The organism is Flavobacterium fontis, from assembly GCF_900129405.1.
Lineage (GTDB): Bacteria > Bacteroidota > Bacteroidia > Flavobacteriales > Flavobacteriaceae > Flavobacterium > Flavobacterium fontis.
Window position 1 is genome coordinate 288,358 of record NZ_FQVQ01000001.1, and the last position, 115,343, is coordinate 403,700.

Annotated in this window: 96 protein-coding genes and 2 tRNA genes (2 of these 98 only partly in view); 39 read left to right on the forward strand and 59 right to left on the reverse strand. The window is 41.7% G+C overall.

What is annotated here, in order from left to right; genetic code table 11:
* On the reverse strand, positions 1-843 hold the 5' portion of the coding sequence (gene panC, locus BUC17_RS01325; RefSeq protein WP_073360688.1) for a pantoate--beta-alanine ligase. 6 nt of this gene lie to the left of the window's left edge; the window shows 843 of its 849 coding nt (coding positions 1-843); it begins with the start codon at positions 841-843; the stop codon falls past the left edge of the window.
* Between the two features lie 120 nt (positions 844-963).
* Here panC and BUC17_RS01330 point away from each other — a divergent pair, with 120 nt between their 5' ends.
* From BUC17_RS01330 to BUC17_RS01385, 12 genes are all read left to right on the forward strand, one after another.
* Positions 964-1,767 (forward strand): glycogen/starch synthase, encoded by an 804-nt coding sequence (locus tag BUC17_RS01330; RefSeq protein ID WP_073360689.1) that lies wholly within the window; start codon positions 964-966, stop codon positions 1,765-1,767.
* 8 nt (positions 1,768-1,775) lie between these two features.
* A complete protein-coding gene (locus BUC17_RS01335; protein WP_073360690.1) occupies positions 1,776-3,473 on the forward strand; it encodes a BamH family beta-barrel-assembly machinery protein in 1,698 nt (565 codons plus the stop codon).
* A 12-nt stretch (positions 3,474-3,485) separates the two neighbouring features.
* The gene (gene glmS, locus BUC17_RS01340) at positions 3,486-5,333 is read left to right on the forward strand and encodes a glutamine--fructose-6-phosphate transaminase (isomerizing) (protein WP_073360691.1); all 1,848 of its coding nucleotides are present in this window, start codon (positions 3,486-3,488) and stop codon (positions 5,331-5,333) included.
* A gap of 256 nt (positions 5,334-5,589) precedes the next feature.
* Complete coding sequence (locus tag BUC17_RS01345; RefSeq protein ID WP_073360693.1) at positions 5,590-8,442, forward strand: TonB-dependent receptor; 2,853 nt, start codon at positions 5,590-5,592, stop codon at positions 8,440-8,442.
* Between the two features lie 23 nt (positions 8,443-8,465).
* Entirely contained in the window at positions 8,466-10,019 is a 1,554-nt protein-coding gene (locus tag BUC17_RS01350) for an SGNH/GDSL hydrolase family protein (protein ID WP_073360695.1), read from the forward strand.
* 220 nt (positions 10,020-10,239) lie between these two features.
* On the forward strand, positions 10,240-11,751 hold the full coding sequence (atpD, locus tag BUC17_RS01355; RefSeq protein ID WP_073360699.1) for a F0F1 ATP synthase subunit beta: 1,512 nt from the start codon (positions 10,240-10,242) through the stop codon (positions 11,749-11,751).
* Positions 11,752-11,826: 75 nt separating this feature from the next.
* Entirely contained in the window at positions 11,827-12,108 is a 282-nt protein-coding gene (locus tag BUC17_RS01360; protein ID WP_073360701.1) for a F0F1 ATP synthase subunit delta/epsilon, read from the forward strand.
* A gap of 169 nt (positions 12,109-12,277) precedes the next feature.
* A complete protein-coding gene (locus BUC17_RS01365) occupies positions 12,278-12,820 on the forward strand; it encodes a hypothetical protein (protein ID WP_073360704.1) in 543 nt (180 codons plus the stop codon).
* Complete coding sequence (locus BUC17_RS01370) at positions 12,792-13,952, forward strand: aminotransferase class I/II-fold pyridoxal phosphate-dependent enzyme (RefSeq protein WP_073360706.1); 1,161 nt, start codon at positions 12,792-12,794, stop codon at positions 13,950-13,952. The genes BUC17_RS01365 and BUC17_RS01370 overlap by 29 nt, the downstream gene beginning before the upstream one ends.
* Before the next feature lie 167 nt (positions 13,953-14,119).
* Positions 14,120-14,740: a dethiobiotin synthase gene (bioD, locus tag BUC17_RS01375; protein WP_073360707.1), complete on the forward strand. Its 621-nt coding sequence runs from the start codon at positions 14,120-14,122 to the stop codon at positions 14,738-14,740.
* A 62-nt stretch (positions 14,741-14,802) separates the two neighbouring features.
* Positions 14,803-16,074, forward strand: coding sequence for an adenosylmethionine--8-amino-7-oxononanoate transaminase (bioA, locus tag BUC17_RS01380; protein WP_073360708.1), 1,272 nt, complete (start codon positions 14,803-14,805; stop codon positions 16,072-16,074).
* A gap of 23 nt (positions 16,075-16,097) precedes the next feature.
* Positions 16,098-17,249: a beta-ketoacyl synthase N-terminal-like domain-containing protein gene (locus BUC17_RS01385; protein WP_073360709.1), complete on the forward strand. Its 1,152-nt coding sequence runs from the start codon at positions 16,098-16,100 to the stop codon at positions 17,247-17,249.
* A 57-nt stretch (positions 17,250-17,306) separates the two neighbouring features.
* On the opposite strand, the gene BUC17_RS01390 is transcribed toward BUC17_RS01385, so the two are convergent.
* Both BUC17_RS01390 and BUC17_RS01395 read right to left on the reverse strand, forming a co-directional pair.
* A complete protein-coding gene (locus tag BUC17_RS01390) occupies positions 17,307-21,311 on the reverse strand; it encodes an Ig-like domain-containing protein (protein WP_159433920.1) in 4,005 nt (1,334 codons plus the stop codon).
* A 234-nt stretch (positions 21,312-21,545) separates the two neighbouring features.
* A complete protein-coding gene (locus BUC17_RS01395) occupies positions 21,546-22,019 on the reverse strand; it encodes a regulatory protein RecX (protein WP_073360714.1) in 474 nt (157 codons plus the stop codon).
* Positions 22,020-22,122: 103 nt separating this feature from the next.
* On the opposite strand from BUC17_RS01395, the gene BUC17_RS01400 reads away from it, so the two are divergent.
* Positions 22,123-27,312, forward strand: a complete 5,190-nt coding sequence (locus tag BUC17_RS01400; protein ID WP_073360715.1) for a hypothetical protein — start codon at positions 22,123-22,125, stop codon at positions 27,310-27,312.
* Positions 27,313-27,362: 50 nt separating this feature from the next.
* On the opposite strand, the gene bioB is transcribed toward BUC17_RS01400, so the two are convergent.
* Entirely contained in the window at positions 27,363-28,448 is a 1,086-nt protein-coding gene (gene bioB / locus BUC17_RS01405; protein ID WP_073360716.1) for a biotin synthase BioB, read from the reverse strand.
* A gap of 53 nt (positions 28,449-28,501) precedes the next feature.
* A complete protein-coding gene (locus BUC17_RS01410; RefSeq protein ID WP_317044495.1) occupies positions 28,502-29,455 on the reverse strand; it encodes a bifunctional riboflavin kinase/FAD synthetase in 954 nt (317 codons plus the stop codon).
* Positions 29,456-29,569: 114 nt separating this feature from the next.
* Here BUC17_RS01410 and BUC17_RS01415 point away from each other — a divergent pair, with 114 nt between their 5' ends.
* Entirely contained in the window at positions 29,570-32,347 is a 2,778-nt protein-coding gene (locus tag BUC17_RS01415; RefSeq protein ID WP_073360718.1) for a reprolysin-like metallopeptidase, read from the forward strand.
* Positions 32,348-32,397: 50 nt separating this feature from the next.
* Here BUC17_RS01415 and pth read toward each other — a convergent pair whose 3' ends face one another.
* The 3 genes from pth to BUC17_RS01430 all read right to left on the reverse strand — a co-directional run bounded on the left by pth (position 32,398) and on the right by BUC17_RS01430 (position 34,679).
* Positions 32,398-32,964: an aminoacyl-tRNA hydrolase gene (pth, locus tag BUC17_RS01420; protein WP_394334040.1), complete on the reverse strand. Its 567-nt coding sequence runs from the start codon at positions 32,962-32,964 to the stop codon at positions 32,398-32,400.
* Positions 32,965-33,108: 144 nt separating this feature from the next.
* Entirely contained in the window at positions 33,109-33,717 is a 609-nt protein-coding gene (locus BUC17_RS01425; RefSeq protein ID WP_073360720.1) for a 50S ribosomal protein L25/general stress protein Ctc, read from the reverse strand.
* Positions 33,718-33,737: 20 nt separating this feature from the next.
* Positions 33,738-34,679 (reverse strand): ribose-phosphate pyrophosphokinase, encoded by a 942-nt coding sequence (locus tag BUC17_RS01430; RefSeq protein ID WP_073360721.1) that lies wholly within the window; start codon positions 34,677-34,679, stop codon positions 33,738-33,740.
* A gap of 159 nt (positions 34,680-34,838) precedes the next feature.
* On the opposite strand from BUC17_RS01430, the gene BUC17_RS01435 reads away from it, so the two are divergent.
* A tRNA-Leu gene (locus tag BUC17_RS01435) sits at positions 34,839-34,918 on the forward strand.
* 204 nt (positions 34,919-35,122) lie between these two features.
* Here the strand turns inward: BUC17_RS01435 and BUC17_RS01440 are convergent.
* The 19 genes from BUC17_RS01440 to aspS all read right to left on the reverse strand — a co-directional run bounded on the left by BUC17_RS01440 (position 35,123) and on the right by aspS (position 53,001).
* Positions 35,123-35,878 (reverse strand): endonuclease/exonuclease/phosphatase family protein, encoded by a 756-nt coding sequence (locus BUC17_RS01440; protein ID WP_159433921.1) that lies wholly within the window; start codon positions 35,876-35,878, stop codon positions 35,123-35,125.
* Positions 35,879-35,975: 97 nt separating this feature from the next.
* Complete coding sequence (locus BUC17_RS01445) at positions 35,976-36,413, reverse strand: LexA family protein (RefSeq protein ID WP_073360723.1); 438 nt, start codon at positions 36,411-36,413, stop codon at positions 35,976-35,978.
* Complete coding sequence (locus BUC17_RS01450; RefSeq protein WP_317044496.1) at positions 36,404-37,753, reverse strand: Y-family DNA polymerase; 1,350 nt, start codon at positions 37,751-37,753, stop codon at positions 36,404-36,406. The genes BUC17_RS01445 and BUC17_RS01450 overlap by 10 nt, the downstream gene beginning before the upstream one ends.
* Before the next feature lie 37 nt (positions 37,754-37,790).
* Positions 37,791-39,161: an NADH-quinone oxidoreductase subunit N gene (locus tag BUC17_RS01455; RefSeq protein WP_073360725.1), complete on the reverse strand. Its 1,371-nt coding sequence runs from the start codon at positions 39,159-39,161 to the stop codon at positions 37,791-37,793.
* Between the two features lie 13 nt (positions 39,162-39,174).
* Positions 39,175-40,614, reverse strand: coding sequence for a complex I subunit 4 family protein (locus BUC17_RS01460; RefSeq protein WP_073360727.1), 1,440 nt, complete (start codon positions 40,612-40,614; stop codon positions 39,175-39,177).
* 12 nt (positions 40,615-40,626) lie between these two features.
* Positions 40,627-42,504, reverse strand: coding sequence for an NADH-quinone oxidoreductase subunit L (gene nuoL / locus BUC17_RS01465; RefSeq protein ID WP_073360729.1), 1,878 nt, complete (start codon positions 42,502-42,504; stop codon positions 40,627-40,629).
* Between the two features lie 6 nt (positions 42,505-42,510).
* The gene (gene nuoK / locus BUC17_RS01470; RefSeq protein ID WP_073360731.1) at positions 42,511-42,831 is read right to left on the reverse strand and encodes an NADH-quinone oxidoreductase subunit NuoK; all 321 of its coding nucleotides are present in this window, start codon (positions 42,829-42,831) and stop codon (positions 42,511-42,513) included.
* 3 nt (positions 42,832-42,834) lie between these two features.
* A complete protein-coding gene (locus BUC17_RS01475) occupies positions 42,835-43,347 on the reverse strand; it encodes an NADH-quinone oxidoreductase subunit J family protein (RefSeq protein ID WP_073360733.1) in 513 nt (170 codons plus the stop codon).
* A 2-nt stretch (positions 43,348-43,349) separates the two neighbouring features.
* A complete protein-coding gene (locus BUC17_RS01480) occupies positions 43,350-43,895 on the reverse strand; it encodes a NuoI/complex I 23 kDa subunit family protein (protein ID WP_073360736.1) in 546 nt (181 codons plus the stop codon).
* Between the two features lie 11 nt (positions 43,896-43,906).
* A complete protein-coding gene (gene nuoH, locus BUC17_RS01485; protein WP_073360739.1) occupies positions 43,907-44,938 on the reverse strand; it encodes an NADH-quinone oxidoreductase subunit NuoH in 1,032 nt (343 codons plus the stop codon).
* A 1-nt stretch (position 44,939) separates the two neighbouring features.
* Positions 44,940-45,983 carry an NADH-quinone oxidoreductase subunit G gene (locus BUC17_RS01490; RefSeq protein WP_073360742.1) on the reverse strand — a complete coding sequence of 348 codons (1,044 nt, stop codon included), beginning with the start codon at positions 45,981-45,983 and terminating at the stop codon, positions 44,940-44,942.
* Positions 45,984-46,035: 52 nt separating this feature from the next.
* Positions 46,036-47,400, reverse strand: coding sequence for an NADH-quinone oxidoreductase subunit NuoF (nuoF, locus tag BUC17_RS01495; protein WP_073360745.1), 1,365 nt, complete (start codon positions 47,398-47,400; stop codon positions 46,036-46,038).
* A gap of 4 nt (positions 47,401-47,404) precedes the next feature.
* Positions 47,405-47,935, reverse strand: coding sequence for a complex I 24 kDa subunit family protein (locus BUC17_RS01500; protein WP_073360747.1), 531 nt, complete (start codon positions 47,933-47,935; stop codon positions 47,405-47,407).
* A gap of 4 nt (positions 47,936-47,939) precedes the next feature.
* Complete coding sequence (locus tag BUC17_RS01505) at positions 47,940-49,175, reverse strand: NADH-quinone oxidoreductase subunit D (RefSeq protein ID WP_073360749.1); 1,236 nt, start codon at positions 49,173-49,175, stop codon at positions 47,940-47,942.
* An 18-nt stretch (positions 49,176-49,193) separates the two neighbouring features.
* Positions 49,194-49,712 carry an NADH-quinone oxidoreductase subunit C gene (locus BUC17_RS01510; RefSeq protein WP_073360752.1) on the reverse strand — a complete coding sequence of 173 codons (519 nt, stop codon included), beginning with the start codon at positions 49,710-49,712 and terminating at the stop codon, positions 49,194-49,196.
* 2 nt (positions 49,713-49,714) lie between these two features.
* On the reverse strand, positions 49,715-50,260 hold the full coding sequence (locus BUC17_RS01515) for an NADH-quinone oxidoreductase subunit B (protein WP_073360754.1): 546 nt from the start codon (positions 50,258-50,260) through the stop codon (positions 49,715-49,717).
* Positions 50,261-50,272: 12 nt separating this feature from the next.
* The gene (locus tag BUC17_RS01520) at positions 50,273-50,638 is read right to left on the reverse strand and encodes an NADH-quinone oxidoreductase subunit A (protein WP_073360757.1); all 366 of its coding nucleotides are present in this window, start codon (positions 50,636-50,638) and stop codon (positions 50,273-50,275) included.
* A 199-nt stretch (positions 50,639-50,837) separates the two neighbouring features.
* The gene (locus BUC17_RS01525) at positions 50,838-51,038 is read right to left on the reverse strand and encodes a cold-shock protein (protein ID WP_073361190.1); all 201 of its coding nucleotides are present in this window, start codon (positions 51,036-51,038) and stop codon (positions 50,838-50,840) included.
* A 217-nt stretch (positions 51,039-51,255) separates the two neighbouring features.
* Complete coding sequence (gene aspS, locus BUC17_RS01530; RefSeq protein WP_073361192.1) at positions 51,256-53,001, reverse strand: aspartate--tRNA ligase; 1,746 nt, start codon at positions 52,999-53,001, stop codon at positions 51,256-51,258.
* Between the two features lie 199 nt (positions 53,002-53,200).
* Here aspS and BUC17_RS01535 point away from each other — a divergent pair, with 199 nt between their 5' ends.
* Positions 53,201-54,193, forward strand: coding sequence for a TlpA family protein disulfide reductase (locus BUC17_RS01535; protein WP_073360760.1), 993 nt, complete (start codon positions 53,201-53,203; stop codon positions 54,191-54,193).
* Positions 54,194-54,369: 176 nt separating this feature from the next.
* On the forward strand, positions 54,370-54,717 hold the full coding sequence (locus tag BUC17_RS01540; RefSeq protein WP_073360763.1) for a toxin-antitoxin system YwqK family antitoxin: 348 nt from the start codon (positions 54,370-54,372) through the stop codon (positions 54,715-54,717).
* A 52-nt stretch (positions 54,718-54,769) separates the two neighbouring features.
* Here the strand turns inward: BUC17_RS01540 and BUC17_RS01545 are convergent, their stop codons facing one another.
* The 6 genes from BUC17_RS01545 to BUC17_RS01570 all read right to left on the reverse strand — a co-directional run bounded on the left by BUC17_RS01545 (position 54,770) and on the right by BUC17_RS01570 (position 63,252).
* On the reverse strand, positions 54,770-58,237 hold the full coding sequence (locus BUC17_RS01545; RefSeq protein ID WP_073360766.1) for an efflux RND transporter permease subunit: 3,468 nt from the start codon (positions 58,235-58,237) through the stop codon (positions 54,770-54,772).
* Positions 58,238-58,267: 30 nt separating this feature from the next.
* Entirely contained in the window at positions 58,268-59,413 is a 1,146-nt protein-coding gene (locus BUC17_RS01550; protein ID WP_073360768.1) for an efflux RND transporter periplasmic adaptor subunit, read from the reverse strand.
* A 15-nt stretch (positions 59,414-59,428) separates the two neighbouring features.
* The gene (locus BUC17_RS01555) at positions 59,429-60,769 is read right to left on the reverse strand and encodes a TolC family protein (RefSeq protein ID WP_073360771.1); all 1,341 of its coding nucleotides are present in this window, start codon (positions 60,767-60,769) and stop codon (positions 59,429-59,431) included.
* An 11-nt stretch (positions 60,770-60,780) separates the two neighbouring features.
* Positions 60,781-61,374: a TetR/AcrR family transcriptional regulator gene (locus BUC17_RS01560; protein ID WP_073360774.1), complete on the reverse strand. Its 594-nt coding sequence runs from the start codon at positions 61,372-61,374 to the stop codon at positions 60,781-60,783.
* 9 nt (positions 61,375-61,383) lie between these two features.
* Complete coding sequence (locus BUC17_RS01565; protein WP_073360777.1) at positions 61,384-61,890, reverse strand: YceI family protein; 507 nt, start codon at positions 61,888-61,890, stop codon at positions 61,384-61,386.
* 87 nt (positions 61,891-61,977) lie between these two features.
* Complete coding sequence (locus BUC17_RS01570) at positions 61,978-63,252, reverse strand: NAD(P)/FAD-dependent oxidoreductase (protein WP_073360780.1); 1,275 nt, start codon at positions 63,250-63,252, stop codon at positions 61,978-61,980.
* A gap of 160 nt (positions 63,253-63,412) precedes the next feature.
* Here BUC17_RS01570 and BUC17_RS01575 point away from each other — a divergent pair, with 160 nt between their 5' ends.
* Positions 63,413-64,387, forward strand: coding sequence for a polyprenyl synthetase family protein (locus BUC17_RS01575; protein ID WP_073360783.1), 975 nt, complete (start codon positions 63,413-63,415; stop codon positions 64,385-64,387).
* A gap of 3 nt (positions 64,388-64,390) precedes the next feature.
* Complete coding sequence (locus BUC17_RS01580; RefSeq protein ID WP_073360785.1) at positions 64,391-64,744, forward strand: hypothetical protein; 354 nt, start codon at positions 64,391-64,393, stop codon at positions 64,742-64,744.
* On the opposite strand, the gene BUC17_RS01585 is transcribed toward BUC17_RS01580, so the two are convergent.
* Entirely contained in the window at positions 64,741-65,268 is a 528-nt protein-coding gene (locus BUC17_RS01585) for a hypothetical protein (protein WP_073360788.1), read from the reverse strand. The genes BUC17_RS01580 and BUC17_RS01585 overlap by 4 nt on opposite strands.
* 117 nt (positions 65,269-65,385) lie before the next feature.
* Between BUC17_RS01585 and BUC17_RS01590 the strand changes: the two genes are divergently transcribed.
* The 3 genes from BUC17_RS01590 (at position 65,386) to BUC17_RS01600 (ending at position 71,040) form a co-directional block, all read left to right on the forward strand.
* Positions 65,386-68,163 (forward strand): 2-oxoglutarate dehydrogenase E1 component, encoded by a 2,778-nt coding sequence (locus BUC17_RS01590; RefSeq protein ID WP_073360791.1) that lies wholly within the window; start codon positions 65,386-65,388, stop codon positions 68,161-68,163.
* A gap of 154 nt (positions 68,164-68,317) precedes the next feature.
* On the forward strand, positions 68,318-69,550 hold the full coding sequence (gene odhB, locus BUC17_RS01595; protein ID WP_073360794.1) for a 2-oxoglutarate dehydrogenase complex dihydrolipoyllysine-residue succinyltransferase: 1,233 nt from the start codon (positions 68,318-68,320) through the stop codon (positions 69,548-69,550).
* A 230-nt stretch (positions 69,551-69,780) separates the two neighbouring features.
* Positions 69,781-71,040 carry a TCR/Tet family MFS transporter gene (locus BUC17_RS01600; RefSeq protein WP_073360797.1) on the forward strand — a complete coding sequence of 420 codons (1,260 nt, stop codon included), beginning with the start codon at positions 69,781-69,783 and terminating at the stop codon, positions 71,038-71,040.
* Here BUC17_RS01600 and BUC17_RS01605 read toward each other — a convergent pair.
* The gene (locus BUC17_RS01605) at positions 71,037-71,474 is read right to left on the reverse strand and encodes a retropepsin-like aspartic protease (RefSeq protein ID WP_073360799.1); all 438 of its coding nucleotides are present in this window, start codon (positions 71,472-71,474) and stop codon (positions 71,037-71,039) included. The two genes, BUC17_RS01600 and BUC17_RS01605, sit on opposite strands and share 4 nt — an antisense overlap.
* A gap of 77 nt (positions 71,475-71,551) precedes the next feature.
* Between BUC17_RS01605 and BUC17_RS01610 the strand changes: the two genes are divergently transcribed.
* The 4 genes from BUC17_RS01610 to BUC17_RS01625 all read left to right on the forward strand — a co-directional run bounded on the left by BUC17_RS01610 (position 71,552) and on the right by BUC17_RS01625 (position 74,675).
* Positions 71,552-72,322 (forward strand): TatD family hydrolase, encoded by a 771-nt coding sequence (locus BUC17_RS01610; RefSeq protein WP_073360801.1) that lies wholly within the window; start codon positions 71,552-71,554, stop codon positions 72,320-72,322.
* Between the two features lie 64 nt (positions 72,323-72,386).
* On the forward strand, positions 72,387-73,529 hold the full coding sequence (locus tag BUC17_RS01615) for a 1-acyl-sn-glycerol-3-phosphate acyltransferase (RefSeq protein WP_073360804.1): 1,143 nt from the start codon (positions 72,387-72,389) through the stop codon (positions 73,527-73,529).
* Positions 73,513-74,541 carry an asparaginase gene (locus BUC17_RS01620; protein WP_073360807.1) on the forward strand — a complete coding sequence of 343 codons (1,029 nt, stop codon included), beginning with the start codon at positions 73,513-73,515 and terminating at the stop codon, positions 74,539-74,541. The genes BUC17_RS01615 and BUC17_RS01620 overlap by 17 nt, the downstream gene beginning before the upstream one ends.
* A gap of 47 nt (positions 74,542-74,588) precedes the next feature.
* Positions 74,589-74,675, forward strand: a tRNA-Ser gene (locus tag BUC17_RS01625).
* 580 nt (positions 74,676-75,255) lie between these two features.
* On the opposite strand, the gene BUC17_RS01635 is transcribed toward BUC17_RS01625, so the two are convergent.
* Complete coding sequence (locus BUC17_RS01635; protein WP_073360813.1) at positions 75,256-75,591, reverse strand: HepT-like ribonuclease domain-containing protein; 336 nt, start codon at positions 75,589-75,591, stop codon at positions 75,256-75,258.
* Complete coding sequence (locus BUC17_RS01640; protein WP_073360816.1) at positions 75,584-75,883, reverse strand: nucleotidyltransferase family protein; 300 nt, start codon at positions 75,881-75,883, stop codon at positions 75,584-75,586. Before BUC17_RS01640 ends, BUC17_RS01635 begins: the two co-directional genes overlap by 8 nt.
* Before the next feature lie 108 nt (positions 75,884-75,991).
* Between BUC17_RS01640 and BUC17_RS01645 the strand changes: the two genes are divergently transcribed.
* On the forward strand, positions 75,992-76,714 hold the full coding sequence (locus BUC17_RS01645) for a porin family protein (protein ID WP_073360819.1): 723 nt from the start codon (positions 75,992-75,994) through the stop codon (positions 76,712-76,714).
* Here BUC17_RS01645 and BUC17_RS01650 read toward each other — a convergent pair.
* Genes BUC17_RS01650 through BUC17_RS01665 form a run of 4 tightly spaced genes read right to left on the reverse strand, consistent with a single transcriptional unit; the run spans position 76,709 to position 82,751 of the window.
* A complete protein-coding gene (locus BUC17_RS01650) occupies positions 76,709-77,314 on the reverse strand; it encodes a threonine/serine exporter family protein (protein ID WP_073360822.1) in 606 nt (201 codons plus the stop codon). The genes BUC17_RS01645 and BUC17_RS01650 overlap by 6 nt on opposite strands.
* Before the next feature lie 26 nt (positions 77,315-77,340).
* Positions 77,341-78,807 (reverse strand): RNA polymerase factor sigma-54, encoded by a 1,467-nt coding sequence (rpoN, locus tag BUC17_RS01655; RefSeq protein ID WP_073360824.1) that lies wholly within the window; start codon positions 78,805-78,807, stop codon positions 77,341-77,343.
* A gap of 53 nt (positions 78,808-78,860) precedes the next feature.
* Positions 78,861-80,294 (reverse strand): asparagine--tRNA ligase, encoded by a 1,434-nt coding sequence (asnS, locus tag BUC17_RS01660; RefSeq protein ID WP_073360827.1) that lies wholly within the window; start codon positions 80,292-80,294, stop codon positions 78,861-78,863.
* Between the two features lie 36 nt (positions 80,295-80,330).
* Positions 80,331-82,751, reverse strand: coding sequence for an efflux RND transporter permease subunit (locus BUC17_RS01665; RefSeq protein WP_073360830.1), 2,421 nt, complete (start codon positions 82,749-82,751; stop codon positions 80,331-80,333).
* A 187-nt stretch (positions 82,752-82,938) separates the two neighbouring features.
* Here BUC17_RS01665 and BUC17_RS01670 point away from each other — a divergent pair, with 187 nt between their 5' ends.
* Complete coding sequence (locus BUC17_RS01670) at positions 82,939-85,212, forward strand: cation:proton antiporter domain-containing protein (protein WP_073360832.1); 2,274 nt, start codon at positions 82,939-82,941, stop codon at positions 85,210-85,212.
* On the opposite strand, the gene BUC17_RS01675 is transcribed toward BUC17_RS01670, so the two are convergent.
* From BUC17_RS01675 to BUC17_RS01690, 4 genes are all read right to left on the reverse strand, one after another.
* Positions 85,201-87,681 (reverse strand): DUF5686 family protein, encoded by a 2,481-nt coding sequence (locus BUC17_RS01675; protein ID WP_073360834.1) that lies wholly within the window; start codon positions 87,679-87,681, stop codon positions 85,201-85,203. The genes BUC17_RS01670 and BUC17_RS01675 overlap by 12 nt on opposite strands.
* 95 nt (positions 87,682-87,776) lie before the next feature.
* Complete coding sequence (frr, locus tag BUC17_RS01680; RefSeq protein ID WP_073360837.1) at positions 87,777-88,340, reverse strand: ribosome recycling factor; 564 nt, start codon at positions 88,338-88,340, stop codon at positions 87,777-87,779.
* 15 nt (positions 88,341-88,355) lie between these two features.
* Complete coding sequence (gene pyrH / locus BUC17_RS01685) at positions 88,356-89,063, reverse strand: UMP kinase (protein WP_073360840.1); 708 nt, start codon at positions 89,061-89,063, stop codon at positions 88,356-88,358.
* Between the two features lie 77 nt (positions 89,064-89,140).
* Positions 89,141-89,923 carry a patatin-like phospholipase family protein gene (locus BUC17_RS01690; RefSeq protein WP_073361194.1) on the reverse strand — a complete coding sequence of 261 codons (783 nt, stop codon included), beginning with the start codon at positions 89,921-89,923 and terminating at the stop codon, positions 89,141-89,143.
* Positions 89,924-89,994: 71 nt separating this feature from the next.
* Here BUC17_RS01690 and BUC17_RS01695 point away from each other — a divergent pair, with 71 nt between their 5' ends.
* Positions 89,995-90,597, forward strand: a complete 603-nt coding sequence (locus tag BUC17_RS01695; protein ID WP_073360843.1) for a thioredoxin family protein — start codon at positions 89,995-89,997, stop codon at positions 90,595-90,597.
* Between the two features lie 11 nt (positions 90,598-90,608).
* On the opposite strand, the gene truB is transcribed toward BUC17_RS01695, so the two are convergent.
* From truB to BUC17_RS01715, 4 genes are read right to left on the reverse strand one after another with little or no spacing between them, the layout of a single operon-like run.
* Positions 90,609-91,319, reverse strand: a complete 711-nt coding sequence (gene truB / locus BUC17_RS01700; protein WP_073360845.1) for a tRNA pseudouridine(55) synthase TruB — start codon at positions 91,317-91,319, stop codon at positions 90,609-90,611.
* The gene (locus BUC17_RS01705) at positions 91,316-92,128 is read right to left on the reverse strand and encodes an undecaprenyl-diphosphate phosphatase (protein WP_073360848.1); all 813 of its coding nucleotides are present in this window, start codon (positions 92,126-92,128) and stop codon (positions 91,316-91,318) included. The genes truB and BUC17_RS01705 overlap by 4 nt, the downstream gene beginning before the upstream one ends.
* A gap of 29 nt (positions 92,129-92,157) precedes the next feature.
* The gene (locus BUC17_RS01710) at positions 92,158-92,400 is read right to left on the reverse strand and encodes a DUF3098 domain-containing protein (protein ID WP_073360850.1); all 243 of its coding nucleotides are present in this window, start codon (positions 92,398-92,400) and stop codon (positions 92,158-92,160) included.
* A 14-nt stretch (positions 92,401-92,414) separates the two neighbouring features.
* Positions 92,415-93,290, reverse strand: a complete 876-nt coding sequence (locus BUC17_RS01715; RefSeq protein ID WP_073360853.1) for a cell division protein FtsX — start codon at positions 93,288-93,290, stop codon at positions 92,415-92,417.
* 171 nt (positions 93,291-93,461) lie between these two features.
* Between BUC17_RS01715 and BUC17_RS01720 the strand changes: the two genes are divergently transcribed.
* The 3 genes from BUC17_RS01720 (at position 93,462) to BUC17_RS01730 (ending at position 98,050) form a co-directional block, all read left to right on the forward strand.
* Positions 93,462-96,446: a leucine--tRNA ligase gene (locus BUC17_RS01720; protein WP_073360855.1), complete on the forward strand. Its 2,985-nt coding sequence runs from the start codon at positions 93,462-93,464 to the stop codon at positions 96,444-96,446.
* A gap of 175 nt (positions 96,447-96,621) precedes the next feature.
* On the forward strand, positions 96,622-97,293 hold the full coding sequence (locus tag BUC17_RS01725; RefSeq protein WP_073360857.1) for a hypothetical protein: 672 nt from the start codon (positions 96,622-96,624) through the stop codon (positions 97,291-97,293).
* A gap of 67 nt (positions 97,294-97,360) precedes the next feature.
* Positions 97,361-98,050: a zinc metallopeptidase gene (locus BUC17_RS01730; protein ID WP_073360859.1), complete on the forward strand. Its 690-nt coding sequence runs from the start codon at positions 97,361-97,363 to the stop codon at positions 98,048-98,050.
* A 191-nt stretch (positions 98,051-98,241) separates the two neighbouring features.
* Here the strand turns inward: BUC17_RS01730 and BUC17_RS01735 are convergent, their stop codons facing one another.
* From BUC17_RS01735 to BUC17_RS01755, 5 genes are all read right to left on the reverse strand, one after another.
* Positions 98,242-98,526 carry a hypothetical protein gene (locus BUC17_RS01735; protein ID WP_073360861.1) on the reverse strand — a complete coding sequence of 95 codons (285 nt, stop codon included), beginning with the start codon at positions 98,524-98,526 and terminating at the stop codon, positions 98,242-98,244.
* On the reverse strand, positions 98,526-98,996 hold the full coding sequence (locus BUC17_RS01740) for an Lrp/AsnC family transcriptional regulator (RefSeq protein WP_073360864.1): 471 nt from the start codon (positions 98,994-98,996) through the stop codon (positions 98,526-98,528). Before BUC17_RS01740 ends, BUC17_RS01735 begins: the two co-directional genes overlap by 1 nt.
* Before the next feature lie 83 nt (positions 98,997-99,079).
* Positions 99,080-100,456, reverse strand: coding sequence for a saccharopine dehydrogenase family protein (locus BUC17_RS01745; protein WP_073360866.1), 1,377 nt, complete (start codon positions 100,454-100,456; stop codon positions 99,080-99,082).
* 79 nt (positions 100,457-100,535) lie between these two features.
* The gene (locus BUC17_RS01750) at positions 100,536-100,862 is read right to left on the reverse strand and encodes a hypothetical protein (RefSeq protein WP_073360869.1); all 327 of its coding nucleotides are present in this window, start codon (positions 100,860-100,862) and stop codon (positions 100,536-100,538) included.
* Position 100,863: 1 nt separating this feature from the next.
* Positions 100,864-101,625: a DUF3108 domain-containing protein gene (locus BUC17_RS01755; RefSeq protein WP_073360872.1), complete on the reverse strand. Its 762-nt coding sequence runs from the start codon at positions 101,623-101,625 to the stop codon at positions 100,864-100,866.
* 117 nt (positions 101,626-101,742) lie between these two features.
* Between BUC17_RS01755 and BUC17_RS01760 the strand changes: the two genes are divergently transcribed.
* Positions 101,743-102,129, forward strand: coding sequence for a DUF423 domain-containing protein (locus BUC17_RS01760; RefSeq protein ID WP_073360875.1), 387 nt, complete (start codon positions 101,743-101,745; stop codon positions 102,127-102,129).
* An 81-nt stretch (positions 102,130-102,210) separates the two neighbouring features.
* Positions 102,211-103,836 carry a phosphoenolpyruvate carboxykinase (ATP) gene (gene pckA / locus BUC17_RS01765; RefSeq protein WP_073360878.1) on the forward strand — a complete coding sequence of 542 codons (1,626 nt, stop codon included), beginning with the start codon at positions 102,211-102,213 and terminating at the stop codon, positions 103,834-103,836.
* Between the two features lie 126 nt (positions 103,837-103,962).
* Here the strand turns inward: pckA and BUC17_RS01770 are convergent, their stop codons facing one another.
* The gene (locus BUC17_RS01770) at positions 103,963-104,721 is read right to left on the reverse strand and encodes a uroporphyrinogen-III synthase (RefSeq protein ID WP_073360880.1); all 759 of its coding nucleotides are present in this window, start codon (positions 104,719-104,721) and stop codon (positions 103,963-103,965) included.
* An 8-nt stretch (positions 104,722-104,729) separates the two neighbouring features.
* Positions 104,730-105,395 (reverse strand): DUF4271 domain-containing protein, encoded by a 666-nt coding sequence (locus tag BUC17_RS01775; protein ID WP_073360883.1) that lies wholly within the window; start codon positions 105,393-105,395, stop codon positions 104,730-104,732.
* Between the two features lie 96 nt (positions 105,396-105,491).
* Here BUC17_RS01775 and BUC17_RS01780 point away from each other — a divergent pair, with 96 nt between their 5' ends.
* The 3 genes from BUC17_RS01780 to BUC17_RS01790 are packed head-to-tail and all read left to right on the forward strand — an operon-like array spanning position 105,492 to position 107,944.
* Positions 105,492-106,217 (forward strand): polyprenol monophosphomannose synthase, encoded by a 726-nt coding sequence (locus tag BUC17_RS01780; protein WP_073360887.1) that lies wholly within the window; start codon positions 105,492-105,494, stop codon positions 106,215-106,217.
* A 2-nt stretch (positions 106,218-106,219) separates the two neighbouring features.
* Positions 106,220-107,554: a dihydroorotase gene (locus BUC17_RS01785; protein ID WP_073360890.1), complete on the forward strand. Its 1,335-nt coding sequence runs from the start codon at positions 106,220-106,222 to the stop codon at positions 107,552-107,554.
* Positions 107,555-107,566: 12 nt separating this feature from the next.
* A complete protein-coding gene (locus tag BUC17_RS01790) occupies positions 107,567-107,944 on the forward strand; it encodes a DUF4296 domain-containing protein (RefSeq protein ID WP_073360893.1) in 378 nt (125 codons plus the stop codon).
* On the opposite strand, the gene BUC17_RS01795 is transcribed toward BUC17_RS01790, so the two are convergent.
* Positions 107,945-108,955, reverse strand: coding sequence for an NAD-dependent epimerase/dehydratase family protein (locus tag BUC17_RS01795; protein ID WP_073360896.1), 1,011 nt, complete (start codon positions 108,953-108,955; stop codon positions 107,945-107,947). It abuts the gene before it with no gap.
* Positions 108,956-109,269: 314 nt separating this feature from the next.
* On the opposite strand from BUC17_RS01795, the gene tyrS reads away from it, so the two are divergent.
* A complete protein-coding gene (gene tyrS, locus BUC17_RS01800; RefSeq protein ID WP_073360900.1) occupies positions 109,270-110,568 on the forward strand; it encodes a tyrosine--tRNA ligase in 1,299 nt (432 codons plus the stop codon).
* A 121-nt stretch (positions 110,569-110,689) separates the two neighbouring features.
* Here tyrS and BUC17_RS01805 read toward each other — a convergent pair whose 3' ends face one another.
* Together BUC17_RS01805 and BUC17_RS01810 are read right to left on the reverse strand one after the other, a co-directional pair.
* The gene (locus tag BUC17_RS01805; RefSeq protein ID WP_073360903.1) at positions 110,690-111,964 is read right to left on the reverse strand and encodes a nucleotide sugar dehydrogenase; all 1,275 of its coding nucleotides are present in this window, start codon (positions 111,962-111,964) and stop codon (positions 110,690-110,692) included.
* A gap of 38 nt (positions 111,965-112,002) precedes the next feature.
* Positions 112,003-113,361: an OmpA family protein gene (locus BUC17_RS01810; RefSeq protein ID WP_073360906.1), complete on the reverse strand. Its 1,359-nt coding sequence runs from the start codon at positions 113,359-113,361 to the stop codon at positions 112,003-112,005.
* 252 nt (positions 113,362-113,613) lie between these two features.
* On the opposite strand from BUC17_RS01810, the gene BUC17_RS01815 reads away from it, so the two are divergent.
* Positions 113,614-115,343, forward strand: the 5' portion of a protein-coding gene (locus BUC17_RS01815; RefSeq protein WP_073360909.1) for a TonB-dependent receptor. The gene runs 1,171 nt beyond the window's last position; 1,730 of the gene's 2,901 nt are visible here — the first part of the coding sequence; it begins with the start codon at positions 113,614-113,616; the stop codon falls past the right edge of the window.

Here is a 115,343-nt window from a genome sequence, read left to right on the forward strand (position 1 = left end):
TAATGAAATGGTATCAATGAGTCGCACATTGTTTGCAAAAACCGCAATAAAGGCGCGATATTTTCTGTTTTTTTGTTTTTTCACAGCAGGTTTTAAGGTATTCTCTTCGGCAATTTCAAAGTATTCCAATTGAAAAAGCGGGTGGTTGGCAAAGGTTTCAGCCACCATTTGTCGTGTTTTTGCAATGGATTGTTGGGCAAATTGATTCGCCGTTTTTTGTAAGGTGGCATAAATTAGCGCGGCTTCTTGACGCTCTTGTGGACTCAAACGTTCATTGCGCGAACTCATGGCGAGCCCATTGGCCTCTCGGTATACAGGGCAACCCACAATAATTACGGGAAGTTGCTCCTTGGCAACTAGTTTTTTGACGATTTGGAGTTGTTGAAAATCTTTTTCTCCAAAATAAGCTCTCGTTGGGTTTACAATTTCAAAAAGTTTTTTCACCACAGTGCCTACTCCATCAAAATGGCCGGGTCTAAATTTTCCCTCCATTTGGTGTTCTAAGCCTTCAAACGAGTAGGACTTTGATTCGGTTTTTCCTTCATAAATATCCGCAACGGAAGGGGCATAAATTAGAATTTTCTCAGAAATAGTCCTTACTTTTTGTATGTCGCTTTCCAAAGTGCGCGGGTATTTTTCTAGATCTTCCGGATTATTAAATTGCGTCGGATTGACAAAAATACTAATCACCGTGATGTCGTTTTCAACCACCGATTGTGCCAATAACGAAAGATGGCCTTGGTGTAACGCGCCCATCGTTGGCACAAAACCCACCGAGGTTTTCGGTTGCCTAAGGGATTCTAAATGATGCGAAAGCGCGTCTTTTTTGTCAAAAACCAACATGAATTTGTTTTCAAATTTGCGGTACAAACTTAGTAGGTTTCGTGTAAAACACCATATTTTTTTGTAATTTTGCCTGTTTTTTAAACAACAGTAAAACCAAAACCAATCAAGAATCAACCTATGGAAGACAAGAGGATATTATATGTGTCGTCTGAAGTGGTGCCTTATTTAGCTGAAAATGAGGTTTCGTTAATGTCGTATGACGTACCCAAAATGATTAACGATCAAGGCGGACAAATACGAATATTTATGCCTCGATACGGGAATATCAATGAACGAAGACATCAGTTGCATGAAGTGATTCGTCTTTCGGGGATGAATTTAGTGGTGAATGATGTAGATATGCCTTTGATTATAAAGGTAGCTTCGATTCCCAAAGAGCGTATTCAGGTTTATTTTATTGATAATGATGAATATTTTAAACGGAAATCAACGTTTACGGATGAAGAGGGTGTTTTGTATCCTGATAACGATGAGCGGGCTATATTTTTTGCCAAAGGGGTTGTAGAAACCGTCAAAAAACTGAATTGGGTCCCCGATATTATTCATGTTCACGGTTGGTTGGCTTCGATGTTACCAGTGTATATGAAGCATTTTTACAAGCATGAGGCTTTGTTTTCAGATACCAAAATTGTTACCTCAGTCTACAATTCAGGTTTCGAAGGCTTATTGGATAAAGAAGCGATAGAGAAAATTAAGTTTGATGGCGTACCTGCAGCATCGTTGGCGCCGCTTGCAGAACCCAATTATCAGAATTGGATGGAGGTAGCCATTGCGCATTCGGATGCCGTTATTGTGGGCTCGGAAGATTTGGATGGAGGTTTAACAAAAATTATAGCATCATCCGGAAAACCTTTTTTACCTTTCACCCCAAAAGAAGCGTTTGCTGAAGCCTATACTTCTTTTTACAAGCAAATGTTATAATAAAGTATATGAATTTTTCAAGATTTTTACGATTCTTAGGTGTAGTATCTTTAGTGACTTTGGTTTCTTGTGATAAAGATTTTACCAATGTAGGAATTGATTTAGTAGGAGAAGATCATTATGGATTGGATCAAACCTATTTTGATGTGATGGCCTACAACCAAAACACAGGAGCCGTGCAGGCTAATGATATGGCTATAAATTCCTTAGGGTATTACAATAATCCTGTTTTTGGAAAAACCAAAGCGAGTATTGTGACTCAGTTGGAATTAGCAGCGAATAACCCCATTTTTTATGCCAATGACATTACGATTGACTCCGTCTACATGCATGTGCCTTACTTTGCAACCTTGACGGATGTTGATGAAACTTCAGGCGACCCAATTTATCGATTGGATTCCATTTTACCGGCTCATCAAGTAGGAACAGCCTTGCCAAAGATCAAGCTGAGTGTTTACGAATCGGGTTATGCTATCCAAGATTTTGATCCGTCTTCAGGGTTGCAACAACCGCAATATTATTATTCCGATCAGTTGGCAGAGTTTGAAGGGAATTTGGCCAATGGAGGTCAGCGAATCAATACCGATAACACCAATATTGACACCCCAGCAACCACTGATTTTAGTCAAAACGACCAATTTGTTTTCCGGGATGATGAGGTCAAAATTTTACGTCCAAGTGGTACGGTCAAAGAACGATTGGCGCCTGGAATGTATTTAAATTTGAACAAAACTTTTTTTGAGAATAAAATTATCAATGCCCCCTCAGGAGTTCTTTTGAATAACAACACCTTCCGAAATTACTTCAGAGGGTTATTGTTTAAAGCCGAGGCTGCCGCTGGTTTTGAAAATCAAGGGGCCATGGCACGTTTGAATTTTTCGAGAGGAACAATTACGATTTTATACAAAGATTTTTCCTCCAGTACGGGTACTGAAAAAGTTCGTAAAAAGATGGTGCTCAATTTTGGCCCACGTACCATCAACTTTTTTGAAACCGATTATGTCAACCCTATTTCAACACCCGATGTGGTTAATGGGGATCAACGCCTCTATTTGAAAGGCGGACAAGGATCGATGGCGGTACTTAATTTATTCAATCCTACCGACAATATTGGTTTTGATGCAAACGGCAATCAAGTAAATACACCTAATGGAATTTCCGATGAGCTTGATCGATTGCGCAATCCTGCCGATGGTAAAAAATGGTTGGTCAATGAAGCAAATCTTGTCTTTCACATCGATAAAGATCAAATGCAACTCCCCTCGGATATCAATGGAAAAAAAGCCCCCGAGCCCAACCGCATATTGTTGTATGATTTAAACAACAACCGTCCTTTGGTTGATTATTCTGCCGATTTATCCACGAGTAGTTCCGTCAAAAACAACAAGTTTATTCATGGTGGGATTATTTCCAAAGACAGTGATGGGCGCGGTGAATTTTACAAGATTCGTCTGACCCGTCATATTCAAAATCTTATTTACAACGATTCGACCAACGTGCGGCTTGGATTGGTAGTAACCGAGAACATTAATAATGTAAATCGGGCTTTTTTACGCACCCCATTTTCTTTTGCCAATCGCATTAATAAATACATCCCGGCCATGGCTGTGGTCAATCCATTAGGAACTATACTGTATGGAGGTCACCCCAATGTGCCCGAAAATAAAAGAATTCGTTTACAAGTATATTATACCAAACCCGATTAAACAAACAAAGTTATGTGTGGAATTGTAGGCTACATTGGACATCGCGAAGCGTATCCTATTGTAATAAAAGGCTTAAAGCGTCTAGAATACAGAGGGTACGATAGTGCCGGTGTGATGCTGTATGATGGTACGGATTTAAAAATTAGTAAGACCAAAGGAAAAGTTTCCGACTTGGAAGCGCGTTCCCAACAGGAAATTACGACCAACGGAACCATTGGAATGGGCCATACCCGTTGGGCAACCCATGGAGTGCCTAATGACGTCAACTCACACCCCCATTTGTCCAACTCGGGCAATTTGGCTATTATCCACAATGGAATTATCGAAAACTATGAGCCTTTAAAAAAAGAGCTTATCAAACGAGGCTACACTTTTACCTCGGATACAGATACTGAAGTTTTGGTCAATTTGATTGAAGATGTTCAGAAAAAAGATGGACTAAAATTAGGGAAAGCTGTGCAAGTCGCCTTAAACCAAGTGGTTGGAGCCTATGCCATTTGCGTTTTTGATAAAAATAAACCCGACGAAATTGTGGTTGCCCGTTTGGGAAGTCCATTGGCTATTGGAGTGGGTGAAAGCGAGTATTTTATCGCGTCTGATGCTTCGCCATTTATCGAATATACGTCCAATGCCATCTATCTTGAGGATGAAGAAATGGCGATTGTACGTTTACATAAGCCGTTGAAAATTCGCAAAATTAAAGATGATTCGTTGGTAGACCCTTATGTTCAAGAGTTGCAAATGAATTTGGAGCAAATTGAAAAAGGAGGTTACGATCACTTTATGCTAAAAGAAATTTACGAGCAGCCCAATGTGATTAAAGATACCTACCGTGGACGTCTTCACGCTTCAACCGGTTTGATTCAAATGGCTGGGGTGGAAGATAATTTAGAGAAATTTTTGAATGCCGATCGCATTTTGATTATTGCCTGTGGAACTTCTTGGCATGCGGGATTGGTTGCAGAATATATTATCGAAGAATTTGCGCGAATTCCTGTGGAAGTCGAATATGCATCCGAATTCCGCTATCGCAATCCAATCATTACACCCAAAGATGTCGTAATTGCTATTTCACAATCAGGAGAAACGGCTGACACCTTGGCCGCCATTAAATTGGCTAAAGAAAAAGGAGCATTTGTGTTTGGGGTTTGTAATGTTGTTGGTTCCTCTATTTCTCGTGAGACAAATGGCGGTGCTTATACGCATGCGGGACCTGAAATCGGGGTGGCTTCCACGAAAGCTTTTACCACACAAATCACTGTACTTACCATGATTGCGTTGCGTTTGGCGAAAGCAAAAGGAACACTTTCTAATTCCGATTACTTCCGTTATTTGCAAGAGTTGGAGTTGATTCCCGAAAAAGTAGCCGAAGCGTTACATTCGAATACGATTTCAAAAGAGATCGCTGAAATCTATAAAGATGCTTCTAACTGTTTGTATTTAGGTCGTGGGTATAATTTCCCAGTAGCTTTGGAAGGGGCACTCAAGTTAAAAGAGATTTCATACATCCATGCCGAAGGGTATCCTGCCGCCGAAATGAAGCACGGCCCCATCGCTTTGATTGATGAAAAAATGCCTGTGGTGGTTATTGCACCAAAGCAAGGGCATTATGACAAAATTGTAAGTAACATTCAAGAAATTAAATCCCGAAGCGGTAAAATTATTGCTATTGTAACTAAAGGGGATGTTCAGGTAAAAGAATTGGCCGATCACGTGATTGAAATTCCAGAAACATCAGATGCTTTATCACCCTTAATTACGACCATTCCTTTGCAGTTATTATCCTATCATATCGCTGTTTTACGCGGTTGCAATGTCGATCAACCTCGTAATTTGGCGAAATCGGTGACTGTGGAGTAATTAATTTGCTACAAAACAATACTTTTTATAAAAGCAGGATTTAGGTCCTGCTTTTTTTGTATTCATGATAAATCAAAGAAAACGTTGTAGATTCTTCATACATTGCTCGTTTAAGGCTGGTAAAAATTAAAATTGTTTAACGACTTTGTGTTAAAATATCCCAATAAATTGAAGTTAATGAAAAATTATGCGCGCATAATTTATAATATCAAAATTATTCGTATTTTGGCTACTTAAACCAACAAAATATAATCAAATGAGGATTTATCATCTTTTTGTAACGCTGTTGTTCTGTGCGGTGACTTTTGCACAAACAACCATTACAGGTTCGGTAAAAGACAGTAAAAACGAACCCATACCTGGGGCAAATGTTAAAGTAGCGGGAGAGTCTGCCGCGGCTGTAACAGATGCTGACGGTAAGTTTACCTTGAAAACGTCCAAAAAACCTCCTTTTACCCTTGAAATCTCTAGCATTGGTTTTGCCACGCAAAAGGTTCAAGTAACGTCTGCTTCCCAAAAAGTGGATGCTGTGTTGCAAAATGAGGATACACGATTGGATGAAATTGTAATTTCAGCGTCTAGAACACCTGAGCGCATTCGGGAATCTCCTGTAACAATCGAGCGTATGACGGTGAAAGACATCAAGCGTTCGGCGTCACCTACTTTTTATGATGGTTTAGAAAACCTTAAAGAGGTGCACATGAATACGAGTAGTATGTCGTTTAAGTCAATAAACACCCGTGGATTTGCTACGGTGGCCAATACACGTTTCATGCAGTTGGTCGATGGAATGGACAACTCTTCTCCGTTGTTGAACTTCGTATTGGGGAACTTAATTGGTATATCTGAAATTGATGTGCAAAGCGTGGAATTACTACCTGGGGCTTCTTCTGCATTGTATGGAGCTAACGCGTTCAACGGTATTTTATTCATGACTAGTAAGAGTCCTTTTACAAGTCAAGGGGTTTCCGCGTATGTGAAGTATGGTCAAACCAGTCAGCGTGCTGCAGGAACTAATGAATATGCCGACTATGGTGTGCGTGTGGCGCATGCGTTCAACAAGAATTTTGCAGCGAAAGCCAACTTTTCATTTATGACAGGAACCGATTGGTTTGCCACAGATTACCGCGACATAGATTTAGTTAACAATGTAGGTTTAGATCGTTCTTTCCACAACTACAACGGGATCAATGTTTATGGTGATGAGGCTTCAACTAATTTACGTGGTGTGGCTACAGGACTTTTGAATGCAGGCGCAATTACACCCGCGCAGTTTTCGGTTTTCCAACAAATCTTACCGAATTATAATGTAAGCCGTACAGGATACAACGAAGTTGATTTGACCGATAACAAAGTCAAAAATGCTAAAGTTGACTTCTCGTTACATTTCAAACCTTGGGGTGATGATAATGAAATCATTTGGCAAAGTAAATTTGGCTTTGGAAATACGGTATACCAAGGAGCGAACCGTTATTATTTGAACGGTTTCTTCATGCAACAACACAAATTAGAATTTAAAGGGAAAAACTATTTCGTTCGTGGATATTTCACTACTGAAGACGGTGGAAACTCTTACGACATGTTGTTTACGGGATTAAACGTAAACCGCCAGTGGAAATCCGATGCACAGTGGTTTGGTCAATACGCTGGAGCGTACGTTCAGTCTACATTGGCGGGAGCGACACCTGCACAAGCACATGCTGCGGCTCGCGGGGTAGCGGATACAGGGCGTTTGATTCCAGGCACACCTGAATTCCAAGCTGCATTCAACCGCGTTATTGCAGATCCAAATGTACTTACAGGATCACGATTGGTAGATGACTCTAAATTGTATCACTCCGATGCGAATTACAACTTCAAAGACCTGGTTAAGTTTGCAGAAATTCAAGTCGGGGGATCTTTCCGTATGTATGAGTTGAACTCTTTGGGTCGTATTTACACCGATAAAGGTACAGATATCTTATACCGTGAATACGGAATTTATACGCAAATCCAAAAGAAATTCATGGATGATCGTTTGAAGTTTACCGGGTCTATTCGTTATGATAAGTCACAAAATTTTGATGGAGATTATTCACCACGTTTATCGTTGGTATACTCGGCAGGTGAGCAACGTAACCACAATTTCCGTGCTTCATTCCAAACCGGTTTCCGTAACCCAACCACGCAAGACCAATATATCGGGTTTAACGTAGGAAGTGCGGTGTTATTAGGTTCTGCTCCCGATAACTTAGACCGTTATACTGAAACCTTACCGATTACTTCTGCTTCAGGGCAAGCCATCGTGGGTGGTACTTCTACAACCATTAACGGTAACAATGCTTATTTCAATTCGTACACTGCTGCATCAGCGGCGCAATTTGCAGCTTTAGCGGGAACCGATCCTGTGGCAGCTTCTGCTTTGTTGCGTAGAGCGAATGTAAGTTTGGTACAACCAGAAACAGTGAAAGCTTTTGAATTAGGATACCGTGGTCAAATTAAAAATTTATCGTATGACATTACGGGATACTATAATATCTACAACGACTTTATTGGAAACGTAAACGTAGTAACTCCACTATACGGGGTGGCTCAAGATGCTCCCAACCCATTAGCGGGTCCTACCGATACAGGAGCTCAGTCAATTGATGCTTTGGCAACAGGAAATACACGTGTTTTCCAATTGTATACAAATACAGGTGTTGAAGTTCGTTCACTTGGTTTTGGGGCTGGATTCAACTATCGTTTGCCTAAAAACTTCGAGTTTAGTGCCAACTACAACTTTGCGGAATTTGATTATGATCAAGATCAAGACCCTGGATTTGAAGCAGGTTTTAACACCCCTAAACACCGTGTTAAAGCGAGCATCAGCAATGATAATTTGTTTAAAAACTTTGGATTCAGCATCAGCGGCCGTTGGAATACCGGGTACCGTTGGGAATCAACTTTCGTAGACGGGTGGATTGATGAAGCAACTGTATTTGATGCGCAAATCAACTACAACATACCAAAGTTGAAATCGGTTCTAAAAATCGGAGCTACTAATATCTTAGGTAACGAATACCAACAAGTATTAGGAGCCGGATTTATCGGAAGTCAATATTTTGCTTCTTTAACCATCAATCCTTAATTTAAATTAAAACATTCGATCTCATGATAAAGAATTATAAATGGTTGTTTTTGGTAGCACTTACCTTTACAGCATGTAGTAGCGACGATGATCCAGTAGCCGATGCCAATTCATCTGATGGACTTCCATTAACAGCGGGAACGGCTAATTTTTCAAAGTTTGTCGCTTTAGGAAACTCACTTACAGCAGGATTTTCTGATAATGCCTTGTTTATTGAAGGACAAAAAGGTTCTTACCCCAACTTGATGGCGCAAAAATTTGCTTTAGTTGGTGGAGGAGAATTTAAGGTGCCTTATATGAATGATAATGTGGGGGGACTTTTATTAGGTGGAACCCCAATTCAAGGAACACGTTTGTTCTTCAACGGAACAGCTCCAGTAAATGTGTCAGGAGTACCTTCTACGGAGGTGACCAATGTGTTAACAGGTCCTTTCAATAATATGGGGATTCCCGGAGCCAAAAGTTTCCACCTGTTAGCCAACGGGTATGGGAATGCAGCAGGCGTACTTACGGGTCAAGCCAATCCGTATTATGTGCGGTTTGCAAGTAGTCCAACCTCCAATGTTTTGGCAGATGCCGTGGCGCAAAGTCCCACATTTTTCTCACTTTGGATAGGAAACAATGATGTGCTTGCCTACGCCACTTCAGGAGGTTCGGGAGTGAATCAAGCTGGAAATACAAACCCAGCTACGTATGGAAGCAACGATATTACCGACCCTAATGTATTTGCTAGTGTCTATACCACCTTAGTAGATGGTCTTACAACCAACGGGGCGAAAGGCGTAGTGGCTAACATTCCAGATGTTACCGCAGTTCCTTTTTTCACTACGGTTCCCACTAATCCAATACCAGGATTGCCAGCGGCTAATGCTGGTCAATTGAATTTATTGTTTGGAGCAGTGAACCAAATTACTACCGCTATCGGTCAACCTAACCGTTTTCAAACGTTAGTGGCTGATGATGGAAATGCAGCTACCGTAGAAAACAATCCGTTGTTAATTCAAGATGAAACTCTCGTCGATTTGTCAGCAGCAATTACCAATGCACTGACTCCAGTTCTTGGGCCAACTACAGCAACTTTTGTAGGAGGATTATATGGAAGAGCGCGTCATGCTCGAAATACAGCGGGTTCTCGTGATTATATTTTGTTATCGGCACGTGGGGTAATTGGTACAACTACCACTAGTGCTCCAGCGCCGTTCAACACGGTTGGGGTTTCTTTCCCAATGCAAGATAATACTACGTTGACAGCGGCTGAAGCGGCTGAAGTAAAAACGGCTACAACAGCCTTCAACAATTCTATTGCAGCTATTGCTTCTTCCAAAGGGTTAGCCTTTGTAGATGCCAATACACTTCTGAACCAAGTAGCAACAACAGGAATTTCTCGTGACGGCTTTACAGTTCGTTCAACGTATGTGACAGGAGGAGGATTCTCGTTAGATGGAGTACATCCAAGCCCAAGAGGATACGGTTTAATTGCCAACGAATTTTTAAAAGCAATTAACACGACGTACGGCTCTAATTTCAAAGGGTATAACCTCGGTGATTTCCGCATTTTGTTCCCAGCGAGTTTATAGTCGCAACACCCTAATACATCAAAACCATCGGTATTCCCGGTGGTTTTTTGTTTTCTATAGAATTCATGATGGTTGGGGCAATGCACTTCGAAAAAATCAAAAAAGGGTTAAAAAAATCGGTTTTTTGTATTGATTTTCTATTTGTAAAACCTATCTTTGCACTCGAAAAAAAACCGACGTTTTTTCAAATCTAATTCGCTATTAAATAAATACATAAGCAATGTCAAACGCAATAGGAAAAGTTTCACAGATCATCGGTCCGGTTGTTGACGTGGTGTTCAACACAAAAGAACATGAGTTACCTAAAATTTATGATTCTTTAGAAATTGTAAAACAAGACGGCTCCAAGTTAATCCTTGAGGTTCAGTCACATATCGGAGAAGATTCCGTACGTACCATCTCTATGGATTCTACAGATGGATTGAGCCGTGGAACTACAGTTCAAGCTACGGGAGCACCGATTCAAATGCCTATTGGTTCTGATATTTATGGTCGTTTGTTTAATGTAGTTGGCGATGCCATCGATGGTTTGGGAGATTTACCCAAAGAAGGTGCAAATGGGATGCCTATTCACAAAGCAGCGCCAAAATTTGACGAACTTTCTACGTCAACTGAAGTGTTGTTCACTGGAATTAAAGTTATCGACTTGATTGAGCCTTATGCAAAAGGAGGGAAAATCGGTTTGTTCGGTGGTGCCGGTGTAGGTAAAACGGTATTGATCCAAGAATTAATCAACAACATCGCTAAAGGTCACGGTGGTCTTTCTGTATTCGCTGGGGTAGGAGAACGTACCCGTGAAGGAAACGACTTGTTACGTGAGATGTTGGAGTCAGGAATTATAAAATATGGTGACGATTTCATGCACTCTATGGAAAATGGAGGATGGGATTTGTCTAAAGTAGATAAAGCAGGAATGCGCGAATCCAAAGCGACATTCGTTTTCGGTCAGATGAACGAACCTCCAGGAGCACGTGCTCGTGTAGCATTGTCCGGTCTTTCTATCGCTGAGTATTTCCGTGATGGTGCCGGTTCTGATCAAGGGAAAGACGTATTGTTCTTCGTCGATAACATCTTCCGTTTTACACAAGCGGGTTCTGAGGTATCTGCGTTATTAGGACGTATGCCTTCTGCAGTAGGTTACCAACCTACCTTAGCCACAGAGATGGGGGCTATGCAAGAGCGTATTACTTCTACCAAAAAAGGTTCGATTACTTCAGTTCAAGCGGTTTATGTACCTGCGGATGACTTAACGGATCCAGCGCCAGCAACAACGTTTGCCCACTTGGATGCAACTACGGTATTGTCTCGTAAAATTGCCGAGTTAGGTATCTATCCTGCGGTAGACCCTCTAGATTCTACTTCACGTATCTTAACACCTCTTATTTTAGGAGATGAGCACTACAACTGTGCACAACGCGTGAAAGAAATTCTTCAGAAATACAAACAATTACAAGACATCATCGCCATCTTAGGTATGGAAGAGTTGTCTGAAGAAGATAAATTAGCCGTATCTCGTGCTCGTCGTGTACAACGTTTCTTGTCTCAACCCTTCCACGTGGCGGAACAATTTACAGGTATCCCAGGCGTATTGGTAGATATTAAAGATACCATAAAAGGATTCAACATGATTATTGACGGTGAATTAGACCACTTACCTGAAGCAGCTTTCAACTTGAAAGGAACGATTGAGGATGTGATCGAAGCGGGTCAAAAAATGTTAGCAGAAGCATAATTGAGTAGCCAGTGTACAGTCGCAGTTAACAGTACTGCACTAATCACTAATTACTAATCACTAATCACTCAAGTTATGATTTTAGAAATAGTATCACCCGAAGCTACGTTGTTCAAAGGAGAAGTTACCTCAGTAACGCTTCCTGGAGTAGATGGATCGTTCCAACTCTTAAACAACCACGCTCCCATCGTTTCGATTTTGAAAGATGGTGCTGTGAAAATTACAGCAACTTCGTTCAACTTTGAGGAAACTGTAAAAGGTCGTTTTACCAAAATTAACGACCAAAACTACAGCTTGTCCATCAACTCAGGAACCATCGAAATGAAAGACAATAAAGTTATTGTATTGGCCGACTAATAGCGACCCTTACAAATCCTCTAAACCCGATGCAGCTTTGTGTCGGGTTTTTTTATGAGGAGTTCTTCCTTGGCAGGTATATATTTCAGGCTCTCTGCTGCGACCTGACTGCCGAAATAAGGCAGTTCCGGGCTAAATCACGTATATTTGAGGTAACAATTTTCTAAAAATGAAATCCCAAACAGATCCCATTGTAAAAATCAACTCGGGTAATCGTAAGTTCTACGAACAATTTCTTGCCGCTGTTTTTTTTACAATAACTGCTTTTACTTTATTTCGGTTGCTTTATGCTTTATGGATTAAAGATTCAAAAGCCATTGGGGATTCACTTGTTGAATGTGTCAAGTTTGGTTCAATTGGGATTTCTGGCGGAATATTTTTTTTAAAAACTAAAGATGTTTTACTAAATACGGATACTCACGAGATTGTATATCAATACTCGGTTGGTCCATTTTCTAAAATTGTAAAAGTCAAATCGACGCCCTTTGAATATATAGCTGTTTTTAAAAATGAGGGTTATCTTTTTGAAACGAATCTATGGTGTGAAGGGAATAAGCATTTTCAAATGTTTATTTTTGAAAACTCCAAAGAAGCATTCAATTTTGGGAAAATTGTGGCCGAAAAGTTAAATATAGATTTGTTGGATGCAACAGAATATGGGAATAACCAATGGGTAGAACGCGATGAAATTACCGGCGAATTTAAAATCTAAACTCCACCACCGCCAAGCGGCAAATGCCTTGCGCCAATTACCCGTTTATGGGAATCGGTTGGACTTTGCTTCCAATGATTATTTGGGATTTGCACAAAATGCCGCCTTGTTTGATGCCGTACATGATTTTCTGATCTCCCGAAATAGCAAAACCAATGGCGCTACCGGCTCGCGTTTAATTTCGGGAAACCATTCGTTATATTCAGAAACAGAAGCAGCCATTGCTCAATTTCATCAAGCGGAATCGGCTCTGATTTTCAATTCGGGTTATGATGCCAATGTGGGCTTTTTTAGTGCCGTGCCCCAACGCGGTGATGTTATTTTGTATGACGAACTCTGCCATGCCTCCATTCGGGATGGTTTGCAAATGAGCAAAGCCAAATCCTATAAGTTCACTCACAACGATCCCGAAGAGCTGCAACAATCTCTTGAAAAATGGAATTCCAAACGCACGGCTGAAAATCACTTCGAAATCTATGTTGCACTCGAAACGGTCTATTCCATGGATGGTGATACGCCGCCGCTGGAAGAAATTGTCCTACTTTGCGAACAGTACAATGCCTATCTTGTAGTTGACGAAGCCCATGCTTTGGGAGTTATGGGGGAACACGGTGAAGGTGTCGTGCAGTATCTCAACCTACAATCTCGTATTTTTGCCCGTATCGTTACGTTTGGCAAAGGCTTGGGCTGCCACGGCGCTGCGGTATTGGGTTCTCAAGAATTGCAGTCGTATTTGGTCAATTTTGCCCGAAGTTTTATTTATACTACCGGTTTGTCTCCGCATGCCGTAGCGACCATTCACGTGGCTTATCAGTTTTTGCAACGCGAACAAGCCACCGTGCAAGCGCTACAAACCCGCATTGTGCACATGAATCAAGAAATTAAGCGCCTCGGACTCCAACCGCTATTCGTGTATTCCAAGTCGGCGATCCATTGTGCAATTATTCCGGGTAATGATAAAGTTCGCGCAATCGCTCAATCGTTACAAGAGGCCGGATTTGAGGTCAAACCCATACTTTCCCCAACCGTTCCCGAGGGACAAGAGCGCCTTCGATTTTGTTTGCATGCGTTCACGCCGTTGGAATCGATTTCTGCAGTTCTCGAACGGCTAGCCAACACTATATTTCAATAGGAGCAGGAATCCGCGGTAGGGATAGAAGCAAAGTGCCCTGCCTGACGCTAGGAAGGCCGGCACTGCGGATAGCCCGGGCCGGAGGCACCGCCCAAATTAATAAGCTTTCGTTAAAAATTGATGGTATTTTCCAATCACTTCCCGAACTTTGCCAAAAAATTGAAGGCATGAAATTATTTATCACAGGGATTGGAACCGATGTGGGGAAAACTGTAGTCGCAGCGATCGTTACAGAAGCGTTGGAAGCCGATTATTGGAAACCCGTTCAGGCGGGAGATTTGGAAGATAGCGATACGCATAAAGTTCGTCGTCGCGTTTCCAATACCAAAACGCAATTTCACCCCAATGCCTATGCGTTACATACGCCGGCGAGTCCGCACCTAGCCGCAGCAATCGATGAGATTTCTATAGATATCACCCAAATTCAAGAGCCCACAACCGAAAATCATTTGGTGATTGAAGGGGCAGGCGGTGTATTTGTGCCGTTAAATGCAACGGATTGTGTCATCGATTTGATTCGCCCCGACTATAAAGTGATTGTAGTCTCGCGGCATTATTTGGGCAGTATCAATCATACTTTGTTGACGATTGAAGCTTTGCAAACGCGAAAAATAAACATTGCAGGGATTATTTTTTCGGGGGACGAACATGAACCGACCGAATCGATTATTTTACAAAAAACAGGCGTTCCTTTTTTAGGTCGCATCAATAACGAGCCTTATTTTGACGAAAATGTAGTGCGCGATTATGCCGAGCAATTGCGTGAAACCTTGTTGAAATTGGGGTAAGAAGAAACAAGAAGAAAGAAGCAAGAAAAAAGAGTTGTCTTGTTTTCTTTACATTAAAAAATATGAATTTATCTGAAAAAGACCAGCTGTACAACTGGCATCCGTATACGCAACACCAAACGGTTGGTTTGTTGCCCGCGATTGTCAAAGGGCAAGGCGCGGTGTTGTGGGATGAAAATGGCAACGAATATTTGGATGCAATTGCATCGTGGTGGGTGAATCCCTATGGGCATTCCAATCCTGTGATGGCGGAAGCGATTTACAAGCAATTGACCACGCTCGAACATGTATTGTTTGGGGGTTTTACGAATAAACCTGCGGTGGAATTGGCCGAAAAATTACTTTCATTGTTGCCTTCCAACCAAAAGAAATTATTCTTTTCCGACAACGGTTCGACCGCGGTTGAAGTCGCCCTCAAAGCGGCTATGCAGTTTTTTTACAATAAAAAGGAAGTTAGACGCCGCATTCTTGCCTTTGACGATGCTTTTCACGGCGATACTTTTGGAGCGATGGCTTCGAGCGGCATTACCTTTTTTACGGAAGCGTTTCAGGGTTCGTTGGTCGATGTGTACCGCATTCCGGTGCCTGTACAAGGACAAGAAGCGCATGCGTTGCAGGTGTTGGAAGAGCAATTACAAACGGGCGAATTTGCCGCTTTCATCTTCGAACCCTTATGCCAAGGCGCTGCGGGAATGGTGATGTATAGTGCTGAAGTTTTGGATAAAATGATACTGTTATGTCGCAAATACGGCGTGTTTACCATTGCCGATGAAGTGATGACGGGTTTTGGAAAAACGGGAAAGAACTTTGCTTGCGACTATTTAACGGAACAACCCGATATGTTGTGCTTATCCAAAGCGTTGACGGGCGGCACGATTCCGATGGCGATTACGTCGTTTACGCAAGAAATCTTTGACGGATTTTTGGACACGGATGTCAATAAAGCCTTATTTCACGGACATACGTTTACGGCGAATCCGACGGGTTGTGCAGCGGCGTTGGCCAGTATTGCATTGTTGGAATCAGAGGAAATGCAAGCGAATATTCAACGGATTCACAAGCATCATTTGGCTTTCGCCGAAAAAATGAACGCGCATCCTCGGGTAAAAACGACGCGGGTTTTGGGGGTCATTTTTGCGTTGGAGATTGCGCGTGAAGGGGTAGAAAGTTATTATGGAAACTTCCGAAATCGCTTGTATCAATTTTTTATTCAAAACGGAGTAATTTTACGGCCGGTAGGGAATATCGTCTATATTTTGCCGCCGTATATCATGACCGATGCACAATTGGAAAAAGTGTATGAAGTAGTGGAAGCGGCTGTAGAAATCGACTAACTTTACAGCCTTAAATTTTTCCTTTGAAACATCGTATTTCCATTACTGCTTTAGCAACCGTTTCGCCTTTGGGTTCGGACACCCATTCTATTCGTGAGGCCTATACTTCTAAAGCCACCGCGATTCAAAAAAAGCGTTTTGGAGCGCATGAGTATTGGGTGGCTCCTTTAATGGAAACCGACCAAGCACGTTTAGCGGCCATACGACTTTCGGAGGTGAAGTACAAAAATTTGGATCCTTCCGTAATTATGGCATTGGACGTGAGTCGACGTGCTGTAGCACAAGCCGGTTGGCAAGCGGGCGATGCCATTGGTATCAATATCGGTTCGTCGCGCGGGGCTACGCAGTTGTTCGAACAGTTTCATTACGAGTTTATAACGACAGGCAAAACGGCAACTTTAAGTTCGCCCACCACCACTTTGGGCAATTTGTCGAGTTGGGTCGCTCACGATTTAAAGTCGGCCGGACCCGAAATATCCCATTCTATCACGTGTTCGACTGCCTTGCATGCCATTTTAAATGCCGTGGCTTGGTTGGAAGCGGGAATGGCCGATCGATTTATTGCGGGTGGGAGTGAAGCACCATTAACGGCTTTTACTTTGGCTCAAATGCAAGCCTTAAAAATTTATTCGCGAGAAACCGAAGGCTATCCGTGCAAGGCCATGGATTTGGATAAACTACGCAATACGATGGTGTTGGGGGAGGGGGCAGGTGTAGTGGCTTTGGAGCGCAATGCCGAAAATGCGTTGGCCTATATCACAGGTTTGGGTTGGGCTACGGATGAATTGGAGCATAACATTTCTATCTCGGATGAGGCAGTTTGTTTTCAAAAATCGATGACAATGGCAATGGGGGATTTGCCTCTCTCTGAAATCGATGCCATTGTAATGCATGCACCAGGAACCATAAAAGGGGATTTATCGGAATACAAAGCGATTCAAAAAGTATTTGGGGATAATTTGCCGTTACTGACTACCAACAAATGGAAAATGGGGCATACTTTCGGTGCTTCGGGTATTTTCAGTTTGGAATTGGCGCTGTTGATGCTTCAAGAGCAAACATTTTTGGGCACCCCTTTTGATAGCCATTTTACTCTTAACAAACCTATGCGTCATGTTTTAATCAATGCCGTAGGATTTGGCGGGAATGCCGTGACGATTCGTATTTCAAAATAAAAAAAACCGCCTAACGAGAGACGGTTCTTTTTTGTTAACAAAAAGCCCAATTTTTAATTAACGTATTATTTTTTCTGTGACAACACTTTCGTCTGATAATGTGATGCGAACAATGTAAATCTGATTCGATAAGGGAAGAAATTCCGACTGGAATGTAGTACTGTTACTTCCTTTTTGGCTGAACACTTTTTTTCCTAACAAATCAAACATTTCCACGTTTGCGATGGATTCTCGTGTACTTGAAATATGTAACTTCCCTTCTTTTATGAAGGCTATGACCGTATTGTCTGGAGAGAATGTACCCGTTTGTAATGCATTTCCATTGGTAAAGCGCAATTCAAAGCGGTTGTTTGTGGTTCCCGCTTGGGCGATGGTAAAAGTAAAGGCGCCCGCTTTTAGATCATGATAGGTTTGAGTGGTTGTGTCGTACAAGTATACATTTTGATTTTGAAACAAACCATCGAAATTGCTCAAACGAATTTGAAATGTTCCTGTGAGGGTCGATTGGAATCCAAGGGGTACGCGATCATTTTCTTGAAAAGGGAGTGCTCGTCCTTGTATAGCCAACTCTGTAGCATTCAACAAGGAGTAAAATGATACTACATTCCCTGCAGGAAGCGTTCTTCCATCATATTTGGAGTCCATACCTTGGGTTGCTCCCGTGATGTACCCAACCAATAGCTCGCTGTAAGCTCCTTGCGCATTGCTTAAGGTTAACCATACGCGGTGTTTATCCAAAACGGTACTTTGGGTCGTTACTCCTGAGGTTCTAAAAAACTGATTGTTTTCACCTACAATACGCATGCTGTTGTTAAAGCGCGCAGTATAGGTTCCCGCTGTTAGGGCATCGTTAGCTTCGATAAAAAATCCTTGTCCAGAAGCAATTCTACCATTGGGAGTTGTGCCGCCCGTAATTGCTGGATCGGCTGTTTGAACACCGCCAGTTAAGTTGTATTTGGCATAGTCATCACTGGTATACACATAAATATTTGTGCCACTCACATTGGCAATTGCGGTGTTGTGTGTCCAGAGGTATATTGTTCCATTTACAATCGGATCGTTGGCAGGATCCATCAAAAAGGCATCAATGTCTATTGCCGAGGGGTATGGATTTCCAATTAAATTAAACGTTGTACCTGCTCCTTTTACGATGGTCGTGGGTACAATTCCATTGGTTGGTGTTCCGTTGAGGGATACCCCAAAAATTTGAGGCGTATTGAAATTGAGCGTATTGGGTGCTCGGAAAATATACCCTCTTCCCGCCGTCATGACCGTATTTACGTTTTCAAAATTCCAATTATTAATGTTTGGATTAAAGGAATAAAACATGGATTGGGGTGCCAATTGACCTAAAGTTTGGTTTTGAATTGGACTCGAAAAGTAGGTGTAATCAAATTGTTTTAGCGGCGTGGTGTTTCGTTTGAAGGTAATCGAGCCTGAATTGATAGCGGCATCGTTAACTTGTACCAAGCTACCATTGTTTTCTACGATAAGTCCCCCCGAGGCACTAACTTCAATCTCTTGTTGTGTTCGAAGAGTTCGTCCTGCGGGAATGGTCAATGTGGCATTGGCGGCTATTTGACAGGAACAAGCTTCCAAATCGGAAGTCAACGTATAGTTTGAGGCAATGAGTACCGGTGTTTTATCCGTTGGGGTTCCACTCCATGTGCCATTGTAGACAACAGTATCGGGAACAATTATGACAAGTGGAGCGGTATTCACAACCAAGCAATTTCCGTTTTGAACCACAGCACGGAAGTATCGTGTGGTGGCGAAGGTGCCAATTTGAGCTGTCGATAAACTTGTATTTGTAACCGCAATATCGGTAACGCCCGAGGTAAAGGCAGCATCGGCGGCATATTGCCATTTGACTACCGAACCTGTATTTCCGGTTAATGTAATTTCTGAAACAGCAGCGTTTTTACAAATCGTTGTTGTGGGAGACGAAAGATTTCCCGCTACCGTAGTGGCGTTGACCGTAACGGTAGTTGTAACCGCTGCAGTCGTTACCCAACAAATGCTGTCGACTCTTCGTACCCAATAGGTGGTAGTGGTTGTTGGGGTTACCGTAAGCGAGGCGGTTGTTGCACCCGCGATGATATTTGCACCTACGGTAGATCCTGTTCCCCATTGAAATGATCCCGTAGTTCCCATCGTTCCCCCAGAGGCGGTAAGCGTAGTGGACGTTCCCTCACAAAGAACAGTAGTTCCTGTGATGGCTGTTGGAGCTGTTGATTGAATATTTGTATTGGTAAAAGATACGCTGATGTTGGAAAGCCCCCCGTTTTCGCGGTTACGAATCTCAACGGAGGAACTTGAGTCTAAGTAGAACGTACCAACGACCACATTGAAGTTTCCATTACCGCTCCAAGAATTGGCCGACCAAACCAGTATGTTGTTGATGTATAATTGTGCAACATCATCCCAGTTTTGCATGGCCACCGTATAGTTGCCACAAGGGAAACCACGACGTTTTGCTACATAGGTGTGGTTGTCAGCAGGAACAGGACAGCCGTTCCAGCCCGCGGCGTTTGAGGGTGAGGTGTTGTTTGCCCAGCTGTTGGTACCGGTTTGGGTGTCAAAATTTAAAGTATTGGTCGTGTAAAAGCCGAGGTAGGTGGTAGACCCTAAAGTAACATCGGCTCCGGAGTATCCATATACATTCCACGTATTTGATCCAAAAAGAGCTGGATTTCCGGGGGCTACTGCAGTAGGCAGTGTGAATGTAATTCCGGGGGTAAAGGCATTACACGAAGGATCAAAGCGACGAACCCAATAAGTTGTTGTAGTGTTGGGACTCACCGTTATACTCGCACCTGTTTGACCACTAATCACATTCGACCCGATGGTTGTCCCCGTTCCCCACTGAAACGTTGACCCCGAAAGGGCTGTACCTCCCGATGCGGTTAAGGTTACACTATTCCCGGGACAAATAGCAGTTGCCGATGGGGTAATGGTTGTTGGGGCTGTCGAACTTGGATTGACATTTACGGTTGTTGTGATATGGCCCGAGTTGTTTGCTGGACAAGGTGCTGGATCAACACGACGAACCCAATAGCCCGTTTGTGAAGTTGGACTAACGGTAATTGAGCTTCCTGTGGCGCCTGCAATAATATTAACCCCCGCGTTGTATCCTGTTCCCCATTCATATACTGCTCCTGTTCCATGCGTACCTCCAGAGACTGTAAGCGTAGTGCTTTGTCCCGCACAAATGGTGGTCGTGCCACTGATAGTAGTGGGTATGGTTGAAGGAGTGTTTACGGTAATAGTGGTACTCACGCCAGAGGTGACAACTGCGCAAGGCGCTGGATCGATGCGACGAACCCAATAGGTAGTAGTCGCTGTTGGATTTACATAAAGTGAATTTCCAGTAGTGGTAGTAATGATGTTAGTTCCTACAGCGCCAGTTCCCCATTGAAAAACGGCTCCAGTGCCATGCGTTCCGCCTTGAGCAACCAAAGTTGTTCCGCCTGCATTTTGACAAAGAGCCGTGGGAGCGTTAATAGCCGTGGGCGATGTTGAGCTTGCACAGGCATTAAACGAATAACTTACTCGTGATAGTCCAAATTTTTCATAATATTCTAAGACTACATTGACGGGGCCATCCAAATAAACAACGGCACTTGTAGTTGTTCCATACGAGCGGTCACTCCAGTTATTGATAATAAATGTTGCGCCCCCATCCAAACTCAAACGATATCCATCGTCGCCTCCAACGGTGAAGGTGTAGTTGCCCGGAGCAAAAGTCCGTCGCATGCGCATGCGAATGGCAAAGGTATCGCTGTAAGTTCCGCAAATATTGGGTCCAGCAATTGAACCGCCAGCCAAATCGTTATTGAACGTCTCGGGTAAGGTAAAAAAACCACGATACGTAGCAAACGGGTTTGCCGGAGGATTTCCCGTATCTGTATACGAGTACACATAGGCTCTCCACGTACCAGAACCATAGATGGCAGGATTTCCGGGAGGCGTTGGACATTGTGCAATAAGCGTTAGGTTAAAAAAAAGAGTGAGCAATAGCGACCAAAGCGGTAAGTCTACAGATGATCTTTTTGTTTTCATGGGTAATTGAGGCATTTTTTTGATTTTGACGTACTTTTTTAAAAGTCGACCAAAACTAGCTAAAATATCGATGAAATGCATAAAAAAATCGACGAAATGCACAATTGCTCCAAAATAACGAAAACGTTTTCGCTTTCCTTAAACGAAATTAAATAATTGAAAATAAATGTTTTGAAGAGAAATCGTTAAGGCGTAGAAGTCAAGTAAATACTTACAAGTTAAGTTGTAAGAAAATTAAACATTCTGCTCGTTAAGCCAATCAAGAATGCGGGAATGTTCCCATCCTTTCCGCAGTAAGTGATCGCAAAATTTTTTCTTTTTTTTCAGAAGGTTGGGTTCATGAATTTGTTCCCATTGTTGCGTAGCCAATTGTTCGAAAGTGGTTTCGTAGGCTTCGGTAGTAATTGTTTTAAGGGCTTTTTGTATGAGTATTTCGCCGATTTGTCTTCCTTTTAATTCGTTTTTGAGACGCACTTTCCCCCATTTTTTTTGGTGAAATTTACTTTGTGCAAAAACCAAAGCAAAACGTTCTTCATTGAGAAAGTTTTTTTGAATGAGCGCAACGATAATCTCGTCCTTTTCCTGTGATGAAAGGCTAAATTCTTGCAGTTTTTGCCACACTTCTAGATGGCACCGTTCTTGGTAGGCGCAGTAATATTCAAGTTTAGCCAATACTTCTTGAGCGGAAAGTCCTGATTTTGAGTGCAAAACTACGTAAAATTACAATGGATTTGTTAATAATTTAGTAATACAAAGCTATTGAAATCCTGTGAATTAGCTGTAATTTTGTACGCTGGAAAAAGATGAAAAAATGATTTGTCAAAAAGTGACTTTAAAGAGCTTTAAAATTTTAGTGATTCTGTTGTTTTTAAGTATAAATGCTTGGGGGCAATCTATATTTACTAATCCAATTACAGGTACTAATCCAAATACTACCAATCCCTACACCATCGGGCAAGTTATAGATCCAAATATAACCGTTAGCGGAATTGGAAGAGGAACGGGTATAGCTGGAGCAAACGCGAACAATCGATATAATGCGAATGGATGGAGTACCGGAGCAATTGATTTAAATGACTATTTTGAATTTACACTAACTCCTGCTCCTGGTTACAAAATTGATTTTGTGAGTTTTGTGTATACCGCTCAATTATCCTCTGGTGTAGCATCACATTCTTTTAGATCAAGTTTGGATGGGTTTACTACAGATATTGGTACACCTACTACAACGGGAACAACCATTTCATTGTCTTCATTACCTTTTCAAGGTATAACTAGTTCAATTACTTTCCGATTCTACTCCTATGGGTTAGGTGCTGCAACAACCACATTCAGTATTAATGATTTTACATTCAACGGTACGGTGTCTTTAAATTGCACGCCCCCTGCCAATCCAACGGGGACAATTACGGGAACAACCCCGGCCTGTACTTCAACAACGCTAACCTTTACCGGTACCGCTACGGCGCCAGTAGTCAATTATTGGCAAACAACACCAACAGGCACTTCCACAGCAAATAATGCGGCTACGCCTTTAAATGTAACCACGAGCGGTACTTATTATGTGCGTGCTTTTAATTCGGCGACCTCTTGTTGGTCCACAGGGAACGTGGCTTCCTCAGCCATTACAATAGTTCCTGCCGTAAATATTACTACACAGCCTGCGAGTCAAACCGTTCAATCGTTAACCAATACGGTGTTTACGGTTGCGGCCTCTAATGCCGTTTCCTACCAATGGCAAGTCTCAACCGACGGCGGTACCACTTGGACAAACTTAACCAATGTAGCCCCTTACAACAATGTGACCAATCCAACGCTAAATATCAACGCAACCCCATCAGGATTAAATGGGTATCGCTATCGTTGTGTTGTAACGGGAACGACACCATGTGCAGTTGTTAATTCTAATGTAGCCATACTCACAGTTGCAACCCCAATCGTTGCCTTAGCCAATACGGGCGCACAAGTTCCAGCAGCTTTTGTTTCACAAGGTACAGTGGATCACGTTTTACATCGTTTTCAACTTACCGTGTCCAGTTCCAATGCGACCCTCAACGGACTTCAAGCGATTCCCATTACAGGGACATACGCAGCTACCGATATTGTGAATCTTAAAGTTCGCTACTCCTTAGATAACGTTTTGGATCCAGGTGATGCAACCTTGTGTACCCTAACGGCTCCTGGGGTGGCGGGAAATAAGAACTTTACACCCTTTACGTCAACCGTAATCAACGCAGGAACGGTAGGGTATTTATTTATTACTGCTGACTTTTCTGCAACGGCCACGCTTGGCAATACGATTGGTGTGAATGGTTTTAGCAATGTAGGTGCTAACCTCATTTTCTTCGGAGGTGTTGCGCGAAGTGGAAATACAACCAATAGCGGTTTGCAAACCATTGCCCCTTCTGCACCCAATCTTCCTGCTACCTTTACCCGCGGTTGCTCTAGCAATACGACTCAAGTATTGAATTGGTCGGCGCCATTAACCGGTCCTTTCGATGGGTATATAATTGTTGCACGTCAAGGAGGATTAAATCCCCATGCCGTGACGAGTTTAGTAGCTTCAACACAACCCTTCAACACCGATTTTTCGTTGGCTCCCACCTATGGTAGCACAGCACCTCTTTCGCGTGTCGTTTATATAGGCACTGGAACTACAGCCACGATTACAGGGTTAACAGCGGGAGCAACCTATGTTTATGAAATTTATACGTACCGCAACAACGGTCCAACCAATACCGTTTTTTCAACAACACCGCGTTCCCTGACTCAAGTCGCCGCTTTGAGTAATGTCACTAACGCTATCGCAACACCTGGAAATACTACAGGATTAATCGGTTGGGCCAATCCCAATGCGCTTTGTTTTGATCAAGTTTTGGTCGTGGTGACTGCGGCTCCCGGAATAACATTTGCTCCTACCGGCGATGGAAGTGCTTATACAGCCAATCCCGCTTTTGCAGCGTTCAATCAAGTCGTGTATGCCTCCAGCGGAAACAACGTAAACATTACAGGATTAACCAATGGAGTTACTTATTACATCGAAATATTTGTACGTAGTGGGACCGATTGGAGTTCGGGAGTCGAGGTGGCTTTAACGCCCTTGAACATTGTTCCAACGGTATTGAAAACGGGAGATTTGTTGCTTATCGCTTATGATAATACGACAACAGGGGCCGATGATGCCATCCGACTTTTATCTTTAGTTGAGATTAATCCCGGAACGAGTTTTATTTGGGCTAATACAACCTATGAAACAGGAGGGATGCCCGCCGCCAATGTGCGCACCGATAAATGGTACAGTTGTACTGCTGCCCCCGATGGAAATTTACCCTTTTTAGAGTTCACCTATACTGGAACGACCCCAATTCCGGCGGCTTCTGTGTTTTGTATTAATACTGTTAGTGCAGGAACAGGTTCAACGATTTCTGTTGTGGATGCTGCAGGAACAACTTACAATTCGTTTACAATTTCGGGACGAAATGCAGATGGTACGACCTTAACCAGCCACGGAAGTGTCAATGTTTCGAGCTCGGCACCCGATTCAATGTTTTTATTACAAGGATTTTTCACCTACGACATAACGGGTTCTACCTTTACTGGAACGGTATTGTCTGGGGTACAAGATGGTGGGGTATGGTATGAATTGACCGATAACTTAACCGCCATTAGCGGCAATAATTTCCGACGATCACGAAAGCATCCGCAGTTGATTTGTGCTTCTCTGCAAGCCAATACGACTACTGGTGCTTATGAAGTGAGTTACAACACTTCTTCAACAACCTTTACCACGGGAAGCCGACCCTATTTGATTGGTTCTATCTTAAATTATACCACCAATTGGACGACTTTATTAGGGACATGTCCAACGAATTCCCCTTTTATCATTACTGTTGCTGATCCCTTCAATAAGTGGACAGGGGCATTGAATACCAATTGGTTTGATTGTAACAATTGGGCGCTATTGACCGTTCCCGATGAGTTAACCGATGTAGTCATTGATGCTACTGCTGGAAATGATGCTGTGATTGATTATACGGCAGCTAATTCAGATACCTTTTCGGATGTAGCCAAGTGTAAAGATTTGACCATTTCAGGGCGAAGTGTCCAACTGCAAGGAAATGCTTTAAATCGATTAGAAGTCTATGGAAATCTTAGCCTTTCGGGTGCGGGGATTTTGGATATGGATGATAGCAATTCGACTACTGCAGATGGGAATTTAATTCTATATGGCAACTGGACCAATGCGGCTTCAGCGGCACAATTCCAAGAAGGAAACGGTACAGTTCATTTTGTGGGAAGTGCTCCGCAAATTATCAACGGGAATGTGCATACCAATGTAGAACAGTTTTATAATGTGGTATTGGATAATGATTTTAACACAAATGTTTCCAATAATTTATTCGCCCAGGGAAATCTTGAAGTGAAGTTGAATAAAATCTTAACCATTGGTGCTGATGATTATGTTTTTGCCTTCAATACGTTAACGTTAGACGGAATTTTAAACATCAACAACACGGGTCAATTGATTCAAATCAATGAGACAGATACCAACAATGGTGATTATTCAGGAACAAAATTCCGTATGGATCGTACCACTTTAGCCCGCAATTTTGATTATGTGTACTGGAGTGCTCCCACAGAAAATGTGGCGGTCAATTCGTTACCCAATGCCTTGCGTTACGAATGGAATCCAATCTTCGCAAATTCCAATGGAACCTTCGGAAATTGGGCGATAGCTTCAGGAACAATGGTGCGTGGAAAAGGTTACATTGCTCGAGCTTCCAACGGATCAGCAACGGCAGTTCCTTTGACCGCCACTTTTACGGGGAAACCCCATAACGGTCAGTTTACAACACCTATTTCCCGAGGGAATTATGACGGGCCTGATTTTGATGCCGATCTAACGAATCCCGATAATTTTGATACGACACGTTTTGATGACAATTGGAATTTAGTTGGAAATCCATACCCTTCAGCGATTGATGCAGAAGAGTTTTTGGTATTGAACCAAACGAAAATTGAAGGCTCTATTTGGGTTTGGAAACACGGTTTGGCACCCACCTCGACAACAAGTCCGTTTTACAACAATTTCCAATACAATTATTGGACTTCAGATTATATTAAGTATAACGGTTTGGGTTCGACCGAGCCCGATTCTTTTGCTGGAAAAATTGGAGCTGGACAAGGTTTTATGGTCAACATGTTGCATTCAGCTACCACGCCAAATACGCTTGCTTTCGAGAATAGCCTTCGCGCAGATGCCTTGTTAATGCCTCACGATAATACCGATTTTTATCGAAATGCGCAATGGTTTTCCCAGCAGAAACACCGCATTTGGTTGGATATCGTTAATACAACCAATGGAAATTCAGAACGAACCTTGGTCGGGTATGCAAGTCAAGCCACCAATGGTCGGGACCATTTGTATGATTGTATTCACAAAATAACTGGCGAATTAAGTATCTACTCTTTATTGCAAGATGAACCCTATTCTATTCAAGGAAAAGGGCTGCCTTTTACAGCAAATGACCGTATTCCTCTTGGAGTTTACGTGAACACACCTGGAACCTATGCGATTGCGTTGTATAAAACGGATGGATTGTTTGCAGGGCAGCAACCTATTTATTTGGAAGATAAGGTTGCCGGGGTATTTCATAATTTGAAAAATAGCCCCTACACGGTAACATTACCCAAAGGTGAATTGAATTCACGCTTTGTATTGCGTTATTCGATTCCTGGAAATCCCATTCTAAACCTTGATTCTGTAGCGTATGAAGCGACAATAAAGGTTGTAGCGCAGCAAAGAGTTATTTCCGTGCAAGCCGAAGAGCCTATTCAAGAGGTTATGGTTTATGATTTGCAAGGACGATTACTTACGCATTTGACAGCAGTTCATGATCTAAAAGCGCAAACAAGTCCAATTGAGGGAGAACAACAAACCTTGATTGTGAAAATTATTTTGGAAACGGGCGCTGTAATGACGCAAAAAGTAGTGCTATAAAATTAAAAATATAGAAACGAAAAAGTCCCGAGATTATCGGGACTTTTTTATTATTTACCTTTGATAGAAGCTTTAACGTTGCGTTCTATACTATGTCCTGGACGTGACCATTTTGGTTTTTCACCCAGCGGTTGAAACTGTGAATCTTCTGCTTCCACGGTCTGTGGTTGCATAAGTTTGATAAACGGTTTTTGAGGTTGTAAACCTAAGGTTTCAAACATTTTCATGTCCTCATTTACATCAGGATTGGGCGTAGTCAATAATTTATCGCCAGCAAAAATTGAGTTAGCTCCCGCAAAGAAACACATCGCCTGACCTTCTCGTGACATTTCAGTTCGTCCGGCCGATAAGCGTACTTGCGTTTCAGGCATGACGATACGCGTAGTGGCTACCATTCGAATCATTTCCCAAATCGCTACGGGTTTTTGATCTTCCAAAGGCGTTCCTTCTACAGCAACTAGCGCATTGATAGGCACAGATTCTGGCTGCGGATTCAATCGTGCAAGCGCGACCAACATACCCGCGCGGTCTTCAACACTTTCGCCCATTCCAATAATACCGCCACTGCAAACCGTTACGTTGGTTTTTCGCACGTTTTCAATTGTTTTCAAACGGTCTTCAAAGCCGCGTGTGGAAATGACTTCTTTGTAATATTCTTCAGAGGTGTCTAAATTATGGTTGTAGGCATAGAGTCCGGCTTCGGCCAAACGCAAGGCTTGATTTTCCGTAAGCATTCCCAACGTACAACACACTTCCATGTCCAATTTATTGATGGTGCGCACCATTTCTAATACTTGGTCAAATTCTGGACCGTCTTTTACGTTACGCCAAGCAGCACCCATACAAACACGGGATGAACCTGCGGCTTTTGCACGAAGGGCCTGTGCTTTTACTTGAGTTACACTCATCAAATCATTTCCTTCAATATCGGTATGATACCGCGCAGCTTGGGGGCAATAGCCACAATCTTCGGGGCAACCTCCTGTTTTTATGGACAATAAGGTTGAAACTTGAACCACATTGGGATCATGATGTTTGCGATGCACGGTGGCCGCCTCATACATCAAATCCATGAAAGGTTTATGGTAAATGGCCAAAATTTCTTCTTTGGTCCAATTGTGTCTTATTTCACTCATAGCGTGACGAATTTAGAATTCAAAAGTAACGATTTCCCTTCATTGGGCAATAGTTATTTCGGAAGGTTTTGGAAGTATGCCATGGCTTGCTCTTTATCCTTGATAATCTGATTTTTAAGAGCGTCAAGGGAGTCAAATCGTTGCTCCTCACGAAGGAATGTTAGGAATTCCAACGAAAGTTTGGCATTGTATATTTCTTGGGAAAAATCAAAAAGATGTACTTCTATGGTTCGAGAAGTGCCCGAAACGGTTGGACGATTTCCAATATTTAATACGCCCGAATAGCTTTGGTTGTTCCAGGTAACGCGAACTACATAAACCCCATTTTTTGGAATAAGTTTTTCTTCACAACAGGGTTGTAAATTGGCCGTAGGAAATCCTAAAGTGCGGCCCAACTGTTGTCCTTTAACAACGGTGCCCGAAAGCGTGTACGGATGTCCTAAATAGTCTTGGGCAACACCACAATCGCCAGCTTCCAATGCTTTGCGAATCTTTGTGGAGCTAATCGTAATTGCATTAACTTCTTCTGCGGTAATTTGAACAACGTCAAAACCAAATTCCAATCCGAAACGAGTTAAATCTTCAATATTTGCCGTGCGATTTTTTCCAAAACGGTGGTCGTAACCGATGATAATTTTTTTGATATTAAATTTTTTTACCAAAATATCAGTTACAAAAGCCTCGGCGGTTAATTGTGAGAACGCTTTGTCAAACGGATGTATTACCAGATGATCGATTCCTGATTTTTGAATCAAGTGTGATTTTTCTTCGATGCAACTGAGTAAGTACATGGGTGTGTCTGTTTGTAACACCGATCGGGGATGTGGGTGAAAAGTAAGAACTACACTTTCCAACCCCATAATTTTAGCAGCTTCTGTTATTTTATTCAGAATCTTCGTATGGCCCAAATGAACTCCGTCAAAAGTACCCAGTGTGAGCACTGTGCCTTTTGTTTGGGGAAAATCAGCGATGTTGGAATAGGTTTTCAAGTGCAATAAAATCGGCACAAAGGTAGTTGATTTTTACGTTTAATAACTATACCCCGTTGAATTCACATTTAGAATGTCAAATTCGTAAAAATTCGTTTATATTTGTTAGCTATTATAACCAATCTAATTAAAATGAAAAAAATTTTATTACTTTCTATTTTTTTCCTTGGCTTGGCGGGTATGAATGCGCAGACTGGTCGTTATTGGTCAGCCGCGCAACCCGGTAAAGACATAGAACGAGCTAAAGGAACATTCAGAAGTACATTTCCTACGCAGTATGATTTGTATACGCTGAATTTCGATCAATTAAAAAACAGATTGATGACAATTGTCGATCAGCCTGGTACTACTTGTGTAATCACACTTCCGAATACACAAGGAAAATTAGAGGATTTTGTGGTCAATGAAGCGTCTAATTTTGAGGCTGATTTACAAGCACAATTCCCTGATATTCGCGCTTTTTCAGGGAAGAGTACACTAGACCCAACAGCTTACATGAAGTTGAGTATCAGTCCAAGAGGGATAAAGACAGTTGTATTTAGAGCAGGAACTTCGAGTGAATTTATGGAACCTTTTTCTGCCGACGGAACAATTTATGTGGTTTACAATAAAGCCAATAACGGTCCAAAACCCGCATGGAAATGTGACGTATTGGATGATGAATTTGGTGGATTAGCGAATCCTTCCAATAGAAATTCTGGTGGAAATGTAGTATTGGCCAATAACGGCGTTCTAAAAACGATGCGTTTGGCACAATCGTGTACAGCGGAATATTCTAATTATTTTGGAGCGACAAGTGCGGCTCAAGTTAACTTGGTACTAGCTGCGTTTAATGAAACGATGACGCGTGCTAATGGATGTTATGAAAAAGATTTGGGCGTTCACCTTAACATTGTTGCTGAATCTACAAATGTAATTTTCTATAACGCGGCCACGGATCCGTACTCTGCTGCGGCCACGGGTTCTGCAGGGGCTTGGAATACTGAACTTCAAAATACCTTAAGTACCCGATTGACAGGTACAGGGACAACGCTTGCAGCTAACAATGCGGCGTATGATATCGGACATTTATTCGGAGCCTCTGGTGGAGGAGGAAATGCAGGTTGTATTGGGTGTGTTTGTACCGATGATACCGCAAGCACCACCGACCGTAATAAAGGAAGTGGATATACCTCTCCAAGTGATGGAATTCCAGAAGGAGATACGTTTGATATCGATTATGTAGTACACGAAGTAGGGCACCAATTAGGGGCTAATCACACGTTTACTCATGCTAATGAAGGGTCAGGATATAATGTTGAAGTAGGTTCTGGTATTACCATTATGGGTTATGCTGGGATTACAGCCTATAATGCCGCAAACAATTCAATTGATGTGTATCATGTGCTTTCGATTTCTCAAATTCAAAATAATTTGAATACTAAAACTTGTCCCGTTTCAACCCAATTGGCGGGTGTTAATGCTACTCCTACAGCGAATGCAGGTGGAAACTTTACGATTCCAAGAAGCACACCTTTTATGTTGATTGGTTCTGGTAATGATAACGATGGAGATCCTTTAACATATAGCTGGGAACAAGTTAATGTGGATACAGCAGGTTCCTTTACAGGAGCGAATAGTGTAGCAGCTGTTGGTAAAACAGGGGGTCCAAACTGGATTTCATATCCTCCTTCTACTTCTCCTATTCGTTACTGTCCGGTTTTGCCAACGGTTTTTGCCGGAGGACAAACTACGCAAGGAAGTGCAGGTATTGCGGTTGAAGCGTTAAGTTCGGTAGGAAGAAACCTTAATTTCCGTTTAACAGTTCGTGATAATGCACCGTATGTTCCGAATTCTGAAGTTGGACAAACAGGAACAGCCAATGCAACAATTACGGTTGATGCAACAAAAGGACCTCTAACCGTTACCTCGCAAAATACGGCTGATATTTCGTATACGTTAGGTTCGACACAATCAGTAACTTGGGCTGTAAACAACACCAATACCATTACAGGAGGTGCCAATGTTGATATTTTAATTACTACTGATAATGGAGCAACTTGGACAACTTTATTGGCTGGAACACCTAATGACGGTGCTGCTGATGTGGTTATGCCAACGACACCCGCGGTTAGTTGCCGTTTAATGGTTAAAGCTAGCAACAACATTTTCTTTAATGTAAACAGTAATAATTTCTCAGTAGGATTTAGTGTTACTACAACTTGTAATACGTATACCGGAAGTTCGTTGCCTATTGTAACAGCAGCAGGTTTCCCTGCAAATCAAATAGGTACTGTTAATGTACCGATTACAGGTTCTATTAGCAGTGTGAATGTATTTAACAACATTACCCACACTTATTTGTCGGATGTTATTACAGATATCAGTAGTCCAACCAACCCAACCACTTTTGTGAAAATGTTTAACAGAAGTTGTGGAAATACAAATGGTTCGTTGAATTTAAAATTCACTAATGGAGGTGCTGCTATAAACTGTACCGCTGGAGGAACTACCCTTCAAAATGTAGCGCCAGGAGAAAGTTTAACGGCATTTAACGGTCAAAATCCGCAAGGAACATGGACACTTCGTGTATATGATACATTTGCGGGAGATGATGGAACTTTGAATTCTTGGTCTATCGAAATTTGTACCCAACAAGTTACTTTACTTACGGATAGTTTTGGATTGGATTCATTTAATTTAGCACCAAATCCAAACAATGGAGTTTTCAATGTAAACTTCAATCCTACGGTTAGTGATGTAGAAATTAGCGTTTACGATATGCAAGGAAGATCTGTTTTCCAACGTCAATATACAGCTAATGGCGCATTTAACGAAACTGTTGATTTAGGCACTGTTCAAACTGGAGTATATTTAGTTACTGTGATGAATGGATCTAATAAAGAAGTACGTAAAATCGTAATTCGATAAGCTATCTTACTAAATTATAGAAAGCTCCTTCGGGAGCTTTTTTTATGGATTTATTTTCCGTTAAAAGTATTCATCGTGGTGGACAAACCGGCGAGTACAAAGGAGGTTATTGCTTCTCGGCAAAGTGCCAATCGTTCAGGGAGTGCCCCTTTTTCAGTTTCATCCCATTCGCCCAAAACATAATTCACTTGTTGTCCTTTTTTAAATTGATCGCTGATGCCAAATCGAAACCGAGGGTATTCGGTGGTGGCAAGAACAGCTTGGATATTTTTTAAACCATTATGGCCCCCATCACTTCCTTTGGCTTTGATTCGAACGGTGCCAAAAGGTAAATTCAAATCATCAGTAATAACCAGTACATTTTCAATAGGGATGTTTTCTTTATCCATCCAATATTTTACGGCTTTACCGCTCAAATTCATGTATGTATTAGGCTTCAACAAAAAAACCGTTTTCCCTTTAATTTTACACTCGGCCAGCTCTCCTAGTTTTGCGGTTTGAAAAGACTCGTTTTCTTGTTTTGCAAAAAAATCGACAACTTTAAATCCAATATTGTGTCGGGTATTCACGTATTCAGCGCCAATATTGCCTAGGCCTACTATAAGATATTTCTTCATAGGTGATGTGTTTTCAGAATTTGGTGTTTTACGAAAAATAGAAAGCAACCGAATCATGAGTGCAAAAGTACTTCAAATGCCGTGGGTCTTCAAAAAAAAAGCACCGGAAATCTCCGATGCTTTTTAGAATCCTTATGGAAAAGATTATTTTTTCTTTCCTTTGGCTGCTGCTTTTTCGGCTTTGGCTGCTTCTTGAGCTGCTTTCATCGCCGCACGTGAAATCTTCACTTGACATACAACCGTGTTGTCTGGGTGCATCAATTTGTAATTGTCGCTTCCTAATTTGGTTACATACAATTTGTTCCCCATTTGTAATTCAGAAATATCTGCATATACATAATCAGGAAGGTTTTTAGGTAACGCTTTTACTTTTAAACGACGTAAGTTTAAGTTCAAAACACCCCCTAATAACACCCCAGGCGATGTACCTGTGATTTTTACAGGAACCTCCATGATGATTTCTTTATCCTCCTTTAATTGATAAAAATCAATGTGTAAGATAGCATCAGAAACAGGGTGAAATTGAATATCCTGTAGGATTGCGTTAAACACTTTTCCTCCTAAATCAATCGCAACAGTATGCGCATCTGGAGTGTAAACTAAACTTTTGAAAGCTTTGCTTTCTGCTTGAAAGTGTACTGGTTGTTCTCCTCCGTAGATTACGCAAGGAACCATTCCAGCATCACGTACGGCCTTCGTTGCCTTTTTGCCTACGCTTTCTCTTTCAGATCCTTTGATTGAAATTGACTTCATTATTTAGATATATTAATTATTTACATTAAAAATTTTCCGCTAATGGAGTTGTTGTGTTGTACCATCTGCATTACTTCGGCAAACAGTGGCGCACAACTTACCACTTTGATTTTTGGCGATTCCTTTTTCAGCGGAATGGAATCGGTAACGATAAGCTCGCTAAGCTGTGATTTTTCTATTTTTTCATAGGCCTCACCCGACAAAATCGCGTGCGTACAAATGGCTCGAACACTCAATGCACCCCGCTCAATCATCAAGTCGGCTGCTTTCGCTAAAGTGCCTCCAGTGTCAATCATGTCGTCCACAAGAATCACATTGCGCCCTTTTACTTCACCTATCAATTCCATCGTTTCAATGACATTGGCCGCTTTACGTTGTTTGTAACAAACTACAACGTCTGAGGTTAAGAATTTGGAATACGCATAGGCTCGTTTTGAACCTCCCATATCAGGCGATGCGATAGTGAGATTTTCTAGATTCAAACTTTTTACGTAGGGCAAGAAAATCGTAGAGGCAAACAAGTGATCTACTGGTTTTTCAAAAAATCCTTGAATTTGATCGGCATGCAAGTCCATCGTCATTATTCGCGTTGCCCCAGCCGTTTCCAACAATTTGGCAATCAATTTGGCTCCGATGGGAACGCGAGGTTTGTCTTTACGATCTTGGCGAGCATACCCAAAATAAGGGATTACAGGCGTAATGTGTCTGGCTGAAGCGCGCTTGGCCGCATCAATCATCAACAGCAATTCCATTAAATTGTCGGCCGACGGAAATGTCGAACAGACTATGAAAACCCGCAATCCACGAATGGATTCTTCAAAGGACGGTTGAAATTCACCATCACTAAATTTTGAGAACGTAACTTTACCCAGCGGCACCCCATAATGTTTGGCGATTTGCTCGGCAAGGTGGACACTTTGGGAACACGCAAATATCTTTGCTTCCGGTTCTTGATGTGACATTTTAATCGGTTGTTTAGTAGTGAGTTAGTGTGTGTTGTGTTTATTGAGGTGCAAATTTAGAAATAAAATCTGACTGAAGGCCTATATTTTTCAGTATTTTTTTCTTGTTTATTTCAATTTTTGTGTACATTTGCACCCACAAAAAACACTAAAATCCATGCCCGGATGGCGGAATTGGTAGACGCGCACGACTCAAACTCGTGTTCTTAGGAGTGTGGGTTCGATTCCCACTCCGGGTACAAGACCTCTCACTACGAGAGGTTTTTTATTTTATATGCCATGAAATATTACGTTTATGTTTTGCAATCTACTGTTCGGCAGTAGCTTCATAGGGGATTAACCTTCAATTCAAATCTGCGTTTTGCGATGGAGCCTTTGGCCTTTGGTTTTTAGGTTTAAGCAAAAAAATAAGGAGTGTAATTATGGTGTCAAGATAAAGGCGACTACGGTTTTATTTCTACAACACTAAGTACGGGATAATGGTCAGATAGCCATTGATGATTCGGTTTTTCAGTACGAATTTCGCTGGAATGAATTATAAAGTCTTGATGGCTAATCCAAATGTAATCAATATAATTGTTGGGAGTGTCGGTGCGAAAGCCGTTGAACGTACCTAAAGTGCTTCCGGGATTTAAAGCGGCAAAGGTATTGACCCAATCGTTTTCTAGCAGTTTCAAACGGGGATGTTCGGGGGTGGTGTTAAAATCGCCCATAAGGATTACGGGTTCATTTGTGGGATTTCGAACGGCAATTTGTGTTAAAATAAGTGCTAAGCTTTCGGTTCGTGCCTGTTCACCAACATGATCCCAATGGGTGTTAAATACCCAGCATTGTTTACCATTTCGCCGATCCTCAAGACGTACAAAGCTACAAACGCGATTGCAAGCGGCATCCCAACCGCGTGAAATTTTTTCAGGAGTACGCGACAACCAAAATGTGCCACTGTCTTTAATGATAAATCGACTGGTTTTTATAAAGAGGCCACTGGCTTCTCCAGTATAATTTTCCTCCCGACCCACACCTACCTTTTGATAACCGGGCATGCCTTTGTGTAATTCAGTCATTTGATGGGGAAGCGCTTCTTGTACGCCCAATACATCGGGATGGATGGTGTTGATTTGATGCAAAAGTGGGGTTTTACGATTGTCCCATCGGTTGACACCATCGGAGGCGATATCGAGTCGGATGTTGTAGGTCATTACCGAAAACCTTTCCGATTGGGCCCAACCCTTTGCAAGCATGAAAATCCCAAGAATACCTATAAAGAAGTTACGCTTTTTCCACATCTTACTCTTTTTACACACTTTTTATGACATAGGTTACGATACCCCAAATAATCAATTCATTTTCTTCTGTGATTAAAATGGGAGGATAGCTGGGATTTTCGGGCATTAAATACACGGCATTTTTTTCTTTTCGAATGCGCTTCACCGTAAATTCTCCATCAATACAGCACACCGCAATTTTATTATGAACGGGTTCCAAACTACGGTCGATGACCATGATATCCCCATCGTCTATTCCGGCGCCAATCATTGAATTTCCCGAAGCTTTTGCGTAGAAAGTTGCTTCGCGGTTGCGGACCAATACGTGATCCAAACTTATTTTTGCTTCATCAAAATCGGCCGCTGGTGAAGGAAATCCCGCTTTGATGCCGCCTGAGAAATAGGGGAGTCCTTCCTTCGGACTTAAATCGGGGATAAAAAAAGTGAGTTTAGCGTTGTTTAGCGACATTGTACGGTAATGATATCGTTAATATTGGTGGTGAATTTGGGAGACAAATGGTTTTGCTTCATCTTCCACGTTCGATTCAAATCGTGCATTCCTAGGCGAATCTTCCGCTCTCCTGTTTTTTTGAAATAGGCATCCATCACTTTCATTAGCGCTTCGTGTTTTGGATTTTCATCCTGAAACAAATTGAACTGCTTTTGGTTTTGTGGGGTAATTGATGAGACAATCACGCCTGTTTTTTTGTATTCTTCTCCTTCGCGAAACAGTTGCGCAATCATGCGAGTAGCGGTTTGACTCAGCGTGATGCTTGAATGGGTAGGAAACGGTAAGGTTTCTTGGGCATAAAAGTTATACCGTCCGTTATCGGGATTATGAAATTTATCTTTGCGCAAATACACGGTAATAACCTGACAGTCTGATTGCTGTTTTCGTAATTTTTCACCACAAATCGATGCAAAAGTTGACACCCGCTCTTTCAATTCGTCGAGGTTGTTGATACGCCCTTCAAAACTTCGGGTGACGGCGATGTGTTTTTTATCTTTAGGTTCTTCGAGTTCTAGCACCGACTGACCCAACAATTCCAATCGCAAACGGTTCCCAACCACGCCCATTTCTTTTTGAATATACGATTCATGTTGTGGTAGTGTAAAATCGTAAGCTGTATGAATCTGGCGTGCTTTCATTTTTTTTGTCAACCGAAAGCCGATACCCCAAACGTCCTCTATCGCTGTCCATTTTAACGCTTTGATTCGTTTTTCTTCGCTGTCAATGACATAGGAGCCTTGGGTGCGTTCGGGAAATTTTTTGGCAATTTTATTAGCAATTTTAGCCAATGCTTTGGAGGGAGCAAAGCCAACAGAGATTGGAATACTCAACCATTTCAGGACGCGCTTTCGCATTTGAATTCCATAATCCTGCCATTCGATTGCGTGCATGCCGTCAAAATTCAGGAAGGCTTCGTCGATGCTGTAGACTTCAACATGGGGTGTAAAACCTTCCAGGATTTTCATAACGCGACTACTCATGTCCCCATACAGCGCATAGTTGGATGAAAATACATGGATCCCGTGTTTTTTAATCAGTGGACGGCATTCAAATTCGGGCGCACCCATGGGAATTCCCAAGTCTTTTGCTTCGTAACTCCGCGCAATGACGCAACCATCATTATTCGACAGCACCACGATAGGTTTCCCCACCAATTGCGGTTGGAACACCCGTTCGCAGGAGGCATAAAAATTATTGCAATCGACTAATGCATACATGGTATAAAAGTAGCGAATCGGATGAAAATGAAGGGAAAGAACAAGCGTTAAAATTCGCCATTGTTCATAAAAAAAGGCCATCCGTTGGGACAGCCTTTGTGGGGTTAAAATCGTCTGATTATTTCAATAAATCCATCATGCAACTCGGGTAAATTCCCATACCGATATTGAGTGCAATAGCCACAACAGCGACTAAGGTATACACCCAAGATACGGAGGCTACTTCATCATCAGCTTCTTTATTGTACATAGCTAAAATCAATTTAAAGTAGTAGCCAATACTGATGATTGAATTCACAACACCGACAATAACGGCAATTAAATAACCCGCTTCAATAGTTTGCGTGAATAGGGAGAATTTTGCAAAAAAGCCCGCAAAAATTGGAATCCCCGCCATAGACAATAAGGACATAGTGAGAATTGCAGCGAGGATTGGGTGGCGTTTTCCCAACCCATTGAAATCAGCAACGTTTTGCGTTTCTTTATTTTTGGTTACAGCAGTAATGACCGCAAAGGCAGCAATACCCGCCAAAGCATACGCTGCAGTATAATAGAAAAGGGTGCCAGCGGCGGTGGTAAGACTTAACAAAGCCAAAAGCATAAATCCGGCATGCGAAATCCCAGAAAAAGCCATCATTCGTTTTATATTCTCTTGACGTAAAGCCAAAAGATTCCCCACAAACATGGTCAAAATGGCAACCGCTAAGAGCGCTATTTCAAAAGAGTAAGGCATTTCTTTGTTTAAGCCCGTAACCAATTTGTATAACGTAGCCACAGCAACGACCTTGGCTAAGGTACTCATGGTGGCGGTCACTAAAGTAGGGGAACCCTCATATACATCAGGGGCCCAGAAATGGAAAGGTGCCGCAGCAATTTTGAACAACATTCCAATAAGCATCATGGTAATTCCAAAATAGAACCAAATGGGAAGTCCGGCTCCTTGTGACAATTCATAAATTTCAGCTACATCAAAGTAACCCGTAGCGCCGTATACTAAACAAATGCCAAAAAGGATAAAACCAGAAGCGAAAGAACCCAATAAGAAATATTTCATACCGGCCTCATTGCTCAATAGACTTAGACGTTCGCTACCTGCAAGGATATACAACGCGATAGAAAGAATCTCAATACCGATGAAAAACATTGATAAGTTTCCAAAAGAAACCATGGCAATAGCACCGGCCAACAAAAAGATTTTAATAGCGATAAAATCGGAGAATTTGGAGGGTTTGTCTTTGTAGTAATCCCCGCTCATCAAAATCAGAAAAACGGTCAAAACGATAAACAAGCTTGAAAAGGCTACCGAAAAATTAGACACCACAATCATGTTATAGTACCATGATGATGGATGATTGAATTCGGAAACCGTTAGTCCAAGGATCGCTAACAAAGCAACCACGGAAACCGGTACAATGGCTTTTCTCAGATTGATAATTTCAGCTAAAAGACAGAAGATGCCTAAACCTGATACAGCGATTAGTGTATTCATTCGTATGACAGAATTAAGAACGGTTGATTAATGTAAAGATTTCTTGTAGCGATGGATTGACCAAGTCCAATAAAGGTTTAGGATACAATCCAAAGAACAATAAGAAGGCTATGAGTACTACCATCACAAAGGTTTCACCGAGGGTTACATCGGCAAATACTTTGGCATTTGCTTCTCCCAACATTACATTTTGAAACATTTTCAACATGTAATAAGCACCTAAAATGATTGTAGTTCCCCCAAGTACAGCATACCACACATTGATTTGCGATAAACTATACAGCACAGTAAATTCTCCTACAAAGTTGTACGTACCCGGCAATGCCACAGACGCTAGGACCAAAATCATAAACAATGAAGTGAACCTTGGCGTTTGAATACGAATGCCACCCATAGCTTCGATACTACGTGTTTCCAATCGACGGTAAATGATTTCGGCGGCATAAAATAACCCGACAATCACAAAACCGTGGGCAATCATTTGCGATACGGCACCACTTAAACCATCGAAAGTAAGACTATAACAGCCTGCTGCGATTAATCCTACGTGCGCCAAAGAAGAGTAAGCCAACAATCGTTTGATATCTTTTTGACGTAAAGCGGCAATTGATCCGTAAATGACTCCGGCGATACTGAGTCCCAAAAGGATGGGCATATACGTTTTTGCTGCCAAAGGAGCAATGGGGAGTTGCCAGCGGATTACACTGTACAATCCCATTTTCAACATGATACCCGAGAGCAACATGGTTCCTACGGTAGGCGCTTTTTGATACACATCAGCCTGCCAGGTATGGAAAGGAACTACAGGAATTTTAATCGCATAAGCTAAAAAGAATGCCAAGAAAATCCACGTTTGCTCCTCAGTGCTGAGTTGTAATGCATACAAATCGGTGAGCAAGAAACTGCCTGCTTTGTGATATAGATAGGCGAAGGCAACCAACATGAATAAAGAACCGCCTAAAGTGTAAATGAAAAACTTTAGTACCGCTTTTTTACGTGTTTCAATAGCATCATTCCCCCACAATAAAGCGATAAAGTAAATGGGTATTAAAGCCAATTCCCAGAAAATATAATAAAGAAGTCCGTCGGCAGCCAAAAATGTACCCGCCATAGCAAAGGCCATGAACAGAATTAAAGCATAAATACTTTTTGCATTTTTAAACGCATTGGCAAACGAACTAAGTAGTATAAGTGGCGTTAATACGGTGGTGAGCAAAACCATGGCCAAGGCCAACCCATCAACCTTTAAGGCAAAATATGCTTTGGGTGAAGAAATCCAAGGTAAAGAAACATTAAGTGTACTGAAATCACTTACGGTAGCCAATATAAATAGGGTAATCCCCATGGCAGCAGTACTAAAAAGTAAAGCCACTTTGGAAGCCAGTTTATCGCCAGCCAAATAGGTACAAACAGCACCGATAAGTAATAAAAGTAATAGAGTAGTTACGTCCATCAGGATAATTTTTTAAGCTAAAAACAAATAGATGAAAAGGACACTAAATCCAATGACAAAAGCAAAGAGATACAATCCGATACTTCCGTTTTGAACACGCGCGCCTAAGTTTCCTAAACCGTTGGCTAACGAACCCAGACTGAATACCAATTGGGACAAAGCAGGTTCTAGTGTATCACGGAAAAAGCGTGCTAGGCCATTAATAGGTTTTACAATCAATGCCATATAACCTTCATCTACATAATATTTGTGGTAAATCGTTTTGGCCAATCCCGTCATTTCATGGTCTTCTTTCGGAACGGCACCGCCTTTTAAGAACTTCGCATAGGCCATCCCAATTCCAATCAATCCCCCGGCTACAGCTACAGCCATTAAAATATATTCCGTAGTACCTAAATGATGTTCGGCATGACTTCCGTTGAATAAGGGCGCTAAGTAGTGATTTAACCAACTACCTCCAAAAGGTAAGCTGATTACCCCTCCCACCAACGACAAAATGGCTAGTACGATTAAAGGTAATGTCATCAAACTTGGACTTTCGTGCAAATGATGTTTTTGTTCTTCTGTACCACGGAAGTCGCGGTAAAAGGTAAGGTACATTAAACGGAACATATAGAAAGCCGTCATGATAGATGCCAATGACGCAATGATCCAAAGGGGAATATTCGCATGAAACGCGGTCAGAAGAATTTCATCTTTCGAGAAAAATCCAGAAAACGGTGGAATCCCCGAAATCGCCAACGTTGCAATCATCATGGTGGCAAAAGTAATCGGCATGATTTTACGTAGCCCACCCATTCGACGCATATCTTGCTCGTGGTACATAGCGTGAATTACAGAACCAGAGCCCAAGAACAAACACGCTTTAAAGAAGGCGTGTGTGATCACGTGGAAAACGGCAACATTGTAAGCGCCGAGTCCAAGCGCCAAAAACATAAGTCCCAGTTGCGATACTGTAGAGTATGCCAATACTTTTTTAATATCGTTTTGGAAAAGGCCGATAGAGGCAGCAACCAAAGCTGTTACAGCACCAACAATCGCTATAATATTTTGAACAAGCGGCGTAAGGTCAAAGATGAAATTCAAACGCGTAATCATAAAAATACCCGCGGTAACCATCGTTGCAGCGTGAATCAACGCTGAGACAGGTGTTGGACCAGCCATCGCATCAGGCAACCAAGTGTACAAAGGTAATTGAGCCGATTTCCCCATAGCGCCGATAAACAAACACAAGGCTGCTACAGTTAGTTTGGTTGTATCCACATTTCCAGCCGTAATTGCGGCTTTCAATTGCGCGTAATCCAAGGTAGAAAACATACTGCCTAAAATGAAAATTCCAATGAGGAATCCTAAGTCACCAATACGATTCATGATGAACGCCTTTTTTGCGGCATCATTGTAGTCTTGGTTTTTGTACCAGAAGCCAATGAGTAAGTAAGAACACAATCCAACACCTTCCCATCCGATAAACATGATAAGAATATTGCTTCCAACGACCAACGTAATCATGAAAAACACGAATAAGTTGAGGTACGAAAAGAACTTATGCATGTTTTCATCCTCATGCATGTAACTGATGGAATATAAATGAATCAATGATCCAATACCCGTTACAAACAGCAACCACAGTAAAGACAACTGATCCAATACAATACCGAAATCCAGTTTGAAATTGCTTACAGTAATCCAATCAAATAAGGTCACCGCAATCGGTTTTCCGGTTTGGTTGACTTGTAAAAAGAAATAAACACTGAGCGCAAAGGATATAGCTACCGCTACAGTTCCTAAAGCTCCAGCGAATCCTTTACCCGCTTTTTTACCAAAGAATACGTTACCTAAGAACCCAATAAAAGGGGCTAATAATACGATTAAAACTAAATTCTTCTCCATGGAGCCTTATCCTTTTAAATTCTTCAAATTAGCAATATCAATCGAACCGATATTTCGGAAAATAGCAACCAAAATTGCCAATCCAACGGCTACTTCAGCAGCGGCTACGGCCATTGAGAAAAATACGAACACTTGACCTTCGGCATCTTGATGGTAGGTTGAAAAAGCAACAAACAATAAGTTTACGGCATTCAACATGATTTCGATGGACATGAAAACAATGATGGCGTTTCTTCGGTACAATACTCCGAAAACCCCAATACAGAAAAGAATTACGGATAGAAACAGGTAATTTTCAATACCGATATGATTTAAAATATTCTCCATAGTTTATCGTGTCGATTTTTCTTTTTTAGACAAAAGTACTACACCCAACATCGCTGTGAGTAGTAATATGGATACAAACTCAAAAGGAACCATATATTCATTTAACAAAACTTTCCCCAATACTTTAATGGATTGAAAATCTTGTCCAGTAACGTCGTATTCTCCCATAATTGGTTTGGTATCGACAAACACATACGTCAACACGCCACACAAAAGAATGAAGATGATTACGGCGGCATAACGAGTCATACGCGGTTTGTGTACTTCATCTTCCTTGTTGAGGTTCATCAACATGATGGTAAAAAGGAACAATACCATGATAGCGCCTGCATAAACGATAAGTTGCACCAGCGCTAAGAATTGGGCATTAAATAACAAATAATGTCCCATAATCGAAACCATACAGAGTACTAGGTAAATAGCACTGTGAATTGGGTTTTTACTGTATATGGTTAAAAAGGCAGTGGCAAGTGTAAATGCCGACAGAATGTAGAAAATTAGTAATACTGTGGACATAATTAGTTTAGGTTTTTGGTGTTGGCCATGGCTACTTCAAGTGGCATTACTAATTTATCTTTTCCGTAAATAAAATCTTCGCGATCGTATTGAGCGGGCACCAATTCTTTAGAAATCGTCATGTAAATGGCGTCTTTTGGACAAGCTTCTTCACACAAACCACAGAAAATACAACGCAACATGTTGATTTCATAGATTTCAGCATATTTTTCCTCACGGTACAAATGCTCTTCACCCGGTTTACGCTCTGCGGCTTTCATGGTAATAGCTTCCGCAGGACATGTAAGCGCACACAACCCACACGCGGTACAGTTCTCACGTCCTTGTTCATCGCGTTTTAAGGTGTGTTTTCCTCGGTAAACAGGACTGAATTCACGCACCTGTTCGGGGTAGTGAATGGTTGCTTTTCTTCGGAAAAAGTGTTTAATGGTAATCAACAACCCTTTAATGATTGCGACCAAATAAAGACGCTCCCAAAACGTCATTTCCTTGTGGGAAACTTGTTTTTTCTTGCCTGAGAGCGAAATGTTCTGAATTGATGTTGCCATAGAACAGGTTCTTATTTAAAAGCCAGAATACAAATTCCGGTGATCATAATATTAATAATAGAAAGCGGAATCAAAATTTTCCATCCCAAATTCATCAACTGGTCGTAACGGAAACGTGGGATTGTCCAACGCACCCACATGTAAAAGAAGATGAAGGCACAGATTTTTACAAACAAAACCGCAATTCCGATTAGAGTTGCAATATTAGTTCCCCAATGAATGCCAACCCAGTCCATTCCTGGATAGTTGTACCCACCAAAATACAGGACCGCCAAAATAGTAGAGGAGATAAACATGTTGGCATATTCGGCAAACAAATAGAATCCCATTTTCATGGAGGAGTATTCGGTATGGTACCCACCGATCAACTCACTTTCACATTCGGCTAAGTCAAAAGGGGTTCGATTGGTTTCTGCAAAAGCACAAATTAAGAAAATCAAAAATCCTACGGGTTGGTAAAATACATTCCAATCCATACCGTGTTGCTGTTCGGTAATGGCACGTAAACTCAATGATCCGCTCATCATCAACAATGCGATGATAGAAAGACCCATGGCTACCTCATACGACACCATTTGCGAAGCTGCACGAACCGCTCCCATTAAGGAGAATTTATTGTTGGAAGCCCAACCACCAATCATGATTCCATAAACACCCACAGAGATTACCCCGAAAATGTACAATAAGGATACGTCAATATCGGTAGCTTGAAGGATAACCGTACGTCCAAAAATTTCTAGTTTATCACCCCATGGAATCACCGCGCTGGTAATCAACGCTGTAGCCATCGCGACTCCCGGACCTACAAAAAACAAAAATTTGTTGGGCGTGTTGGGTTCAAATTCTTCTTTCGCAAACAATTTTAACCCGTCGGCTAGGGGTTGTAACAAACCACCCCACCCTGCACGGTTGGGTCCAACGCGGTCTTGAAGAAATGCAGCTACTTTACGTTCGGCCCAAGTAGAGTACATGGCCATAAGCATAGTAACGGCAAAGATGACTACGATGAAAATACTTTTTTCAATAATTAATGCACTATCCATGTTATTGTTTTACTTCGGTTCCGTCAATTTTTTTATTGTAGTCAATGGCGGCCATACTGATTTTCTTACGATCCTCATCACGTCCCATTAAGATACCGCGTTCGGTATTGATAATGACTTTCTCAAGTTTTCGGCTGTAATTATTCACATTGATGACCGAGTCTTTTTCAAATTTACGCGGGCCTTCAATTGTCCAGTCGGAAACTTCTTTTTTATCATAACGACAGGTGTTACAGATGAAATCTTCCACTTCATGGTATTCGTCTTTACGCGCTGTAACCCGTTGAATTTCATTACCAAACATCCAAACAGTTACTTTACCGCAACAGCCGGGGGTAGTACATTCACGGTGTGCATTGAAGGGTTTATTAAACCAAACGCGCGATTTGAATCGGAATGTTTTGTCGGTTAGCGCTCCAACAGGACATACATCAATCATGTTGCCTGAAAATTCATTTTCAATAGCGGCCGAAACCATAGTGGAAATTTGCGCATGATCCCCACGATTCAATACCCCATGTACACGATAATCGGTTAATTGTTCTGCCACTTGCACACAACGCTGACAAAGAATACAACGGTTCATGTGCAACTGAATTTTATCGCCGATATTTTCGGGTTCAAACGTACGTTTTTCCTCAATGAAACGGGTGTTAGCGTGACCGTGTTCAAAACTCAAATTTTGCAAATCACATTCTCCAGCTTGGTCACAAACGGGACAATCAAGCGGGTGATTAATCAACAAAAATTCAGTTACTGCTTTACGGGCTTCGGTGACGCGATCAGACGATTTACTTTTCACTTCCATTCCGTCCATACAACCGGTAACACAAGAGGCTACCAGTTTTGGCATAGGCGTTGGATTGGCGTCGCTCCCTTTGGTTACTTCAACCAAACAACAGCGGCATTTGCCTCCTGAACCCTTGAGTTTGGAGTAGTAACACATCGCTGGAGGAACAACATCGCCTCCAATCATTCGTGCTGCTTGTAAGATGGTGGTTCCAGCTTCAACCTCGATTTCGTGTCCGTCAATTGTTACTTTCATCTTCTTGTAGGTTATCTAGTGCGTAAGCAAACGACTTAACGCAGTTATTGATTTAAACAGTTTGTGGAGCCACTAGGTGACGAACTTTATGAAAAGGTTCGTGTGTGAAATGGTCTCGGTTTTTAATTTTTTCTGGGAAACGAACATGGTATTCAAATTCCTCTCTAAAGTGACGAATAGCAGCAGCTACTGGCCATGATGCGGCATCGCCCAACGGACAAATCGTGTTGCCTTCAATTTTGGATTGAATGCTCCACAACAGCTCAATATCTTCTTCACGTCCTTCTCCGTTTTCGATACGCCACAATACTTTTTCTAACCAACCCGTTCCTTCACGACAGGGGGTACATTGTCCGCAGCTTTCGTGGTGGTAAAAACGGGCAAAATTCCAAGTATTCCGCACGATACATGCCCGGTCATCGTATACGATAAAACCGCCAGAACCCAACATAGATCCCGTTGCAAAGCCACCGTCTGATAAACTTTCATACGTCATCAAGCGGTCGTCTCCGTTGGCAGTTTTATAAATTAAATGTGCGGGTAAAATAGGCACCGAACTACCTCCTGGCACTAAAGCTTTTAAAGGTCGATCGGTTTCCATACCGCCACAATATTCGTCTGAATTAATAAATTCTTCTACCGAAATACCCAACTCAATTTCGTAAACCCCTGGTTTTTTGATATTTCCTGAGGCAGAAATTAATTTCGTACCCGTCGAACGTCCAATTCCTATCGCGGCATAATCGGCTCCAGAATTGTTGATAATCCAAGGCACTGCAGCAATCGATTCAACATTGTTTACTACGGTTGGATTAGCCCACAATCCGCTAATCGCCGGGAATGGTGGTTTCAAACGCGGGTTTCCACGTTTTCCTTCCAACGACTCAATTAAGGCCGTCTCTTCTCCACAAATGTAGGCTCCTGCACCGCAGTGTACGTACAAGTCCAAATCAAATCCAGATCCTTGAATATTTTTACCTAACCAACCTGCGGCATAGGCTTCTTGAATCGCGCGCTCAAGAATTTTGTATACCCACATGTATTCACCGCGAATGTATATATAAGAAAGGTTGGCTTCTAATGCGATACTTGAGGTAATCATTCCTTCAATCAATAAATGCGGAATGTATTCCATCAAATAACGATCTTTAAAAGTGCCCGGTTCTGATTCGTCGGCATTGCAAACGAGGTGTCTAGGTTTTCCTGATTTTTTATCAATAAAACTCCATTTCATTCCCACGGGAAATCCAGCTCCACCGCGGCCGCGTAATCCTGAAGCTTTTACTTCTTCAATAATGGCTTCGGGAGTCATTTTTAACGCTTTCTCGACGGAAGCATAACCGCCTTCACGACGATATACTTCATACGATTTAATCCCAGGGACATTTATTTTGTCCAGTAATATCTTTCTTCCCATGATGCTATTTGTCGTAAAAAGTTATATTACCCGCTTTGCAGTCGTCAATGAGCTGATCAATTTTTTCTTTGGTCAAATGTTCGTGATAGTAATCGCCCAATTGCAACATCGGGGCATACCCACAGGCTCCCAAACATTCTACGCCACGCACTTCAAAAAGGCCGTCGGTAGTGGGTTGGGCAATTCCTACATTGAGTTTTTGACACGTATAATCCATCAAATCTTCCACACCGCGTTGGCAGCAAGGCGAGGTTTGACAAAATTCCAACATATATTTTCCTACGGGTCTTTGGTTAAACATGGTGTAAAAAGTCACCACTTCATAGACCTCAATAGGTTTTAATTCCAAAATTTCGGCAACTTTGTTTTGGAGTTCTATACTCAACCAGTTGTCATGAGCGTCTTGGACTTCATGCAAAACCGGGAGCAGTGCCGACTTCTTTTTGTCAGCAGGATAATGGCTCACCAACTCATTGATACGGGCCATCAAGGCATCCGTAATATTTATTTCTTGGGTGTAATGGTGTTTTTCCATAAGATTAAGCGTCTAATTCGCCTGCAATTACATTTAAACTGGATAAGATCACAATAGCATCCGAGAGCATGGCTCCTTTAATCATTTCAGGATAGGCTTGGTAATAAATGTAACAAGGTCTTCTGAATTTCAAACGATAAGGAGTACGACTACCGTCAGCAATTAAATAAAAACCTAATTCACCATTACCCCCTTCAACTGCATGGTAAATTTCTTCCACGGGAACAGGAACTTCTCCCATAACAATTTTGAAATGGTAGATTAAGCTTTCCATGTTGTTGTATACTTCATCTTTGGGAGGAAGATAGTAGTCAGGTACATCCGCGTGATGGGGTCCCTCAGGAAGTTTGGCAAGGGCTTGACGAATGATAGACAAACTTTCCCAAACTTCTGCATTTCGAACACAAAAACGATCGTACGTATCGCCCGATTGTCCTACGGGAATTTCAAAGTCGAAATCGTCATAGGAAGAATAGGGTGCGGCTTTACGCACATCGTAGTCAATTCCTGCAGCACGGAGATTCGGACCCGTAAATCCGTATTCCATGGCGCGTTCAGCGGTGATCGGACCTACATTTACCGTACGGTCGATGAAGATTCGGTTGCGTTCGAATAAGTTTTCAAATTCTTTCCAAGCTACGGGGAATTCTTCCAAGAAGACATTGAGTTTGCGGAACGCTTCCTCCGACCAATCGCGTTCAAAACCGCCAATACGGCCCATGTTGGTCGTTAATCGTGCGCCACAAATTTCTTCGTAGATTTCATATATTTTTTCACGGAATTGAAATACATAAAGGAAACCTGTGTAGGCTCCAGTATCCACACCGAGAATAGAATTACAAATGATATGGTCGGCAATACGCGCCAATTCCATCACAATTACACGTAGGTATTGCGCTCGTTTTGGAACTTCAATTTTCAAAAGTTTTTCAACCGTCATCCACCACGCCATGTTGTTGATGGGGGAGGAGCAGTAATTCATGCGGTCGGTCAATACATTGATTTGATAGAAAGCGCGATTTTCGGCAATTTTCTCAAAAGCACGATGGATGTAACCTACAGTAGGTTCGGCATCCAAAATGCGTTCCCCATCCATTAAAAGAATGTTTTGGAAAATACCATGCGTGGCGGGGTGTGTTGGCCCCAAATTGAGAATTGAAAGTTCGCTACCGTCTTCGTTGCGACGACTTTCAATAATCTTGGCATATCGATGTTCCGGAGGTAAGAGTAAATCGGACATGTATGAGTGTGAATTACATTAACAATTAGCGGGAGTTCTCCCAAAGAATCGGTCGTCTTTGTCGGTGCGTCCACTGTCTTCCATGGGGAATTCTTTACGCATCGGAAACGATACCATTTCATCCATATTTAAGATGCGTTTCAATTGCGGGTGGCCTTGGAAGTTTATGCCATAAAAGTCATACGCTTCTCGTTCCATCCAATTGGCACACAAAAATAAATCGGTGATCGTAGCCACTTCTGGATCTTGATTGAGATAGGTTCGCACACGAATGCGCGTGTTTTCGACCCAATTATGAAGTTGATAAACCACTGCAAATTGATGGTCATCATCGTTGTCGGGGTAATGTACTCCTGCTAAGTCAGTAAGGAAATGGAAGTTTAATTCTTCGTCTTCTTTCAAAAAACGAATCACTTCATGGATAACAGAAGCATCTGCTTCAAACGAAAAAATGTCACGCTGCATTTCAAAGCAACGCACGTGTGCGCCAAATTGACCGGTGACTTTTTCCTGAATGTGAACGGTTTCTATAGCCATAATTACAGGTTGTAGGAAGCTAATAATTCTTTGTATTCGGGGGAATTTCTTCGACGAACTGATTCGTTTTTCACGAGGTCTTGCAATTGCATAACGCCTTGTACAATTTGTTCGGGTCGCGGAGGACACCCCGGTACATAAACGTCTACTGGGATTACTTTATCAATGCCTTGCAATACCGAATAGGTATCAAAAACACCTCCCGATGAGGCACAAGCCCCCACAGCAATAACCCAGCGCGGCTCACTCATTTGTTCGTATACTTGACGTAATATCGGCGCCATTTTTTTGGAAATGGTTCCCATCACCAATAACATATCAGCTTGTCGTGGTGAGAAACTTACACGCTCCGAACCGAAACGCGCCAAGTCGTAGTGCGATGCCATGGTAGCCATAAATTCAATACCACAACATGAAGTGGCAAAAGGCAACGGCCAAAGGGAATTAGCACGCGCTAAACCGACAACATCACTTAATTTAGTTGCGAAAAATCCTTCGCCTGTGACTCCTTCTGGTGGAGCTACCATTTTGGGTGTATTATTTTCCATAGCAAAGAAGTTTTATTCCCATTCCAAGGCTTTCTTTTTGATGATATAAAAGAAACCTACAAGAAGAAGGGACATGAAAATAATCATTTTAACCATACCATCGTAGCCTAATTCTTTGAAGTTTACCGCCCAAGGATAAAGAAAAATCACTTCAACGTCAAACAAAACAAATAGGATGGCTACCAAGAAATATTTTACAGAAAACGGGATACGGGCATTACCAATCGATTCAATACCACATTCGAAGTTTTTGTCTTTGTTTTGGGAATGTCTTTTGGGTCCTAAAAAATTGGAACCAATGATTGTTAACGCCACAAAAGATACAGCGATGCCAACCTGAATTAAAATTGGTAAAAAGTCAGTTTGTGTAGACTGCATACGACTCGTTTTTTAACATTTTTAAAATAGCCACAAATATACGCCTCAATATTGAAAACGCAAAGATGTTAAGACCCCTTTATGAATTATTCAAGCGAAAATGTTTATTTAAATTTATTCTAAATAATAGCACTCCTACATCAAAAAAAAACACTCCGTTTCGGGAGTGTTTTCATTCGGTAATCTGAAATCTATATGTTTAGTTTTCAATAATTACTACGTCAATGGCTAATTTTCCTTTGCGACCGTCTTCTTCAACGTAAGACACATGATCACCTTCTTTTAAGCCTTCTGATTTTAAACCGGTAGCATGAACAAAAATGTCCTTCCCAGTTTCGTCATTTACGATGAATCCAAATCCCTTAGACTCATTGAAAAATTTCACTTTTCCTGTTTGCATTGTAATGGGTAATAAATTAATTCGGCTAAAGGTAAACTTAAAATTTGATACCACAAATTTTTAATGTTAAAATAATAAAAACTTTACAAAAAAATATTTTTACTATTGAAAAGTGTGTTTATAAACGGCTTTGAATTGTGTGAAAATGACAAAAAAATAACGCAAGTGTTGCTAAAAAACCACGCTTGCGTTACGTTGAACGGGAATCTCTTAAAAATTAGGCAAGTCGAATATGAAGTTCGCTTAATTGTGCATCATCAATGGGTGACGGGGCGTCAATCATCACATCTCTACCGGAATTGTTTTTCGGGAAAGCAATGAAATCGCGGATCGTTTCTTGTCCCCCTAAAATGGCCACCAATCGGTCTAAACCAAAGGCTAATCCACCATGCGGAGGGGCGCCAAATTGGAAGGCATTCATCAAGAAACCAAATTGAGCCTCTGCTTGTTCTTTAGTGAATCCTAACAACGAAAACATTTCGGCTTGTAAAGCCTTGTCGTGAATTCGAATGGATCCACCGCCAATTTCGTTTCCATTTAACACCATATCGTAGGCATTGGCGCGCACTTTTCCGGGATCGGTTTGTAACAGCGCTTTGTCTTCGGGCTTGGGTGAAGTAAAGGGATGGTGCATGGCATGATAACGCCCGCTTTCTTCATCCCATTCCAATAACGGGAAATCAACGACCCACAACGGCGCAAATTCATCGGGTTTACGCAATCCTAAACGTGTGGCCATTTCCATTCGTAAAGCCGATAACTGCGAACGTGTTTTATGCGCTGCCCCCGACAATACCAAAATCAAATCACCAGGTTGCGCTTGGGTGGCTTCTGCCCATTTTTTTAAATCGGTTTGATCATAAAATTTATCTACAGACGATTTTAATGTACCGTCGGTTTCGTATTTGACATAAACCATGCCTTGTGCTCCAATTTGGGGTCGTTTAACCCAATCAATCAGCGCATCGATTTCTTTTCGGGAATAGCCTGCACAACCCGGTACAGCAATTCCTACGACCAATTCGGCCGCATTGAAAACTCCAAAATCTTTGTGTTGCGCCACCGCATTGAGTTCGCCAAATTTCATATCAAAACGAATATCGGGCTTGTCATTTCCATAGGTTTTCATGGCATACTCGTAGGTCATGCGCGGAAATTCAGCCACTTCTATGCCTTTTAAGGTTTTTAGTAAGTGACGGGTCAATCCTTCAAATACATGTAAAATATCTTCTTGTTCCACAAAGGCCATTTCACAGTCAATCTGCGTAAACTCGGGCTGACGGTCGGCACGCAAATCCTCATCGCGGAAGCATTTTACAATTTGAAAATACTTATCCATACCGCCTACCATTAACAATTGCTTAAACGTTTGTGGCGACTGTGGTAAGGCATAAAACTGTCCTTCGTTCATGCGACTAGGAACCACAAAATCACGTGCGCCTTCGGGAGTTGACTTGATCAAATAAGGGGTTTCAATTTCACAAAAATCCAAACTAGATAAATAGTTTCGAACTTCCATAGCGACCTTGTGGCGAAACAACAACGCATTTTTTACAGGATTTCGGCGAATATCTAAATACCGGTACTTCATGCGTAAATCTTCACCTCCGTCGGTTTCATCTTCAATGGTGAAAGGCGGAAGTTGCGCTTCATTTAAAATCGTAAGTTCTGCAACCAAAATTTCGATATCACCCGTAGGCATATTTGGGTTTTTGGATTCCCGTTCAATGACGGTTCCTTTTACTTGAATCACATATTCGCGTCCCAGTGATTTGGCTTGTTGAAACACTTGAGCCACCGTGCGTTGCTCATCAAAAATTAGTTGCGTAATCCCGTAGCGATCGCGTAAATCGGCCCAAATCAAAAATCCTTTGTCGCGGGTTTTTTGTACCCATCCTGCCAAAGTAACTTCTTGTCCTACGTGCGCTGCATTCAAGGCGCCACAAGTATGTGTTCTATACATGTTTCCTGCTATTTGATTGAAATCGTTGTTTTGCATTCAAAATTCGGTTGCAAAAGTAACGAAAAGCCACGACAACTGCATCGGAAATTACAACTTTAGCGTGTTGTAGGTAACCCAAAGTGAACCGATGTTAAAATCGATACGCTCACATTTTTTTCGTTACCTTTGGTTGGTATTAATGACGATAACTATTTTTTGTATGAAAAAAATGCTAGGCTTCATAGCCGTTTTGTGTAGTACGTTGGTTTGGGCGCAAGACCAAGTCGCGTTGAAATTCGAAATTACCAATCGTATTGGCGATGTGGTGTACATCAAGAACAGTATGGGTAAAGATGTGCAGCAAATTAATGTGAATGACAAAGGATTCTTTGAGGCGCGTTTTGGCGTCGCCGAAGGGATGTATTTTTTGTTTGATGGTGCTGAATACGCTCGCTTGTTTTTGAAAAACGGGTTTGATTTAACCGCTCAATTGGATGCAAAAGCGTTTGATGCCACGCTAAAATTCAGCGGTAAAGGAGCGCCTGAAAATAATTTCTTGGCCGACAAAACCCGTCAAGATGCAACTGTGGAAGCTGAATTTATGAAATTGGAAACCGATGAAGCCGTCAATCAGTTTTGTGAACAGCAAAAAAATGCCATTTATCAAAAATTGGAAGCAGGCACGTTTGACCCCAAATTTGTGTCGAATGTGAAGTTAATGGCGGTGCAAGAGTTGATGCAACTGAAGATGTATTTTAAAGAGTCGAAAGCCAAGTCCAAAATGAATGGAACCAAAGCGCCAAACTTTGAATACGTCGATGTGACGGGTAAAAAGGTGAAGTTGGAGGATTTCAAAGGACAATATGTATACATCGACATTTGGGCAACGTGGTGCGGTCCCTGTCGCGCGGAAATTCCGGCGTTGAAACAAACCGAAGCCAAGTATCATGGGAAAAAAATTGCCTTTGTGAGTATATCTGTTGATGTGGATAAGGATTTTGAAAAATGGAAAAAGTTTGTGGCCGAGAAGCAATTAGGAGGCACACAATTATTTGCCGATAAAAATTGGGAGTCCGATTTCATGAAGCATTTTGGTGTAACCTCAATTCCCCGATTTTTACTCATCGATCCCCAAGGAAATGTGGTCAATGCCGACGCAAATCGCCCTTCAGATCCAAAATTAACCGCTATATTGGACAAATTGCCTTTGTAGTCTGTTTTACGAATAAACTTCTGAAACGCCCGTAAACACTAGCACGGGCGTTTTTTTTGACTCCTGCCCAATGTTAAATTTTTCCCTAATGTTACCAAATTGTTAAGCGAATGTTTGGTTTGTGTAAAATAGTTCGATACATTTGTGTATCAATAATTTGAAAAACCTACTAGAAAATGAAAAAGTATATCGTAATGGCAGCTGTGTTAATCGGTGGATTGGCTACTGCGCAGCAAAAGCAACCGGTGTTGGAGGAAGTGAATGGTATGGTAAAAGCTACCTATTACTATGAAGATGGAAAAGTACAACAAGAAGGCTTCTTCAAAGACGGTAAATTAGAAGGAAAATGGATTTCTTACGATCAAACGGGAAATAAAATTGCAATTGCAGAATATACCCAAGGTGAGAAAACCGGAAAATGGTTCTTCTGGAATGAGCGCAATCTATCGGAAGTAGATTACTCACAAGGCGCTATTGCCGAAGTGAAAGTCTGGAGTCGTGAGGCGGTTGCCGACAAAAATTAATAAAGGATATTGATTCAAAAAAAAGGGACGTTCTATTTGAACGTCCCTTTTTTTATGCTTCCGCTTCCAAGCGTGCTTTTCTTCGATCACGCAAACGGTATTTGATGCGTTTCACTAAGAAGAACATCACGGGTACAATGACTAAGGTAAGAATCGTCGCATAGGTGAGTCCGAAAATGATGGTCCACGCCAATGGCCCCCAGAAAATCACGTTATCACCTCCAATAAAAATATGCGGATTCAATTCTGTAATCAACGTAAAGAAATTGAAATTCAATCCAATTGCGAGCGGAATTAACCCCAATACAGCGGTTAGCGCCGTTAACAATACAGGACGTAGACGTGATTTACCCGATTCTACAATGACTTCTTTGATTTCGTCTAAGGTTAAATCGTCGTGACTTTCCACTCCTTTTTCCTCCACTTTTCGATCCATCAACAACACGAAGAAGTCCATAAGTACGATACCATTTTTTACTACAATCCCTGCCAGCGAAATGATTCCCATCATAGTCATCAGGATAACGAAATCCATATTAGCAATGACATAGCCATAGAATACACCGCTAAAACTGAGCAATACGGTAAACAAGATGACCATGGTTTTGGAGATGGAGTTGAACTGTAATACGATAATCAACGTGATTCCCGCAATAGCCAACAAGAAGGCAATATTTAAAAACGCTTGGTTTTTGCCTTGTTCCTCTTGCACGCCCGAGAAGCCATAATTAATGTCTTTAGGAAAGGGATAGCCTTCCAATTGTTGGGCAATGTCTTTGGTGATGGCATCGGCATTGTATCCGGTCAACACATTAGAATAAATGGTCATGACGCGCTTGTGATTTTTGCGCTTAATCATGTTGAAGGTGTTTGTTTTCTTAGTATCTGAAACCGCCGAAATGGGCACCTGCATGATTTGACCGTTGTTTGGATTGCGGAAGGTCAACGATTGATTGAATAAAATATTTTCATTTTTTCGTTGGTCTTCTTGCATTCGCATGACAATATTGTAGTCATCGTCGCCCTCTTTGTAGGTTGAAATTTCTTGACCATACACCGAACGACGTAAGGTAAATCCGAGTTGACCGGTTGAAATACCCAAACTTCCTGCGTTGGCACGATCGACGTTCACTTCAAGTTCGGGACTGTCTTTGTTGATGTCAACTTGAAGTTTTTCAATCCCTTCAATATTTTTAGCATTGAGGTAGGCAATGATTTTTTGCGCTTCGGCAAGCATGGCTTCATAATCTTCGCCTCGAAGTTCCAAACTGATTGGGTATCCTGCTGGAGGTCCGTTGGAATCTTTTTCAACCGTAACCGTTGCCCCCGGAATTCCTTTCACCGAGCGACGAATTTCCTCCAATAAATCGGCCGTATTAATGCCCCGACGAAATTTAAACTCCCTAAAGTTGACGGTTACTTTTCCTTTGTAGGGCGTTTCGTTGGCAGAACCCGCATCTACATTCGGATTTCCAGCACCAACACCCACTTGCGATACGATGGATTCGGCCAAGAAGTTTTTCTTCTCTTGGGTGTCTACGTATTTGCTGAGAATACCGATGATTTGTTTTTCAACAAATAGCGTTGCTTTATTGGTTTTCTCAATATCGGTTCCTTGTGGGTATTCAATATAAGTAATGACTTGATTGGGAATATTATCGGGGAAGAACAATACTTTCCGTGGGAAAATTCCCAACAACACAAACGACAATACCAACATACCAATGATTCCAAAAAAAGCATACCAAGCGCGTTTCCCGGTGAGGATTTTTGCCAAAAACACTTTGTATTTTTCTTCCATTCGAGGAAAGAAGCTGTGCTGAAAATCTTGTGTCCATTGGTAAATTTTCAAATGGTAGGCCCACATCATCCCCAATACCAAGACCGCAATGTGTCCCATTGATTTCAAGAATACACTTCCTGTGGTATAGCCTGCAATAAGGAAAATCACAGCACCCAATCCGATAAAGATGGAGTTGCGTTTCAATCCTTTTCGTTTGATATTTCGGTCTTCAATGTCCATCGAACCTCCTGTCATGGCGGCATTGACTACCATCGCGACAAATAACGAGGCGCCCAAGGTTACCGATAGCGTTAGCGGGAAGTAAATCATAAATTTACCCATCGTGCCTGGCCACAAGGCAAAAGGCAAAAACGCCATCAGGGTAGTCGCTGTTGAAGAGATTACCGGCCATGCAATTTCGCCAATACCCAATTTGGAGGCTTGAATGCGCGACATTCCTTTTTTCATATTGGCAAACACGTTATCGACCACTACGATTCCGTCATCAACGAGCATTCCGAGTCCCATAACCAAACCGAAAAGTACCATCGTATTTAAGGTTTTACCCATCGAGGCCAACAAGGCAAAGGCAATAAACATGGAAAGTGGAATGGCAGCCCCAACGAAAAGTGAGTTACGTAAGCCCATGGTAAACATCAACACCAACATTACCAAGATGATTCCAAAAATGATGTGGTTGGACAATTCATCTACTTGGTGTTCAACGCGAGACGATTGGTCGCTGGTTAACTCAATGGTTAAATTTTTGGGCAAATAATTGGCTTGCGCTTCCGATACTTTTTCACGGGCTTGTTCAATGGCCGAAATCATATTTTCGCCCGAGCGTTTTTTCACGTTCAGCATTACGACTTCTTTCCCTTTTTCGCGGGCATAGGTGGTGCGCTCTTTTTCTTTAAAACGAATGGTAGCAATATCTTTTAGGTAGACCGAACCGCCAAATGATTTTACAATAATATCATTCAGTTCGGCGGGGTCTTTCATTTCTCCGATGATGCGAATGTTGTTGCGCGACCCTTGCGAAATTAAGTTCCCTCCTGAAAGGGTCATGTTTTCATTGCGGACCGTACTTTGAATATCGTCAAAGCTCACTTGGGCTGCTGTCATTTTGAAAATGTCAACCGCAATTTCCACTTCTTTATCGTCAACCCCTAAAATCTCCACCTTTTTAACTTCGGGGACTTCTTCGATGTCATCTTGAAGTTTTTCCCCAAACTTTTTCAATTGTTGTGCGGTATAATCTCCTTTCAGGTTGATGTTTAAAATTGGCACTTCTTCTGAAATGTTCAATTCAAAAACATTCGGTTCTACCTTACTTCCGTTGTCAAGGTTCGGCCAATCGGTATCGGCTTTGGCATTGTCTACTTTGTCTTTGATTTTTTGTTTGGCCAATTCAATGCCAATCTTATCGTCAAATTCGACAATAATCATTCCGTAATCTTGAAAAGAGCTCGAGGTGATTTTGTTTACTCCACTGATGTTTTTAAACTCTTTTTCCAAGGGTTTGATGACCAATTTTTCCACATCTTCGGCCGAGTTCCCTGGGAAAACCGACGAAATATAGACCTTGTTTTCAATAATTTCTGGAAAATCCTCCCGCGGCATCGTAATGTACGAGTAGATTCCAGCCACCACGATGATAAAGGTGAGAATGTAAACCGTTACGCGATTGTCTACCGCCCAACTGGATATGCTAAATTCTTTGTTATGTTTGCTCATGTTTGTTGTTATGAGATGGTTTTATCTTTATTAAAAATTCAACTTCATTCCTTCTGAAATTGTGTTTACTCCATCGGTGACAATCACATCATCAGCGCTAACGCCTTCGAGAATTTCGGTCAAATTATCAGAAGATTGTCCTGTTTTCACGATGGTTTTCTTGGCTTTACCTGTTTTTCCATCCCGATCAATCACTGTATAGACATAGCTGTTTCCATCGGCATCTTTTTGAATCACGTTCGAAGGTACAACCACCGCATTTTTGTTGGTGTAATCGATGATACGCAATTTGGCTACCTGATTCGGACGCAACAATCCTTGGGGGTTGGGAACACTTACCTCAATGCCAAAGCTACGGTTGCTGGGGTTGATAAATTTACCCACTTGACGCACTTTTCCTTTGTACATTTTCCCAATGGAGGTGAGCAATACATCTACTTCAGTCCCCACTTTTAATTTGCCTACATACGTTTCTGGAACTGTAGTTGACACATACATATTGCTTACATTGACAATACGCATCAATCCTTGTGGGGAGCCTGGACCCACCACTTGTCCTTTTTCAACATATACTTCATCGATGGTTCCCGTGAAAGGCGCACGAATAATGGTTTTGGCCAATTGTGCTTTTAATTGTGCGACCCCTTTTTGGGCTGTTACCATGTTGGTTTGCGCTTGTAAGTATTGCATTTCAGAACCAATTTTCTTGTCCCAAAGGTTTTTTTGACGGTCGAAATTGGTTTTGGCCAAAGCGTATTGGTTTTCTAAACTCGCCAATTGCTGACTTAATCCAGCATCGTCAACGCGTCCCAAGATTTGTCCTTTACTCACTTGCTGCCCTGCTTTGACATTCAAGGCGATTAGCGTACCGCTGAATTCCGGTTGAATAAGGATGTTTTCTTTGGTGTCAACATTTCCTTGCACTTCAAGATAATGGGTAAAAAGAGTGTCTTTTACCGTGGCAATGCCTACCAATGCTTCATCCACTTTGACATTTAAGGCGCTCAAGGCGGCATCGATCTTGTTGATATCCGCTTGTAGTTGCGATTTTTTTGCTTGTAATTCGGTTACTTTTTTGCCTTCAATTAAGGCGTCAATCGAAGCGGATGATGCTTCTTTTTGACCACAAGAAATCAAAAGGGCAGTGGTCAGTACGAGGGTGATATATTTTTTCATGAAAGGAAAGTTTATTTAGTTTTTACTGAGTAATTTTTCTAAGGCTGCACGTTTGGTGATGACATCGACCATAGCTTGCAAATACGATTGTTGTGCGCTGTACAATTGACGCTGCGCATCGGTCAAATCAAAACTTGAGGTCAACCCCTCTTTGAATTTGATTTGATTTTTGGATTCAATGCGCTCTGCCAAATTCATGCTGTTTTTGGACGTGCCCAATTGCTCCAAAGAGAATTCATAATCGCTTTTGGCTTTTTCAAATTGAAGTTTCAAGGTTTGTTCCAACTCGGTCAAACGGGTTTTCGATTGTTCTACAGCAATTTTTGCTTGTTGTGTACGAGCACTTCGCCCCAAACTACTAAAGATTGGCACGGTTAATCCCAATCCTACATTGGAATAATTAAACCATAATTGGTCGCTGTTGAACATGGTAAAACGGTTGCCAAAGGTATTCGCACCAAAGTTGACTTGTGCTCCCAAAGAGGGTAAGGCTTTACTTTTCTCGAGTTTTAACAACAATTCCGAACTGGTCAAGGTGTTTTGTCCAATTTGATAATCGATGTTGTTTTTGACTTCAAATTGTTCTTTCAAAATGGCCAAATCCATATTGGTTTGGGTCAAAAATTCAAGCTTGTCTTTCAGGGTTAATTGGTCTTCGAGGTTGATGCCCAAAACAAGTTTCAACATGTCCAATGCAATTCGTTTCTGACGTTTTACATTTTCTAAGGCACTGTTTACCGAGGCCAACGTAATCTGAAGTTGTTCGACACTTTCTTCTTCGGCAAAACCGTTTTTATAGATTTCCCGAGTGTCTGAAAGGGTTTTCTCTAAAGCCGCTTTGTTGCGATCGAAAATAAGAATACTCTCATCGGCCAAAAGCACATTTCCGTAGGTTGTGGTTACAATTTCCCGCAATTCGCGATTGGTTTTGACTTTGGCATTTTCGGATATTTTCAAATAGGTCTTCGCCGATTGTAAGCCCACCAGGTAGGAACCGTCAAAGAGCAATTGTGATAAAGTCACCACGGCATTCATATTGTGTTTTGTTCCAAAAGCTACTGGAATAAATTCGCCGGGTTGTCCGCCAAAAAACTCAGCAGGAATCAACGATTGTTGGAGGCGAAAGTTGTCTTGGTAACTCACATTTCCATTGATTTGGGGTAATCCCATAGTTGTGGTTTCCCATTTTTTCTTTTTCGCCGCTTCTACATCACGATTGGCATTGATGGCCGAATAGTTGTATTGGATGGCATGATCTATCGCCTCCTTCAGCGTAAAGGCATACGCTTGAGGCTGTTCTTGTGCCTTCAGCAGCACAGGGAGCAGCAGTAAGACTGCAAAGATTTTGGTTTTCATTGGATTGATGATTAAGTATGTAGGGTTAATTGTCTTTCTAATTCTTCCAAACCAGCAGGCGTGGCTATGGCTCGGGTGTGGTATTCAAGCGCTTTGGCCTCCAATTCAGAAGCATCTTTTTCGTATAAGGTGTTTTCATTGATGGAAAAAATTAGCGTATAATAAAATTGTACAGCAGCAGCAATGTCAACCTCTGGGCGATACAATCCTTCGGCGATTCCTTTTTCAATGTTTTGGGTAAAAAGTTGACTGCAATCTTGAATTTCATTGGCCATCATCTTTTCATAGATTTCAGGATAATGTTTTTTCAATTGATAGGCTGGCGAATGATCAAACGATTGAAACATTTCTTTAAACATCTTGCGGATTTCAAAGTTTTCAGCGATGGCATTGTGGTTTTGAGCGACCACTTCATCCATGAGCATGTGAATTTTTTGATGCACGACTTCGGTACCTTCCTCGATTAATTTTTCTTTGTTGCTGAAATACTTGTAAATCGTTTTTTTTGAAATACACATTTCACAAGCAATGTCATCCATAGTAACACTTTTGAAGCCCAACTTCAAAAACATTTCGGTTGCTTTTTTGATGATTTTCTCTTTCATGATATTCGATTAAGCGACAGCATAGTGTTTAAATTCAATGTGAGCCGTTAAGGTTAAATTTTGTCCCAACGGATACCCATCGATAAGAATCGGGCCGTTGTTGTTCCACCCAAATTCACGTTTATTCAAAATGCCATATATTTCAAATGACGCTTTCTCCCCATCGTTTTCTTGCGTCAAATCGGTGAGCACTAATTCCAATTCCACGATACGACTTACATTGTTAAGGGTAAGAATGCCTTTGATAAAATTGATGTTGGGATTAATTTTTTGAAACGACAAGGATTTAAAACTGATACGCGGTGACGTATGCGAAGCGATGGTTCCCTTAGCGGAGGTCGCCGAAAGGTCTAAATCAAATTCGAGTTGCGCATCGGTTAGTTCTTTAGCGTTCAAAACGATAGAGCCTGTTCCTGACTGTAAAGTGCTGTTGATGTACCGACGCACTCGGCGGGCGGGTTTCAACACCACTGCAGAAGCTTCTGGGTCTAGGGTCCAATGGGTATTCGGATGCATGATAGTTTTTTTAACGGTTCAAAAGTAGATAGGAAACTTTAAATACTAAAATAGTTTCCTTGTTCTTAACTGAAAATTAACATTTCACTAGGGAGTTTTTGTTCGGTCGGGGCGAATGATCATCCGCAATGAGGAATTGCGACTGAAATACGCCAAAGCCCAATGGTAGAGCGTGTTTACTTTGTTACGCGGCATGGACAGCGACATCAAATGCACCAACAACCAGGTGAGCCAAGCCAAGAATCCACTGAAATGCCAGTTGGGACGAACCAAGTCGACCACCGCCTTATTGCGTCCAATGATGGCCATCGAACCTTTATCGTTGTAATGAAAAGGAATTGGAGGTTGGTTTTTAAGTTCGCGCACAATATTTTTTGCAAAGTTGCATCCTTGTTGCATGGCGACTTGAGCCACTTGAGGATGGCCGTTCGGGAAATCGGGATCGGTTTCCATCAAAGCGGTATCGCCAAGCGCATACACATTGGAGGTACCTTCCACCATGTGATAGGCATTCACGCGCAAGCGGTTTCCTCGACCGTAACTTTTTTCATCCAACCCTTCAAAACGACGGGCAGTGACACCCGCAGCCCAAATCAGGTTTCGCGCTCGAAGGGTACTGCCATCGCGCAAGCTTACGGTTTCCCCATCATAATCCACCACATGGCTGTTTAAACGCACTTCAACCCCCAATTCTTGGATGGCTTGTAAGGTGGCTTTTTGGGCTTGGGGACTCATCGGAGAAAGTAATTCCGAACCCCCGTCAATAAGGTAAATTTTGGAAGGAGTTAAATGCGCCAATTCGGGATATTCTTGTGCGATAATGGTTTTGCTCATTTCGGCAAACATTCCCGACAATTCCACACCTGTCGGTCCCCCGCCGGTCACCACAATCGTCATTAATTCACGTTGCTCTTGCGGGTCCTGACTGTTGGCCGCTTTTTCGATCCGTTGCAACATCAAATTGCGCATGATTAAGGCTTCTTCTAAGGTTTTCATTGGAATGGCATGACGTTGCACATTTTCCATTCCAAAAAAATTGGTTGTTGTTCCCGTGGCCAAGACCAGGTAATCATACGATAGACTTCCGTTATTTAAGTTGATTGTATTTTTCTCCCAAGCAATGGATTGCAATTCGCCCATCCAAAATTTCAAGTTCCGTGTTCCTGAAAACATTTTTCGGAAAGGATAACTGATAGAAGAAATCTCCAAAAATCCCGTGGCCACTTGGTACAAAAGGGGTGGAAAAAAATTGTAATTGTTTTTATCTACAAGGGTGATGTCAAGGTGCGGATGGTTGGCCAATTGGCGGGCAACATTCATTCCCGCAAAGCCACCGCCCACAATAACCACATGCTTTTTCATGGGTAGGCGATTTAAAATTCGGCACAAAAGTAAAGAGGAAACTTTTAATACTAAAATAGTTTCCGTGTTCTTAACGCTAATTTAACACGCTCGAAATTGAAGTGGAGTAGAAGGAATCGCTTTGAAATTCATTAGCTTTGTCGGGAGTAATTTATATTTTATGCAGCCGCTCGCTTCTTACCAACAATTGATTGCCGACTATTTTGAATCGCTTGCCGTCATCAAAGAACCTCGCAATTTATACGAACCTATTCAATACATTTTATCGCTTGGCGGAAAACGCATGCGCCCCGTACTCACCTTGATGGCTACGGATGTATTTGATGGCGATTGTAAAAAAGCGTTGGCGGCCGCTACTGCGGTTGAGGTTTTTCATAATTTTTCATTGGTACACGATGATATTATGGACGATGCACCGCTGCGTCGTGGGAATGAAACGGTACATGAAAAATGGAATATCAATACGGGTATTCTTTCTGGGGATGCTATGCTGATTTTAGCGTACCAACATTTTGAAGAATACGAACCTGAGGTTTTCCGTGAGTTGGCTAAATTGTTTAGCAAAACAGCCATTGAAGTCTGCGAAGGACAGCAATACGATGTTGATTTTGAAACCCGTGATGATGTGACGTTGGATGCGTATTTGAAAATGATTGAATACAAAACTGCGGTACTCGTTGGTGCCGCCCTGAAAATGGGGGCGATCGTGGCGGGAACTTCTGCCGAAAATGCCAATTTGATTTATGATTTTGGTCGAAATTTAGGCATCGCGTTTCAATTGCAAGACGATTATTTGGATGCTTTTGGGGATCCCGCCACCTTCGGAAAACAAGTTGGAGGTGACATTATAGAAAATAAAAAAACCTACCTCTATTTGAAAGCGCTGGAGTTTGCTTCGCCCAGCGAACGCGAGCAATTGGCGCATCTTTTTTCGATTCAACCCGCGGATAATACGGATAAAATCCATTCGGTAAAGGAATTGTTTGTCAGTACTGGGGCTGCTGCGGCTACGCAAGAGGCTATTAAAAACTTCACGTTCAAATCTTTTGAAACACTGGCGCTGATGGATATCCACGAAGACAAGAAAGCCATGTTGCGCGCTTTTGGGGAAAAATTGATGAATCGAAACGTGTAATTCATGACCTTTCAAGCTCCTGCCACTACCGACCAATTGCTGCATGAAGCAGAATCCATTCAACTCTACGGGAAGTTGCTGGAGCAAATCAACAAAGATTTTAATTTGGCCAACGAACCCGTCGATTTTCATCCTTCAACGTCGCCTGAGGAGCTAAAAATTCAATTGCACGAAAAAATCTATCGACTCCTTCAACACCGCTATGCCGAACTTCTGAATCTGTTGTACATCATTGACGTTCCCGAGGATAACCTCAAGCAACTCGATGGTGCCGACACCGCCGTATTGGCCGAGCAAATTGCGTATTTGGTTTTACGTCGCGAATGGATGAAAGTGTGGTTTCGGGCGCATTACTAAAAAAACGCCCGCACAAAAGGCATAAAGGCATCTCCATACACGCCTTGATCGGCACGAAATAACACATTGTACCGAAATCCGATAGTCACTCCATCCACACGGTACCCAGCCCCCAAGAACAAACCCGTGTTCCAGAAGTTGTCGGATAGGTTGTTGAAATCGGACTTCAAATTGACCCGTAATTGCTCCAGCTCTAAAGAAATTTGCACCTCTTCAATGGGGTTCACTAAGCCAATCCAAGTGACGCCATACATTTGTGAAGAAAAGTTATTTCTCTCCCGCAAACTACTATACTGAAGGCCGACACCCGTTGCTAAATAATTGTTAAAGTTATACAGGGCCGTTGGGGCCACCGAAAAACTCGAAAATCCACTTCCAATCGCCAATCCAAATCCACCGCCAAACTGCACCTTATCCCAGAATTTAGAGGGCGTTTTATCCTGTGCAAAACCTGAAACAGTTAGCGTTAAAAACAGTAGTATTTGTAAAGGTTTTGTTAAAAATTTAGCAACTTTATTTCGCATGTTTTGGTATATATTTATTTAGCGACATAAATGTAGTAAAAACATTGAAAGATTGTTATAAATGTCATACTTTTGCCCTAATTTTTCACACAACAAGTCTACATACCCAACTATAGCATGGATCGGTTTTCCTTTTTAAATGCAGCACACACGCAATTTTTTGCAGATTTATACGAACAATACCTCGTTAGTCCCGATAGCGTAGAGCCCAGTTGGCGCGCTTTTTTTCAAGGTTTTGACTTTGCCCTAGAGCACTACAGCGATACGGATAATGCGGGAGAACAATTGGTCGTTTATGCCAACAGTGATGCTGGAACTGCCGCAACCTCTGAGAAGTTGCAAAAAGAATTTAATGTTTTAAAACTTATCGATGCCTATCGTACCCGAGGCCACTTATTTACCGAGACCAATCCGGTGCGGGAACGCCGCGTGTATAGTCCCAATCTAGACATCGAGAATTTTGGTTTATCCACCTCTGATTTAGATACCGTTTTTGATGCCGCCCGCGCTTTGGGTCACCCACCCACTACTTTAAAAGCGATTTTGGCGCATTTAAAAAATGTGTACTGTCAACACATCGGTATTGAGTACATGTACATGCGTACACCCGAAGTGATTCAGTGGATTCAAGACCGTCTAAACATTAATGATAATTTGCCCAATTTCAATGCCGATGAAAAAAAGCACATCTTGGGTAAACTGAACGAAGCCGTAGCTTTTGAAAACTTTTTACACACCAAATATGTTGGACAAAAACGCTTCTCCCTAGAAGGAGGAGAAAGTTTGATTCCCGGTTTGGATGCTGTCATTGATGCCGCCGCCGAAAAAGGTGTGGAGCAATTTGTGATGGGGATGGCCCACCGCGGTCGTTTGAACGTGTTGGCCAATATTTTTGGGAAACCTACTCAAGATATTTTCTCTGAATTTGACGGAAAAGATTACGATAAAGAATATTTTGATGGCGACGTAAAATACCATTTGGGCTTGACCGCTGAGCGCAAAACCAAATCGGGCAAAAAAATCAACATCAATTTGGCACCCAATCCGTCGCACCTTGAAACCGTAGGGGCTGTGATTGAAGGAATTACCCGTGCCAAACAAGATAAATACTACCCTGACGATTTCTCCAAAGTATTACCCATCGCCGTGCATGGTGATGCTGCGGTAGCCGGTCAAGGAATCGTGTATGAAATTATACAAATGTCGCAACTCGACGGGTACAAAACGGGTGGAACCATTCACATTGTAATCAACAACCAAGTAGGTTTTACCACCAATTATTTGGATGCTCGCTCGTCAACCTATTGTACCGATGTGGCCAAAGTAACGTTGTCACCTGTATTGCACGTCAATGCAGATGATACCGAAGCCGTGGTGCATGCCATGTTGTTTGCACTCGATTTCCGTATGCAATTTAAGCGCGACGTGTTCATCGATTTGTTGGGCTACCGTAAATACGGACACAATGAAGGGGACGAACCGCGTTTTACGCAACCTGTATTGTACAAAATCATTTCCCGTCATAAAAATCCGCGTGATATCTATGCCGAGAAATTGATAACGCAAGGTATTGTCGATGCGGCATACCTGACCAAAATTGAAAATGACTACAAAGCGAAGTTGGATGAAAATCTCCAAGCCTCGCGCAAAAAAGATAAAACCATCATCACGCCGTTCATGCAAGACGAATGGAAAGGCTTCGTACAAGTCTCCGATGATGAAATGTTGAAGCGTGTTGACACCAAATTTGACCGCAAGAAATTGGATCAAATTATCGAAACAGTTTCTACCTTACCCGCTGATAAAAAGTTCATTAGCAAAATCCAAAAAATTGTTACCGATCGTAAAACCATGTACGATAACAATACCTTGGATTGGGGAACGGCTGAAACCTTGGCCTACGGAACCTTATTGCTAGAAGGTTATGATGTACGTATTTCAGGTCAGGATGTCGAGCGCGGCACCTTCTCGCACCGTCATGCCGTCGTGAAGGTGGAAGACAGCGAAGAAGAAGTCGTTTTATTAGACACCTTGAAAGGGAAAAAAGGAAAATTCCATATTTTCAATTCCTTCCTTTCCGAATACGGTGTTTTAGGATTTGACTATGGGTATGCCTTAGCCAATCCGAATGCCTTGACCATTTGGGAAGCGCAGTTTGGGGATTTCTCCAACGGTGCCCAAATCATGATTGACCAATACATTTCTTGTGGTGAAGACAAATGGAACAACCAAAACGGTATCGTACTTTTGTTGCCACACGGTTATGAAGGACAAGGAGCCGAACACTCGTCAGCACGCATGGAGCGCTATTTACAATTGTGCGCGCGCCACAATATGTATGTTGCCGATTGTACGACACCAGCCAACTTCTTCCACTTGTTGCGTCGTCAAATGAAAACGAAATTCCGCAAACCGTTGGTGGTATTCTCCCCCAAGAGTTTGTTGCGTCACCCGTTGTGTGTGTCCACCGTTGATGAATTGGCAAAAGGTCATTTCCAAGAAACGATTGACGATAACACCGTGGATAAGAAAAACGTAAAAACCGTTGTATTCTGTACCGGTAAGTTCTATTACGACATCTTGGCCGAGCGCGAAAACTTGGGCCGAAATGACGTCGCTTTGGTGCGTATCGAACAGTTGTTCCCACTTCCTGTTGACCAATTGAAAGAAATCATCGCGTCTTATCCAAATGCCGATGATTACGTTTGGGCTCAGGAAGAACCAAAAAATATGGGCGCTTACGGCTATATGTTGATGAATTTTGATTTAGTACCTTGGCGCTTGGCTTCGCTGAAAGCCTATGCCGCACCAGCAGCCGGTAGTCATACCCGTGACCGCCGTCGTCACGCCGATGCGATCCGTATGGTATTTGATAAAAATTTATTCCGTTCCTAATTTTTTTAGGAGCTATTTCCCGCTTTCCGCAGTATCTTCCCACCTTACAGGATGGCAAGGATACTTGCTTCAATCGGGGCTAGGGCAACCTGCAATTAATAACGTTCCATTAAAGAACAACACATACAATACAAAACTTTTAAACTAAAGGATTATGATTTTAGAAATGAAAGTGCCTTCTCCGGGCGAATCGATTAAAGAAGTGGAAATCGCTACCTGGTTAGTCCAAGATGGTGATTATGTAGAGAAAGACCAAGCGATCGCTGAGGTAGACTCGGACAAAGCCACTTTGGAATTACCGGCTGAGGCCAGTGGAATTATCACTTTAAAAGCATCAGAAGGGGATGCAGTTGCCGTTGGCGCTGTGGTTTGCCTTATTGATACCGCTGCAGCAAAACCAGCAGGTGGCGCTCCCGCAGCAGCTCCTGCCAAAGAAGAAGCAAAACCAGCAGCAGAAGCGCCCAAAGCAGCTCCCGCACCGGCTCCAGCTCCAGCTCCCGCTGCAACCTATGCCGCACAAACGCCTTCGCCAGCAGCGCGTAAAATTTTAGAAGAGAAAAACATGCAACCCTCCGATATCGTGGGTACCGGTAAAGGCGGACGCATCACCAAAGAAGATGCTATCAATGCCGTACCTTCTATGGGAACACCAACGGGGGGTAACCGCGGATCGGATCGTACTAAATTATCGATGTTGCGTCGTAAAGTAGCCGAACGTTTAGTGTCTGCGAAAAACGAAACTGCTATGTTGACGACGTTCAACGAAGTGGATATGACCAATATCTATGCGTTGCGTGATCAATTTAAAGACGAATTCAAAAACAAACACGGTTTAGGATTAGGCTTTATGTCGTTCTTTACCAAAGCCGTTACCCGTGCCTTGCAATTATATCCCGATGTAAACTCGATGATCGACGGACAAGAGAAAGTTTCTTTTGATTTCTGTGATATTTCTGTAGCTGTTTCTGGACCCAAAGGGTTGATGGTTCCTGTGGTTCGTAACGCAGAAACCTTATCCTTCCGTGGAGTAGAAGCTGAAATCAAGCGTTTGGCGATTCGTGCACGTGACGGACAAATCACGGTTGATGAAATGACCGGAGGAACGTTTACCATTTCCAACGGTGGAGTTTTCGGAAGTATGTTGAGTACGCCTATTATCAATCCCCCGCAATCGGGTATTTTAGGAATGCACAATGTAGTAGATCGTCCTATCGTGCGCAACGGTCAAATCGTGATTGCACCCGTAATGTATGTAGCCTTATCGTATGACCACCGTATTATCGACGGACGTGAGTCGGTGGGATTCTTGGTGGCCGTTAAAGAAGCTTTAGAAAATCCAGTAGAGATTTTGATGAATAATAACCCTAAGAAGGCTTTAGAGCTGTAGGGTTTCTACCGTCCTCGGATGAGGCGCCTCTATATGTAAAAATCCCAAACCCAAAAGGTTTGGGATTTTTTTTGGTGTTGATTCTTTGGGGAAAGCAACTTGCAGGCAACGGCAATTTATCGCAGAGAATTTCTTTTCTTTGCAGCTGCGTGAGCGATAGGAGCAAGTATCCTGCCCGACGAAAGGAAGGCAGATACTGCGGATAGCGCGACCCCGCGCCGAGGATTGACATGGAAAAAAATAGTCAATGGCGGGGGCACGCCCAAACCAACAGAACAATGCAAAAAAACAAGTCAGCCGCCATCGGATTCATTTTTATCACGATGCTTATCGATATTACGGGGTGGGGAATTATTATTCCGGTGATCCCGAAACTCATTCAAGAATTGATTCATGGCGATGTGAGTGAAGCTTCCAAAATTGGGGGTTGGCTCACGTTTGCCTATGCCATTACCCAGTTTGTGTGCGCACCCTTGGTGGGGAATTTGAGCGACAAATTTGGACGACGCCCGATTATTTTGCTCTCGCTTTTGGCGTTTTCGATGGATTACCTGTTGTTGGCTTTTGCACCTACGATTACGTGGTTGTTTATTGGGCGCATCATAGCCGGTTTGACGGGCGCGAGTATTACAACAGCCTCGGCCTATATTGCCGATGTGAGTACGCCTGAGAATCGCGCGAAAAATTTTGGTATGATTGGGGCGGCTTTTGGATTGGGCTTTATCATCGGTCCCGTATTGGGCGGTTTGTTGGGTCAATATGGGGCGCGGGTACCGTTTTATGCCGCAGCGGTGTTGTGTTTGTTGAACTTTTTATACGGCTTCTTTATTTTACCCGAATCGCTAGCGCCAGAGAACCGACGAAATTTTAGTTTGAAACGCGCGAATCCGATTGGCGCTTTTCTGAATTTACGCAAGTACCCCGTATTGATTCCGTTGGTGGTTTCCATTTTCTTATTGTATGTGGCTTCCCATGCGGTGCACAGCAATTGGAGCTTTTTTACCATGTATAAGTTTGGGTGGCAAGAGCGGATGATTGGAATTTCGTTGGGGGTTATCGGACTCTTAGTGGGGTTGGTGCAAGGCGGTTTGATTCGCTGGATTAACCCTAAGCTCGGCAATGAGAAAAGTATTTATGTAGGCAACGCGTTGTATACGATTGGGATGTTTTTGTTTGCTTTTGCTACGGAAGGGTGGATGCTATTTGTCTTTTTGATTCCCTATTGTTTGGGTGGAATCGCGGGTCCGGCCATGCAGTCGGTGATTTCGGGAAAAGTACCTGCGAATGAACAAGGCGAAATTCAAGGCACCCTATCGAGTTTGATGAGCGCTTCGGCTATCGTAGGGCCACCGTTAATGACGTCGTTATTTTACTTTTTTACCCACGACCAAGCCCCGTTTCAATTTGCGGGGGCACCTTTTGTGTTGGGAGGCCTTTTGATGTTGGTGAGTACCATTATTTCGTTTATGACTTTACGCAAAAAGGCTTAACGTAAGAACAATTGCTTCAGGTTGTAATCGATGAGGGCTTGACCTTCCAGCAATACATCGGCACCAATAATGCCATCAACGGGTTTGACCTTATAGTGTTGCAGGGCAGTGTTTACATGTGTTAAATCCAAAACAATGAGCGGAAAATGACGGTTTTTCCATCGGCCAAGTTGCAGCACGTTGTGCACTGATTGTTCGGTGTGAAGCCCTGTTGCTCCAGCTCCTGCGGCTTTGGTTGAGGAGTGTTGGGTTTGAACATGAAATTTTTCGACGCTTTCAAAACCCAGGCAACTGTTGCTGGCGCCGGTATCTAAAATGAACCGTCCACGAACGCCATTGATTTTTGCATGAAGGACCAAATGTTGCGTTTTGGTCACGCGAAAGGGGATGGATTTGTAGCCTTGTTGGTGTAAAATGTCGGGAATTTGATTCATAGGACAAAGGTAGGAATATCTCGGAATACGCGCTTAGGATTCGCTTTCCTTTGTACCTTTGCCGCAAAATTTTGGCCATGCTATTCACAGATACCCATACCCATTTGTATTCGGAAGAATTTGGAAACGACCGAGACGCCATGATGCATCGTGCCTTGGCGTCGGGAGTGCGTCGTTTGTTTGTGCCGTCTATTGATGCTTCGTATACCCAAAAAATGTGGGATTTACAGGCGCAATACCCCGACCACGTGTTTTTGATGATGGGCTTGCATCCGTGTTATGTTAAACCAGAAACCTATGAACGGGAATTGGCGGGGGTGTTGCAACAGCTTGAAACCCAAAAGTACTGTGCAGTGGGGGAAATCGGTATTGACTTGTATTGGGATAAAACGACCTTGGCCATTCAACAGGAGGCTTTTCGACAGCAAATTCGATGGGCGAAAGCGATGAAATTACCTATAAACATTCATTGTCGCGAGGCTTTTGAGGAAGTGTTTGCGGTGTTAGAAAGCGAACGGTCTCCAGAATTATTTGGAATTTTTCATTGTTTCACAGGTGATTTTGAACAGGCCCAACGCGCGATTGGATTGGGCATGAAGTTAGGTATTGGCGGTGTGGTGACGTTTAAAAATGGCAAGATCGATCAGTTTTTGAATCAAATAGACCTCGAACATCTTGTTTTGGAAACCGATGCGCCGTATTTGGCTCCTGTGCCGTATCGAGGCAAACGGAATGAGAGTAGTTACACCGTATTGGTGGCTCAAAAATTGGCCGAGATTTATGGCGTTACCTTAACAGAGATTGCAGAAATAACGACCAAAAACGCACAAAACGTGTTCGGAATATAACACTCATTTGACCGAAAAGTCATTATTTTTTTGTTCTTTTGTTATCCTAATCAAACAAAAACCCATGCAAAAGTTCGATGCCATTCGTCCGTTTTACGATGCGGAAGTTAATGCGGCGCTTCAGGCGGTGGCCAACCATCCGATGATGAAAGCGTTGATGAATTTTGCCTATCCTAACGTGGATGAAGAGGTTTGGAAAGCCCAATTATTGCGCACCCATTCCATTCGTGATTTTCAAATCAATTTTGCCTATCAAGCGGTTCAAAAAGTGTTGGAGAAGAGTTCGGACGGCTTGTCTACTTCTGGGTTTGAAACCTTGGAACCCAATACTTCGTACTTGTTTATTTCCAATCACCGGGATATTATTTTAGACACCTCTATTTTAAACGTGTGCCTTTTTGATCACGGTTTGGTGATGACGGCTTCTGCTATTGGGGATAATTTGGTCAAGAAAGATTTTTTAAAAACCTTGTCCAAGTTAAACCGAAATTTTGTGGTACAACGCGGATTACCCCCGAGAGAGTTGTTGGAAAGTTCCAAACTGATGTCTGAATACATTGCACAATTATTACTCCGCGAAAATCGTTCGGTGTGGATAGCCCAACGCGAAGGTCGTACCAAAGATGGCAATGATGCTACCCACAGTGGCGTATTGAAGATGTTGGCGATGGGGTCGGATGAGAAGAATGTCTTGGATTATTTTAAAAAGATAAAGATTGTTCCCGTTTCCATTTCGTACGAATACGATCCTACCGATGCATTGAAGATGCCGCAATTGATGGCGGAAGCGCGTGAAGAGATTTATATCAAAGAAAAAAACGAAGATTTTATCACGTTATTGAGTGGCATCATTGGTCAAAAGAAGCGTATTCATTTGCATGTGGGAAAAATTATAGACACCGAATTGGATCAGATTCAAGCGGAAAACGACAATACCAACAAACAAATTCAAGCCTTGGCGCAAGTGATCGACGATTCTATTTTACAATCGTATAAGCTGTGGCCAACAAATTATATTGCTTACGATTTATTGCACCATACCGACACCTATGCCAACGAGTATACCGAAGCGGAGAAATCGCTTTTTGAACGGCGTTTGGAAATGCGTATTGATGGCAACAATGAAGTGATGCGTGAGGGATTTTTGGCGATGTATGCCAATCCGGTAATCAATCAATTGAAATACCGTCATGCAAGTCAAGCCTAATATACTATTGGTCTACACGGGCGGCACCATTGGAATGATGAAAGATTTCAAAACCGGTGCCCTCAAAGCCTTCAATTTTGCCAAGTTGCTGCAAAAAATTCCCGAAATCAAGCAGTTGGATTGCCATATCGATACAGTTTCTTTTTCCCATCCGATAGATTCCTCCAATATGAACCCCCAACGGTGGGAAGAAATTGCTACGCTTATTGAATCCCATTACGATGCTTACGATGGATTTGTGGTTTTACACGGCTCTGATACCATGTCGTATTCGGCTTCGGCCTTGAGTTTTATGCTCGAAAACTTAGCCAAACCCGTGGTGTTTACAGGTTCACAGTTACCGATTGGCGACTTGCGTACCGATGCCAAGGAAAATTTAATTACCGCCATACAAATTGCTTCGTTACAGCAAAAGGGGAAACCCGTAATTCAGGAGGTTTGTTTGTATTTTGAATACAAGTTATACCGTGGAAATCGCACGACCAAAATCAATGCCGAACATTTTAATGCTTTTACATCGCCCAATTATCCCGCTTTGGCGGAGTCGGGAGTGCATTTGAATGTAAACACAGCTGCGTTGTTACCCCCCACCAAAAAAGGATTGGCGGTTCATAAAATGATGGATGCTCATGTCGTGGTTTTAAAAATGTTTCCGGGTATTACGGCGGCGGTTTTAGAGGCGGTTGTGGCCATCCCCAACTTGCATGGCCTGATTCTAGAAACCTACGGATCGGGGAATGCTCCAACGGAGGCGTGGTTTATTTCTATTTTACAGAAAGCTATTCAACACGGACTCCCGATTGTGAATGTAACGCAATGTTCGGGGGGAAGTGTAAACATGGGACAGTATGAAACAAGTACGCAGTTGAAGCAAATTGGGGTCATTTCAGGAAAAGATATAACCACCGAGGCAGCAGTCACTAAACTCATGTATTTATTGGGACAACAGGTAGCTCCTAAGGTATTTAAGACCATATTTGAAACCTCTTTGCGGGGCGAAATGATTTCGTAAAACATTTTGATTATTGCGAAAAATACATCAAATTTGCAATCCAAATTAGAGAGGTGTCCGAGTGGTTGAAGGAGCAAGCCTGGAAAGTTTGTATGTGGGTAACTGCATCGAGGGTTCGAATCCCTTCCTCTCTGCAAGACATGGGCAGGCCGGTGGCCTGCCCTTTTTGTATCCAAAAAACCCCAAAAGCTCTGCTTTTGAAGGGTTTTTTGGATACAAAAAGGGCGTAGTGCGTAGCGCTGCCCTTGGGTTGTACCGGAATCCCCAATTGGGATCACGCGAGTAATCCCGCTGCTTTTGAAGGGTTTTTTGGATACAAAAAGGGCGTAGTGCGTAGCGCTGCCCTTGGGTTGTACCGGATTCCTAAATGGGGATCACGCGAGTAATCCCGTTACGGGGGATTACGTAAGTAATCCCGCTGCTTTTGAAGGGTTTTTTGGATACAAAAAGGGCGTAGTGCGTAGCGCTGCCCTTGGGTTGTACCGGATTCCTAAATGGGGATCACGCGAGTAATCCCGTTACGGGGGATTACGTAAGTAATCCCGCTGCTTTTGAAGGGTTTTCTGGATACAAAAAGGGCATAGTGCGTAGCGCTGCCCTTGGGTTGCAAGGTTTAACTCGGATTCATTTTTATCACTAAGTAAAAGTTACTGAAATAAATGGTATGAGACCGACACAACTCAGCCTAAGTGGTTTAAGGGCTTTCGTGAAAAACTATTCTGGTAAAAGATTTTCAATTTCGCTTTTTAAGAGAGGAAGATTATTGATTACAATTCCCCAAATCACATCGTCTGAAATTTCATCATATCCATGAATTATTTTATTTCTCGCGTCAACAATTTTTCTTGAATTTGAAATTGTAATCTCGGGATTCACTTTCAATATTCTACTCATAGCTTCCCCAATAATTTCAATATTCCTCTCAACAGCTCGTTTTGTTTTTAAATCTTCATGATATTGTTGAAAATCCTTGCCGTTTGGAAAATAACTTTCAATTTCCTCAATGGAAGATTTTATATCGAACAGCCAAGCAAAAATATAATCATCCATAAATCAATTGCTTATTTTTTTCGATTGCCCTTTTGAAATAAGGATTTTTTATCGCTTTTTCTTCAATTAAATCGATTGGTCTTTTCAAGCTGTCCTCAAGAGAAAACTTCAGGTCAAAATAATTATCAGCGTAATCTAGTAACTCGATATCATTGAAATCAACAATTAAATCGATATCACTTTCTTCGTTAAACTGATCTGTTAAAATTGAACCAAAAGCATACAAACGCTTTACGTTGTGTGTTTTGCAAAGCAACTTTATCAGTTCAATATTTTTATAAATTAAAATCATTAATTCAAAAATACAAAATAGCAGTTAATTCACATCGTTTAATTACACACAATCCATCGTGGGCTTGCTAATTTTTTGTGTAGTTTTGTACACACTAATGGCAGCGCCTTGAAAAAGTTTTGGACGTATTTATGTTGGGGAATTTTTGGATTCCTATTGCCCTTTTCGCTAGAAGCACAAGAGGAGCAACCGCTTGAGCCTGAAATCAAGGTGGTAGATTCCTTGTATCGCGAAGATCAATTTTATTTTACCTTTACCTACAACACGGCTGGAAATTTGGACGGACTATCCCAGAAAAAATTCTCCCCAGGAATCGGAATTGGATTTTTACGCGATATGCCTATCAATAAAGCGCGAACCTATGCCGTTGCTTTGGGTTTAGGGTATAGCTTGGCCGTGTATAATCACAATTTGTACCAGTACCCAAACCCTACTCCTAATGGCACGGCCTATACTTATGAGCTGATTTCTGGGGATACTTTTTTCCAACGCAATCGCCTTACACAACATTTTATTGAAGTGCCTTTGGAATTTCGTTGGCGGGCTTCAACGCTAAGTAGTCATAAGTTTTGGCGCATTTATACCGGCTTTAAAGTGAGTTACCTCCTAGCCGATACCTATCGTTTTCAAAATGACGTGCAATCGGTTACCTTTCGCAACAATCCCGATTTGAACAAACTATTATACGGCTGTTACTTGACAGCAGGGTGGAATACATGGAATCTTTACCTGTATTATGGTCTAAATGCCTTATACAAAAGTGCGGAAGTCAATGGTGTGCCAATGAATTTGCGGAATTTGAATATCGGACTTCAATTTTACATCCTATAACCACGCATACCAAAACACCACTTGAGGGATAACACCACAAGTATACCCGACCATTAACTCCAAACTGGTATGCGCTTTCATATACAAACGCGAAGAGGCGATCAATCCCGAGAGTAAAAATAGACTCGCTATGGTATACAGGATATTGATTTGAAAATGAACGCTGAGTCCGATCACAAAAAAAGTCAGTGCACTAATCGCGACCATGTGTATGCTTGCCTTGAATCGAATGTACAACAAGAGAAAAACAATAAACGTACTTACAAATCCGCCCAAAAAGAAAAAGTATAGTTCGGGAAAGCGCTCTATCGTAATGCTTTTTTGGATCAAAATATAGGTTAGCACCATTTGCATGACCAAAGGAATTTTTCGTTGCTGTACCTCCGACATCATAATGGAATCTACTTTCCCAAAGGTGCGTAAAAGATAAAAGAACGATAGCGGCAAGAAAAAGGTAATAATGACGACCTGAAACAACAACAAAAAGTACTGTTCTTGCGAATAAAAGCGTTCGCTAAAAGCAATATAAACCAGACATCCCAAAAGCGGAATGAAAATGGGGTGGAAGAGGTAGGAAAAAAAAGGAAGTATTTTTTTCACAAGTCGGTTGTCATTAGGTAGTACTCCTAAATTTTCTTTCGCATACGCGCCACAGGAATGTCCAACTGTTCCCGGTATTTGGCAATCGTACGACGGGCAATAGGGTAGCCTTTTTCTTTTAATATTTCTGCCAATTGATCATCGGGTAAGGGTTTGCTTTTGTCCTCTTCTTCGATGACGGTTTTCAGGATTTTTTTGATTTCCAAAGTAGAAACATCTTCACCTTGGTCGTTTTTCATGGCCTCTGAAAAGAATTCTTTGATCAATTTGGTTCCGTAAGGTGTTTCTACATATTTGCTGTTGGCCACGCGCGAAACGGTAGAAATATCCAAGCCCACCATATCGGCAATGTCTTTCAAAATCATGGGTTTGATTTTCAATTCATCGCCTTCCAAAAAGTAATCGTATTGAAAATGCATGATCGCATTCATCGTAACAAATAGGGTTTCTTGCCGCTGTTTTATGGCATCAATAAACCATTTGGCCGAATCCAATTTTTGTTTAATGAACTGCACGGCGTCTTTTTGTGCCGCGGATTTATCCCGGGAATCCTTGTAGGTTTGCAACATTTCTTGATAGTCGCGGGAAACGTGAAGCGTAGGGGCATTTCGACCGTTTAAGGTCAATTCAAGTTCGCCATCGACTACGCGAATCATAAAGTCTGGCACAATATTTTCAGTAACTCGACTGCCTGAAAAGCTTCCTCCCGGTTTGGGATTTAATTTCTCGATTTCGGAGATAGCTTTTTTTAATTGGTCCTGACTGATGCTATATTTTGTAAGTAATTTTTCGTAATGTTTTTTGGTGAATGCGTCAAACTGCTCGTCGATGATGCGTGTGGCCAAAGCAATCGACTCCGTAGGGGTTTTATGTTTCAACTGTAATAACAGACATTCTTGTAAATCACGCGCGCCTACTCCTGAAGGTTCCAACTCGTGAATGATGGATTTAAGGATGCGCTCGACGGTTTTTTCATCGGTGTAAATCCCTTGTGTAAAGGCCATATCGTCGACCATATCTTGAATACTTCGGCGAAGGTATCCATCGTCATCAATCGAACCCACCACAAACTCGGCTACCTCCATTTCGGTATCATTCAAAATAAAGGTTTGCAATTGATTCAGTAAATCTTGGTGAAAACTAACCGCTGCTGCCAAGGGAGATTCGCGATCGTCATCGTCGTCGCTGTAGTTGTTGGCCGCCAATTTATAGTCGGGAATTTCATCGTCGCTGAGGTATTCATCGATATTTATATCGTCGGCTTCAATCGATTCGTTTCCATCGTATTCATCGTAATCGTCTTGCGAATCAAACTCCTCTTTTTCATACAATTCCTCTTGATCCGTGCTCCCTTCTAGGGCCGGATTTTCTACTAATTCTTCTTTTAAACGTTGTTCAAAAGCTTGGGTCGGCAACTGAATCAGTTTCATCAACTGAATCTGCTGCGGGGACAGTTTTTGTGAGAGTTTAAATTGAAGGTTTTGTTTTAACATGAAGATGAAGTTTCAGGTTTCAGGTTTCAGGTTTCAAGTTGTTCAAAAAACGATTAAAATTCGGCGTTTTGTGGAGTTCTTGGGAATGGAATCACGTCGCGGATGTTTGTCATTCCCGTTACAAATAAGACCAAACGCTCAAAGCCTAAGCCAAAGCCCGAGTGGATAGCGGTTCCGAAACGGCGGGTATCCAAATACCACCATAATTCTTCTTCGGGAATGCCTAATGCGTTCATTTTTTCGATCAACACATCCAAACGTTCCTCTCGTTGTGATCCACCCACAATTTCGCCAATGCCTGGGAATAAAATATCCATAGCGCGTACCGTTTGTCCGTCTTCATTCAAACGCATGTAGAACGCTTTTATTTTGGCGGGATAATCAAACAAGATCACGGGCGATTTGAAGTGTTTTTCCACCAAATAACGTTCGTGTTCACTTTGTAAATCGGCTCCCCATTCTTCAATGAGGTATTGGAATTTTTTGTTTTTATTCGGTTTCGAATTTTTCAAAATGTCTATCGCCTCGGTATATGAAATTCGAATAAAATTATTTTCCAAGACAAAGTTCAATTTCTCCAACAAAGCCATTTCACTGCGTTCGGCTTGGGGTTTGTTTTTTTCTTCATCGATCAAACGTTGTTCCAAGAATTTCAAATCATCGGCACAGTTTTCCATTGTATATTTGATCACATAGCGAATGAAATCTTCGGCCAAATCCATGTTGTCGTTCAAATCGTTGAAGGCCACTTCGGGTTCGATCATCCAAAATTCCGCCAAGTGACGTGAGGTGTTTGAATTCTCCGCACGGAATGTTGGACCAAAAGTATACACCTGACCTAATGCCATGGCATACGTTTCTGCTTCTAATTGACCCGAAACCGTGAGGTTGGTTTCACGACCAAAGAAATCTTCTTTAAAGTTCACTTTGCCGTCTTCTGTGCGTGGTGTGCCATCAAAAGGTAAAGCCGATACGCGGAACATTTCACCCGCACCTTCGGCATCACTTCCCGTAATAATGGGCGCATTGAAGTAGAAAAATCCTTTTTCATTGAAATATTTGTGAACCGCATAGGCCAATACCGAGCGCACACGCATAACAGCACTAAAAGTGTTGGTGCGTACGCGTAAGTGGGCATTTTCGCGTAAAAACTCAAGGGAATGTTTTTTAGGTTGTATCGGATATTTCTCCGCATCCGAATCGCCTAAAATTTCTAGCTTGGTTACTTGGATTTCGTATTTCTGTCCCGACCCTTGGCTTTCTACCAATGTACCTTGGATGTCTAGAGCTGCTGAGGTCGTAATGCGTTTCAAAGTAGCTTCAGGCGTATTTTCAAAATCAACCACACATTGAATATTGTGTATCGTCGAACCGTCGTTCAAAGCAATGAATTGTTTGTTGCGAAAGGTTCTCACCCAACCACGAGTGGCCACTGCTATGCCGCCTTTTTCACTTTCTAATAAGGCCTTAATCTTTGAATATTTCATGATTATTTCTTGATTTTCGAGTAGGACAAATATACTTTAATTCTTTTTTTCTTCGAGGGCATCCAATTCTTCATCGGTATGTTCCAAAATGTCGATGGTCGGTTCGATAAACTCTTGCTCGTTGGCCAAGGTTTTGTTCAACGACAACACCAAAGAGGGCAGCAATACCAAATTGGACAACATTCCAAAACAAAGGGTAATAGCCACCAATCCACCGAGGGCTACAGTACCCCCAAAACCGGAGAGCATGAAAACCGAAAACCCAAAAAACAGGACAATCGAGGTGTAAAACATACTGATTCCAGCATCATCAAAAGTGGCAAAAACTGATTTTTTAATTTTCCAATCGTTACGTGACAGTTCCAATCGGTATTGTGCCAAAAAGCGTAAGGTGTCATCAACCGACATTCCAAAAGCTATACCAAACACCAACAACGTAGAAGGCTTCAACGGAATGCCCAAAAAGCCCATCAACCCTGCGGTCATCAATAATGGAAGAAGATTCGGAATGATGGCTACCAACACCATTTTGAACGAACGGAACATAATCGCAACCAATCCTCCAGTGAGGAAAAAGGCAAACAATAACGACGACAAAAGATTGTCCAAAAGGTAGTTGGTTCCTTTTTGAAAAACCGAAGCGCGTCCTGTAATCACCACATTATAGCGCTCTTTGGGAAAAAGTTTGTCGGTTTTTTGACGAATCTGCTGTTCGATTCCCGGCATTTTTTCTCCCGTTTCGTCCTTGATAAAGGTGGTTATGCGCGCAATCGATTTGTCGTCACTCAAGTAACTTTTAAACAGATTTTCATTTTTCCCTTTGGCGGTATTTTTAATATAAGTGGCTATGAAAGGCTCCTCCTGTGCGGTGGGCAACTGAAAATAATCAGGATTTCCGTTGTAATAGGCTTGCTTAGCATATTTGGCTACACTGACAATTGAAAGCGGTTTGGACAAATCAGGGATGTCGGTGAGCGTTTTTTCCAACTCTTCCAAACGACGGAGATTGGTGGCACGCAAGGCACCGTTTTTCCGTTTGGTATCTATCATAATTTCCAGCGGCATCACCCCGTCAAATTCTTTTTCAAAAAAACGAATATCCTCAAAGAAGGCTGTTTTCTTGGGCATGTCTTCAATGATACTTCCCGAAATTTTGATTTCATAAATCCCGATAATGCCAAAAATCAAAAGGATAATAGAAACCATGTAAACACTCAGTCGGTTGTACTTGACGGTATTGACGATCCACACAAAAAAACCGGTGAGGTATTCGCGTTCAAGGTGCCCCAAATGCCTCGGAATAGGCGCTGGGATGTAACTAAAGAAAATAGGAATCAGCAACAGACTCAGCACATACACCGCAATAATGTTGATCGTTGTAAGCACACCAAATTCTTGTAAGAGCACATTGTTGGTGGCAATAAACGTGGCAAAACCCACAGCGGTTGTAATATTGGTCATCAAGGTGGCGGTCCCCGTCTTGGTGATTACCCGTTGCAATGCCTTGGCTTTGTTGGCGTGTTTGTAATATTCTTGATGGTATTTGTTGATGAAAAAAATACAATTGGGAATCCCAATCACAATCATCAAAGTAGGTACCAGCGCTGTGAGCACCGTGATTTCGTACCCCATTGCCCCCATAATCCCAAAAGACCACATAACCCCAATAATCACAATGATCATAGAGATTAATGTTGCCCGAAATGATCGGAAAAAGAAGAAGAAAATCAATGACGTTATCAACAATGCCGCTCCAATGAACAGTCCAATTTCGTCGGTGATGGTTTTCGAATTGTACGAGCGAATGTAAGGCATGCCCGATACCCGAAGATCGACACCCGTGGCTTGTTCAAACTGATTAATTTTATCCGAAAAACGTCCGAGGATATAGTCTTTACGCGCTTTGGTGTTGACCAATTCCTTTTTCATATACACCACCGATCGCAGTGTACTTTTGTCTTTACTGTACAATAATCCTTCGTAAAAAGGCAAACGCTGCGTCAATTCGGCACGGGCTTGTTTCAAGTACGCTTCGTCTTTTAGCTGGGTTTTATTCACAAAAGGGGCCAATTCAAATTGGGCCAAGGAATCATTTTTGCGAAGGATTTTAAGGTTCTCCAACGAAAGTACAAGTCCGATTTCGGGGTCTTTCGCCAAATTCGCCATCAAAGTCGTATAGGCTTCAAAAACCTTGGGCGTAAACAATTTAGGGTCTTTTGAACCGATGACAATTACATTTCCTTCTTCCCCAAAAACCTTTAGAAATTGGTTATAGTCCAAATTAACCTGGTCGGTTGCTGGAATCAAGTTGGCCTCGGTATTCGAAAATCGAATGTGTTTCCATTGCATAGCCAATACGACCGTCAATAAGACAATCCCAAAAATAAATCCCAAACGGTTTCTTAGGATGATGCGAGCAATTATTTCCCAAAATCCAATGCCGAGTAATTTTTTCATAGGCGCAAAAAAGGTGTGCAAAGGTAGTGAAAAGCGTTGAAAACAAACGGAGAAGGACGGAATCTTTTCCTGCGAATAAAGTGGTTCCTTTTTTTATTTTTGGAAAAAGAATCGCAACCTTTACGAAAACAAACTTCAAGAAATTACCCTACTTTTGTTAACCAAGTGACACAACAAGTTTGCCCTTATGAAAAATCTTAAAAACTCATTGTTTTATTTAGGCGTTACCGGTGGATTTACCGCTCTAATGTTTTGGATTATTACCCAAGGGAAAGAGTTAGAAATTGGCCGAAGAATCATTTCCAATGCCTCTCAAGACACCTTTTTTAATCAATTTTTGGATGCGATTATTCACAATCTAAAACACCCTCTGGCCATTTTATTGTTGCAAATCATTACCATCGTCATTGTCGCCCGTTTTTTTGGTTGGATTTTCCGAAAAATTGGACAGCCTACGGTAATTGGGGAAATCATCGCAGGAATTTTTCTTGGGCCCTCCGTTGTGGGGATGTATTTGCCCGAGTATTCAGCGATGCTCTTTCCTGTGGAATCTCTGGGAAATCTTCAGTTTTTGAGTCAAATTGGCTTGATCCTTTTCATGTTTGTCATTGGGATGGAACTCGATTTGAAAGTCTTGAAAAATAAAGCCAACGACGCCGTGGTGATTAGCCACGCCAGTATTGTGTTTCCGTTTGCGTTGGGGATCGGACTTTCCTATTTCATTTACCACCGGTTTGCGCCAGCGGGGGTGGAGTTTTTGGCGTTCAGTTTGTTTATGGGAATTGCCATGAGCATTACTGCTTTTCCGGTTTTGGCCCGTATCGTGCAAGAACGCGGTATTCACAAAACTCGCCTAGGAACCATTGTGATTACTTGTGCTGCTGCCGATGATATCACAGCTTGGTGTTTGCTCGCCGCCGTAATTGCTATTGTCAAAGCGGGAACATTTATGAGTTCGCTGTACGTGATTGGATGTGCCACACTCTACGTACTGATGATGCTATTTGTGGTGAAACCCTTTTTGAAAAAAGTCGGCGATTTGTATGCCAACCGAAATGAATTAAGCAAGCCAATTGTGGCAATTTTTCTGCTTACCCTGATCATTTCATCGTATATGACCGAGGTGATCGGAATTCATGCGCTTTTTGGAGCGTTTATGACAGGAGCTATTATGCCCGATAGTACCAAATTTCGTAATATTTTTATAGAAAAAGTAGAGGATGTGGCTTTGATTTTACTCCTACCGCTCTTCTTTGTTTTTACGGGGTTACGAACGCAGATCGGACTCATAAGCGATCCGGAGTTGTTGAAAATAACGGGCTATATCATCTTGGTGGCCGTAGCCGGTAAGTTCGTAGGATCGGCTTTGGCGGCGCGATTTGTAGGCCAAAATTGGCGCGATAGTCTTACCATTGGTGCCTTGATGAACACGCGCGGCTTGATGGAATTGGTGGTGCTAAATATCGGTTTTGACTTGGGGGTTTTGTCGCCCGAAATCTTTACCATGATGGTGATTATGGCGTTGGTAACGACTTTTATGACCGGACCGGCCATCGATATCATCAATTTTATTTTTAAACGAAAAGCGGCTATTCTCCCTCAAGAAATTGTTTCCGAAGGGAAATTTAAAATCCTAATTTCTTTTGGGAATAATGAAAAGGGGAAATCCCTACTTCGTCTCGCGCACAGTTTTGTGAAAAAGCAAAATGAGCATTCGCAAGTCACCGCCCTTCATTTATCCCTAAGTGATGAAATTCACTCCTACAACCTTGAAGAATACGAGCAAGAAACTTTCGCCCCCATTTTGGCCGAATCCAAAGCATTGAATCAAGAGGTTACACCCGTGCTCAAATCGACGGTGGACATCGAAACCGATATTGCCGAAATTGCCAACGAAGGGAATTTTGATTTGGTATTAATCGGACTTGGGAAGTCCATTTTTGAAGGTTCACTGTTAGGGAAAGTGCTGGGATTTACCACTCGAATCATCAATCCCGATCGCTTGCTGGATAAGTTTACAGGAAAAGAAGGCTTGTTTGAAAACTCACCCTTTGATGACCGAACGCGGTTTATCATTTCAAATAGTAAAAAACCTTTAGGGATTTTGGTTGATAAAGACCTTTCTACGGTCGAGGATGTATTTGTTCCCATTGTAACGCCCGAAGACGTTTTTCTCTTGGATTATACCCAAAAACTAATCTACAACAGCCAAGCCACCGTGACGTTTTTGGATGTCAACAATCATGTGAAGTCCAATTTTGTTCTAGAAAAGGCGATTGCAGCGTTGCAACAATCCTATGGTGCTGATAAAGTTACGGTTATCCGTGAAGACGAGATGAAAGCAGGACTCATGGCCAAACAAGATTTGATGATGGTGAGTTTGGAAAGTTGGAAACAGCTCGTCGATGCCCAGTCTTTGTGGTTGAGTACCGTGCCTTCGGTTTTGATTTTAAAACCCTAAATCGAGGTTGTAACTCACTTTCAACGAAAGGTTGTCTTCAAATTTAGCTAAACCATACGGGCCATACCGGGTAAAAAAGGTAATTCCAAAGCCTTTAAAGAGTTGGTTCACTTCGACACCACTTTCAAAATAGCCTTCCTCCAAGGTTTTGTAGGTAAATCCTAAATGGCGTTCTTTATTTTCCATTGTACCAAAAGCCATGCGGGTGACCACCGAAATTTCGGGTTTGATGCGGTATGCAATTTTTACTTTATTAAAGGTGTGTCGGGCTTGAAAACTAATGTATCGACTGGAGAAAAATTCATTGAAAAACATGGTTTCAAAGCTGTTTTTACCCGCAATAGTAATTCGTTTTAACAACGCATCGCGGTTGAGGTTGTTTGGGGCAATACTGTACAAATGGGTTAGCGGCGCTTCGCCAAACACCAAACCACTCTGTATGATAAATCCGGTTTCTTGTCCCGATAAATACTTGATTTCGTGATTGATACGAAAATCTATTTTTGAAAACTGAAAATCAGCACCCAACAATTGATCAAAGGCTTGGGTCAATTGCAGGGTAAATTTGGGATATCGTTTGTTGATTTCCAAACGCCCGGTTGACGTTTGCATATACGAACTAAACGGATTCCATTGCACTGCCATTTGCAAGGTTGTTAAGGTGTACTCACCTAGCAATCGATCGCCTTGTTGGTATTGGTATTCAAAACGGGGAACGATAGCACTGCGGCTGATTCCGGCATAAAGATCGGTTTTAGGAATGTATTTGCTTTCCCAGTAGGCTGATGCAGTTTTGTGATTGTAAAAGGTAGAAATGTTGATGGGACGCGGGTCGTAAATACGAAAACGCCGGCTTTCAGTGGCAAATTGTATTTGACCGATTTCAGCCACATCATCGGTATACGATAGGGAGGCCCAGCTGTTGGTCTCGGCGTCCAATAAGAGTGAAGGCGCGATGTGGTATTTGAAAGCATCGTCTTTTAAACCGTAGGCGACATACGCTCCGATCTTATATTTTTCAGAAAAACGGGTGTTGGTAGTTCCCCCAAAACCAAGTCGGAAGCCTTCATAATTGTTGTATTTTAAAATACTGCGCAGGTCCAAATCAAATTTTCCCAACGGCAAATACCCGTTAAAAATTTTCCGCCCGAGAAATATTTTATGCTCAATTTTTTCGGCAGTAGCCAGACTGTCAATGTTGATGTAAGTGGGCATTTTTCGACGGTCAAGGGTGTCCCGTTGCATGATGCGCCAGTAGCCATCGGGTTTGCTCATACTGGATTCGGGGACATCAATTCGAATAGCGGGTTGACGCGTTACCACATTTTGGTTGATTTTTACATCAAACGGTTTGGATTCCAATTTCAAGTACATCCGGTCGGAGGCGTTTTGTTCCAATCCTTCAATGCTGGAATTAAACATGATCGTACCGCCAAACAATTTTAAATCCTCGGAATTATCTCCTTTAACCACGAGCAATTTTCGTTTTTCGGGAAACCAAATGTTGTGTTTTGGGAGCCAGTTGAAGGTATAGGTAGCATTGATATTGACCATGCCATACACCCGAAAAAAGGCTTTAGCAATTGCAAAATTTTCGGCGTCGATGTACAACAATCCACGTAATTTATTGGAGTTTAATTTTTTGGGTTGAAAATAAATGCGGTAAACTGTTCGGCCTTGAATCGTAAGGGTGTCAACCATTTTAAAAACAAACATTTTACGCCCATAGGACGAAATCGGGTTTTGAACGGTAACCTCCAATATGTCCAAATACCGATCGTACAACGAATACGAAATCAAGTTCAATCCCAAATACTCGTACAGCGGTTTTTTGAAGCCTGCCATACGCGAGGCAAGCACGGTTTCTTTAGTGCCGTAATTGTTGAACTGAATTAAATTAACTTTTTCGGTTTGGTACAAATGTTGTTTTTCGACCAATTTTTTGAACTTGTAATTAGAAGAGTCCAAAACCATTTTGGGTTTGCCAAACCAGCGGGGTTTGTAAATAGTATCAATTTTGGTGGAGATAGAATCGGGATTAGCCGTCACCAAAAGCGTTTCATAGTTTTTGTATTCGTAGGTTTGAAGAACTTTTTCCGGCTGATTTTTTGCGCGGTTTTCGATGACTTTTTTTAGGATGGCATTGGTTTCGTTGTCGGTATAAATTTCAGCCGATTTTTGCGATTGGTCGGAAACCATTTTAATCAAAATAAAGGGAGCACCCACGCTGAGGTAATGATTTTTGTCGTGGTAGCCTTTGTAACTAACCTGAATCGGCTTGGTTTCTTCGTCAATGACCAATGAAAAACGACCCTCCCAATTGGTGTACACCGTTTGGTTTTGGTAGGATACCATCGCAAAAGCAATCGGGATGGTCGTATCGTAATCGATGACTTGTCCCTGCATTGTTTTTTGCGCACTCAGGATTTGGGTTAGCCAAAGCAACCCGAAAATCCAACTGTTTTTCATGGACGTTTGTTTAGTTTGATGGGTACAAAAGTAGGAATAAAAAAATCCGTTAACAGTAAGGATAACGGATTTTATAGTACGAACGTATTGGTTCGTTATACTTTCATAATTTCAGCTTCTTTCACCGCGAGATGTTCTTCAATTTTTTTGATAAAATTGTCGGTTAATTTTTGCACATCATCTTCTGCTTTTTTACACAAATCTTCCGAAACGCCGTCTTTTTCCAATTTCTTGATTTCAGTATTGGCATCTTTTCGGTGATTGCGAATCCCGATTTTTGCGTCTTCCGCTTCATTTTTGGCTTGTTTTACCAAATCACGACGACGTTCTTCCGTAAGTGGTGGCACACTGATGATGATTACATCTCCATTGTTCATCGGGTTAAAGCCAAGGTTGGCATTCATGATGGCCTTTTCAATGGGCGTCAACATACTTTTTTCATACGGTTGAATCGTCAAGGTGCGCGCATCGGGTACATTGACATTGGAAACTTGGGAAAGCGGTGTCATCGACCCATAATAATCCACAAATACACTGCCCAACATTTGTGGGGAGGCCTTACCGGCACGGATGTTTAAAAACGATTTTTCAAGGTGTGCTACCGAAGCATTCATCGCATCTTTTGCTTCTTCCAAAATCAATTCAATATCTTCCATAATTCAGTATTAACAAAGTTAGATAGTTACAACAGTTCCTATGGTTTCGCCTTGGCAAATCTTCAATAAGTTCCCCGCTTTGTTCATGTCAAAAACTACAATGGGTAATTGGTTTTCTTGACTTAACGTAAAAGCCGTGGTATCCATTACATTGAGGCCTTTTTGAAGCACTTCTTCGAAGGAAATAAAATCAAATTTTACGGCATTTTTATCTTTTTCAGGATCGGCGGTGTATACGCCATCGACTCTAGTTCCTTTGAGAATAACATCTGCACCTACCTCCACACCGCGAAGAACGGCTGCCGTATCGGTCGTGAAATAGGGGTTTCCAGTACCCGCACCAAAAATCACAATGCGCCCTTTTTCTAAGTGACGCACAGCTCGACGCTTGATATAAGGTTCGGCAATCGATTCAATTTTCAAGGCCGTTTGCAAACGGGTTTGCATGCCTTTATCTTCCAAAGCGCCTTGCAAGGCCATTCCATTAATTACCGTGGCCAACATGCCCATATAATCGCCTTGTACACGGTCCATACCGTTGCTAGCCCCTGCCACTCCTCTGAAAATATTACCGCCACCAATCACAATAGCAATCTGAACGCCTTGGTCATGGACTTGTTTAATTTCGTCGGCATATTCGGCCAAACGTTTCGGGTCAATGCCGTATTGACGGTCACCCATCAACGCCTCACCGCTTAATTTTAAGAGAATTCGGTTATATTTCATAGGAAGGTTTTGCTTTTTTCTTTTTTGCAATGCAAATATAGCGATATTCTAATGTTGTAAAAGTGCCCTGAAAAAAATTATCCCAAGACCTCATGATATCGTTTTTGGGCTTCATCGTACCCAATTTGGAAAATTTCCTCCATTTTATGTTTATTGGTTTCAAAGGTGCTATAATTGCACAGCGCTTCCGGTTCGATAATCAAATCGCAATTGTTAAATTTTTGCAAATGGGTGTGCGCATAGAGCAAATCAAAGGCCCTACTGGTAACCGCTTTAATCGATCGCAATTGGTCGGCTTGAATTTTTTCAATCGGACTCACATAAATGCCAATAATATAATCACAAGCGTCGGCAATCAAGTCGGCGGGAAAATGATTTAGAATTCCCCCATCACTGTAAATATTTCCATCAATAATATGCGGTGAAATAACCCCAGGAAATGCCGATGAAGCCAAAATCGCATCACTGATGGGAACATTTGCCTCAAAAACACATAGCTTTCCCTGTACCATGTCGGTAGCGGTGATGTACATCGGCAGTGGAAAATCGCCAATGGTTGCTTTCCCAAATATTTGATCAAAATATTTTTTAAAGGAATCCGAGTCGATGAGCCCTGGTTTTTTTAAGGTAAAATGGGTCCAATGAAAAAAATAAATCGATTGAAAAAACTCCAAGATTTCAACGGGACTTTTACCCCATGCATACAGGGAGCCTACAATCGAACCCGCACTGGTACCTGAAATAATTGCGGGCTTTAGTCCCTGTTTTTCCAAAAAATGAAGGGCTCCTGCATGGGCCAACCCTTTGGTGCCACCACCAGACAAAACATAGCCAATACGTTGGGAAGTTAGCGTTTTCATAGGCGTGTAATCTAGGTTACCAACCAAATATACGAAATGCATTACCTTTGCCCAAACAAATCACTAAACCCATGAATACAATTATTCAAGACAGTTTACAAAAGAGTTACACTTATACCGCCTATCGTCACTTGATGCAAACCTATGCGCAAGAGGGAAAAACTACGGGGGAGCAAACAGAGGCTTACGTTCATTACACCCATTTGAACGAAGCGCGCATGCATCGTTTGGATAAAACAATCACCTTAACGCCTGAGGTCAGTCATTTCTTAGACCAATTGCCAAACGAATTACTTTGGGTAGTTTTGGCCGAAACGTGGTGTGGTGATGCCGCTCAAGTACTCCCTGTTTTAGATAAAATGGCATCACATACTCCAAAAATTGAGATGCATGTGGTGCTTCGCGATGAGCATCCTGCCTTAATGGATTTATTTTTAACCAACGGAACCCGTTCTATTCCCAAATTAATTATCGTTGATAAAGTTTCCGGTGAAGTCCTTGGTGATTTTGGACCCCGACCCCAAGGAGCCAAAGAACTGATAGTAGCTTATAAAGCAGCGCACGGTGTAGTCGACGATGAAGCCAAAGCAGCACTGCAAAAATGGTATCTGCAAGACAAAGGGGTTAGTATTCAAAACGAGGTGGTAGCTTTATTGCAACCCGTTAAAGTATAAAACAAAGGAGTTCATTTGGACTCCTTTTTTGATAGTAGTGCAACAAAGTCCTCGGGGGTGAGCGCTTCTTCGACCGAATAATCGCCAATTTTAGTGCGGCGCAAGACCGTTAGATGCCCGCCTGATTGCATTGCTTTTCCGAAATCATAAGCCAAAGAACGAATGTACGTTCCTTTGCTGCACGTAACCCGAAAATCAATTTCGGGCAAGGCGATTCGGGTAATTTCAAATTCGTAAATAGTGGTTTTTCGCGCTTCAATTTCGACCTCTTCCCCCGCACGGGCATGCTCGTACAACCGTTTGCCGTCTTTTTTTATCGCCGAAAAAACAGGCGGTTTTTGCATGATTTCGCCTTCAAAGGTTTGAGCTGTTACTCGAATTAAATCTTCTGTAATATGATCAATGGGAAAAGTAGCATCGATTTCGGTCTCTAAATCATAAGAAGGTGTGGTTGCCCCTACCGTAATTGTTCCCGTGTATTCTTTGGTTTGCCCTTGAATTTCTGGAATTTTTTTAGTGAATTTCCCCGTACAAATGATGAGTAAACCTGTAGCTAAAGGATCTAATGTTCCCGCATGTCCAATTTTGAAGGTTTTAGAAAATTGGTACTTGCGTTTTAAAGCGTATTTGATCTTATTTACCGCTTGAAAAGAACTCCATGTAAGCGGTTTGTCAATGAGTAAGACTTGCCCATCTTTAAATGTTTCAGCCGTCCAACTCATGGTTTTACCAACGTAAAGTATAATAACAATGCGGTTCCAGCGATGATTCGGTAGTAGCCCCAGGGTTTGAAGCCATATTTTTTGATAATACCGATGAAGAATTTAATCGCAAGAATCGCTACCACAAAAGCAACTGCATTACCGATTAAAAACAATTTGAGATGTTCGCTATTTTGCGTTAGCAATTCATAGCCTTTCAGCCCCGTATTTTCGTATGTTTTTAAAAAAATTGAATACGTTGTCACGGCGAGCATCGTTGGAACGGCCAAGAAAAATGAAAACTCAGCGGCGGCTGCGCGAGTGAGCCCTTGTTGCATGCCCCCAATAATTGAAGCCGCCGACCGACTCGTGCCGGGCATCATGGCCAAACATTGCCAAAGACCAATAAAAAATCCTTTTTTATACGTGATTTCCTCCTCAGAAGTCACCGTTGGATTTTGAAAACGGGCGTCTACAAAAAGCAAGACAATTCCGCCAACAATCAAAACAAGAGCAATGGGAATAGGGTCGCCTAATACCGCTTCAATTTTATCGTCAAATAATTTTCCCAACACCAAGGCCGGAATAACCGCTACCGCCAATTTGAGGTAAAAACCGATTCTTTTGAAATCAAAAAACTTGCGCCAATACAACACAACTACGGCCAAGATGGCGCCAAATTGAATGGCAACTTGAAAGAGTTTTACAAAATCATCGTTTTGAATGCCAAAATAAGCACTCGTAAAAATCATGTGGGCCGTAGAAGAAACCGGTAAATATTCGGTCAATCCTTCTACAATAGCTATGAGAAGCGCTTGAAGTAAGTCCATGGTGTCGTATTAAGTCTCCCTTGAGCCGTTTATTCGGATTTTCCTTTACGAAAAATGGAATAAATCACAATTCCAAATCCCGCGAGTACAACCGTGGGTGCCAAACGGATACGGCGGAAACTCATAATGTCGGCATTCCATTCGGCCGGATTGTCATTGCTACTGCCCGACATCAGGATAAATCCCAACGCGATAACAGCTAAACCGATGATTAAGAAGGTGTAGTTTTCTTTTTTAAAAAGGAAATCCGGTTTGTTTTCAGGTGCACTCATAAGGCCGTACGGAATTAATATAAATCGTCTGTTCGTAAATTTAAGAAACGTTGGGTTGCAAAATAGGTGCTAATCCAGGTAATCAACACGCCCATGCCCAAAACGCCAACCAATACAATAACGGTTAGCTCCAACTGATTGAAAATGTCCAATCCAGGATAATTGTTGGCAATGTAAAAGAGTAAAGAAAGTAAAGCAACAATCGCCAAAATCCCCCCGATAAGTCCGAGCAACATACTGCGAAGAATAAACGGCTTACGGATAAACGACTTCGTTGCACCCACCATTTGCATGGTTTTGATGATAAAACGATTGGCATAAATGGAGAGTCGCATTGAACTGTTGATCAATAAAACGGAAATCACCATAAATACGCCTGACACGATTAAAACCCAGAAACTGATGTTTTTTACATTATCATTCACCAAAGTAATCAACTGCTTATCATAGACTACATCGGCCACAAAAGGATTTTTGCGAAGGGTTCGCTCCATGGTCGTAAATCCGGGGTTGGTCACATATTCGGCTTTCAAGTGAATGTCGTAGGAATTTTGCAACGGATTCATCCCCAAAAACTGCATAAAGTCCTCGCCAACCACTTCTTTATGGGCTTTGGCAGCCGCTTCTTTGGAAACGAACTTAAAATCTTTGGCGTATTTTCCCGATTGAATTGTCTTTTCAAAGGCTTTGAATACGGTGTCGTTGGCTTCGTTTTTGAAGAAAACGGTCATGACGATATCTTCTTTGAAATTATCGGATAATCGCTTGGAATTCAGGATAAAAAGTCCCAAAGCGCCCAAAAGAAACAACACCAAAAAAACACTCAAAACGACCGAAAAGTAAGAGGAAATTAATCTGCGTTTCTGATATTGATCAAACGATGAGGCCATAGCTTTTGTTTTATGCCGTAAAAATAAAAAAGAAAATCATTTTACTCCTTTAATAACGCTCAAAGTTTTCTCTTCTTGTGTGAAAGGTGTAAATTTGCCCCTAATTTTTAGTAATGCCTGAACTTCCAACCTTTATTACGGATTCATGCATCAACCTTTTTTCGTTTACCGATGAAATATTTTCACGAACAAATAGAAGCCAAATGGCAAAAATATTGGGCCGATAACCACACGTTTGCTGCCTCCAATTCCTCCGAAAAACCCAAATATTATGTGTTGGATATGTTTCCGTATCCCTCGGGAGCGGGATTGCACGTGGGGCATCCGCTAGGGTATATTGCCTCGGATATTGTTGCGCGCTACAAACGCCACCAAGGATTTAATGTATTGCATCCGCAAGGCTATGACTCTTTTGGGTTACCTGCCGAGCAATATGCGATTCAAACAGGGCAACATCCTGAAAAAACTACCCGTGAAAATATCGCGCGGTATCGCGAACAGTTGGACAAAATTGGATTCTCCTTCGATTGGGATCGCGAAGTGCGTACTTCTAATCCGGAGTATTACAAATGGACGCAGTGGATTTTCATTCAGTTATTTGAATCCTACTATTGTTATGATGCGAACCAAGCGTTACCTATCGCCAATTTGGTGGCAATTTTTGAAAAAGAAGGAAATGCTGCCGTCCATGTAGCTTGTGATGACGACGTGTTTGTTTTTTCAGCCAACGAATGGAACGCATTTTCTGAAGATGAAAAAGCGCGTTTGTTGTTGAAATACCGTCTGACCTATTTAGCAGAAACCGAAGTGAACTGGTGTCCGGCTCTAGGAACTGTTTTGGCGAATGACGAAATTGTAAATGGCGTTTCAGAACGAGGAGGCCATCCGGTGATTCGTAAAAAAATGACCCAATGGTCGATGCGTATTTCGGCTTACGCTGAGCGCTTGTTGCAAGGCTTGGAAACCATTGATTGGACCGAATCTTTGAAAGAATCGCAACGCAATTGGATTGGAAAATCGGTTGGGGCTTCAGTGAAGTTTCAAGTTTCAGGTTCCAAGTTTCAAATAGAAGTTTTTACAACGCGTCCTGATACCATTTTCGGCGTTACGTTTATGACCTTGGCACCCGAACACGAATTGGTGGCACAAATTACAACGCCCGAACAAAAAGCAGCGGTAGAGGCCTACATTGAAGCCACCGCAAAACGCTCGGAACGCGACCGTATGGCCGATGTGAAAACCATTTCAGGGGTGTTTACAGGAGCGTATGCCGAACATCCGTTTACCAAAGAACCCATTCCGGTTTGGATTGGGGATTATGTGTTGGCCGGATATGGAACAGGTGCTGTTATGGCGGTTCCGTGTGGCGACGAACGCGATTATGCCTTTGCCAACTATTTTAAAGGAACGGTGGGCATGCCCGAGATCAAGAATATTTTCAACCAAGATATTTCTGAAGCCGCTTTTGCAGAAAAAAGTGGGTTTGAATTGGTAGCTTCCGATTTCCTAAACGGATTGGATTATAAAGCGGGTACCCAAAAAGCCATTGAGGAATTGGAAAAAATCGGTGCCGGTAAAGCCAAAGTGAATTACCGTTTGCGCGATGCGGTGTTTTCGCGTCAACGCTATTGGGGCGAACCTTTCCCCGTATATTATGTGAATGGCTTGCCGCAAATGATCGACGCCCAACATCTACCCATCGTATTACCCGAAGTAGAGAAATATTTACCCACCGAAGACGGTCAGCCACCCTTAGGGAATGCGACCACTTGGGCGTGGGATACAAAGCAGTGTGCGGTGGTTAGTAATCAGTTCATAGATCATGTAACTGTTTTTCCTTTAGAATTAAACACCATGCCGGGTTGGGCTGGAAGTTCGTGGTACTGGATGCGCTATATGGATGCGAAAAACGAATCCGAGTTTGCTTCAGAAAACGCGTTACAGTATTGGCAAAATGTCGATTTGTACATTGGCGGTAGCGAACATGCCACAGGACACTTGTTGTATGCCCGTTTTTGGAACAAATTCTTGAAAGACCGCGGTTTTGCACCCACCGAAGAACCGTTCAAGAAATTGATTAATCAGGGGATGATTTTGGGGATGAGTGCGTTTGTGTATCGTATTTCTTGGATGTTATCTTTAGGAGGTGAAGTTGATGTTAAAAATTCTCCTATTCCATATTTTTTTATATCAAAATCAAAGTATGATTTAATAGTTAAAGGTGATAAACAAGCCTTGAAAGATGCTGAAGAATTTTATCTGAAATCTTTAAATGAATTTTATCCTAATGCTATTAGTTTAAGTTTAGTTGGAGATGTTAATATAGTTCCACTTCACGTCGATTTATCGGTAATCAACGATATCACCAACGAATTGGATATTGAAAAATTCAAAGCACATCCGTTATACTCTGATTATGTGAATGCCGAATTTATCTTAGAAGATGGCAAATACATCGTTGGTCGCGAAGTCGAAAAAATGTCCAAGTCCAAATACAATGTGGTCAACCCCGACGACATTTGCAACGAATACGGTGCCGATACCTTGCGTTTGTATGAAATGTTCTTGGGGCCGCTGGAACAAGCTAAACCTTGGAATACTGCCGGAATTACAGGTGTGTACGGGTTCTTGAAAAAATTATGGCGTTTGTATTTTGACGATAATGGTTTGGTTGTAGTAAATGACGAACCCACCGCGGATATGTACAAAACCTTACATAAAACGATCAAGAAAGTAACGGAAGATATTGAGAACTTCTCCTTTAATACTTCGGTGTCGCAGTTTATGATTTGTGTGAACGAATTGGCACAACAAAAATGCCGTCACCGTGCGATTCTCGAACCTTTAGCGGTGTTGATTTCGCCTTATGCACCTCATATTGCCGAAGAATTATGGAATCAATTGGGTTATGAGGGTTCGATAGCCACGGTCGCTTTCCCACAATTTGAAGCCAAATATTTGGTCGAAAGTGAGAAAGAATATCCGGTTTCGTTCAATGGAAAAATGCGTTTTACGATCAAGTTGCCGTTGGATTTGTCGGTTGCCGAAATTGAAGCAATCGTCATGGCCGACGATCGCACACAACAGCAATTACAAGGGCGTACGCCGAATAAAGTGATCATTGTCCCCGGGAAGATTATTAATTTGGTGGGGTGATTAATGTGCCAATGTGTCGATGTGCCCATGAGTCAATCAGTTAATTTGGCAATGAGTCGATTGATGAATAAATTAGGAATCCGTGGAGTTGAGGCTTCACGGATTTTTTTTAACAAAACGTTAAATTCAAAATCAGGTTGGGAATTGTCGCTTAATTTTATGAAAAATCAATCATATGAAAAAAATTATACTCGTTTTAGGAATGGTAGTTTCCCTAGTTGCAAACGCGCAGGAAGTCGCTAAAGATTCGATCAAAAAGAAACCCGATATGGACTTTTATATTGGCGTTTCGTTTAATGCAAATCAGTCGTTGAATTTGAATCAAAAATTAAGAGCTGGCAATCTACCCGAAATGCGCGATGTGGCGCCAGAGCTAACGTTTGGTTTGAATATTTTGGGGGAAAAGTACTCCGGTGATATTGAGTTTGGAACGTCCTTTTTGGAAAACAAAAAAGGGAACAATACCCTCAAATATTTAGGCTTTAATACGCGTGCCCGGTTTCACTACAATTTGATTCACAACCCCAAAGTTACTTTTGCAGGGGGATTGTCTTTGGCCTATCAAACCAATCGCTACGACATCTACAACAATAACAACAGCACCGATTTAAATCTATTGGATCCCGCACTCAACAGTGGTCATGTCAATTTGGACAATCGTATGTTGTATGCCGGACCCAATGTGATGTTGTATTTGTTTAAAAAATCCTCGTTCAAAATCCGTATCAATGCCGGCTACGAGTTGGCCTTAACCCGAGGAAAATACCGCTCTGAATACGGGAGCATCACCAACAATATTCAAGAAAACGGAAACAACCGCTTCGTGTTTGGAATTGCCTTCCTGTAATGCCACTTTGTCAGCGTTTCAATTTTGGTCTTGAATTTGAAGTGATTAAATTAAAATTTAAGAAAAAATGGGATCAGGTTATATGATTTTGGCCCTCCTTATCATGGGAGCCAGTTGGTTGGTCAGTAGTCGTTTGAAAAGTAAGTTTGAGCACTACTCCAAATTGCATTTAAACAACGGGATGAGTGGTCGAGAAATCGCTGAACAAATGTTGCACGATCACGGCATTTACGATGTCAAAGTGATTTCTACGCCCGGAATGTTAACCGATCACTATAATCCCGTCGATAAAACGGTGAATTTAAGTGAAGGGGTTTACCATCAACGCAATGCAGCCGCAGCCGCTGTAGCCGCGCACGAATGTGGCCATGCAGTACAACACGCCATCGGTTACCAATGGCTCACGATGCGTTCACAACTCGTGCCTGTAGTGTCGTTTGCGTCCAATATTGTGCAATGGGTATTACTCGCGGGAATTTTGTTGATCAAAGCATTTCCCTCTTTGTTGTTGGTGGGTATCGTGTTATTTGCTGCTACAACACTTTTCTCTATCATTACGTTACCCGTAGAATACGATGCTAGTAACCGTGCCTTGGCGTGGTTGCGCGACAAACGCATAGTCAATCAAGCGGAATATGCTGGCGCAGAAGATGCCTTGAAATGGGCCGCACGCACCTATCTAGTAGCGGCGATTGGATCGATTGCTACCTTGTTGTATTACGTTTCGATTTTTATGGGAAGTCGGGAGCGGGAATAATGAGCCGATGTGTCAATGAGTCGATGTGCCAATGAGTCAACCTGCCTGCCGTTAGGTAGGTGTGGCAATGTGCCAATGAGCCGATGTGTCAATGAGTCGACCTGCCTGCCGTTAGGTAGGTGTGCCGATAAGCCAATAATCTAATTTAAGATAAATTAAGGAAATCCGTGGTGTCAATGCTTCACGGATTTTTATTTTTTGCCTGTGGAAAATAAAAACAATAGAATAAACAAAGCAACCCATGCGACGCCATGAATCAACATGCATTTGGCATAATTTTTTTTACCAAAAAGTTGCCGAATAAGATGATTCATAAAATAAACCAAGCTAATAGGGATAAACAAATACATCAGCGCGATGCCCATGTTGGGATTTTCCGCATCGCCCGGGAAAAGTTCGTAGCAAATCCCTGCCGCTAAAAAGTAGAGGATGTAAAAACCTAAAGCAATATTTTCTTTGGTATATTTTAGTGCCATTAGAGTTGAATTTGTCGTTCGATTTGTTGTTCCAAGGAGATAAACGTTTCCGTACGTGAAACCCCTTCGATGGGTTGGATTTTTTTATTGAGCAATTGCATCAAATGTTCGTTGTCTTTGCAAATGATTTTTACCAAAATACTCCAATTCCCAGTCGTATAGTGGCATTCCAATACTTCTGGAATTTTTCGCAATTCCCGCACCGCTTCGGAGTTGCTCGAGGCTTTGTCCAAATAAATGCCCACGAAGGCCATGGTACGGTACCCCAAAACTTTAGTGTTGAGGATAAATTTGGAACCCGAAATTACTTGCGCTTCTTCCAATTTTTTTAATCGTTGGTGAATCGCTGCCCCCGAAATTCCTATGCTGTTTGCAATTTGCAGTATCGGTTTACGCGCATCTTCCATTAAATGGCGTAAAATCTCTTTGTCGATACCGTCAATTTCAATTTGTAATTGATTTGCCTTCATTTGAATAAAATATACAGCAAAAATAGCAATTACAATTTTACATTTATCAAGAAAATAACGTTATGCTTAGGTTTTAACATTTGTTACGAGGTGCCTGTAATTTTATCAGGATTGTAACCAATGTACGGCAACTTCGTTTCTTTAAACACCACACCATACGCCTCCAATTCGGCCAAAATCGGTTCATAGACTTCTTTTCGAATCGGCAGTTGTACCCCTGGAGTGGTTATTTTTCCATTTAAAATATGTAACGTTGCCATAGCCACGGGTAAGCCTACAGTTTTGGCCATTGCGGTATAGGTTTGGTCGTCGCCGATACAAACCATTTTGGAATCGATTTGTTCTTCTTTCCCGTGCAAACGGTAGCCAAATTTGTGGTACATCACAATCATGTCTTTGTCATGGGGGTCTAACGTCCATTTTTGGGTAAGAATATGCTCTAGAATTTGCGCTGGAGTCGCATTTTTGAGGCCAATTTTTTTATCGCCATTGAACAAGTCCAACTCAATAAGTTTTTCCCACATCACATCATCCTGCTCGATACCCAATTGCAAACGCATTTTGATTTCTACCGAATCCGTCGGATGATAGGGGAGGAAGGAGTTTACATAATCGCGGTAACTCATGTGTTCTGAGTTTTCCATCACATAGGTGTCATCGGTCATTCCGAGTTGCACAAACATATTCCAAGCCCGCGAATACCCCACTCTTCGAATGGTGCCGCGGTATAACGTCAATACATCATCCAGGCCATAAACACTGCGGTATTTCAAAGAATCCCGATTGGCATAGGCTTCAAATTTGCCATAGCCTTCAACATGTAAAAACTCCGTGCGTCGGAACAAACGATGGTAGGGAATGTATTTGTATTTTCCTTCTTGAATGAATTTTGCAGCACCGCCTTGACCTGCCAAAACTACATTGCGGGGTGCCCAAGTGAACTTGTAATTCCACAAATTCGTATCGGATTCAGGAGCGACCAATCCGCCGCAAAACGACTCAAATAGCAACATTTCACCCCCTTGATCTCGAATGGCATCGATAACTTGCATGGCGCTCATATGGTCGATTCCAGGGTCTAAACCAATTTCATTCATAAAAACCAAATGATGTGCTTTGGCCTCTTCGTCTAACGCTTGCATCGCTTCCGAGATATACGAAGCAGTTACCATGTGTTTTTTAAAATGAATACAATCTTTGGCGACTTCGATATGCATGTGTGCGGGTAACATCGAAATCACAATGTCGGCCTTGGCGACTTCCGATTGACGTTGTGCCGTATTTTGAATATCCAATTGGATCGCAGTCGCATTGGGGTGGTTTCGGGTTTTGCGTTGTGCCAATTCCAAAGATAAATCGCCTATGGTAAGGTGAAGTTGTTCCGATTGGGATTTCTCCAATAAATAGTTGATTAAAGAGGAGGCAGAGCGCCCAGCTCCGATGATGAGTACGTTTCTCATGACGTTGGTTTGTTGTGCGACAAATGTATAAAAAGCCCCACGTTTAAAACAAAAAAGTCTGCGTAAATGCAGACTTCAATTATTCAAGCTCTTTTTCTAAGTCTTCCAATTCTTGCCGGGCTTCTTGTTTGGCTTCGACTTTCTGTTGTTCAAACGCCGCATCTTTTTCAACGGTTTCTTCGATTAAAAAGGTTTTTCCCAACACGCCCAAAGCACAAATGTAGGTCACAATAAACAACCGTTTTGGCCATTTTCGTTCTGAGGGGGCCGATTTCCAAAAGGCCAAACTGATGCACAAAAGCGCGGGAAGGATAGCGACAAAGGCCAAGGTGTCTAGTGGTAAAACCGATAAGAGCAAGCTCAATACCGTAAAGACGTAAGCCAAAACCAGGAAAACTTTTCTCATATTAAAGACCCGTTGCTGAAGTTAGTTTTAATTCGCCTGTGCCCACGGGAATACTAAATTTCATTAAAGCGGGAACTTTATGCGCATCGGCTGTTAACCAAATGAGGTTTTTGTCTTTTCCGCGAAGGGCATTGGTTTTGGCGCCAATAGATAATTTGTAGCACGGTTTTGTGCCTAAATTTCCAGCAGCGATAGATTCCGTTCCCATAAACTTCAAGCTGACGGGAATCTCTTTTTCATCAAAAACAATCGTAAAGGATTTCGTTTGACCTGTTTTCATTTTTGAAAAATCAACCGAACGTAATTTATATAACAACGTAATGGCGTCAACGGAGTTTGCTCCAATAGAAAACGTGCGAGTAGTTTCTGGACGCTTGCGTTTTTGAACAGTACTGGTTACTTGATTTCCTTTAAAAACGTATTTTTCTTTTTTGGTATACCCACCTTCGTCAATGCTACGTTTGTATAAATTGGGTTTCAAACTTCCGGGGGTTACATACGATTCATAAAGATCGCGAATTTTAAAGAACTTGTCCCATTTACTAAAGGTAGACAACTCACAGCTCAAATGTAAGTATTGATTTTTGGACGTATTCACATTTTCGGTACTCATGGTTACCTGTGCGATATGCGTCATGAGTCCGCTCATATTGTACGAACCGGCATAGACCAATTTTTCTCCCGCCTCAATTCCGTTTCCTTCATCCGCTTTAAAGGACACAAAGAGCAGGAGTAGTAAGGGCAACAATACTATTTTTTTCATAATTAAAAATTGTTTGCAAATATAAAACTTCTTACACCGTTTTGCGTGAAAGAAAAGTCAAAATCCAATTGGTAATCGGGGAGATAACCGGTATTTTTGCAAAATATTGTTTGCGATATGGATAAAAAAATACTTTCTGCTGCAGGATTTTTCGGAATGACGGGCATACTACTTGGGGCTTTTGGTGCCCATGGGTTAAAAGCGGTACTTTCTGTTGAGGCATTGGCAACCTTCGAAACCGGGGTAAAATACCAAATGTATCATGCTTTGTTTTTACTTTTTGTGGGTTTGCACTCTCCATTGACTTCAACCCTGCGAACCCTTTTGTTTCGACTCATTGTTCTTGGGATAATTTTGTTTTCAGGGTCTATTTATTTGCTGGCTACCAAGAGTTTAACGGGTTTAGAATTGAAAATATTAGGTCCGATTACACCTGTGGGAGGACTTTGTTTTGCCGTGGCTTGGGGGGTGCTGATGTTTTCCTTTTTAAAGAAAAAAGCATAAAATTTCACCCAACTACAACGTTGTAATAATTAATTTTTACCTTTGTGGTCTAATTAAAGTTAACACAACAAAGCATTATCTATGGATAACTACACCCCAACTACGAAATCGATTTCGTTGGAAAAATATGGGATTACAAATGTTCAAGAAATTGTCTATAATCCTAGCTATGAACAATTGTATAACGAAGAATTAAGTCCGGAGCTTTCTGGGTATGAACGCGGTCAAGTGTCGGAGTTAGGGGCGGTTAATGTGATGACGGGAGAATTTACAGGACGCTCCCCTAAAGATAAATATATTGTAAAGGATGCCGTTACCGAAAATACGATTTGGTGGAATTCAGATAAAGCGGCCAACGATAACAAACCGATTTCTCCAGCCACTTGGGATGCGCTGAAGGCAACTACCGTAAAACAATTGTCAGGAAAACGTTTGTTTGTTGTCGATGCGTTTTGTGGTGCCAACGAGAATACCCGTTTAAAAGTTCGCTTCATCATGGAGGTGGCATGGCAAGCGCATTTTGTAAAAAATATGTTTATTCGTCCTACAGAAGAAGAGCTCGATCAGTTTGGTGAGCCTGATTTTGTGGTGATGAACGGGTCCAAGACTTCCTTTAAAGATTATGCTGCTCACGGGTTGAATTCAGAAGTGTATATCGCTTTCAATCTTACCGAGAAAATGCAACTCATTGGGGGTACTTGGTATGGCGGTGAAATGAAAAAAGGGATGTTTGCCATGATGAATTATTACCTGCCTTTGCAGGGAATGGCATCGATGCATTGCTCGGCCAACAAAGGAGCTGATGGCGATGTAGCGGTTTTCTTTGGCTTATCGGGCACAGGAAAAACGACCTTATCCACCGATCCAAAACGGGAACTCATTGGTGATGATGAACACGGTTGGGATGATGAAGGCGTCTTCAATTTTGAAGGCGGTTGTTATGCCAAAACGATCGACTTAAGTAAAGAAAACGAACCCGATATTTTTGGAGCCATCAAGCGTGATGCACTTCTTGAAAATGTCACCTTAGACGCTCAAGGCGTTATTGATTTTAAAGACGGTTCGGTCACCCAAAACACCCGAGTATCGTATCCCATTTACCATATTAACAATATTGTGAAGCCCGTATCCAAAGCGGGTCACGCTACAAAGGTTATCTTTTTAACCGCCGATGCCTTTGGGGTCATGCCGCCGGTTTCAAAGTTAACACCCGAACAGACGAAGTACTATTTCTTGTCGGGATTTACTGCAAAATTAGCCGGTACAGAGCGCGGTGTAACACAGCCTGAACCCACTTTCTCGGCTTGTTTTGGCAAAGCATTCCTAACCCTTCATCCTACCAAATATGGGGAAGAGTTGGTTAAAAAAATGGAGGCACACAACGCCACCGCTTACATGGTCAATACCGGGTGGAATGGTTCAGGGAAACGCATTTCAATTAAAGATACTCGCGCTATCATCGATGCCATTTTAGATGGTTCGATAGAAAATGCGCCTACTAAAATGATTCCGATTTTCAATTTTGAAGTTCCAACGGCGCTACATGATGTAAATGCGGCGATTTTGGATCCACGTGACACTTATGCTGACGCTCAAGAGTGGGAAACGAAAGCCCATGATTTAGCCAGCCGATTCATTAAAAACTTTGTTCAATATACCGATAATGAAGAGGGTACTCGATTAGTAATGGCGGGACCGCAATTGTAAATAAAAACAAACAAACTAAACTAACCGACGAAAAAAGTCCAACAGTAATGTGTTGGGCTTTTTTTATGGGCAAAAAAAATCCCAAACACAAGTACGTTTGGGATGATAGGGTATAATTTAATGGGATTATTTTCCTTTATTCACTTCAGCGACATATTTTTCTAGCGCCATAGTCATTGAAGGCGTGTCGGGAGTTGGTGCTAAAATATCAATGCGCAACCCGTGTTCCAAAGCCTCTTTTTGCGTTGTACTTCCGAAAACCGCTATACGAGTGTTGTTTTGCTTGAAATCAGGGAAATTTTTAAATAGTGATTTAATTCCTGTAGGACTAAAAAATGCCAAAATATCATAGTACACATCGGCCAAATCCGATAAATCACTCATTACGGTTTTGTAAAACGTTCCCGCTGTCCAATCAATTTTCAAATTGTTAAGCGTTTGAGGAATGTCCGCATTGAGTTGATCCGAGGAAGGCAATAGAAATTTCTCGTCTTTGTATTTTTTGAATAGCGAGGACATATCGGCAAAGTCTTTTTGGCCTACATAGATTTTGCGTTTGCGGTACACCACGTATTTTTGTAAGTAATACGCAATGGCTTCCGATTGGCAAAAATAACGCAAGTCTTCTGGGACTTTATACCGCATTTCTTCAGCCACGCGGAAAAAATGATCCACGGCATTCTTGCTGGTTAAAATGATTGCGGTAAACTGACTGAGATCAATCTTCTGAGCTCGGACATCTTTTGCACTCACACCTTCAACATGAATAAAAGAGCGAAAATCAACTTTCACTTTATGCTTTTGCATCAAATCATGATAAGGTGAATTCTCAACTTTTGGCTCGGGTTGGGATACCAAAATGGTTCTCACTTTTAGACTAGACATCGTTTGCTCTAATTTTTGGTAATCAAATAATATATGAAATAATAGGGCGCTATTTCAAGTGCGCAAAGATACAAAATAAAATAAAACAACTTTCCTGTTACTATATTTTGATGATTTTTTAAAGAAAATAGATAAGTTAGCAGGTTTATGACGAGAATTGTGATGATAATTACAGAAATAAGTGTATTTGTTATGAAATCACCATAAAACAAAATCATCGAAACAGGAAAAAGTAGTAGCCCAATGTAGGTTCTGAAGTTAACTTTCTGTAAATTAAATTCATCGATAAGTTCTTCAACATCAAAGGTAACCGCGATAATTTTTTCGATTAAAAATTTGGAAAGGATAAACACAAACAATCCCGTAAAAATGCGAACGAATAAGAGCCAGTCTGTTTTTTCGCCCCATCCATTATGGGCCAAAACGATTTGAATAAAAAAGGAGAGCGAAATTAAATGAACGACAAACAAGACAATATTGAATCCACTCCATAAATGTGAGCTTTCGCGATAAATCTTGGTGTATTTGTCCGAAACCAACAGGCGAATGTAGTCGTTGAACCGACTTTCAAAGGCTGTTCGCGCTATAACGACCAAGCCCAAAGCAACCACAAAAATGAGGGTTGCCCAGTCGAAGGGTGAGACAATACGGGGTTGAAATTCGCAGGCTATCATGGGTCACAAAAGTAATGATTTTTTTGCCCTTTTGTATTATGAAATTATTAGCGTTATGGGATTTAATTTTGACTATTTTTGCAAAAATATCACTTCATGGAGCAACGTATTATCATCATTCCCACCTATAATGAAATCGAAAATATTGAAGCCATTATTCGTGCGGTTTTTGCGCTCTCCATGCCTTTTCACGTCCTAATTGTAGACGACAATTCTCCCGACGGAACTGCGGAAAAAGTTCGGGAATTACAACGTGAATTTTCAACCCAATTGTTTTTAGAAGTTCGTACCAAAAAAGCAGGTTTAGGTACGGCCTATGTTCACGGTTTTCAGTGGGCATTACGGCAGCACTATGACTTTATTTTTGAAATGGATGCCGACTTTTCGCACAATCCAGAGGATTTACCGCGTTTGTGGGAGGCTTGCGCTGTTGACGGAGCCGATATCGCGGTGGGATCACGGTATGTTACTGGAGTAAATGTGGTCAATTGGCCCTTGAGTCGCGTGCTGCTTTCCTATTTTGCATCGGTTTACGTGCGTTTAATTACAGGGATGAAAATTATGGACACTACGGCCGGATATGTATGTTATCGGCGTAAGGTGCTTGAAACTATTCCCCTTCATGCGATCAAGTTTGTAGGGTATGCGTTTCAAATTGAAATGAAGTATCGTGCATGGGCCAAACGATTTGTTATCAAGGAAGTCCCCGTAATTTTCACCGATCGCACCAAAGGGCAATCCAAAATGAGTGGTTCAATTATTAAAGAAGCCGTTTTTGGGGTCTTGTCTTTACGCATAAAAAAACTATTTAACCAGTTGTAAACATGGAATCAACGCTCATAAAAAACGCAACACTAGTCAATGAAGGGCAAATTACCGTAGCTGATGTGCTTATTGAAGGGGAACGTATTGTAAAAATTGGAACCCAATTATCAGCAGGAAATGCTCGTGTAATCGATGCTGAGGGACACTATTTGTTGCCGGGAATTATTGACGACCAAGTGCATTTTCGCGATCCGGGTCTCACCCACAAAGGCGATCTTGAATCGGAGAGTCGGGCGGCTATTGCGGGCGGTATTACGTCCTATATTGATCAGCCCAATACAGTTCCGCATGCGGTCACCCAAGAGTTGTTGGCTCAAAAATACCAAAATGCCATAGGTCGTTCGTATGCCAATTATTCTTTCATGATGGGCGGTACCAATGATAATTTGGCCGAAATTTTAAAAACAAATCCGCGGGATGTCGCCGGGTTGAAACTCTTTTTGGGCTCCTCCACAGGCGATATGTTGGTAGATAGTTCGGCAGCTATTGAAGCGATCTTTGAAGCAACTCCACTATTAATCGCGGTGCATTGTGAAGATGAAACCACCGTGAAAACCAATTTAGCACACTACAAAGAACAGTTTGGCGAAAATATCCCTGTTCACTATCATCCTTTGATTCGTACCGAGGAAGCCTGTTATCTTTCTTCCTCCAAAACAGTAGCTTTAGCCAAAAAAACAGGGGCTCGTTTGCATGTATTTCATATTTCTACGGCGAAAGAGCTCGACTTGTTCGACAATACCTTGCCTTTGGACGAGAAAAAAATTACGGCCGAAGTTTGTATCCATCACCTCTGGTTTTCGGATGCTGATTACGCCACTCGTGGGAGTTTAATCAAATGGAATCCTGCGGTGAAAACGGCAGCCGACCGCGAAGCGCTGTGGGAAGCTTTGAATGACGGACGTATTGATGTAGTTGCCACCGACCATGCCCCACATACCTTGGAAGAGAAAAGTCAGGTTTACACCAAAGCCCCTTCGGGAGGTCCCTTGGTACAACACGCTTTGATTGCGATGTTGGAAGCGGTACAGGAAGGGAAAATTTCCTTGGAAAAAGTAGTTGAAAAAATGGCGCATAATCCAGCGGTATTGTTCAAAATTGAAGACCGCGGCTTTATCCGAGAAGGCTATTACGCCGATTTAGTTCTGGTAAATCCAAAAGCTTCTTGGACGGTTACCAAAGAAAATGTACTGTACAAATGCGGTTGGTCTCCGATGGAAGGCACGACGTTTCACCACCAAGTTACCCATACCTTTGTGAACGGAACGTTGGCCTATGAAAAGGGGACAGTGCACCCAATTCCGGCAGGGAAACGTTTGTTGTTTAACCGCTAATCCTGTAGTTCCATGAAAAAAGGGATTTTTCTTCTCGCGTTGTCCGTACTGTTTTTTTCTTGTAAGGAAGATGTTTTACCGCCGCCCAAAAATAAAGTGGATCGGGAAACCATGATTAATATATTGTATGATTTGGCGGTTTTGGAAGCGGCTCGCTCACAATCTTTTTCCACACGGGTCAATTATCCTACCGCCGTTGCCTTTGTCAAAGAAAAATACAAAATTGACAGTCTAACGTTAGCCGAGAATACCAAGTATTATGCATCGGATTTGAAGGATTACAAAAAAATGTACGAAGAAGTGAGAAAACGATTGGACCAAAACCGAAACATGGGTTCATCACCACCACCGCCTTCTTCTGCGCCAGATGCAGGAGGTGTGGTCAAATAATTATCGGAACGCCTGAATGATTTGGTCGATGTAGGGATCAATCGGTTGGAACGTATAATCGAAGGTGCGTTTAATTTTCTCGTTTGAAATCTGTTCTACACTACACAACGAAGCCGCGCTTTGACGCGATAATTTTCTGGGTCGGCCAGTTAGTAAAGAAAGAAGTTTATCCATGCGCCACCCCAAAGCAAGCATCCAAGGTTGCGCTTCAAAACCAGGGCGTTTTACCCCAAGTTTGTCGGCGATTGTGAATTGAATGTCTTTAAAACTACGATTTTCTGCCACCAAAGCAAACCGTTCCCCATGGATGGGTGCTTCCATTATTTTTTTCATCAAAATCACCACGTCAAGAACACTGATATACGCACTGTAGCCTTGGGTGTAAAACGGCAACCCTTTTTTAATGGACGTAAACAAACTGCCACTGCCTTTGCGCGCGTCCCAGTTGGAAGGATACGGCCCCAAAATGATTCCCGGATTGACAATGACCACCTGTAATCCCTCTTGTTGTCCGCGCCATACTTCCATTTCGGCGCCATATTTTGTAAGGGCATAATCGCTATGAAGCACTTCAGGATTCCATTCGGTTGCTTCATCGATAACCGTTTGGTTTTGCAACGGATCACCCAAAGCGGCAATCGAACTTACATGACAAAGTTTTTGAACGTTCTTGTCGATGCATAAATTGACAATATTGGCCGTACCTTCGATGTTTATTTTCCGAAGTGCCGTTTCATCGTTGGGATTGAACGAAATTTGAGCCGCACAATGATAAACGTGTGTTACCTTTTCAAAAGCGATTTCCAAGGAAGGAACGTCAGTGATGTCGCCCACCACCCAGTCAATGCGATCAAACAAAGACTCTTTTTGGTACCAAGCAAACAGACTTCGCGTTTTTTCGATTTGTTTGGCCTCGCGAAAAAGAGCCCGTACAGCAGTTTCTCCCTCTTGTATCAAATGCAACAAAAGGTGAGCGCCCACTAATCCAGTACCTCCAGTGACCAAAATCATAGGTGTAAAAGTACATCAAATTCCTCACAAAAGGCGATGTATTAACAGGCTTCTTAAGAAACAATGCACAAAATAAAGTAGACGAGAACTGCAAACAAGGCATAAACGGCAAATACTTTTAGAAATAATTTTTTCATGGCGATTAAAATAGAGTTTGAACTTAAATTTCAAAGTTAGCGTCCTGTTTTTGAATTTTGGGAAGCAGAAAGTGTCGTTTTTGTTAAAATTTTTTTACGGTTTTTTCAACTTTCCCCAGCACAGGGGGACACGAAAAAAAGATTATTTTCCCCTATCTTTGCGCAAATTTTTTACCCATGAACAATTTAGTAGCCGAATTACAATGGCGGGGATTGGTGCACGATATGATGCCCGGCACCGAAGAACAATTGATGAAAGAGCCTACATCGGTATATATCGGATTTGACCCAACCAGTGATTCTTTACACATTGGAAGTTTAGTCCCTATCATTTTATTAGTTCATTTGAAAAATTTTGGCCATCGCCCCATTGCTTTGGTCGGGGGTGCGACAGGAATGATTGGTGATCCTTCGGGAAAATCGGATGAGCGTAACCTATTGGACGAAGCTACGTTGCAAAAAAATGTAGACGGCATCAAAGGGGTGTTGTCGCGTTTTTTGGACTTTAATGCAGAAGGACCAACGGCTCCCGTTTTGGTCAACAATTACGATTGGATGAAGGACTTTTCGTTTATCGCTTTTGCCCGTGATGTGGGGAAACGAATTACGGTAAACTACATGATGGCTAAGGATTCGGTGAAAAAAAGACTGAGTGGTGAAGCGGGTGCTGGAATGAGTTTTACCGAGTTTACCTATCAGTTAATACAAGGATATGATTTTTATTATTTGCACAAGCATTACCATTGTTTGTTGCAAATGGGGGGCTCTGATCAGTGGGGAAATATCACTACGGGGACTGAATTGGTGCGTCGTATGAATGATGAGCATGCCAAAGCCTATGCGATGACCTGTCCTTTAATTACCAAAGCCGACGGTTCAAAATTTGGTAAAAGCGAAGGGGGTAATGTTTGGTTGACGGCCGATAAAACTTCGGTGTATAAATTTTACCAGTTTTGGTTGAACACGACCGACGTAGATGCGGAAAAATACATCAAAATATTTACTTTCCTAGATCAAGAAACGGTGGCCGCCTTAATTGAAGAGCACCAACAAGCGCCTCATCTTCGGGTGTTGCAAAAACGATTGGCCGAAGAAGTCACTGTATTTGTGCATAGCCGTGAGGAATACGACAAAGCGGTATTTGCATCGGCAGCCTTTTTTAGTCCCACCATGGAAGAACTAAAGCAGCTCGATCAACAAACCTTTTTGGAGGTGTTTGAAGGAATTCCCGTAGCCAATTTACCGGCATCCGTACTAGCAGATAACGGCTTGGATATGGTAGGTGCTTTAGCTGCTAAAACCAATTTTTTAAGTTCCAATAGTGAAGCAGTGCGCGAATTAAAGCAGAATGCCATTTCGTTAAACAAAGTCAAAGTGAATCAGGAGTATAAAATCACTTCCCAAGATTTAATTCATGGCAAATATGTATTGCTTCAAAAAGGGAAAAAGAATTACTACTTGATTGCTGTCGAGTAAAAGAAAGGTCCGAAAGGGCCTTTTTTTTGGTTTGAGCAAAAAAAGGCTTTCTTTAACATTTATACCTTTTTCATACATTATCTATGCTTTTGCATAGGCTTTGAATTGCTCTAAAAACGTTTTACAGTTTCCCATCTACGTCGCAGGTGAGATAACTTTTAACATCATAAATTACAGATTTCTTTTTCACGTAGAGAACAGGGTCAAAAGTATTGAATTCATCATGTTTTACCGCAAGAATAGCGACGTGATACTTCTGATTTTTAGGAATTTGCTTTAAGAGATTTATGTGGAGCGTCTTTTTAACTTCAATTTTATCAGCAATAGGGTCGTAAACATCTACAATAAATCCAAATTCAACTAAGGATTTATAGAGGTCAATCACTTTTGTATTTCGAATATCATTACAGTTTTCTTTGAATGTTATTCCTAAAAGTAAAACTCTTGCGTTTTTAACTTTTATCTTTTTTTCAAGAGCAATTTTTACCACTTCGTAAGCAATGTACGAACTCATGCTATCATTCATTCGTCGACCTGAAAGAATAATTTCGGGGTGGTATCCAAGCTCTTGCGCTTTGTGAGCTAAGTAATACGGATCAACGCCTATACAGTGTCCGCCAACCATTCCAGGTCTAAAATTGATAAAGTTCCATTTTGTAGACGCAGCATCAAGGACTTCGTTGGTATCAATGGCGAGGAGATTAAATATTTTTGCTAATTCGTTTACAAAAGCGATATTGATGTCTCTTTGCGCATTTTCAATGACTTTGGAAGCCTCAGCCACTTTAATGCTGGATACAGGAAAGGTTCCGGCTGAAATAATTGATTTGTATAAGTTGTCAATTTTCAGGGCTGTTTCGGGTGTTGAACCCGATGTTATTTTTACAATATTTTCGAGGGTATTTACTTTGTCACCGGGATTTATTCGTTCGGGGGAATATCCTGCGAAGAAGTCTTTATTGAAGCGAAGAGCACTGTTTTTTTCAATTACGGGCACACAAATTTCTTCGGTTGCACCGGGATAAACGGTAGATTCAAAAATAACGATAGCTCCTTTATCAATAACTTTACCCACGGTTTCACTTGCTTTTATTAATGGCGTAAAGTCGGGCTTATTAAATTTATCAACGGGAGTTGGAACGGTTACAATGTAAATGTCAGCCTTTCGAATATCATCAATTTTATTTGTAAAGAAGATTCCTAGTGATGCATTATTACTTTGTTTGGTAACACTTTTTAAATCGGATGCCTCAACTTCGTTTGTTTTGTCGTTGAACTGACCTAATTCGGAGATTCTTTTTTTATCAATGTCAAATCCAATAACATTATATTTTTTCGCCAAAAGAACACCCAATGGCAGGCCTACATAACCTAACCCAATAACTACAATTTTCATTTTATCGTTGCGATTGAAAGTCTTTTTAAATCTACAGACTAATTAATTTTAAAAATTACTCTTCGTACCAGTTTTCGGGCTTCAGCGGCATTAACATCGACGGTTTGATCCATGCCGCCAGAAATTGCGTTCATTCGATTGGATTCAATCCCCGATTTTTCTAGAATATCTTTTACATTTTTGGCCCGAGCCAAAGCAAGTCGTTTGTTGTATTCTTTGTCACCTTTGGCGTCTGCATATCCAACAATGGTAATATTTGCGGAAGGGTTTTGTTTCAAATAATTTAAGACAAAATAGATGCCATCATAGGATACAGCATTGGGTGTTGCGCTATCGATATCAAACAAAATTGAAATGTAGCCTTCATCAATCGATCGTTTGAAGAATTCTGCTGATTCGGTATCATTATTTTTTGTGATTGTTTTGGATTGTTCAACACTTCCATACTTTGTTTCTAAATAGCGTTCCAATTCATCGGGTACACCGTTTTTATTCACGTCAATCATCACTCCTCTTGTGTCTACGGCAACACCTGCAACCGAGTTATTTTCAATATCAAGATAATCAGGAACACCATCTTTATCTGCATCATTCATTTTAACTTCCAAATCTTCAACGCGTTTTTGCAAAGCATTGTTTTTGGCTTCTAAGTCCACAATTTCTTTGTTGTCGGACTTCCATTTTAATTGTTTTCCAAAAGAATATGAAAAACCGAGAGACACATTAATCATGTGTCCATATAAATTTTGATCGGGATTTGAATACACACCATCCCAGGTATAATGCTGTCTAAAGTTATGAATTGTAACCAAATCCAAATGAACAAAGCCTTGTTTGGTAATGCGATACATGGGCATGACTCCTAAGACAATTCCCCCATTGAGTTCGCGTCTCCCAGAAATAGGATTTTTGTCGGAAGTAACTTCTTGAAATGTAGATAAGACAATACCTGAGTGAAGCATTAACTTAAAGCGTGAATCTTCACTATTAAACTTTAAAAAGGAATTTAAGTCAACCATAGCTTCAATTCCTAAACGAAATTGAGCGGTTTCAAAGGGTTTGCTTTTATTTTCTTTTTCTCTAAAACGATCAAAAGCAAAAGTCCCTCGGATACCTATAGTTCTGTTTAAGGTATAGGTTGCACCTATTGTATATGAGTTTATATCAAGGACACCAAATTTCTTCTTATTATTCGTTGAAAAGTAATTTTCAGAATAAGGGGTTATTCCTTTACTCTCACCGATTGAAAATTCAAATCTCCATCGATAATTATTTAGTTTTGAAATAGTGGAGTCAATTTCTTTTCCATTTACACTGTCTAATATCGCTGCATTTTCTTGAGCGGATGCCCATTGAAAAAATAAGGATAAGAAGAAGAATTTGAAGGTAGTTTTCATGAAATTAAAAATGAATTTAGCGACAAATATAGTAGTTAAACTTTACGGATATAAACCAAACAAATTACATAATATATAAGAAACGTTTTGTTAACAAAAAAAGCTGCTTTTAGGGTTTTTTACCTGTTTTATTTTTTGTAAGTACAACAAAATCAATTAGATATGTTTATTTTAACACTTCAAAAAATGTTAATTTTCAGTTAACTTTTATTTTTTCTTATTGTTCTTATTTTGGGCAATTAAAATTTCAATATGAGAACAATTTTAGCTTTTTTGTTTGCCTCTATTTGTTCAATGGCCGTTGCTCAAAATGGCTCGCTCAAAGGAACCCTAATCGATGCAAAGAACGCAACGACTTTAGTTGGAGTTAATGTAATAATAAAAGGAGCCAATAAAAGTACCATTTCAGATGGTGAAGGAAAATTTGTCATTACTGGAATAGCGCCCGGAGTGTATGAAGTAGAATTTTCAATGATTGGTTATTTGCCCAAGCAAGTAAGTGAAGTAGTTATTACTGCCAATGAGGTGACAAATTTAGATGTTACTTTAGAGGAGCAAAAGAATACACTTGAAGAAGTAGTCATTACCAAAACAAGAGCCAAAGCAGAATCCGTAAAATCCCTTTTGACACAACAAAAGAATAATGCTAGTGTGTCGGATGGTATTTCGGCCGAAACGATAAAAAAGACTCCCGATAGAACCACATCAGATGTACTAAAACGAATTAGTGGTGCTAGTGTACAAGATAATAAGTTTGTAGTGATTCGCGGACTAAATGACCGTTATAACGTAGCTTTTTTGAATGGAGCACCTTTACCCAGTTCAGAATCGGATCGAAAAGCGTTTTCGTTTGATATTTTCCCTTCCAATTTGTTGGATAATTTAGTTATTACAAAAACTGCTACCCCCGATTTGCCTTCCGATTTTGCGGGAGGGGTAGTACAAATAAATACGAAGTCAGTTCCTGATCGTAATTTTCAAACACTTTCTATAGGGAGCGGTTTTAATACCATTACCACATTTCAAGAGCAACGAACTTACGAGGGGAGTGGTACAGATTGGTTAGGATACGACAATGGAGTAAGAGCATTTCCATCTACTTTGCCCAGTACGGAGGTATTTAATGTATTAAGTTTTCAAGAAAAAGCCGAATTAGCAAAGACTTTTGAGTATGATTGGGGTATACAATCGCAAAAATTTGCCCCAAATTATAATTTCCAGTACAGTATTGGTAGAAGCATCAAATTGGGGGAAAAAACTCTGGGAATGATTTTTTCTGTATCCAATACAAAAACAAATAATTTTAATGATGTTGAGCGTTTTGATTATGATAATCCTGATCCTACCTCAACGCTATTGGTATCGAGTTTTAAAGACAACAATTATACCCAACAAGTGCTTACAGCCGGTTTGGGTAACTTATCCTTTAAGTTCAACGAAAACCACACCGTGTTTTTTAAGAATATTTACAGTATCAATTCAACCGATTTAGTCGTTGAACGAAGAGGGCAACGCGATGTTAACGATACGCGTTTTCTTTTAGCCGATGTGCGTTGGTTTACTAGTAATAAGATATATTCAGGTCAATTGGGTGGGGATCATACGTTTCAAAATAAAAAAATCAAGTTAAGTTGGAATGCTTTTTTAAGTGATATTCAAAGAAGTATACCTAATTTAAGACGTAATATTTATTCTATCTCTGACCCGAACAGTACCGATCCCAATCAAAATAGTCCTCGTGCAGAAATTGCGTTCAATAATGGTGGCCCTGATTATGGGGGCGGTATGTTTTTTTCGGAAACCAGCGAAGATATCAAGGGAGGTAAATTGGATTTGAGTAAAAAATTTAATTTAGGCAAAGATTTAATCAATGAGGTCAAGATAGGCGGAATGTATCAAACGCGAGCAAGAGATTTTTTTGCGCGTCAAATGCAATACAATCAGCTGACTTCTGGGGGTACTTTTGATTCTAACTTATTGAG

Coding starts and splice junctions, on each gene's coding strand:
- odhB (WP_073360794.1), top strand. CDS start 68,318: ATGATTTTAGAAATGAAAGTGCCTTCTCCGGGCGAATCGATTAAAGAA.
- BUC17_RS01730 (WP_073360859.1), top strand. CDS start 97,361: ATGGGATCAGGTTATATGATTTTGGCCCTCCTTATCATGGGAGCCAGT.
- nuoH (WP_073360739.1), bottom strand. CDS start 44,938: ATGGATAGTGCATTAATTATTGAAAAAAGTATTTTCATCGTAGTCATC.
- BUC17_RS01605 (WP_073360799.1), bottom strand. CDS start 71,474: ATGAATCAAATTCCCGACATTTTACACCAACAAGGCTACAAATCCATC.
- BUC17_RS01725 (WP_073360857.1), top strand. CDS start 96,622: ATGAAAAAAATTATACTCGTTTTAGGAATGGTAGTTTCCCTAGTTGCA.
- BUC17_RS01545 (WP_073360766.1), bottom strand. CDS start 58,237: ATGAGCAAACATAACAAAGAATTTAGCATATCCAGTTGGGCGGTAGAC.
- BUC17_RS01360 (WP_073360701.1), top strand. CDS start 11,827: ATGATTTTAGAAATAGTATCACCCGAAGCTACGTTGTTCAAAGGAGAA.
- BUC17_RS01715 (WP_073360853.1), bottom strand. CDS start 93,290: ATGGCCTCATCGTTTGATCAATATCAGAAACGCAGATTAATTTCCTCT.
- glmS (WP_073360691.1), top strand. CDS start 3,486: ATGTGTGGAATTGTAGGCTACATTGGACATCGCGAAGCGTATCCTATT.
- BUC17_RS01510 (WP_073360752.1), bottom strand. CDS start 49,712: ATGGCTATAGAAACCGTTCACATTCAGGAAAAAGTCACCGGTCAATTT.
- BUC17_RS01525 (WP_073361190.1), bottom strand. CDS start 51,038: ATGCAAACAGGAAAAGTGAAATTTTTCAATGAGTCTAAGGGATTTGGA.
- BUC17_RS01490 (WP_073360742.1), bottom strand. CDS start 45,983: ATGAAAGTAACAATTGACGGACACGAAATCGAGGTTGAAGCTGGAACC.
- BUC17_RS01635 (WP_073360813.1), bottom strand. CDS start 75,591: ATGGATGATTATATTTTTGCTTGGCTGTTCGATATAAAATCTTCCATT.
- BUC17_RS01455 (WP_073360725.1), bottom strand. CDS start 39,161: ATGAATACACTAATCGCTGTATCAGGTTTAGGCATCTTCTGTCTTTTA.
- BUC17_RS01620 (WP_073360807.1), top strand. CDS start 73,513: ATGCAAGTCAAGCCTAATATACTATTGGTCTACACGGGCGGCACCATT.
- BUC17_RS01665 (WP_073360830.1), bottom strand. CDS start 82,751: ATGAAAAAATTACTCGGCATTGGATTTTGGGAAATAATTGCTCGCATC.
- nuoF (WP_073360745.1), bottom strand. CDS start 47,400: ATGGGAAGAAAGATATTACTGGACAAAATAAATGTCCCTGGGATTAAA.
- BUC17_RS01805 (WP_073360903.1), bottom strand. CDS start 111,964: ATGAAAATTGTAGTTATTGGGTTAGGTTATGTAGGCCTGCCATTGGGT.
- BUC17_RS01640 (WP_073360816.1), bottom strand. CDS start 75,883: ATGATTTTAATTTATAAAAATATTGAACTGATAAAGTTGCTTTGCAAA.
- BUC17_RS01810 (WP_073360906.1), bottom strand. CDS start 113,361: ATGAAAACTACCTTCAAATTCTTCTTCTTATCCTTATTTTTTCAATGG.
- BUC17_RS01475 (WP_073360733.1), bottom strand. CDS start 43,347: ATGTCCACAGTATTACTAATTTTCTACATTCTGTCGGCATTTACACTT.
- BUC17_RS01740 (WP_073360864.1), bottom strand. CDS start 98,996: ATGAAGGCAAATCAATTACAAATTGAAATTGACGGTATCGACAAAGAG.
- BUC17_RS01550 (WP_073360768.1), bottom strand. CDS start 59,413: ATGAAAAAATATATCACCCTCGTACTGACCACTGCCCTTTTGATTTCT.
- BUC17_RS01775 (WP_073360883.1), bottom strand. CDS start 105,395: ATGATAGCCTGCGAATTTCAACCCCGTATTGTCTCACCCTTCGACTGG.
- atpD (WP_073360699.1), top strand. CDS start 10,240: ATGTCAAACGCAATAGGAAAAGTTTCACAGATCATCGGTCCGGTTGTT.
- BUC17_RS01795 (WP_073360896.1), bottom strand. CDS start 108,955: ATGATTTTGGTCACTGGAGGTACTGGATTAGTGGGCGCTCACCTTTTG.
- BUC17_RS01610 (WP_073360801.1), top strand. CDS start 71,552: ATGCTATTCACAGATACCCATACCCATTTGTATTCGGAAGAATTTGGA.
- BUC17_RS01780 (WP_073360887.1), top strand. CDS start 105,492: ATGGAGCAACGTATTATCATCATTCCCACCTATAATGAAATCGAAAAT.
- BUC17_RS01755 (WP_073360872.1), bottom strand. CDS start 101,625: ATGAAAAAAATAGTATTGTTGCCCTTACTACTCCTGCTCTTTGTGTCC.
- pckA (WP_073360878.1), top strand. CDS start 102,211: ATGGATAACTACACCCCAACTACGAAATCGATTTCGTTGGAAAAATAT.
- BUC17_RS01695 (WP_073360843.1), top strand. CDS start 89,995: ATGAATACAATTATTCAAGACAGTTTACAAAAGAGTTACACTTATACC.
- BUC17_RS01440 (WP_159433921.1), bottom strand. CDS start 35,878: ATGACCTACAACATCCGACTCGATATCGCCTCCGATGGTGTCAACCGA.
- BUC17_RS01445 (WP_073360723.1), bottom strand. CDS start 36,413: ATGTCGCTAAACAACGCTAAACTCACTTTTTTTATCCCCGATTTAAGT.
- bioA (WP_073360708.1), top strand. CDS start 14,803: ATGAATTTATCTGAAAAAGACCAGCTGTACAACTGGCATCCGTATACG.
- BUC17_RS01615 (WP_073360804.1), top strand. CDS start 72,387: ATGCAAAAGTTCGATGCCATTCGTCCGTTTTACGATGCGGAAGTTAAT.
- BUC17_RS01675 (WP_073360834.1), bottom strand. CDS start 87,681: ATGAAAAACAGTTGGATTTTCGGGTTGCTTTGGCTAACCCAAATCCTG.
- BUC17_RS01735 (WP_073360861.1), bottom strand. CDS start 98,526: ATGGCACTAAAATATACCAAAGAAAATATTGCTTTAGGTTTTTACATC.
- rpoN (WP_073360824.1), bottom strand. CDS start 78,807: ATGTTAAAACAAAACCTTCAATTTAAACTCTCACAAAAACTGTCCCCG.
- BUC17_RS01600 (WP_073360797.1), top strand. CDS start 69,781: ATGGAAAAAAATAGTCAATGGCGGGGGCACGCCCAAACCAACAGAACA.
- BUC17_RS01585 (WP_073360788.1), bottom strand. CDS start 65,268: ATGCGAAATAAAGTTGCTAAATTTTTAACAAAACCTTTACAAATACTA.
- truB (WP_073360845.1), bottom strand. CDS start 91,319: ATGAGTTGGACGGCTGAAACATTTAAAGATGGGCAAGTCTTACTCATT.
- BUC17_RS01460 (WP_073360727.1), bottom strand. CDS start 40,614: ATGGACGTAACTACTCTATTACTTTTATTACTTATCGGTGCTGTTTGT.
- BUC17_RS01365 (WP_073360704.1), top strand. CDS start 12,278: ATGAAATCCCAAACAGATCCCATTGTAAAAATCAACTCGGGTAATCGT.
- BUC17_RS01720 (WP_073360855.1), top strand. CDS start 93,462: ATGAAATATTTTCACGAACAAATAGAAGCCAAATGGCAAAAATATTGG.
- BUC17_RS01570 (WP_073360780.1), bottom strand. CDS start 63,252: ATGAAAAAGCATGTGGTTATTGTGGGCGGTGGCTTTGCGGGAATGAAT.
- BUC17_RS01480 (WP_073360736.1), bottom strand. CDS start 43,895: ATGGCAACATCAATTCAGAACATTTCGCTCTCAGGCAAGAAAAAACAA.
- tyrS (WP_073360900.1), top strand. CDS start 109,270: ATGAACAATTTAGTAGCCGAATTACAATGGCGGGGATTGGTGCACGAT.
- BUC17_RS01350 (WP_073360695.1), top strand. CDS start 8,466: ATGATAAAGAATTATAAATGGTTGTTTTTGGTAGCACTTACCTTTACA.
- BUC17_RS01745 (WP_073360866.1), bottom strand. CDS start 100,456: ATGAGAAACGTACTCATCATCGGAGCTGGGCGCTCTGCCTCCTCTTTA.
- BUC17_RS01430 (WP_073360721.1), bottom strand. CDS start 34,679: ATGTCACATCAAGAACCGGAAGCAAAGATATTTGCGTGTTCCCAAAGT.
- pth (WP_394334040.1), bottom strand. CDS start 32,964: ATGAAGAAATATCTTATAGTAGGCCTAGGCAATATTGGCGCTGAATAC.
- BUC17_RS01560 (WP_073360774.1), bottom strand. CDS start 61,374: ATGAAAGAGAAAATCATCAAAAAAGCAACCGAAATGTTTTTGAAGTTG.
- asnS (WP_073360827.1), bottom strand. CDS start 80,294: ATGAAATATTCAAAGATTAAGGCCTTATTAGAAAGTGAAAAAGGCGGC.
- nuoK (WP_073360731.1), bottom strand. CDS start 42,831: ATGGAGAATATTTTAAATCATATCGGTATTGAAAATTACCTGTTTCTA.
- BUC17_RS01370 (WP_073360706.1), top strand. CDS start 12,792: ATGAAATTACCGGCGAATTTAAAATCTAAACTCCACCACCGCCAAGCG.
- BUC17_RS01770 (WP_073360880.1), bottom strand. CDS start 104,721: ATGTCTAGTCTAAAAGTGAGAACCATTTTGGTATCCCAACCCGAGCCA.
- BUC17_RS01705 (WP_073360848.1), bottom strand. CDS start 92,128: ATGGACTTACTTCAAGCGCTTCTCATAGCTATTGTAGAAGGATTGACC.
- BUC17_RS01330 (WP_073360689.1), top strand. CDS start 964: ATGGAAGACAAGAGGATATTATATGTGTCGTCTGAAGTGGTGCCTTAT.
- pyrH (WP_073360840.1), bottom strand. CDS start 89,063: ATGAAATATAACCGAATTCTCTTAAAATTAAGCGGTGAGGCGTTGATG.
- BUC17_RS01425 (WP_073360720.1), bottom strand. CDS start 33,717: ATGAAGTCAATTTCAATCAAAGGATCTGAAAGAGAAAGCGTAGGCAAA.
- BUC17_RS01575 (WP_073360783.1), top strand. CDS start 63,413: ATGCAGCCGCTCGCTTCTTACCAACAATTGATTGCCGACTATTTTGAA.
- BUC17_RS01540 (WP_073360763.1), top strand. CDS start 54,370: ATGAAAAAGTATATCGTAATGGCAGCTGTGTTAATCGGTGGATTGGCT.
- BUC17_RS01345 (WP_073360693.1), top strand. CDS start 5,590: ATGAGGATTTATCATCTTTTTGTAACGCTGTTGTTCTGTGCGGTGACT.
- BUC17_RS01790 (WP_073360893.1), top strand. CDS start 107,567: ATGAAAAAAGGGATTTTTCTTCTCGCGTTGTCCGTACTGTTTTTTTCT.
- BUC17_RS01520 (WP_073360757.1), bottom strand. CDS start 50,638: ATGCAGTCTACACAAACTGACTTTTTACCAATTTTAATTCAGGTTGGC.
- BUC17_RS01505 (WP_073360749.1), bottom strand. CDS start 49,175: ATGTCCGATTTACTCTTACCTCCGGAACATCGATATGCCAAGATTATT.
- BUC17_RS01590 (WP_073360791.1), top strand. CDS start 65,386: ATGGATCGGTTTTCCTTTTTAAATGCAGCACACACGCAATTTTTTGCA.
- BUC17_RS01500 (WP_073360747.1), bottom strand. CDS start 47,935: ATGGAAAAACACCATTACACCCAAGAAATAAATATTACGGATGCCTTG.
- BUC17_RS01335 (WP_073360690.1), top strand. CDS start 1,776: ATGAATTTTTCAAGATTTTTACGATTCTTAGGTGTAGTATCTTTAGTG.
- BUC17_RS01785 (WP_073360890.1), top strand. CDS start 106,220: ATGGAATCAACGCTCATAAAAAACGCAACACTAGTCAATGAAGGGCAA.
- BUC17_RS01670 (WP_073360832.1), top strand. CDS start 82,939: ATGAAAAATCTTAAAAACTCATTGTTTTATTTAGGCGTTACCGGTGGA.
- nuoL (WP_073360729.1), bottom strand. CDS start 42,504: ATGGAGAAGAATTTAGTTTTAATCGTATTATTAGCCCCTTTTATTGGG.
- BUC17_RS01760 (WP_073360875.1), top strand. CDS start 101,743: ATGGATAAAAAAATACTTTCTGCTGCAGGATTTTTCGGAATGACGGGC.
- BUC17_RS01515 (WP_073360754.1), bottom strand. CDS start 50,260: ATGGAAAATAATACACCCAAAATGGTAGCTCCACCAGAAGGAGTCACA.
- bioB (WP_073360716.1), bottom strand. CDS start 28,448: ATGAGTGAAATAAGACACAATTGGACCAAAGAAGAAATTTTGGCCATT.
- BUC17_RS01390 (WP_159433920.1), bottom strand. CDS start 21,311: ATGAAAACAAAAAGATCATCTGTAGACTTACCGCTTTGGTCGCTATTG.
- BUC17_RS01535 (WP_073360760.1), top strand. CDS start 53,201: ATGAAAAAAATGCTAGGCTTCATAGCCGTTTTGTGTAGTACGTTGGTT.
- BUC17_RS01690 (WP_073361194.1), bottom strand. CDS start 89,923: ATGAAAACGCTAACTTCCCAACGTATTGGCTATGTTTTGTCTGGTGGT.
- BUC17_RS01750 (WP_073360869.1), bottom strand. CDS start 100,862: ATGAGAAAAGTTTTCCTGGTTTTGGCTTACGTCTTTACGGTATTGAGC.
- BUC17_RS01580 (WP_073360785.1), top strand. CDS start 64,391: ATGACCTTTCAAGCTCCTGCCACTACCGACCAATTGCTGCATGAAGCA.
- BUC17_RS01555 (WP_073360771.1), bottom strand. CDS start 60,769: ATGAAAACCAAAATCTTTGCAGTCTTACTGCTGCTCCCTGTGCTGCTG.
- BUC17_RS01400 (WP_073360715.1), top strand. CDS start 22,123: ATGATTTGTCAAAAAGTGACTTTAAAGAGCTTTAAAATTTTAGTGATT.
- BUC17_RS01415 (WP_073360718.1), top strand. CDS start 29,570: ATGAAAAAAATTTTATTACTTTCTATTTTTTTCCTTGGCTTGGCGGGT.
- BUC17_RS01450 (WP_317044496.1), bottom strand. CDS start 37,753: ATGGCCTTTTTTTATGAACAATGGCGAATTTTAACGCTTGTTCTTTCC.
- aspS (WP_073361192.1), bottom strand. CDS start 53,001: ATGTATAGAACACATACTTGTGGCGCCTTGAATGCAGCGCACGTAGGA.
- BUC17_RS01565 (WP_073360777.1), bottom strand. CDS start 61,890: ATGCATCCGAATACCCATTGGACCCTAGACCCAGAAGCTTCTGCAGTG.
- BUC17_RS01710 (WP_073360850.1), bottom strand. CDS start 92,400: ATGAGTGCACCTGAAAACAAACCGGATTTCCTTTTTAAAAAAGAAAAC.
- bioD (WP_073360707.1), top strand. CDS start 14,120: ATGAAATTATTTATCACAGGGATTGGAACCGATGTGGGGAAAACTGTA.